This window comes from Streptomyces sp. NPDC039465, assembly GCF_055639315.1.
In genome coordinates this window covers 593,062-705,682 of record NZ_JBVKAP010000004.1, presented here as the reverse complement: position 1 = coordinate 705,682, position 112,621 = coordinate 593,062, and the positions used below count along the sequence as shown (strand labels likewise).

The following is a 112,621-nucleotide window of genomic DNA, read 5'->3' as shown; positions in this document are numbered from 1 at the left end:
GAGGTCGATCGTGTAGTGGCGGTAGTCGTCCTTGGTGACGTCCCACTCGGGCGCGTAGGCGAGCATCTCGCGATCGCGGTAGCGCCAGGGGTACATGTTCTCCACCGCGAACCGTACGTCCGTCTCGTTGGCCATCCGCCAGATGCCGGAGACGAAGTCACGCGCGTACTGGCGCTGCCAGCGGAACGGCGGATGCACCACGACCGTGGTGGCGCCCAGCTTCTCGGCGGCGGCCTGGGCGCGCTGGAGCTTCACCCAGGGGTCGGTCGACCAGACGCGCTGGGTGATCAGCAGACAGGGCGCGTGGACGGCCAGGATCGGCACCTGGTGGTAGTCGGAGAGGCGGCGCAGCGCCTCGATGTCCTGGCTGACGGGGTCCGTCCAGACCATGACCTCGACGCCGTCGTAGCCGAGGCGCGCGGCGATCTCGAAGGCCGTCGCCGTCGACTCCGGATAGACCGAGGCGGTCGACAGGGCGACCTTCGCATCCGGGATGCGCACCACCTGTTCTGCCACGAGGGACAGCGTACGGGCCGTCGCGGGGCGGGGGGAGGCCGGTCCTGGCCCTCCCGGCCCTGCAACTCCCCGTCCGGGTGCCTACCGACATGCTCCGTACGGGTCCGGTCAGCCGTTCTCCGTACGGGCCCGGTCGCCCATCTCCGTACGCCACACCTGCGGCAGCTACACCTCCGGCAGCGGGCCCGGCGCCGGGGCCGCCGGCTCCGGGAGGTGGTCCAGGCGGCGCAGGATGACGCCCTCGCGCAGCGCCCAGGGGCAGATCTCCAGCTCCTCCACGCCGAACAGGTCCATCGCGCCTTCGGCGACCAGCGCCCCGGCGAGCAGCTGGGCGGCGCGGCCCTCGGAGACGCCGGGGAGGGCGGCGCGCTGGCCGGAGGTCATGGCGGAGAGCTTGGGGACCCATTCCTCCAGGTCCTTTCGGCTGAGCTCGCGCTGGACGTAGAGGCCCTCGCCGGAGCCGGGTGCGCCGGCGATCCGGGCGAGCTGCTTGAAGGTCTTGGACGTGGCCACGACATGGTCGGGCGGTCCGAAGCGGGTGAATTCGTGGACCGTACGGGCGATCTGCGCGCGGACGTGGCGGCGCAGGGCGCGTACGTCGGTCGCGTCGGCCGGGTCGTCGGGCAGCCAGGCGGCGGTGAGGCGGCCCGCGCCGAGCGGGAGGGAGACGGCGGCGTCGGGCTCCTCGTCGATGCCGTACGCGATCTCCAGGGAGCCGCCGCCGATGTCGAGGAGGAGCAGCTTGCCGGCGGACCAGCCGAACCAGCGGCGGGCGGCGAGGAAGGTGAGTCGGGCCTCCTCCTCGCCGGAGAGGACCTGGAGGTCGACGCCGGTCTCGTCCTTCACGCGCGCGAGGACGGCGTCGGCGTTGCTGGCCTCGCGGACGGCGGAGGTGGCGAACGGGAGGACCTCTTCGCAGCCCTTGTCCTCGGCGGCCTGGAGGGCGGCGTGCACGGTGGCGATGAGCCGGTCGACCCCGGCGGCGGCGATGGCTCCCGACGCGTCGAGGAGTTCGGCGAGGCGCAACTCCGCCTTGTGGGAGTGGGCGGGCAGCGGCCGGGCGCCGGGGTGGGCGTCCACCACCAGCAGGTGCACTGTGTTCGAACCGACGTCGAGGACTCCGAGTCTCATGGACGGAACGCTACTGCGCCCGCGCGCATACGCTTGTGGTGTGCCAAAGACGAAAAAGGCGAAGCCGGACAAAGAAGTAACCAAGGCCATCAAGCCCCTCAAGACGTCCAAGAAACAGGGCAAAACTCTTGAACCGGACGAGAAGGGCCTTGATTTCGCGCGCGCGTGGGTCGAGTTCCCGGACCCGGCCGACGACGAGCAGATCTTCCGCTGCGACCTGACGTGGCTCACCTCACGTTGGACGTGCATCTTCGGCAGCGGCTGCCAGGGGATCCAGGCCGGCCGGGCCGACGACGGCTGCTGCACGCTGGGCGCCCACTTCTCCGACGAGGACGACGAGCGGCGGGTCGCCTCGCATGTGGCGCGGCTCACCCCGGACCTGTGGCAGTTCCACGACGTCGGCACCACCAGCGGCTGGGTGCAGAAGGACGAGGACGGCGAGCGGCAGACCCGGCGCTGGGAGGGCTCGTGCATCTTCCAGAACCGGCCCGGCTTCAAGGGCGGCGCGGGCTGCTCGCTGCACATCCTGGCCCTCAAGGAGGGCCAGGAGCCGCTGGAGACCAAGCCGGACGTGTGCTGGCAGCTGCCGGTGCGCCGGACGTACGACTGGATCGACCGCCCCGACGACAGCCGGGTGCTCCAGATCTCGATCGGTGAGTACGACCGGCGCGGCTGGGGCCCGGGCGGCCATGACCTGCACTGGTGGTGCACCTCGGCGACGTCCGCGCACGGCGCGGGTGAGCCGGTGTACGTGACCTACCGGCCCGAGCTGACCGAGCTGATGGGCAAGGAGGCGTACGAGGTGCTGGTGGGCCTGTGCGAGGCACGGCTGGCGTCCCAGCTGCCGCTGGTGGCCCCGCACCCGGCCGACCCCCGCTGATCCAGCGGACCCGCTGACCCCAGGGCCCGCTCGGTCCGCTCAGGCTCAGCCCGGTGAGGGCGGGGGTGTCGCCGGGTCGCTCGGGGGCGCGCTCTGCGACGGGGTCGGGGTCGGCGAGGGGGGCTGCGAGGACGGCGGCGGCTCGGACGACGGCGGCGCGGTCGGCGGCTCGGAGGAGGGCGGCTGAGGGGAGGGCGGTGTGCTGGGGGGCGGCGCCGACGCGCCATGGCCGCCGATCTCGACGACCGCGCCCGCCGGCTCCACGCCCACCCGCCCGCTCCAGGGGCCGTGCGGTTCGCGCGCGTGGTCCACGGCGATGTGGACCGTCACGGACTCGCCGGGCCGCAGCGTGCCGGACGTCCGGCTCACCACGAGCCAGGGCGCGTCCGTCCACAGCGTCCAGACGACCGGCTCACCGCCGGAGGCGGTGAGGGTGAGCGCCGTCGTGCCGCCGGCCGGCTGCGCGGTGACCATGAGCCGGCCGGGGCCGTGCCCGGGGCGGCCGGGCGGGGCGGGCGTGCCGGTGCTGATCACCTCCACGCCGACGTCAGGGGTGCGCCCGCCGATGGTGAAGCGCGAGTCGGGTCTCGTACGGGCGTTGCCCGTGTTCTCGTAGTGCTCGGGCGGGCGGACCTCCATCCCGGCGGGCTCTTCCACCTCGCTCGCGGTGACCCGGGAGCCGCCCTGGGTCTCGCCGGTGAGCGGGGCGCCGCGGTAGGCGGCCCACAGGGCGAGGACCGGCGCGGCGACGACGGCCGCGACGACCGTGGTGGTGACGGCGCGGGCCCGCATCCGGTCGCGCCGGGCCGCGTGGTCCTTGGGGTCCATCGGGAAGCCGCCGGGCCCGAAGCGCGGGGCCCCGGCACGCGCGCGTGGCACGTGCAGCATCGCGACGTACGCGGCCGCCCTCGGCGCCTCGACGAGCGGCAGCCGGGCCGGGGTGACGCCGGCGCCCGGCCAGGGGCCGCCCGCTCCGGCGCGTTCGGCGACCCGGCGGCAGCGCGGGCAGTCGTCGACGTGCCGGACGAGTTCACGGCGCAGGGCGGCCGAGAGCAGGACCTGATGGTCGCCGGTGAGGCGGGCGACGGTGGCGCAGCTGCCGGTCTCGACGACGGCGAGCGCGGCGCGGGTGCGTTCGACCTCGCAGGCGGCGGAGGCCAGGAGGTCGCGGGCGGCGAGGGGGTCGAGGCCGAGGACGGCGGCGACCTCCTTGGGGGCGAGCTGGTGGCGTACGGCCAGCTCCAGGGCCTCGCGCTGTTCGGGGGTGGTGCCGGCCGCCTCCGGCCAGGCGAGCAGGGCCAGTTCGGCGCGGCGGCGCTCGGCGGTCTCCTCGGAGACGGGGGGCGCGGTCGGCGGCACGACGGCGGGGCGGCCCGTGTGCGCGCCCTGGCGCTTGCGGCGCTGCTCGCCGAGGCTGCGCAGACAGGCCCAGCGGGCCAGCGCGTAGAGCCAGGCCTTCCGCTCGGCCTCGTCGGCGGGACATCGGCCGTGCTGGCGCTCGGCGATGGCGAGGACGTCGCCGAGGACCGCCGTGGCCGTGTCGTGGTCGCAGAGCACCGCGAGGCAGTACGTGAACAGACCGTCGAGGTAGGCCTCGTAGCGGGCGGGCGGGCGCCGGCGGAGCGTCGGGTCGGACTCCGTCGAGGAGGGGGCGGAGGCGGTGGCGCCGGCGGGGGTGTCCGAGACGGACCGCGGCGCGCGCCGGTGCGCCCGGTGTGCGCCGGTGGTGTGGGTGGGGGGTTCCAGCCTGCTGCTCGTCACCCGGCGACGGTAGGCAAGGGACAGCATGCCCTTCGCGCGCCTTGCGTACTTTTAATCCTTACGGGTGAACGTATCCCTCAAAAGGGGACACGAGCCGCCCGTCGCACGCCCCTGTGCGCCCCCCTGGACGGGCTGCGGCGGCCGCGTTGTCAGTGGGCACCGCTACGGTTTCCGCATGGCTGCCCGTACGAAATCCGCCAAGGACCGGCCGTCCTATCGCTGCACCGAGTGCGGCTGGACGACCGCCAAGTGGCTCGGTCGTTGCCCTGAGTGCCAAGCCTGGGGGACGGTCGAGGAGTACGGCGCGCCCGCTGTCCGTACGACCGCCGCGGGCCGTGTCTCCACCGCCGCGGTCCCCATCGGCCAGGTCGACGGGCGTCAGGCCACGGCCCGGACGACCGGGGTGGCCGAGCTGGACCGGGTCCTGGGCGGCGGGCTGGTGCCCGGGGCCGTGGTGCTGCTCGCCGGCGAGCCGGGGGTCGGCAAGTCCACGCTGCTGCTCGACGTGGCGGCGAAGGCGGCCGGCGACGAGCACCGCACGCTCTATGTGACCGGCGAGGAGTCCGCGAGCCAGGTCCGGCTGCGCGCCGACCGGATCGGCGCGCTGAACGACCATCTCTATCTGGCCGCCGAGACCGACCTCTCCGCGGTGCTGGGGCACCTGGACGCGGTCAAGCCGTCGCTGCTGATCCTGGACTCGGTGCAGACGGTGGCGTCTCCGGAGATCGACGGCGCGCCGGGCGGCATGGCGCAGGTGCGCGAGGTCGCCGGGGCCCTGATCCGGGCCTCCAAGGAGCGCGGCATGTCCACGCTGCTGGTCGGCCATGTCACCAAGGACGGGGCCATCGCCGGGCCCCGTCTCCTTGAGCATCTCGTCGATGTCGTGCTGCACTTCGAGGGCGACCGGCACGCCCGGCTGCGGCTGGTGCGCGGCGTCAAGAACCGCTACGGCGCGACGGACGAGGTCGGCTGCTTCGAGCTGCACGACGAGGGGATCACCGGTCTCACCGACCCTTCGGGTCTCTTCCTCACCCGCCGCGCCGAGCCTGTGCCCGGCACCTGTCTGACCGTGACCCTGGAGGGCCGCCGGCCGCTGGTGGCCGAGGTGCAGGCGCTCACGGTCGATTCGCAGATCCCCTCGCCCCGGCGGACCACCTCGGGGCTCGAGACCTCCCGAGTGTCGATGATGCTGGCGGTCCTGGAGCAGCGGGGCCGGATCACCGCGCTCGGCAAGCGGGACATCTACAGCGCGACGGTGGGCGGGGTGAAGCTCTCCGAGCCGGCCGCCGACCTCGCCATCGCGCTGGCCCTGGCGTCCGCCGCGAGCGACACCCCGCTGCCGAAGAACCTGGTCGCGATCGGCGAGGTGGGCCTCGCGGGCGAGGTGAGACGCGTCACGGGCGTGCAGCGGCGCCTCGCGGAGGCGCACCGCCTCGGCTTCACCCACGCCCTTGTGCCGAGCGATCCGGGGAAGGTCCCGGCGGGCATGAAGGTGCTTGAGGTGGCGGACATGGGGGACGCGCTGCGGGTGCTGCCGCGCAGCCGCCGGGCCCCGGCGCGGGAGGCGGACCCGCTCGGCTGACGGGCCGCGGGCGGAGCGGCCCGGAGGCGCCCGGGGAGCGGCGCAGCGATTGCCCACACCGGCGCGACAGCCAGGTCGCTAGACTTTGCCCTGGTCTCGCCCATCCGTACGAGCCGGAGGAGTGCAGTGGCAGCCAAGGACGGGGCAGCAAATCCCGGAAAGTCCGGCGGAGGCTCCGGCGTCGAAGCGCTGATGCGGGCGTCCCTGAGCGCCGTCGCTCCCGGCACGTCCCTGCGGGACGGTCTGGAGCGCATCCTCCGTGGCAACACCGGCGGTCTGATCGTCCTCGGCATGGACAAGACGGTCGAATCGATGTGCACGGGCGGCTTTGTGCTGGACGTGGAGTTCACCGCGACCCGGCTGCGTGAGCTGTGCAAACTGGACGGCGCGCTCATCCTCGACAAGGACATCACCAAGATCCTTCGGGCCGGTGTCCAGCTCGTCCCGGACGCCTCCATCCCCACGGAGGAGACCGGCACCCGCCACCGCACCGCGGACCGGGTCTCCAAGCAGTGCGGCTTCCCGGTCGTCTCGGTCTCCCAGTCGATGCGGCTCATCGCGCTCTACGTGGACGGCGAGCGCCGGGTGCTGGAGGAGTCCGCCGCGATCCTCTCGCGCGCCAACCAGGCCCTCGCCACCCTGGAGCGGTACAAGCTGCGGCTCGACGAGGTCGCCGGGACGCTCTCCGCGCTGGAGATCGAGGACCTGGTGACGGTCCGGGACGTGACCGCCGTCGCCCAGCGGCTGGAGATGGTGCGCCGGATCGCCACCGAGATCGCGGAGTACGTGGTCGAGCTCGGCACCGACGGCCGGCTCCTCTCGCTCCAGCTGGACGAGTTGATCGCGGGCGTGGAGCCGGAGCGCGAGCTGGTCATCCGGGACTACGTCCCCGAGCCCACGGCGAAGCGGTCCCGTACGGTCGCCGAGGCGCTCACCGAGCTCGACGCGCTGACCCATGCCGAGCTGCTGGAACTGCCCATAGTGGCGAAGGCGTTGGGCTACAGCGGCTCTCCCGAGACGCTGGACTCTGCGGTCTCCCCGCGCGGCTACCGGCTGCTGGCGAAGGTGCCGCGGCTGCCGGGCGCCATCATCGAGCGCCTGGTGGAGCACTTCGGCGGGCTGCAGAAGCTGCTCGCGGCGAGCGTCGACGATCTGCAGACGGTCGACGGCGTGGGCGAGGCGCGGGCCCGCAGTGTCCGCGAGGGCCTCTCCCGGCTCGCGGAGTCCTCGATCCTCGAGCGGTACGTGTAGGCGGTAGCCGCAAGCGGTACGTACGGCGGAGGCGGCGGGCCCCATCGGGTCCCGCCGCCTCCGCCGTTTCAGTCCTCGGTCTTGCCGTCAGTCCTTGGCCAGCGTGAACGACGCGGGCATCACCTTCACGCCGGGCACCTGCGCCTCGACGAGGTACGTCCCGGGCTCCACAGGCCGCGTCGACGGCGTCGCGCACTGCGGGGCGCTGCGCGCCCGGTCCCACTCCACGGTGTGGGTGATCGTTCCGCCTGCCGGAACGCGCAGCAGCAGGCCGGCTGCCGTGCGCGGGCAGTCCTTCGAGGACCAGACGTCGTCGTCCTGGCTGTCGCTGATCGTCAGGACCGCCTGGCGGGGCCCGAAGTCGGCCTTGCAGGTGGTGGCCGAGGTGTTGCGGGCGACCAGCTGGAACTGCGGCCGCTCACCGGGCTCGTAGGAGACCTTCATGGTGCGCAGGGTCAACTGCAGGGCGCCGGGCGGGCAGTTGGGCAGCGGGGAGTTCGCGGGGACCTGCTGGCCGGCGCCTGTGCCGGCGGTGGTGCCGCTGCCGACGGTGTCGCCGTTCTTGCCGTCGTCGGTGCCGGTGCCCGTACCGCCCTGGGAGGGGTCGCCGTCGCTCTCGCCGGACGCGCCCGATTCGTCGCGTCCGCCGGGCTGTTCACTGATCGCCGGGCCGGAGGAGGAGGGGCCCGGGGTGATGGCGGGCGGCTTGGGCGAGGCGCCGTTGGCGCCGTCGCTGGGGGTGCCGCTCCCGTCGCCCCGCAGGGAGGCGACGGCCCAGGCGATGAGCAGGGCCATCAGTGCGACCAGGCACAGCGCGACCGCCCTCCGTCGCCAGTAGATGGAGGAGGGAAGCGGCCCGACCGGATTGCGCATAGATCCCACGGACGAAACCTTACGAGAGATCGGGGCCAACTCCCGCCCCACATGCCGCCTCAGGCCTCAAGTTTTGCCGATGATCACATCCGAGGGATGGGGCGGGAGGGGCCGCCGTCCGCTCTCGCTCCGGTCGCCACCCCCCACTTTCGTCGGGGGCGGGTGGCGACGAAGGCAACGGGTGGGCCTCTGACCTGGCCAGGTACCGTCCTTGACCATGAGCCAGGACCTCTACATCACCATCACCGACTTCGCCCGCGACACCCCTTCGTGGTTCCAGTTCCTCGCCGAACTGTGGACCGAGGCCGGACTGCTGCTCTTCGGAGTGCTGTTCGTCGTCGGCTGGTTCAGGGCCCGGTCGCTGGATTCCCGCGCCATGGCCCTCGCGCTGCTCGCGCCGCTCGCGACCGCTTTCGGCTATGTGGTGAGCGAGTCGTTCAAGTCGCTGGTGGACGAGGAGCGTCCGTGCCGGGCGGTGGTGGGTGCCGGTCCGTCGTTGGTGGAGTGCCCGCCGTACGGCGACTGGTCCTTCCCCAGCAACCACTCGGCGATCGCCGGAGCCGCCGCCATGGCGGTGACCCTCGCGCTGGTCGTCTCGTGGCGGTGGATCGCCTGGCCGGCTGCGGTGATGGCGGTGCTGATGGCGTTCTCCCGGGTCTTCGTCGGCGTGCACTACCCGCATGACGTGACGGTCGGTCTGGTGCTCGGCGCGCTGATCGCGTTCCTCTTCATGCGCCTGCTCACCAAGCCCACCGTGGGGCTCGTGGAAGCCTGCCGGTCCAGCCGCAACGGCGCAGTGGTGTGGTGCGTGGGGCGCGGAGCGCGCGCGCACGCCGCCTCCGTGCGCCGGGAGCAGGTACACCACCAGTCGGACTGAACGTGTCAGGATCGGAGGTGCCATGACTGCCACAGACGCCCCATCCGAAGCCCCTGTCCCGGCGTCCTCCGATGTCCTCGACGCCGAGGTCCCCACCCCCGATGTCCCCGACGTCCCGCAGGCCGACGCGGCGGCCCTGCTCCACGCGCCCGTGCTGGCGTGGTTCGAGCAGCACGCCCGTGACCTGCCCTGGCGGCGCCCCGAGGCGGGTGCCTGGGGCGTGATGGTCAGCGAGTTCATGCTCCAGCAGACCCCGGTCGCGCGGGTCCTGCCGGTCTACGAGCAGTGGCTGGCCCGCTGGCCCCGCCCGGCCGATCTGGCCGCCGAGGCCCCCGGCGAGGCCGTCCGCGCCTGGGGCCGGCTCGGCTATCCGCGCCGCGCGCTGCGCCTGCACGGGGCGGCCGTGGCGATAACGGAGCGGCACGGCGGCGACGTGCCCAGCGACCACGGACAGCTGCTCGCGCTGCCCGGCATCGGGGAGTACACGGCGGCGGCCGTGGCCTCGTTTGCGTACGGGCAGCGGCACGCCGTTCTGGACACCAATGTGCGCCGGGTGTTCGCGCGGGCGGCGACCGGTATCCAGTACCCGCCCAACGCCACCACGGCCGCCGAGCGGCGCCTGGCGCGTGCGCTGCTGCCCGCCGACGAGCCGACGGCGGCGCGCTGGGCCGCGGCGTCGATGGAGCTGGGCGCGCTGGTGTGCACGGCCCGCAACGAAGCGTGTGAGCGCTGTCCGATCGCCTCCCGGTGTGCCTGGCGGCTCGCCGGGAAGCCGGGGCACGACGGCCCGCCGCGCCGGGGCCAGACCTACGCCGGTACGGACCGGCAGGTCCGCGGCCGGCTCCTGGCCGTGTTGCGGGAGGCCTCCTCGCCCGTACCCCAGGCGGCGCTGGACGCCGTGTGGGCCGATCCGGTGCAGCGGGCCAGGGCGCTGGACGGGCTGGTCGCCGACGGGCTGGTGGAGCCGCTGGCGCAGGGCATGTACCGGTTGCCGACGGGCCGACCCGTGCGCCCGGCGTCGTCCTCCTGACTCCGGCTCACGAACCTCCGGAAACGGAGCCTCCGCCCCCGGTCCGCGCCGCCCAAAACCCCTCCGGGCCTGGGGTTTCACCGTCCGCAACCATCTGACACAAACGCTGTTACATAACCGATGGGCAGCCGTGCATCCGCCGACGGCTGCCCCGGACAACCTCGTGACAACACCTCCGTAGCTTCAGTGGCGCAAGGAGAGACCACGCAGTTTCACGGGGATCGGAGGCGGTTCGGATGGCGCACGGCGAGGTGCTCGAGTTCGAAGAGTACGTACGCACGCGGCAGGAGGCCCTGCTGCGCAGCGCCCGGCGCCTCGTCCCCGACCCGGTGGACGCGCAGGACCTGCTCCAGACCGCGCTGGTGCGGACGTACGGCCGCTGGGACGGTATAGCGGACAAGTCGCTCGCGGACGCGTACCTTCGCCGGGTGATGATCAATACGCGGACCGAGTGGTGGCGCGCCCGCAAGCTGGAAGAGGTGCCCACCGAGCAGCTGCCCGACGCGAGCGTCGACGACGCCACCGAGCAGCACGCCGACCGGGCCCTCCTGATGGACGTGCTGAAGGTGCTCGCGCCGAAGCAGCGCAGTGTGGTGGTCCTGCGGCACTGGGAGCAGATGAGCACCGAGGAGACCGCCGCCGCGCTCGGAATGTCGACCGGTACGGTGAAGAGCACGCTCCACCGTGCGCTGGCGCGGCTGCGCCAGGAACTGGAGAGCCGAGCCGTCGACGCCCGTGCTCTGGAGCGGTCCGGCGGACGACGTGACGAAGGGTGGCGGGAGCGGTGCGCGGCCTGAGGGCCAGACACGACATCGACGGCGCGCGCCACGACGCGCGCCGTCTTGGCGGCATCGGGGCGGCGAGCACCACGGCAATGGCCGGGCTCGTCGCCGTCGGCGTGTTCGTGGCCGGCTGTTCGACCGGGGGTACGGGCTCCCGTGACGAGGGCGCGGCCTCCCGGCCCGACCAGACCTCGCCGACGGCGGCCGTCCCGTCCGCGCCCGCGTCCTCCGCGGCCCCCTTCAAGAAGGTGGACGCCGCGCGGCTGATCAAGTCCGACCCCAAGGTGAGCGACCAGGTCAAGGCAGATCTGAAGCCGTGTGTGAAGGACATCTTCCCCGTGGACACCTCCTACGGGAATCTGACCGGCGGGCCCGCGCCCGATGTCGTGGTCAACGTGATGACCTGCGGTGATGCCGTCGGGATCGGCACGTACGTGTACCGCGAGGAGGGTGGTGAGTACAAGAACGTGTTCGCGGCCGAGGACGCGGCGGTGTACGCGACGATCGACCGGGGCGATCTCGTGGTGACCAAGCAGGTGTACGCCAAGGGGGACCCGGTGGCGTACCCCTCCGGCGAGGACGTGATCACGTACCGCTGGTCGGGGAGCAGGTTCACCCAGCACGACTGGGTGCACAACGACTACAGCAAAGCGGTCGGCGACGGAGGCATCGACAGCCCGTCGACGGCCGCACCGAGCGAGAACTGAGAGCGCGCGATGGCCGAGACCCATGTGCTGTTCGTCGAGGACGACGACGTCATCCGGGAAGCCACCCAGCTGGCGCTGGAGCGGGACGGCTTCGCGGTGACCGCGATGCCGGACGGGCTGTCCGGTCTTGAGTCGTTCCGCGAGCGGCAGCCCGACATCGCGCTCCTGGACGTGATGCTGCCCGGCATGGACGGGGTCAGCCTGTGCCGCCGGATCCGGGACGAGTCGACCGTGCCGGTGATCATGCTGTCGGCGCGCGCCGACTCCATCGACGTGGTCCTCGGCCTGGAGGCGGGCGCCGACGACTACGTCACCAAGCCGTTCGACGGGTCGGTGCTCGTCGCCCGGATCCGGGCCGTGCTGCGCCGGTTCGGCCACGCGGGCGGGGCGGCGGGCGGTGCCGACGGGCAGGGGGCCTCGGACGAGCGCGGGGTGCTGGTCTTCGGCGACCTGGAGGTCGACACCGAGGGCATGGAGGTCCGCAAGGGCGGCGCCTCGGTGGGGCTGACGCCGACCGAGATGCGGCTGCTGCTCGAGTTCTCGGCGTCCCCGGGCACCGTCCTGTCGCGTGACCGGCTCCTTGAGCGGGTGTGGGACTACGGCTGGGGCGGCGACACCCGGGTCGTGGACGTCCATGTCCAGCGGCTGCGGACGAAGATCGGACAGGACCGGATCGAGACGGTCCGCGGCTTCGGATACAAGCTCAAGCCATGATCCTGACCCATGACCCCGCTCCCCCGGGACCCGCGGCCATAGGACTCGACGGATGAGGCGGTTCGCGCTCCGGACGGGCGTCCGCTGGAAGATCTCGATCGCGATCGCCGCGGTGGGCGCGCTGATCGCCGTGGCGCTGAGCCTGGTGGTGCACAACGCGGCGCGCGTCTCGATGCTGGAGAACGCGCGCGAGGTGCAGATGGAGCGGCTGCTCTTCGCGCAGCGGATGTACGAGTCCGCCAAGCCGAAGGAGCCGCGCTTCGGGACGAAGCTCAACGATCCGATGCTGCCGCCCGAGCTCGACGAGCTCATGCGCGACCATCGGCGCGGCACCTTCGTGCAGGAGCACGGCGACGGCGGTCCGCCGGACGTGTGGGCGGCCGTGCCGCTGGCCAACGGCGACATCCTGTCCCTGCACATCCCCTTCGCCGACCGCAGCGCCAAGATCATGGCCGATCTGGACCGGGCCCTGATCATCGGCTCGGTGACGGTCGTCTTCGGCGGCTGCGCGCTCGGTGTGCTCATCGGCGGCCAGCTCTCCCGTCGGCTGCGCAAGGCCGCGGCCGCGGCCGGAAAGGTCGCGCAGGGCAATACGGACGTACGGGTCCGCAACGCCATCGGCGGGGTCGTACGGGACGAGACCGACGAGCTGGCGCGGGCGGTCGACGCCCTCACGGACGCGCTGCACGAGCGGATCGAGGCGGAGCGCCGGGTCACCGCGGACATCGCGCACGAGCTTCGGACGCCGGTCACCGGCCTGCTCACGGCCGCCGAGCTGCTGCCGCCGGGCCGGCCCACCGAGCTCGTACGGGACAGGGCGCGGGCGATGCGGACGCTCGTCGAGGACGTGCTGGAGGTCGCGCGGCTGGACGGGGCGTCCGAGCGGGCCGAGCTTCAGGAGATCGCGCTGGGTGAGTTCGTCGAGCGGCGGGTGCGGGCGCTGGACCCGGAGGCGGTGGTCCATGTGGTCCACGAGTCGTGGGTGAACACCGATCCGCGCCGCCTGGAGCGGATCCTGGGCAATCTGCTCGCCAATGCCGCCAAGCACGGGAAGCCGCCGGTGGAGGTCACCGTCGAGGGCCGGGTCGTACGGATCCGTGATCACGGCCCGGGCTTCCCTGAGGCGCTGCTGCGGGAAGGCCCGAGCCGGTTCCGTACGGGTGCGAGCGACCGGGCCGGGCACGGCCACGGGCTGGGTCTGACGATCGCGGCGGGGCAGGCGCGGGTGCTCGGGGCGCGGCTGACGTTCCGCAACGCGGCGCCGGAGGGGGCCGAGCGGTCGGGCGGGTCGATCGCGGTGTTGTGGCTGCCGGACCACGCGCCGACGAACACGGGCAGCTTTCCGATGATCCAGTTCCCGGAGTAGCGCGCAGCTGTGAAGGGCGAGGCCCCGGTGCCGTCTTGGCACCGGGGGCCTCGCCGCTCGTGCTTCTGGGACCGGTCAGACCGGTTCGGCGACCTTCGCCTCGGGGGAGGCGGAGCCCGCGGCGGGCTGGGGGCCGGCGCCGCGCAGCGGGACCTCCTTGACGAAGAAGGCCGCGAGGAAGCCGATCACCGCGACCGCCGCGGCGAGCAGGAACGCGGAGTGCGTTCCTGCGGCGACGGCGTACTGGTACGCCTCGCGCAGCGCGGCCGGGAGCTTCGCCAGGCTCGCCGCGTCGAGCTGCGCGGACTGCTGGGTGAGCTCGGCGCCGCCCCGGGCGGCCATCTCCGACTGCACCCGGCCGGTGAAGAGCGCCCCCATGAGCGCCACGCCGAAGGACGAGCCGAGCGTGCGGAAGAGGGTCGAGGACGAGGAGGCGACGCCCATGTCCTTCATCTCGACGCTGTTCTGCGCGACGAGCATGGTGATCTGCATCAGGAAGCCCATGCCCGCGCCGAGCAGGGCCATGTAGATGCCGGAGGTGAGCGGGGAGGTGCCGGTGTCCATCTGGGCGAGGAGGAACAGCCCGAGGACCACCAGGCCGCCGCCGACGATCGGGAAGATCTTGTACTTGCCGCTGCTGGTGGTGATCCGGCCGGTGATCAGCGAGACGACCATCATCGACAGCAGCATCGGCAGGAGCAGCAGCCCGGAGTTGGTGGCGGAGGCGCCCTGCACGGACTGCTGGAACAGCGGCAGGAAGAGCACCGCGCCGAACATCACGAAGCCGGTGAGGAAGCCGATCACCGACATGAGCGAGAAGTTGCGGTTGCGGAAGATGTGCAGCGGCATGATCGGGTCGGCCGCGCGGGTCTCCACGTACAGGAAGGCGCCGAGGGCGGCGGTGCCGAGGGCGGTCAGACCGAGGATGGGGGCGGAGCCCCAGGCGTACTCCGTACCGCCCCAGGTCGTGACCAGCACGATGGCGGTGATGCCGACGGTGAGCAGGGTGGCGCCGAGGTAGTCGATCCGGGTGCTCGCGCGCACCTTCTTCGGCAGGTGGAGCACGGCGGTGACCATGGCGAGGGCGATCGCGCCGAGCGGCAGGTTGATGTAGAAGGACCAGCGCCAGCCCCAGTGGTCGGTGATGGTGCCGCCGACGAGCGGTCCGCCGATCATGGCGAGGGCCATGACGCCGGCCATCATGCCCTGGTACTTGCCGCGGTCGCGGGGCGGTATCAGGTCTCCGATGATCGCCATCACGCCGACCATGAGGCCGCCCGCGCCCAGGCCCTGGACGGTACGGAAGCCGATGAGCTGGCCCATGTCCTGCGCCATGCCGCTGAGCGCCGAACCGATCACGAAGATCGCGATCGAGGTGAGGAAGACGCCCTTGCGGCCGTACATGTCGCCGAGCTTGCCCCAGATCGGGGTGGAGGCGGCGGTGGCCAGGGTGTAGGCGGTGACCACCCAGGAGAGGTGTTCCAGGCCGCCGAGCTCGCCCACGATGGTCGGCATCGCGGTGCCGATGATCATGTTGTCGAGCATGGCGAGCAGCATCGCGATCATCAACGCGAGGAGGACCACCCGCACACTGTGGGGCCGTTTCGCTTCGTGTCCGGTGTCTGTCGTCGCGTCCATCGTGATCACTCCCCTGTGCGCCGGTGCCCTGGCGCGCGTACGACCCCGCACAGCGCTTACTTGCCGACCGGCTAGTTGACTACAATGGGGAAGGTAGACGCGTAACTAGCCGGGCGTCAAGTAAGTTTGTGGGAGAGCAGTCATGGTCAGAGGCAACACGCGCCAGCGCATCCAGGACGTCGCCCTCGAACTCTTCGCCGAGCAGGGCTACGAGAAGACCTCGCTACGCGAGATCGCCGAGCGGCTGGAGGTCACGAAGGCCGCGCTCTACTACCACTTCAAGACCAAGGAAGACATCCTGATCAGCCTCTTCGAGGACCTGACCAGGCCCATGGACGAGCTGATCGACTGGGCACGGGGCGAGCCGCGGACGCTGGAGACCAAGCGGGAGGTCCTGCGCCGCTACGAGGCCGCGCTCGCCGGGGCCGAGCCGCTGTTCCGCTTCATGCAGGAGAACCAGGCGACCGTGCGCGAGCTGAGCGTCGGTGAGTCCTTCAAGGACCGGATGATCCAGATGATGGCGCTCCTGCGGGAGCCGGACGCGGAGCTGGTCGACCAGGTGCGGTGCGTGAGCGCGCTGTTCACGCTGCACGCGGCGATGTACGCCATGAAAGACATCGAGGGCGACCCCGAGGAGAAGCGTGCCGCCGCTCTCGAAGTCGCCCTCGGCCTGATCGAGCAGGCCCATCACGCCTGACGGAACAGGCGCATCACGTGTCGTACGTCAGTGACGCAGTGCGTCAGATCGAGACGCCCGCGCCCCGCAGGAACGCCATCGGGTTGAGGGCGGAGCCGTAGTTCGGGGTGGTACGGATCTCGAAGTGCAGGTGGGGGCCGGAGGAGTTGCCGGTGTTGCCGGACAGCGCGATCGTCTGGCCGGTCTTCACCTTCTGGCCGATCTTCACGTTGACCTTCGACAGGTGCGCGTACTGCGAGTACTTGCCGTTGGCGTGCTTCACGACGATGGCGTTGCCGTACGCGGGGCCGTCGCCGCCGCCGTTCGGGCCGGCCTTCACGACGGTGCCGGCGCCGGCGGCCTTGACCGGGGTGCCGACCGGAACGGCGAAGTCCTGGCCGGAGTGCTTGTGGGACCACATGGCGCCACCCTGGTTGAAGCTGGCGGTCAGGGTGTAGCCGGTGACCGGCTTGACCCAGGCGGCCGGCTTCTTGGCGGCCTTGGCCTTCGCGGCCTGCGCCTTGGCGACGGCGGCCTTGAGCTGGGCAGTCTTGAGCTGGGCGGCCTTGGCGGCCGCGGCGGCGGCCTGCGCGTCGGCCTGGGCGGCGACGGCGGCGGACGTACCGGCCGCGACGGCCGGGACAGCGGCCTTGTTCTCAGCGGCGAAGGCGCTTCCGGCTCCGGCCACGACGGTTGCACCCAGGCCGGCGGCGATCAGGGCGGCGACGGCGGTACGGGCGGAATTGTTGGCGCGCTTCGACATACGGGAAAGACCTCCGGACAAGAGCGGACCCGACGCGAGCGGCGCGCCGGGCGGTGGTGCCATCCCTTGGTAACCCACGCCCCCATCTCGACTCAAAGACCCCATCTACGACATAGCGTCGTAGCGATCTCCGGCGTCGTCAGGGTCTTGACGTACCGAAACCGCGGTCCTCAAATTCGGACAAAACATGATGAGGACCAGGGTTTAACCCCATGTCCGGCAAGCCCGAAAGGGACCTGGGGACGGGCAATCCACCCCCTGGAGCCCCACCGGCCCGAAGGCCCCGCCCCAGACCTGCCGAAGGTCCCGAAATGGGCGGTAACGCCACCACTATTCCGGCTAGTACGCCCCAAAACGGCTGTGCGCCTTGTCACGGCGCACGACCCCCCAATGCGACCTGGGTCACGCAACCGAGCCCCCTCGAATCCCGTCCCTCGTTAGGCTGACGATCGGATCGATCATGCTTCTTGGGGGGACGGACATGGATCCAGCGATCATCGGCACCCGCCTCGCGTCCAGCGCCATCGGGCCGCTGGTCCGCAGGCTCCTCGTCCAGGACGGCCCGGGGGCGGGCCTCACCGACCGCCGCATCCGCCTCAGCCGCCTGGTCTCCTTCCGCGGCGAGAAGCGCACCCTCACCGAACGGGACGTGCGCACCCTGGCAGCCGCCCTGGTCAAGGAGTCCACGGGCGGCGGCTCCGGGGCGGAGCGGCCGTTCCCGCCCGACGAGACCGAGGCCGTCATCGACGCCCTCGCCCGCACCCTGCTGGCCCTCGGCGACCTCGACATGGACGACGTCCAGGCGGTCCGCCTCGGCCACCGCGACCTGGCCCGCCGGCTACGCACGGCCGGCCCCGCCCCGGACGGCCTCTCCCAGGACGCGACGCTCTACCTGGAGTCCGTCACCGAGTGGGCGTGCCTGCACATCCTGCATTTCTTCACCCAGCGCTCCACCTTCGTCGCCCGCACCCTGGTCGAGCAGAGCCGTGACCAGGCGGAACTCATCGCCAAGGTGGACGCGCTGATCACCCGGACGCCACGCGCGGACGCGCGGGACGCGGAGTTCGAGCGCCGCTATCTCGCGTACGTCGCCAAGAAGCACGGCAGCCTCACCATCTACGGCATCGATCTGCACCACTCACCGGACGTCTGGCCGCTGGACGTGGCGTATCTGTCGCTGGAGGCGACGGGCACGCGGGACTACCAGAGCGCCGATATCGCCAGGGCGCGCGCCCTGGCGGAGCAGGCCGCAGGCCAGCTCGCGGCGCAGCCCGGCGGCCGGGGACCGGCCCGCGTGCGCGCCCTCCGTGCCCTCGCCCCCGCCCTCACCCCCCTCTCCGCCGACCAGGCCCTCGCCCGCCACCCCCGCGTCCTGCTGCGCGGCCTCGCCGGCTCGGGCAAGACCACGCTCGTGCAGTGGCTCGCCGTCTCGGCCACACGCGACAAGCACGACGGGGGACACGAGGGAGGGATGGAGTACCTCCGCGACCGGATCCCCTTCGTCCTCCCGCTGCGTACGCTCACCCGGCACGGCGAGCGCCTGCCCGCCCCTGACCGCTTCCTGTCCGCCGTCGATTGCCCGCTGACCGCGCCGGACGGCTGGGCCGACCGGGTCCTGACCGCCGGGCGCGGCCTGATCCTCGTCGACGGCATCGACGAGGTCCCCGAGGCCGAGCGGGACCGCGCCCGCCGCTGGCTGCGCGACCTGCTCGCCACGTACGACGGCAACCGCTGGCTGGTCACCTCCCGCCCCTCGGCCGTACGGGACGACTGGCTCACCCCCGACGGCTTCGCCGAGCTCACGCTCTCACCGATGAAGAACGCGGAGGTCACGGCCTTCGTCCAGCGCTGGCACCAGGCTGCGGGGCCGGACGCGCAGCCGTACGAACAGCCCCTCCTCGATGCCCTGCGCACCTCCCCCGACCTGGCGCTCCTCGCCACGAACCCGCTCATGTGCGGGCTCATCTGCGCCCTCCACCGGGACCGCCGGGGCTATCTGCCGCGCGGTCGCAAGGCGCTGTACGACGCCGCCCTGTCCATGCTGCTCACGCGCCGCGACCGGGAGCGGGACATGGGCACGCCGTACGGGGTCGACCTCGGCGAGGCCCCGCAGATCCAGCTCGTCCAGCGCCTCGCGTACTGGCTCACCCTCAACGGCCGCACCGAGATGGACCGCTCCCACGCCGAGTCGATCGTCCGCGCGGCGATCCCGGCGATCCCGGAAGCCGCCACCCACGCCGACCCCGACGCCCTCTTCAACCACCTCCTGCACCGCAGCGGCCTGCTGCGCCGCCCGGGCCCGGACACGGTCGACTTCGTCCACCGCACCTTCCAGGACTATCTGGCGGCGAAGGCGCTGGTCGACGAGTGGCACATCGGGGTCCTGACCGACCACGCGGCGGACGACCAGTGGGAGGACGTCATCCGCATGAGCGTGGCCCACGCCCGCCCGCGTGAGGCCGCCGACATCTTCCGGGAGCTGCTGGCCGCGGCGGACGCGGCGGAGGACCGGCGCACGCAGCTGCGGATCCTGGTCGTGGCGGCCACGGCCCTGGACCACGCCACGGAGGTCGCCCCCGAGATCCGCCAGGCGATCCTGGACCGCACGGCGGAGGTCATCCCGCCCCGCACGGCCGAGGAGGCGCGGGAGCTTGCGTCGGCGGGGCGGGCGGTGCTGGAGCTGCTGCCAGGACCGGAGGGGCTGGAGGACGAGCAGGCGGAGATGGCGGTGATCGCGGCCTCCCACGTCAAGGTCGACGCCGCCCTCCCGTACCTGCGGCGTTTCACCGGGCATCCGTCGCTGCGGGTGCGGTCGCAGCTGATCTGGGCGTGGTCGCGGTACGAGACGAGGACGTACGGGGAGGAGATCGTGGCCCGGCTCGATCCGGCCGAGCTCGAATACACGATCACCACTGACGTGCAGGCCGAGGAGATCCAGCGTCTGGGGCTGCGCCCGACCCATCTGGACATCCGCGAGGATGTCTCCGACGACGCCGTGGCCACCCTCCTGGCGTTCTGCGACCCGGTCGGCCTCAACCTGCGCAGGGTCGGCGAACGGCCGGACCTGAGCGCGCTGATCGGCCTCGGCCGGCTGGACGACCTGATGCTCCAGCTGGACGAGGACGCGGCCTGGAGTACGAAGGACCTGCCGTCGTCGCTGACCTCGCTCGCGTTCCCCGGATGGCCCAAGGACGGTGTGCTGGGCCTGCGTGACCGCGAGCGGCTGACGCATCTCGACCTCACCGACGCCGACCTGACGGCCGACCGCTGGGCGGAGATCGCCTCCCTGCCGCACATCAGAGCCTTCACCCTGCACCCCTGGGACTTCCAGTTCTTCTCCGACGGATGGCGCATGCCGGACATCGAGTGGCTGACCCTGGTCACCGGTGGCATGGAGTGCACCCTGGACCCCGTCGTGCACGCGTTCCCGGCGCTCAAGGTCTTCGGCGTCATCGGGCCCGCCGACGGGCCCCCGCTCGACCTCGCCCCCCTGGCGGCTCTGCGCCGGCTGGAGCAGATCCGTACCGACGACGCCCTGGTCACCGGCACCGACCAGCTTCCCGACTCCGTCGAGGTCCACAACTGACCTCATCTCTCGGCTGAATTGTGGGCCTGTGCCCCCGGCCTCCAGGTACGTTCCGCCCCATGACCAGCATCGACCGCATCGAACTCGCCGACGCCATCGCCTCCGTACGCGACCAGCTCGTCGAGGCCGCCACCCACTCCTCCGGCCTGCCGCTCTCCTTCGAAGTGGGCGACATCGACATGGAGTTCACCATCGAGCTCCGCAAGGAGGTGAAGGCGGGCGGCAAGGTCAAGGCCTGGGTCGTCGAGGCCGGCGCGGACGGGTCCCGTACGAGCGGCCAGACGCACCGCGTCTCCTTCACCCTCACGCCGAAGGACACCCGCACGGGTGGTTCCTGGCTCGTGGGCAACGACGAGGACGCCGACATCTCGGGCTTCGGCCGTTGAGGGCGGGCGAGCTCACGCGGAGCGTCGTCGCCGTCCTCGGCGAGCGCCAAGGCACGGGGGTGTTCATCGGCTTCAGACACATCGTGACCTGTGCGCATGTGCTGGGGCAGAGCCTCACGCCCTACATCGCCGTCCCCGGCGAGAGAAGCCCTCTCCGTTGCCAGGTCGTCTGGCGGAACGATCGGCTCGACGCGGCGCTTCTCCTGGTGGACCAGCTGAACTCGGCGCGGTTCGCCCAACCGGGCGCCGTCGCCACCGACCGGCCGCTGCCCGGCTGCCAGATCCTGGGCTTCCCCCAGATCCAGCGGTACGAGCGCAACCGCCTGGAGCTCGACCAGTACACCGGCACCGTGCTCCCCGCCGCCGGGCTCGTCCGGCGCACCCTCGTCATGGAGCTCGACCGGCCCGCGGTGCCGGAGCAGGAGGGGCCTGAGTCGCCCCTCGCCGGCCTGTCCGGCGCGCCGCTCTTCGCCGACGACAAGCTCATCGGCATAGCCAAGGAGGTCCCGCGGGGCCGGGGCCACCGCCGGGTGGAGTGCGTACCGCTCACCGCGATCGTCGCCCACGAGGAGTTCCGCCGGGTCGTTCCGGTCATCGCTTCGACCACGCTGAGATACGTCACCGACCTCCACCCCGGCGACTCCCGCTACGAGGAGGAGTACGCCGACGCCCTCGCCGCCGCCTACCGCCGCACCAAGATCTTCGGCCTGGACGAGCTCGGCAAACGCGCCTCCGAGTGGGATCTCGACACCGCCTACCTCTCCCTGGAGGCCACCTCCAAAGGCGAGTCCGCCTCCGGTCCCTCCCGTGTCGACGACCTGCTCGCCACCCGCCCGCGCGTGCTGCTGCGCGGTGACGCGGGCGCCGGGAAGACGACCCTGGTGTGGTGGCTGGCCGCGCACGCCGCCGCCGGGACGCTCGGGCCGGAGCTCGCCGAGCTCAACGGGCTCGTGCCGTTCGTCGTACCGATGCGGACGCTGCGCGCCGAGGGCGGTGCGTTCCCCTCACCCGCCGAACTGCCCGCCGCCGCACGGCTGATGGTGGACGCCGCACCTGACGGCTGGGCGGGGCGCGTGCTGGCCGGCGGGCGGGGGCTGCTGCTCGTCGACGGGCTCGACGAGGTGCCACGGGAGGACCGGGAGGCCGCGCACGCCTGGCTGGCCAGTCTGCTGGACCGCTTCCCGCGGACCCGGTGCGTGGCGACCGTACGGCCGCTCGCCGTCGAACCGGAATGGCTGGCGGCGCAGGGCTTCGAGGAGCTGACGCTGCTGCCGATGCGGGACGCGGACATCCGGGCGTTCATCCGGGCCTGGCACGAGGCGGGGCGGCTCGACCCCGACGAGGACGAGGACCTGGAGGCGCTGGAGCACGATCTCATCCAGCAGTTCCGCCGCAATCCCAGCCTGTCCGACCTGGGCCGCACCCCGCTGCTCTGCGCGGTCATCTGCGCCCTGCACCGGCTGCGGCAGGGCTTCCTGCCGGAGACCCGCTGGGCGCTGTACGAGTCGGCGCTGCAGATGCTGCTCGGCGAGCGCGACAAGCGGCGCCGCATCACCTCCCCCGACGGCATCACGATGAGCGTGGAGGAGCATCAGCAGCTGCTCCAGCGGATCGCGGTGTGGCTGGTGCGGGGCGGGCAGACCGAGTTCACCCGGGAGCAGGCGCTGCATCAGCTGGAGCGTGGCCTGGCCGGGATGCCGCGGGTGCGGGCCCAGGGGGACGCGGAGGCGATCCTGACGCATCTGCTCAACCGCAGCGGACTGCTCCAGCCCCGGACGGAGGACGTCTTCCAGTTCGTGCACCGGACCTTCCAGGACTTCCTGGCGGCCAAGGAGTTCATCGAGGACGACCTGCTGAACGAACTGCTGCGGCACACCTACGAGCAGCAGTGGCACGACGTGCTGTTACTGGCCGCCGGGCACTGCTCGCGGCGCGAACTCCCGCAGCTCGTCGACGGGCTGCTCGCCTCCGGCGCGGCGACCCGGGACCGTTCCGTACGGACCAGTCTCTACGTCCTGGCGGCCCTGTGCGCGCAGCACGCGGCCTGGCTGGACGGCGCCACCCATGACCGCGTACGCAAGGCCGTCCGGTCCGTCGTCCCGCACCGCAACCCCAGCCAGCTCCAGGATCTGGCCCGGCTCGGCGCGTACGTGCTGCCGATCCTGCCGTCGCCGGCACGGCTGACCGGGGACTCGCGGATCCAGGTGATCGAGCTGATCAACGAGATCGGCGGCGCCGCCGCCGTGCCGTACGCCGGGGCCTTCACCGAGCCGGGCGACGCGTTCCCGCTCGCCCGGGGCTGGCACCGGTATCCGGCGCGGGCGTACGTGGACGAGGTCCTGAGCCGGATCGATCTGGGTGAGGCGCCGGTGTTCGTCAACGGCCACGAGAGGCTGGGCCTGCTGGAGCTGCTGCCGGATGCTGTGCATCTGGATGTGGCAGGGGACTTCTCCGGCGGCGATCTCGACGCGGCGCTGTCCCGGCGGCGGCTCGCCTCCCTCGTCGTGAGCGTCAACGGGCTCCTGAAGGACCTCGGATTTCTGCGGGGTTGCGGCGCGGGGCTGCGGCGGCTGGTGCTGCGCAGATGTCAGGGGCTGGGGGACCTGTCGCCGCTGTCGGAGCTGACGGAGCTGGAGTCACTGGATCTGCAGATCATGCGGGTGACCCGGGACGATGTGGCGGCGATCGCCGCCATCCCGAAGCTGCGCGCGCTCACTCTCCTCGCCCCGCTGGTCCCCGCGGACCGGCTCGACCTCACCCCGCTGCGGGACCTGTCGGAGCTGCGGGTGACCGTGTGGGGCCTGAACAAACGGCAGGTGCTCGGCCGTGAGGCGCTCGGCGACCGCCTCACCCTGCACGCCTAGCTGCACGTCGTACGGGGAAAGGGGCTGCCCCGGACCGTTTCACACGGTCCGGGGCAGCCCCTTTCTTCAGTCCTGGCCCTTCAGGCGCTTACGCGTCCTTCGAGAGGTTCGGCCCGCCACCGCCGGCCGCCTGCTCGATCGGCGGGACGTCGGGCAGCGCCGACTTCTCCTCGCCGCGGAAGGTGAACTTCTTCTCCTCGCCCTCGCCCTCGGTGTCCACGACCACGATGTGGCCGGGGCGCAGCTCGCCGAAGAGGATCTTCTCGGAGAGGGTGTCCTCGACCTCGCGCTGGATCGTCCGACGCAGCGGACGGGCGCCCAGCACCGGGTCGTAGCCCTTCTTGGCGAGCAGTTCCTTGGCGGACTGGCTGAGCTCGAGGCCCATGTCGCGGTCCTTGAGGCGCTCGTCCACCCGGTTGATCATCAGGTCGACGATCTGGAGGATGTCGTCCTGCGTCAGCTGCGGGAAGACGATGACGTCGTCCACACGGTTGAGGAACTCGGGGCGGAAGTGCTGCTTCAGCTCGTCGCTGACCTTGTTCTTCATCCGCTCGTAGTTGGACTTCGTGTCGCCCTGGGCGGCGAAGCCCAGGTTGAAGCCCTTCGAGATGTCCCGGGTCCCGAGGTTGGTCGTCATGATGATGACCGTGTTCTTGAAGTCCACGACCCGGCCCTGGGAGTCGGTCAGACGACCGTCTTCCAGAATCTGGAGCAGGGAATTGAAGATATCGGGGTGGGCCTTCTCGACCTCGTCGAAGAGGACGACGGAGAACGGCTTGCGGCGCACCTTCTCGGTGAGCTGGCCGCCCTCTTCGTAACCCACGTATCCGGGCGGGGAACCGAAGAGGCGGGAAACCGTGTGCTTCTCGCTGAACTCCGACATGTCGAGCGAGATCATCGCGTCCTCGTCGCCGAAGAGGAATTCGGCGAGCGACTTGGACAGCTCGGTCTTACCGACACCGGACGGGCCGGCGAAGATGAACGAGCCACCGGGGCGCTTCGGGTCCTTCAGACCGGCCCGCGTACGGCGGATGGCCTTGGAGAGCGCGATGACCGCGTCCTTCTGGCCGATGACGCGCTTGTGGAGCTCGTCCTCCATGCGGAGCAGTCGCGAGGACTCCTCCTCGGTCAGCTTGAAGACCGGGATGCCGGTGGCGGTCGCGAGGACCTCGGCGATCAGCTCGCCGTCGACCTCGGCGACGACGTCCATGTCGCCGGCCTTCCACTCCTTCTCCCGCTTGGCCTTCGCCGCCAGCAGCTGCTTCTCCTTGTCGCGGAGAGACGCCGCCTTCTCGAAGTCCTGGGAGTCGATCGCGGACTCCTTGTCCCGGCGGACGCCGGCGATCTTCTCGTCGAACTCGCGGAGGTCCGGCGGCGCGGTCATCCGGCGGATGCGCATCCGGGATCCGGCCTCGTCGATCAGGTCGATCGCCTTGTCCGGCAGGAAGCGGTCGGAGATGTAGCGGTCCGCCAGGGTCGCGGCCTGGACGAGGGCCTCGTCCGTGATGGAGACCCGGTGGTGGGCCTCGTACCGGTCGCGCAGACCCTTGAGGATCTCGATCGTGTGCGGCAGCGACGGCTCGGCGACCTGGATCGGCTGGAAGCGGCGCTCCAGCGCGGCGTCCTTCTCCAGGTACTTGCGGTACTCGTCGAGCGTGGTGGCACCGATGGTCTGGAGCTCACCGCGCGCGAGCATCGGCTTCAGGATGGAAGCCGCGTCGATCGCGCCCTCGGCGGCGCCCGCACCCACGAGGGTGTGGAGCTCGTCGATGAACAGGATGATGTCGCCGCGGGTGCGGATCTCCTTGAGGACCTTCTTCAGGCGCTCCTCAAAGTCACCGCGGTAGCGGGAGCCGGCGACCAGCGCGCCCAGGTCGAGGGTGTAGAGGTGCTTGTCCTTGAGGGTCTCGGGCACCTCGCCCTTGACGATGGCCTGCGCCAGGCCCTCGACGACGGCGGTCTTGCCGACGCCGGGCTCGCCGATGAGCACGGGGTTGTTCTTGGTCCGGCGGGACAGCACCTGCATGACCCGCTCGATCTCCTTCTCGCGCCCGATGACCGGGTCGAGCTTGGACTCACGAGCGGCCTGGGTGAGGTTCCGGCCGAACTGGTCGAGGACCAGGGACGTCGAGGGCGTGCCCTCGGCAGGGCCGCCCGCGGTGGCGGCTTCCTTGCCCTGGTAGCCGGAGAGCAGCTGGATGACCTGCTGCCGCACCCGGTTGAGATCGGCGCCGAGCTTCACGAGGACCTGGGCGGCGACGCCCTCGCCCTCGCGGATCAGGCCGAGCAGGATGTGCTCCGTGCCGATGTAGTTGTGGCCCAGCTGAAGGGCCTCGCGGAGCGACAGCTCCAGGACCTTCTTGGCACGAGGGGTGAAGGGGATGTGCCCGGACGGGGCCTGCTGGCCCTGGCCGATGATCTCCTCCACCTGCTGGCGGACCGCCTCGAGCGAAATCCCGAGGCTCTCCAGGGCCTTAGCGGCGACACCCTCACCCTCATGGATAAGGCCCAGGAGGATGTGCTCGGTGCCGATGTAGTTGTGGTTGAGCATCCGGGCTTCTTCCTGAGCCAGGACGACAACCCGCCGCGCGCGGTCGGTGAACCTCTCGAACATCGTTAATCGCTCCTCAGAGCGGTCAGTCAGTTAGGGGTCGATCCCCTCCCTGTCCTTCCGCAGCTTAGTCCCGCAAGCAGGGACCGCTCATTCCAACTGCCGACACCGTCCTTGGCCTCCTGACCCCGAACGCCGACAACTGCTCCAACTCGATGGTGCGAGACGATGTTCCCGCAGGCCAAGCGGTTACCCGTGCCATCTGTACGCCGATGGCGAACGTGAGACGTCAAGGCCTGCGTGTCGCCCCTCCCCACTAGGAATGTCTTACCCGCTCGCACTGACACTCCATGCGGCATTCCCCCGTTCCCTCCGCTACGGGCGAACATCCTTGCGCTCACGAATACACCCGTACGCCCCCATGCCGGACACTCTGCGCACACGACGAAGGACGGAGAGTTACCACCCGCGTAACCGGCGATGGGCCGCCGGAGTTTTCCCGGCATGGCTCTCACCGTCCCGCTCCCCCGGACACCGCTTCAACGGCTCGAAGGAGCTGTCGGAGACATCGCACGCTGGTACGAGGACGAGCTCGGCTGGGCCACGGAGGGCGGGGCGGCGGGCTCCCCGGTGCTGCTGCCCACCGGACGGCGTTTCGACGTCCTGGAGCTGCCCGCGGTGGCCGGCTACGCCGTGCTGCGGCGGATGGGCGGCACGGGCCCGGTGGCCCTCATGGGGCCCCGTATGCGGCTGCTGGTGGCGGCGGGGAGCGCCGAGGAGCTGCCGGGGCTGCTCGACTGGCTCGAGTGGGGCGGCATCGCCCTCGACCTCATGGTCCTCGGCGCGGGCGGCCGGATCACCGCCCCTGTTCCCCCAGGATGGAGCGGCGCCGGCCCGCAGGGGGCCGCCGTATGGCTGCGGCCCCCCGAGCCCGGGCGCGAGGTCGAGTCGTCACTGCCGGCTCTGCCCGCGGTGGGGGGCGCCGGCTCCGGTCTCGTACGACTCGTGGACACGGCGGCGACGGAATGCCACCGGGCCCGGCTGCTGCGGACTCAGCCGTTGGCCTTCTCGTAGGCCTCGCGGACGGTCGCGGGGACGCGGCCGCGGTCATTGACCTCAAAACCGTTCGCCTTGGCCCAGGCGCGGATTTCCGCGGTGTCCTTGTTCCCGCCGGAGGCGGCGACACTGCGGCCCTTGCCACGGCCGGCGGCGGACCGGCCGCCGGTACGGCGACCGCTCTTGGTGTACGGCTCGAGCAGGCCGCGGAGCTTGTCCGCGTTGGCGGTGGTGAGGTCGATCTCGTAGGTCTTGCCGTCCAGAGCGAACGTCACGGTCTCGTCCGCCTCGCCGCCGTCGAGGTCGTCGACAAGAAGGACCTGAACCTTCTGTGCCACCGGATTTCCTTTCATCGAAAATGCAGTACGCGGAAAGGAAACCGCTTTTCTCTGGAAAACACAAACCCCTGGGAGAGGTTCAGATCCCCGGCAGCGCGGGAAACGTGCGCGATTCGGACATAGGGTTCCGGGCGATCGTTACGATCACAGGTGCAGAAGCATCCGGCTGTTGCCCAAGGTGTTCGGCTTCACTCGTTCGAGACCGAGGAACTCCGCGACGCCCTCGTCATAGGAACGCAGCAGCTCGCTGTAGACATCTCCGTCGACCGGAGTCTCGCCGATCTCGACGAAGCCGTGCTTCGCGAAGAAGTCGACTTCGAAGGTGAGGCAGAAAACCCGGCGGACGCCGAGCCAGCGGGCCGTGTGCAACAACTTGTCGAGCACCTGGTGGCCGACGCCTGCGCCCTTGAAGTCGGGATCGACCGCGAGCGTACGGACTTCCGCGAGGTCTTCCCACATCACATGGAGTGCGCCGCAGCCGACGACCACACCGTCCTCGTCCCGTTCCGCGACCCAGAACTCCTGGATGTCCTCATAAAGCGTGACCGTCGCTTTGTCGAGCAGGATGCCCGCGGTGACGTACGGGTCGACGAGTCGGCGGACGGCCGCGACATCGCCGGTACGGGCGCGGCGTACGGTCACGGCTTTTGGCGCGGGATTCGGGGTCGGGGACGGAGGCGCGGTGGACGACATGGGGGGACGCTATCGCCCCGGCTCCGGACCCTCGTCGGCGGCCTGTTCTCCGGCCTCTTCCGGGGGCTCTTCCCGGGTCCGTTCCGGTGTGCCTTCCGCTTCCGGGCCGGGTTGCGGGTCGTCGAGCTGGACCATGCGGACGGCGTCCTGAAGTGCCACCCGCTGCTCGGGCGACATCATGCCGAAGAAGGCGACAAGGGCGGCGGCGGGGTTGTCGCTCTGCGCCCAGGCCTCGTTCATGAGAGCGGCCGCGTAGGCGGCGCGTGTGGAGACCGCGGTATATCGATAGGCGCGGCCGTCGACTTCCCGGCGCACCCAGCCCTTCTGATGGAGATTGTCCATTACCGTCATGACCGTCGTGTAGGCGATGGACCGTTCCTGCTGCAGATCCTCCAGGACTTCCCGGACGGTCACCGGGCGGTTCCATTGCCACACGCGGGACATGACGGCGTCTTCGAGCTCTCCCAATTGACGGGGCACAGCGCCACCATAGTGGGCGATCTCGGAATGGACTGTTATTGAACTGGCCAGACGGCGCAAAAAGGACGTACGACATGAAGTCGTACGTCCTTCGTGCGGGGCGGCCCGTGCGGGCGGCGGCCGGCCCTACGGGGTGGTGGTGCCGTCGGCCTGGCGGGCGGCCTCGGCGCGGGCGAGCGCCGCGTCCACGGCGGCGTCCTCCTTGGCCTTGTTGGGTCCGCCCTGGCTCTTGACGATCGTCACGACGAGGCCGATGAAGAACACGGCCATCACGACGGGGGGCAGGAGCGCGGAGAGGTATTCCATGCCGTCCAGAGTAGCTATCCGGCGGCGAGTTGCTCGGACGGGGGCGGCACGGGGCGTCGGCGTGGCGGAAAGACCTCGGAGGGCTTGGGGACGGGGCGCTCGGCGGGGGCGGGCTGCTTGGGGGCGGGCTCCTTCGGCGCGGGCTTGGGCTTCCCGTCGGCGCAGCGGCCGCCGGGGAGGGCGAGCAGCCGGGTGCGCGGCGCGGGCGTCCTGGCGAGGCGGGCGCGTACGGACTGCTCGGCGAGGCCCCAGCAGCGGTCGAGGAGCAGCGCCCCGGCGGGGGTGGCGCGCAGGGTGCGCAGGGCGGCGAGATCCTCGGCGCCGGGGTCGTAGCCGGCCGCCAGGGCGTCCTGGAGGAGTTCCAGGTAGCCGGTGGCGGAGCCGGGCAGGGCTGAGCGGTAGCGCGCCAGATCGTCGACCAGGAACGCGCGCAGCCGCCCGGCCTCGCGTACGGCTTCGTCCACGGAGTCGGCGAGACTCAGGCAGTCCTGGACCTCCTCGACGGCGAGGGGGGTCGGGTGAAGGGCGATGGCGAGGGCGCGTCGGAGCACACGCAGCTCGTCCGCGCTGAACGCCATGCCGCCGCGGGATCCGTATGGCGTGGGCATGGACCGACAATACGCGCTAATCGGACAAAATTCGTTTAGGCGAGTGAACTGGGCGCGTTGCCGGGGGCGGGTGTACGGGGGCCGCCGGGCCCCGGGCGGCCCCCGGCCATCAGGGGGCCGCCGCGGGGCCGGCCGTTACATGCGGGCGATGTTGCGTTCGTAGACCAGACGCAGGCCGATCAGGGTCAGCCAGGGCTCGTGCTCGTCGATCTCGGTGGATTCGCCGAGGACCATCGGCGCCAGGCCGCCGGTCGCGATCACCGTGACGTCGGAGGGGTCGCCGCCGGGGCCCGTCAGTTCGCGCTTCATGCGCGCGACCACGCCGTCGACCTGGCCGGCGAAGCCGAAGACGATGCCCGCCTGCATCGCCTCGACCGTGTTCTTGCCGATCACGCTGCGCGGGCGGGCCAGCTCGATCTTGCGGAGCTGGGCGCCGCGGACGCCCAGGGCCTCGACGGAGATCTCGATACCGGGGGCGATCGCGCCGCCCGCATACTCACCGCGCGCGGTGACCGCGTCGTACGTCGTCGCCGTACCGAAGTCCACGACGATCGCCGGGCCGCCGTAGAGCTCGACCGCCGCGGCCGCGTTGATCACGCGGTCCGCGCCTACCTCCTTGGGGTTGTCCGTCAGGACCGGCACGCCCGTCTTGATGCCGGGCTCCACCAGCACCGCCGGCACGTCGCCGTAGTACCGCCGGGTCACCTCGCGCAGCTCGTGCAGGACCGAGGGGACGGTCGAGCAGATCGAGATGCCCTCGATGCCGTCGCCCAGCTCCATGCCGAGCAGGGGGTGCATGCCCATCAGGCCCTGGAGCAGGACCGCCATCTCGTCGGCGGTGCGGCGCGGATCCGTGGAGATACGCCAGTGTTCGACGATCTCCTCGCCGTCGAAGAGTCCGAGGACGGTGTGGGTGTTGCCGACGTCGATGGTGAGCAGCATCAGGCGTCCGCCTCGTTCGCCTCACGCAGGTCGAGGCCGATGTCCAGGACCTTGGCGGAGTGGGTGAGCGCGCCGACGGCGAGGTAGTCCACCCCGGTCGCGGCGTAGGCGGCCGCGTTCTCCAGGGTGAGGCGGCCCGAGGATTCCAGGGCGGCGCGGCCGGCCACCAGGGCCACCGCCTCCTCGGTCTCCATGGGGGTGAAGTTGTCCAGGAGGATCAGGTCGGCGCCCGCGTCGAGGACGTCGCGGACCTGGTGCAGGGTGTCGACCTCGACCTCGATCGGCACGCCGGGGAACTGCTCCCGTACGGCCTTGAAGGCCTGCGCGACGCCGCCCGCGGCCACCACGTGGTTGTCCTTGACCAGGGCGGCGTCGGAGAGCGACATGCGGTGGTTGACGCCGCCGCCGCAGCGCACGGCGTACTTCTCCAGGGCGCGCAGGCCTGGGGTGGTCTTGCGGGTGTCGCGGACCTTGGCTCCGGTGCCTTCGAGGGCGTCGGCCCACGCGCGCGTGGCGGTGGCGATGCCGGAGAGGCGGCCCAGGATGTTCAGGGCGCTGCGCTCGCCGGTGAGCAGGTCGCGGGTGCGGGCCGTGACGGACAGCAGCTTCTGTCCGGGCTCCACGCGCGCGCCGTCCTCGACGTGCCGCTCCACCTCGAAGGCTTCCGTGCAGACGATGGACAGGACGGCCTCGGCGACCCGCAGACCGGCCACCACGCCCGCTTCGCGGGCGGTGAAGTCGGCGGTGGCGACGGCGTCCTCGGGAACGGTCGCGACGGTGGTGACGTCGACGCCGCCGTCGAGGTCCTCCTCGATGGCGAGGTGCGCGATGTCCTCGACCTGGACGGGGTCGAGGCCGGCGTCGGCGAGGAGCTGGGCGAGGGCCGGGTCGAGCCCGCACTCGTAGACCTCGTCGCCGCCGCCGCAGCCGCAGCCGTCGCCGCAGCCGCCGCTCTGCTCGCCGGAGGCGCTCGGGGCGCCGATCTGGATCAGCGGTACGTCCACGGGACGCGGACGTTCTTCGGGCGTGCTCACGGTTACGGCTCCAGGGGGGCGTCGGCGACTGTCGGGGGGAAGTCTTGGGTGCCGGTGGCCCGGACGTCCAGGGCGCGGTCCGGGGTGAGGCTGACGACGAGGTGGCGGCGCCAGCCGGTGTCGTCCCGGTCGGGGTGGTCCTCGCGCCAGTGGCAGCCGCGGGTCTCCTCGCGGCGGCGGGCGGCGGCGACCAGGACCCGGGCGACGCACAGCAGGTTGGTCGTCTCCCAGGACTCGACGCCCGGCTCGGCGGCCTTGTGGTCGTCGTCCGCGGCGGCGACGGCGTCCGCGTGCAGCGCCTCCAGGGCCTCGGCGGCGGCCGCCAGGCTCTCGGCCGAGCGCAGCACTCCGGCACCGGTGGTCATGATCCGCTGGATACGGGCGCGGGCGCCCGGGTCGGGCAGCGGCAGGGTGACGGGGGCGGGGTGCGGGACCGCCTCGCCGGCCCGGGCGGCGGTCGCCGTGATGTCCTCGGCGATGCGCTCGGCGAAGACCAGGCCTTCGAGGAGGGAGTTGGAGGCGAGGCGGTTGGCGCCGTGCACGCCGGTGCAGGCGACCTCGCCGCAGGCGTAGAGGCCGGGGACGGTGGTCCGGCCGTGCAGGTCGGTACGGACGCCGCCCGAGGCGTAGTGCGCGGCCGGGGCGACCGGGACGGGTTCGGTGACCGGGTCGATGCCGTGGGAACGGCAGGCGGCCAGGATCGTCGGGAAGCGCTGCTCCCACATCTCGGCGCCGAAGTGCCGGGCGTCGAGGTACATGTGCTCGGTGCCCTGCTCCCGCATCCGGCGCATGATCGCCTTGGCGACGATGTCGCGGGGGGCGAGCTCGGCGAGCTCGTGCTGCCCGAGCATGAAGCGGGTGCCGTCCGCGTCGACGAGATGGGCGCCCTCGCCCCGTACCGCCTCGGAGACCAGCGGCTGCTGGCCCTCGGAGTCCGCGCCGAGGAAGAGCACGGTCGGGTGGAACTGGACGAATTCGAGGTCGGAGACCTCGGCCCCGGCGCGCAGGGCGAGCGCGACGCCGTCTCCCGTGGAGACGGACGGGTTGGTGGTGGCGGAGAAGACCTGGCCCATGCCGCCCGTGGCGAGGACCACGGCGGGGGCGTGGACGGCGCCGACGCCGTCGTGCTGGCCCTCCCCCATGACGTGCAGGGTGACACCGGCCGTGCGGCCTTCGGCGTCGGTGAGGAGGTCCAGGACGAGGGCGTGCTCGATGGTGCGGACGCCGCGGTCGCGGATGGCCTCGACGAGCGCGCGGGAGATCTCGACGCCGGTGGCGTCGCCTCCGGCGTGGGCGATCCGGCGCCGGTGGTGGCCGCCCTCGCGGGTGAGGGCGATGGCGCCGCCGGCGTCCTTGTCGAAGTCGGCGCCGGTGGCGATGAGGCGGCGGACGGCGTCGGGGCCTTCGGTGACCAGGGTCCGTACGGCCCCCTCGTCGCACAGGCCCGCGCCCGCGACCAGGGTGTCGTCCAGGTGCTGCTCGGGGGTGTCGCCCTCGCCGAGCGCGGCCGCGATGCCGCCCTGGGCCCAGCGGGTGGACCCGTCGTCGAGGCGCGCCTTGGTGACGACGACCGTCCGCAGACCGGCGGCGGTGCAGCGAAGGGCGGCGGTGAGTCCCGCGACGCCGGAGCCGACCACGACCACGTCGGCGTCGATGGCCCAGCCCGGCGCGGGCGCGTGCAGCCGTATTCCGGTCACTGGGAGGCTCCGAAGGTCAGGGGGAGGTTGTCGATCAGCCGCGTCGTGCCCACGCGCGCGGCGACGGCGAGGATCGCCTCGCCGGTGTGGTCGTCGGGGACCTCGGTGAAGTCGGCCGGGTCGACCAGGGCGACGTAGTCGAGGGTGAGCGGCGGCGTGGCCTTGGCCGCGTCGTCGAGGACGGCGCGGGCGGCGGCCCGCACGGCGTCGGCGCAGCCGGGGCCGGCCTGGGCGACCGCGTGGGCGTCGGCGGCGGCGCGTGCCTCGCCGAGCCGGGAGAGTGCCTCGGCGCGGTCCTGCGGGGCGGGCAGGGACTCGGCACGCGCGCGCAGGGCCTGCTGGGCGGCGAGCCGGTCGTGGGCCGCGAAAAGGGCCCCCGACAGGGCCAGGGCGGTGCGGCGCTCGGGCGCGGACAGGTAGCGGTTGCGGCTGGAGAGGGCGAGGCCGTCGGGCTCCCGGACGGTCGGCACGCCGACGATCTCGACCGGGAAGTTGAGGTCGCGGACCATGCGGCGGATCAGCGCGAGCTGCTGGGCGTCCTTCTGGCCGAAGAAGGCGACGTCGGGGCGGGTGAGGTGGAGCAGTTTGGCGACGACGGTGAGCATGCCGTCGAAGTGGCCGGGGCGGGAGGCGCCTTCGAGGCGCTCGCCCATGGGGCCCGCGGCGATCCGGACCTGGGGTTCCCCGCCGGGGTAGACCTCGTCGACGAAGGGGGCGAACACGGCGTCGGCGCCGGCCTCCTCGGCGATCTTGAGGTCGGCCTCCAGGGTGCGGGGGTAGCGGTCGAGGTCCTCGCCCGCGCCGAACTGGAGCGGGTTGACGAAGACGGTGACCACGACGAAGCCGTCGGGACCGACGTGCGTGCGGGCGGCCCGTACGAGGGTGGCGTGGCCGTCGTGGAGGGCGCCCATGGTCATGACCACCGCGCGGGGGCCGCTGGTGGGCAGGGCGTGCAGCTCGCCCGCCGTACGGACCGGTTCGAGGCTCATCGTCCGTCCCCCTCCGCGAGGACTCCCAGCAGGTCTTCGGCGAGCTCGGGCTTGAGCAGGCCGTGGGCGAGGGCACGGTCCGCGGTCGTGCGGGCCATCGCGAGATAGCCGGCGACCGTGCCGGGGGCGTGTTTGCGCAGCTCGGCGACGTGCGCGGCGACCGTACCGGCGTCACCGCGCGCGACGGGGCCGGTCAGGGCGGCGTCGCCGGAGCGCAGCGCGTTGTCGAGGGCCGCGCCGAGCAGGGGGCCGAGCATCCGGTCGGGGGCGGCGACCCCGGCCGTACGGAGCAGCTCCATGGACTGGGCGACGAGTGTGACCAGGTGGTTCGCGCCGAGGGCCAGGGCCGCGTGGTAGAGCGGGCGGGCCTCTTCCTCGATCCACTCGGGCTCGCCGCCCATCTCGATGACGAGCGCCTCGGCGGCGAGCCGCAGCTCGTCGGGGGCGGTGACGCCGAAGGAGCAGCCGGCCAGCCGCTGCACGTCCACGGCGGTGCCGGTGAAGGTCATGGCCGGGTGCAGGGCGAGCGGCAGCGCCCCGGCGCGCCGGGCCGGGTCCAGGACCTTGGTGCCGTACCGCCCGGACGTGTGGACCAGAAGCTGCCCGGGCCGTACGGCTCCGGTCTCGGCGAGCCCCTCGACCAGCCCGGGCAGGGCGTCGTCGGGGACGGTCAGCAGCACCAGGTCGGCGCGCTCCAGCACCTGCGCGGGCGGCACGAGCGGCACGTCGGGCAGCAGGGCGGCCGCCCGGCGCACGGACGCGTCGGAGACCCCGGAGACGGCGACCGGACGGTGTCCGGCGAGCTGAAGGGACGCCGCGAGTGCGGGTCCGACCCGGCCTGCGCCGACGACGCCGACGGTGAGACGGGCGGGGCGGGGTTCTGGTGGTGCGTTCACGCTGAGGACGGCCTTCCGTTCCAGTCCGCGGGGGGTACCGGACGATTTCTCGTCATGCTACGCCAGCGTTTCGCTCACTTCTGTGACTGTCCACAGGCTGTGGGCCGCGGTATGACGGGTCGCGGGCGGCCGGACCCGCGGCCGGCCGTCGATCGACGGGGCTGGTCACATGGCATGCCCCCGGGCCGTCTCCGACCCGCACCATAGGGGCGTGAGCGTAACCATCGACATCACCGGACTGCCGCAGGAGCGGATCGTCTTCGGGCCCTCGCCGCTGGCCGAGCTCGGCGCCGCGCTCCACGCGCTGTCCGAGCCGGGGCATCACGCGCGGCTGCACGCCTGGACGACGACCACCGCCGCCGGGCTGAAGCCCGAGCTCGCCGACCGGCTGCATGAGGCGGACTTCATGTGGCGGTCGACCCTGTCGGACATCCTGCTGCCGGCCCAGCCCCGGGAGACGCTCGCCGAGGAGCTCGACGATCTGGACCGGATGGACGACGAGCGGTACGTCGCGGCGGCGCTGGAGATCAATTGCGCCGGGTTCTACGACCGCGGCGGCTCCTCCCCGCTCGTCGACGCGACGATGCGGCGGCGCGCGCTCGATCTCGCGGCCGCGCGCGGCCCGCGGCAGGCCGCGTTCGTCCGCCGGATGCTCGCCGATCCGCCCTCCACGCGCGCGTGGATCCGCCGTCTCCTGGAGGACTGCGACGAGGCGTTCTTCGCGGACACCTGGGGCCGCGTCCATGTCCAGCTCGCGACGGATGCCCGTCACAAGACGGAGCTGATGCGCCGCAAGGGCCTGTCCGAGGCCGTCGCGGCCGTGTCGTCGGCCCTGACGCTGGAGGAGGACGCCCACGGCTCCCGGCTCGTCGTCGACAAGCTGTCGGAGGGCCGTACGACCGCACAGGGCAGTGGCGTGACGTTCCTGCCGACCGCCTTCGGCCAGCCGCATCTGATCGCGCTGTACGCCCCCGGCTGGCAGCCGGTGATCCAGTACCCGGTCAGCTCCGGCGAGCTGGCCGGCGTCCTGCCCGTGGAGACGGTCAAGCTCCGGCTGGAGGCGGTCTCCCATCCGCTGCGGATGCGGCTGTGCCGCAACCTGGCCCGGGCGTCGTACACGACGAACGAGCTGGCCGACGCGTACGGCATCACCGCGCCCGAGGTCTCCCGGCACCTGGCGGTGCTGAAGAAGGCGGGGCTGCTCTCCACCCGCCGCCGGGGCCGCTACGTCATGCACCAGCTCGACGTGGCGGCCGTCGCCCGGATCGGCTCCGACTTCCTGGAGGCGGTCCTCCGCTAGCCGCGCCGGAGGCGCTTTCGGCTACTTGTCGATGTCGCCGACGACGAAGAACAGCGAGCCCAGGATCGCCACCATGTCCGCCACCAGCGTGCCCGGCAGCAGCTCGATCAGCGCCTGGATGTTGTTGTACGACGCCGAGCGCAGCTTGAGGCGGTACGGCGTCTTCTCGCCCTTGGAGACGAGGTAGTAGCCGTTGATGCCCAGCGGGTTCTCGGTCCACGCGTACGTGTGGCCCTCAGGGGCCTTCAACACCTTCGGCAGGCGCTGGTTGATCGGTCCGGGCGCCAGCTCGGCCAGCCGGTCCAGGCAGGCGTCCGCGAGGTCCAGGGAGTTGTGGGTCTGTTCCAGGAGGCACTCGAAGCGGGCGAGGCAGTCGCCCTCCTGGCGGGTGACGACGTGCAGGACGTCGCCGAGCTCTCCGTACGCGAGGTACGGCTCGTCACGGCGCAGGTCGAAGTCGACGCCGGAGGCGCGCGCGATCGGGCCGCTCACGCCGTAGGCGTGGACGGTCTCCGCCGCCAGGACGCCCACGCCCCTGGTCCGGCCGCGGAAGATCTCGTTGCCGAGGACCAGCCGGTCGTACACGTCCATCCGCGCGCGGCAGGCGGCGACGGCCTCGCGGACCCGGCCGAGCCAGCCGGCCGGCAGGTCCTCCTTGAGGCCGCCGACGCGGTTGAACATGTAGTGCATCCGGCCGCCGGAGACCTCCTCCATGACGTGCTGGAGGTCCTCACGCTCCCGGAAAGCGTGGAAGATTGGGGTGATTCCACCCAGTTCGAGGGGGTACGACCCGAGGAACATCAGGTGGTTGAGGACCCGGTTCAGCTCGGCGAGCAGCGTGCGCGTCCACACCGCCCGCTCGGGGACCTCCATGCCGAGCATCCGCTCGACGGCCATGACCACACCGAGCTCGTTGGAGAACGCCGACAGCCAGTCGTGGCGGTTGGCGAGCATCACGATCTGGCGGTAGTCGCGCGCCTCGAAGAGCTTCTCGGCGCCGCGGTGCATGTAGCCGATGACCGGCTCGGCGTGCCGGATCACCTCACCGTCCAGGACCAGGCGCAGGCGGAGCACGCCATGGGTGGAGGGATGCTGGGGGCCGATGTTGAGCACCATGTCGGTGCTCTCCGCCGCGCCGCCGATGCCGACCGTGGTCTCCGTCATGCCGGACAGTATCCCTCGCCCCTCCGACAGAGTCCTCTCCCCTCCGGCGCTACCCGTCTGACCTCCGGGACCCGTCTCCCCTGCGACGGACGGGCGCCACGCGCGCGTGTCCCCGCCCCATGCCCGTCAACCTTCCGCCCGCACCCGCCGCATCAGCCAGGTGAAGTCGCCGAGCCCGCCCCGCGCCAGCAGCTCCGCCGCCTCGCCCGCCGCCGACAGGGCCCGTACGTACGCCACCGGGTCGGACGACGCCAGGGCCAGCGGGGGGCGCTCGGCGGCGACGCCGAGGCGGGCCAGCGCCTCCCGCTGGGTCAGCAGTTCGCCGCCGTCCGCCGCGCAGGCGTCCAGCGCCACATGGGAGGTGAGGTCGCAGCTGCCGTCGGGGACGGGCCGGACCTCCCGGCCCTCACGGAAGCCGGTCAGCGTCCCGAACGGCGGCCGGGCCTCACGTACGTGCGCGTAGTCGACCGCGACCGCGAGGCCCTCGGTGAGCGTGGCGAGGGCCGCCGCCCAGGCCTCGTCGCGGGGCCGGCCGATCTCGGCTCGCTCCCCCGGCCCGGTCCGCGGCCACCAGCGGGCCAGCCACTCGGCGTCCGCGCCACGGACCGGGGCGCCGAGGCGCTCGGTGCCGTCCGCCCGTACCTCCACATACCTGCGCACACCGTCCTCGTCCGTCTGCGCGATGTCGACCGGGACGTTGTCCAGCCACTCGTTGGCGAACAGCAGCCCCCGCACCCCGGCGGGCGGTCGGCCGGTCCATTCGATACGCGGGTCGAGACCGGCCGGGCGGGGCGCGCGCTCGACACCGTACGCGCGGACCCGCTCCCGCAGCCCCGGCTCCAGCGCCGCGAGCACCCCGGTCAGCAGCTCCCCGCGCCCGGCGCCGATGTCGACCAGCGCAATCTCGTCGCCGTTTCCCTCGCCGCCGAGCTCGTCCGCGAGCCGTGTCAGCAGCCTGGCCACGGCGGACGCGAAGAGCGGGGAGGCGTGTACGGAGGTGCGGAAGTGACCGGCGGGGCCCTCAGGGCGCAGATAGAAACCACCGGGCCCGTACAGCGCCCGCTCGGTCGCCTCCCGCCAGCCGAGCCAGCCCGGTCCGCCGGGCGGGTTACACGCATCACCCGATGCTTCATCCGTCATGATCACCAGTCTCCACCTTGCGGAGTACGCCCCGGCCGACCGGATCGCCCCTCCGGTTGACCCATGCACCTATCTGCTTTCCCTACGCTTGTCACGTGCAGCGCCTCTACGACTTTCTCCGCAGGCACCCGACGGGCGTCGACACCTTCTGGGGTGTCGTCCTCCTCGGGTTCTCCCTGCTGTGGGTGGTCTCCAAAGCCCCGTCGGTCGAGCCGCTCGCCGGCTACGTGTGCGTCGCCCTGGGCCTCAGCACCGTCGTCGCCCTGCGCCGCCGCGCGCCGGAGAAGATGCTCCTGCTCGCGCTAGCCCTCGGACTTGTCCAGCTCGCCCTGAACGTCGAGCCGATGATCGGCGACTTCGCCATGCTCGTGATCATCTACACCGTCGCGGCGCACGACGGACCGCGCTGGGCCTCCAGACTGGCGCTGGTGGGCGGGCTGAGCGCGGCGACCCTCACCCAGCTGCGCTGGCCGAGCGCGGCCGAGGCCGGGCTCGGTGCCGAGGTCTTCTTCACCGTGATCATGACCGTGCCGTTCGCCCTCGCCTGGGTCCTCGGTGACTCGGTGCGCACCCGGCGCGCCTACTTCGCCCAGCTCGAGGAACGCGCCTCGCGCCTGGAGAAGGAGCGCGAGGCGCAGGCCAAGGTCGCCGTCGCCGCCGAACGCGCCCGGATCGCCCGCGAACTGCACGACGTCGTCGCGCACAACGTCTCCGTGATGGTGGTGCAGGCCGACGGCGCCGCCTATGTCCTGGACGCCGCGCCCGACCAGGCCAAGCAGGCCCTGGAGACCATCTCCAGCACCGGCCGGCAGGCGCTCGCCGAGATGCGCCGGCTCCTCGGCGTGCTGCGCACCGGCGAGCACGAGGAGGCCGGGGAGTACGTGCCCCAGCCGGACGTCGAACAGATCGGGGACCTCGTCGAGCAGGTGCGCGGCGCCGGTCTCGCCGTCGACTTCAAGATCGAGGGAACGCCCCGGCCGCTGCCCAGCGGCGTCGAACTCACCGCGTACCGGATCGTGCAGGAAGCCCTCACCAACACCCGCAAGCACGGCGGTCCGGACGTCGGCGCGAGCGTACGGCTGGTCTACTTCGACGACGGGCTCGGTCTGCTCGTCGAGGACGACGGCCGGGGCGCCACGCACGAGATGTACGAGGACGGTGGCGCCGACGGCCGCGGTCACGGTCTGATCGGTATGCGTGAACGGGTCGGCATGGTCGGGGGCACGCTGGACGCGGGGCCCCGGCCCGGCGGCGGCTTCCGCATCAGCGCCCTGCTTCCCCTCAAGCCCGCCCATTAGCGCCGCCCCGGCCCCGCGGGGGGCCGCCCGCCCCACAGCCCGTAAAGGACAGCCATGTCGATCCGTGTGATGCTCGTCGACGACCAGATGCTCCTGCGCACCGGTTTCCGTATGGTGCTGGCCGCCCAGCCGGACATGGAGGTCGTCGCGGAGGCAGGTGACGGTGTGGAGGCGATCGAGAACCTCCGCTCCACCGCCGTGGACGTCGTCCTCATGGACGTCCGCATGCCGAAGCTCGACGGGGTCGAGGCCACCCGCCGTATCTGCGCGCAGCCGGACGCCCCCAAGGTGCTGATCCTGACCACCTTCGACCTGGACGAGTACGCCTTCTCCGGGCTGAAGGCGGGTGCCAGCGGCTTCATGCTCAAGGACGTGCCGCCGAACGAACTGCTCGGCGCCATCCGCTCGGTGCACAGCGGTGACGCGGTGGTGGCGCCGTCGACGACGAGGCGGCTGCTCGACCGGTTCTCGCCGATGCTGCCGTCGGCGGGCAAGGAGCCGCAGCACAAGGCGCTGGAGAAGCTGACCGAGCGGGAACGGGAGGTCATGATGCTGGTCGCCCAGGGGCTGTCCAACGGCGAGATCGCCGCCCGTCTCGTGCTCTCCGAAGCGACCGTGAAGACCCATGTGGGCCGCATCCTCACCAAACTGAACCTGCGCGACCGCGTGCAGGTCGTGGTGCTCGCCTACGAGACCGGCCTGGTTCGGGCGGGCGGTGGTGGGGCACTCTGAGCCCCATGCTGCTGTGGATCAACGGCCCTTTCGGGGGCGGCAAGACCCAGACCGCGTACGAGCTGCTGCGCCGGCTGCCGGGGAGCGTGGTGTGCGACCCGGAGGAGGTCGGCTTCGGTCTGCACCGGATGACACCCCGCGCGCTGCGCGGTGACTTCCAGGACCTGCCCGCCTGGCGCCAGGGCGTCTTCGAGGTGCTGGATCTGACGCTGCGGCGCCACAGGGGCGCGGTGATCGTCCCGATGACGCTGGTGGAGGGCCCGTACTTCGAGGAGATCGTCGGACGGCTCCGGGAGGCCGGGCACGATGTGCACCACTTCGCGCTGCTCGCGCGCCGCGAGACGGTGCTGCGCCGGCTGAGCGAGCGCGGGCTCGGCCGCGGTCTGAAGCGTGAGAGCTTCGCCGTCGCGAAGCTCGACCACTGCCTGGAGCGGCTGGAAGGACCTGAGTTCGCGCGGCACATCCGGACGGACCGGCTGACCGTCCCTCAAGTCTCCGACCGCATCGCCGCCTCGGCGGGGCTCACCCTCACCCCGAACACCGACAGCGAGATGCGGCACCGGCTGCGCCGCCTTCAGGTCGGCGTGCGCCACATCCGCTTCATCTGACCGCTGCGCAGGGCGGCCCGGGGCCCGCTCATGCGACTGCCCGCACCCCGGCGGCCGGAGGCCGTGCGGTGCGGGCAGAGGCGCCACGATCTTTCTTCTACGGTCAGGAATTCACCGCGGTCAGGAATTCACCGCTCCGCGCAGCTCCGCCACATCGAGCTGCTCGGTCTCGTCGTGCGCAGTCAGGTCGATGACCTTGCCGACCGCGCGCTCCTCGGTGTGCCGGTGGGCGGCGAGCGCCTCGGCCCCGACCACGTCGGCGAGGTCCTCACCGGCGACCGCCTCGATGGCGGCCGCCGCCTTCTTCTGCGTACCGAAGAAGTCGAACCCGCCCTCGGGGCGCGGTACCGGCCGGCGCTGCGCGTACGGGACGATCGCGGCCGCGGCCGGGACGGCCCGTACGGCGGGGACCGCGGAGACGGCGGGCAGGGCGCGCTGAGGGCGGGTGTGGTGCTCGGTCTCCTGCTGCGCACCGCCCGCCGCGTGCTTCCCCTGCGGCTCCTCCGTCTCCCGGGCCCGCTCGGCCAGGTCCCGCTTGCGGGCCGCCTCGGCCGTGCGGCGGGCCTCCTGGGTGGCCGCGTTGCGCGAGAGGTTCTCCAGCGCCCTGGCCGCCGCGAGGTACGAGGCGGGGGTGGGCGTCGAGCCGGCCACGGGCAGCACCTTGGCCGGGGAGGAGGCCTCAATGGCGAGCTGCCGGCGGCCCTCCAGGGCGCTGGCGCGCTCGGTCTCCGCCGTGGCGTACCGGCGCAGCAGGGCCGCGTGCTCCCCGCGCAGCCCTGCAAGCTCCACACGCTTGGCGCGCAGTTTGGCGTCGAGGCGGGCCCGCAGCTCGCGGGACTCCTCGATGTCGGACTCCAGCTCCGCTATGCGCTCCTCGGTCTTCCACTGGTCACCGAGGCGGGCCCGGGTCAGCTCGGCGACCTTGCGGCCCGCGCTCCGGTCCCAACTGCGCATGAGGACCGCACCGGTGACGGCCGCGGCAGCAGCCGCGGCGACCAGGGTGCGCAGGACGACCGGGTCGGCGAAGAGCCAGGCGCCGGCGGCACAGAGGACTGAAGCTCCGGCGACCGCGGAGGGCGGCAGAAGCCTGTGCAGGGGTGGGGAATGGCGGTGGCGTCCACGTGGCATGGCCTGAAATTTACCGTGCGTAGGCGCCGTATGGGGGGTCGGCCCGGCATTCTCTTGCTCACTTCTCGGTGACGGGCCGACTCCCCTTACCCACCTCTTACTTCTTGATCAGTCCCTTCGACCGGAGGTACTCCTTCGCGACGTCCTGCGGCTTGACCCGCTCCGCGTCCACCTTGCGGTTCAGCTCCGCGAGATCGGCCGTCGTCAGGGCCTTGGTGAGCTTGTCCAGGACGGCGGCTATCTCCGGCGCCCCGGCGTCCTTCGCATTGACGACGGGCAGCACATTGTCGGCGTTCTGCAGCTTCTTGTCGTCCTCCAGGAACACCAGCCCGAAGGAGTCGATCGTCGCGTCCGTCGTGGTGGTCAGCACGAGCTGGTCCACCCCGTCCTTGACGGCCTGCTTGGCCTGCGGGGTGCCGACGCCCTTGGGGTCCACCCCGGCCACGTCAATGCCGTAGGTCTTCTTCAGACCGGGGGCGCAGAAGGGTCGTACGGCGCATTCGTCGCCCGCCGCGATCTTCACCTTGAGCTTCGCGGCGCCGAGATCGGAAAGCGTCTTGAGCTTGTTCTTCTCGGCGAATTCCTTCGTGACCGCGAACGCGTTCTGATCGACGGCCTCTCCGGCTGGGAGCACCTTCAGTCCGAGCGGCTCGGCCAGCTTCTTCAGCGCCGCGACGGTGGCGGCCGGGTCGCTGGTGGCGACCGGCTTCTCTTCGGGCGCCTTCGGGCCGTTCACCTTCGCGTTCAGGAATTCCGCGATCGTCGCCGCGTATTCCGGTACGACGTCGATCTCACCCTTCTCCAGCGAGGGTTCGTACAGTTCACGGTTCTTCACCGTGGTCACGGAGGTCTGGTAGCCGGCGTCGCCGAGGACCTGGGCGTACAGCTCCGCCAGCACCTTCGACTCGGTGAAGGCCGCCGCTCCGACGACGAGCGAACCCTTCCCGCCGCCGCCCGCGCCGCCGGCACCCGCCGAGCCGCCGCCCTGCTTCTCCAGGCTGTCGCCGCCGCACGCGGCGAGTCCGGCCGTCAGCGCCAGCGCGCCCACCACCGCACCCGCGATACGCGAGATCCTGCTCACGAGTCACTCTCCCAGTCTTGAGTCTTCACACGGTCTTACGCAGGAGGCCGGGGTCCTCGCGTACGGGCGCCGGGCGCACCGGCCCGAGCAGCCTGCCCACTCCCACCAGCACGGCCTCCACCAGGAGGGCGAGCACGGCCACGAGCAGGGCGCCCGCCACCACCTGCGGGGTGTTGTACGTGTTGAAGCCGGCGGTGATGATCCGGCCGAGGCCGCCCTGCCCGACCATCGCCGCGATGGTCGCGGTGGCGACCACCTGCACCGCGGCGGACCGCAGCCCGGTCATGACCAGCGGCTGCGCGAGCGGGAGTTCGACCTTCCGGAAGAGCTGCCCCCCTGACATCCCCATGCCGCGCGCGGCCTCCACCACCGCCCGGTCCACCTCCCGCATCCCCACGTACGCGTTGGTCAGCAGCGGCGGGACGGCGAACAGGACCAGCGCGATGACGGTCGGCAGATATCCGGCGTTGCGCAGCGGCGACACCATGAAGAGGGCCAGGACCGCGAAGACCGGGATCGCCCGCCCCACGTTGGACACATTGATGGCGAGGGTCCCGCCCCGGCCGCGGTGGCCTAGGAAGAGCCCCAGCGGCAGCGCGACGGCGCAGGCCACGGCGAGGGCGACCCCGCTGACGTACAGGTGCTCGCCGAGGCGGTGCCAGACGCCGCCCTCCCCCGACCAGTTGGCGCCGGTGGCCAGCCACTCCCACGCCTCCGAGACCACTCCCATCAGCCGGCCCCTCCCGCGACGCGTATTCGGGTCCAGGGCGTGAGCAGGCGCTGGAGCCCCAGGAGCAGCAGATCGGCGACGACGGCGAGCAGCACGCAGAGGACCGAGGCGGTGAGCACCTGCGCCTTGAAGAAGCTGGGCAGGGCGTCCTCGATGAGATTGCCCAGACCGCCGCGGCCGACGATCGACCCGACCGTCGTCAGCGCGATCGTGGAGACCGTCGCCATCCGTATCCCGGCCATCAGCGCGGGCAGCGCCAACGGCAGCTCGACCTCCCACAGCAGCCGCGCGGGCCCGTACCCCATCCCGCGCGCGGCCTCCCGCGCCTCGGCGGGCACGGCCTGGAGGCCGGCGAGGGTGTTGCGTACGAGAATCGTCAGTGAGTACAGCACCAGACCGGTCACCACCAGCGCCGCCGACAGCCCGAACAGCGGCAGCAGCAGCGAGAACATCGCCAGCGACGGCACCGTGTACAGCACGGTCGTCAGCCCGAGCACCGGTCCGGCGAACCGCGGTCTGGCGCGGGCGAACAGCGCCAGCGGCACGGCGACGACCAGGCCGATCAGCACCGAGACCACCGTGATCCCGACGTGCTGGAGCGTCGCGTCGGTCAACTCCTGGCTGCGGGTGCGCAGATATTCCCCGCAGATCCAGTCGTTGGTCGCCAGACAGCTCATGCCCCACCCCCCGTCCCGGACAGCCGATCCAGTGTTCGACCCAAAACGACCCTATCCCCGACCACTGACAATCGCCGAGGACCACCACATTCCGGCAACACGCCCTTCACACACCCGCCCGGGGGAGCGACCACAATGGGAGCCATGATCCGATTCGAGAACGTGACGAAGCGGTACGCCGACGGCACGACCGCCGTGGACGACCTGTCCTTCGAGGTCGCCGAGGGTGAACTGGTCACGCTCGTCGGACCGTCCGGCTGCGGCAAGACCACCACGATGAAGATGGTCAACCGGCTGATCGAGCCGACCGAGGGCCGGATATACCTCGGCGGCCAGGACATCGCCCAGAGCGATCCGGTCCAACTGCGCCGCCGTATCGGCTACGTCATCCAGCAGGTCGGCCTCTTCCCGCACAAGACGGTCCTCGACAACACCGCGACCGTGCCGCACCTGCTCGGCGTCCCCCGCGCCCAGGCCCGCGCGCGGGCCGCCGAACTCCTCGACCTGGTCGGCCTCGATCCGCGCACCTACGGCGACCGCTATCCCGACCAGCTCTCCGGCGGTCAGCGCCAGCGCGTCGGGGTGGCGCGGGCGCTGGCCGCCGATCCGCCGGTGCTGCTGATGGACGAGCCGTTCGGGGCGGTCGACCCGGTGGTCCGCGAGCGTCTGCAGAACGAATTCCTGCGGCTCCAGTCCCAGGTCCGCAAGACCATCCTCTTCGTCACCCACGACATCGAGGAGGCCGTACGGCTCGGCGACCGTATCGCCGTCTACGGCAACGGCAGGATCGAGCAGTTCGACGCCCCGGCCGCCGTGCTGGGCGCCCCCGCCACCCCGTACGTCGCCGATTTCGTCGGCGCGGACCGCGGCCTGAAGCGGCTCTCGGTCACCCCGATCGAGCCCGGCGACCTCGAACAGCCCCCGGTCGTCCATCTCGACGACCCGCTGCCCCGCCCGCTCGACTCGCGCTGGGCGGTCGTCCTGGACCACGAGGAGAATCTGCACGGCTGGATCTCCGCCGAACAGGCCACCCTCGGCAAGGGGCACGTACGGGACCACGCCCGCCGCATGGAGGCCTGGCTGCCCGTCGGCGCCTCGCTCAAGCAGGCCTTCGCGACCATGCTCCAGCACGACGCGGGCTGGATCGCGGTCATCGACGCGGCGGAGACCGGACGCTTCCTGGGCGTCCTCACCCCGGCCACGCTGCACGAGGCGCTGCGCCGCTCCACCGCCGCCGACGCCCAGGACATCGCCCGTACCGACGTGGAGCTGGAGACGGTCAGCTCGCGCTGAGCCGGCCGCTCATCCACGCCAGTGTCGGCGGGATCTCGCGGTTCCAGGTGTTGAAGTTGTGCCCGCCGCTGTCCAGCGTGATGGAGGAGACCCGCGCGGGCGCCTTCACCTTGGAGATGAACGCCAGGGTGCCCTTCAGATTGCCCTCGCCCTGCTTGGACGTGGTCACGAGGAAGGAGCTCTTGGACGGCGGGAGCCGGTCCAGGCTCCGCAGCAGGTTGGCGCGGTCGCGCTCCTTCTGATTGCCGTGGAAGAGATCGCCGGTGGTCACGTCCTCGGCGGCCTTGTAGTACGCGGACAGGCCCGCGCCGGCCGAGAACTGCTCCGGGTGGTGCATGGCTATCTTCAGCGCGCAGTAGCCTCCGGTGGAGTTGCCGATGAAGCCCCAGTTCCGCGGGTTCTTCCCGACGCGGTACGTCTCCGACACCGCCTTGGGCAGGTCCTTGGCGAAGAACGTCTCGGTCTGCGGGCCGCCGGGGATGTCCACGCACTCGGTGTCCCGGGGCGGCGCGACGGTCGGCCGCATCATCACGAGGATCATCGGCCGCATCTTCCCCGCCTTCACCTGCTGGTGGGCGGTCTTGGGGTACTTGAGGCCCTTGAGCAGGTTCTCGGCGGTGCCGGGGTAGCCGGTCAGGACGATGGAGGCCGGAAAGGTGCTCTTGGCGTACCGCGGCTGGAAGTACTCCGGCGGCAGATAGACGTACGCCTGGCTGTCGATCTTCGACTTCTCGCCGGCGATCACCACCTTCTGGATCTGGCCGCCGACCGACGGCCGGCCCGCGCCGGGCACGTCCGGCTTCTGCGTGGCGACCACCTTGATGTCCTTGGCGCCCGCCGAATGGTCGACGACCACGCCCAGTTCCTGCTCCTGGCCGAAGAGGTCGGCCCAGGAGCCGTAGAAGAGGAAGGACTTGTTGGCCGCGAGCCCGACCGACGCGAACAGCGCCAGCTGGGTGGCGAGGAGAAGCCCCACCCGGCCGAGGACGGCGCGCCAGCCGCGGCGGGAGAGCCGCGGCCAGAGCCACACCGTGGCCACGAAGAACACCACGGCGAGCACGGTGGCCAGCGCCAAAACCTTGTTGCTGGTGAGACCCATGAGTCGTTCGAGCTTTCTTCCTTGAGAATTTTCCTGAGAGCGAGTGAACCCGCTCCCCTGACGTGTCGTCCTAGAGGGCGCACATCATCCGGTCCGGCGCCCACGACCACGACCACGGCGGCCGGACTCCAAATCTTTCGCAGAGCCACGGGAAGCGATGTCTGTCACGGTAGATGGGGACAAAACAGGATTGGTTCCGGATCGGGTACGCCGGATACTGCGCGGGCCGCGCCCCGAGGCGGTCCCCTCCCTCGTCGGTACGGCCTGCACGTTCATCGGCCTGATCGACATCGCGGCCGGGGTCTTCCCTCGGTTCCGCGCCAGCCGTATGCACGCCCTCGCCGAGGTGCTGCCCGGCACCCTCGGCCCGCTCTCCGCCGCGCTGTCCCTGAGCGTGGGCGTCCTGCTCCTGCTGCTCGCCCACGGCCTCAAGCGCCACAAGCGCCGCGCCTGGCGCGCCGCCGTCATCCTGCTGCCGCTCGGCGCGGTGGCCCAGTTCGTCTGGCGCCACTCCTACGTCGGCGTCCTGTTCTCGGTCGCGCTGCTCGCCCTGCTGCTGCGCCACCGCGGCGAGTTCGCCGCCCTGCCCGACCCGCGCAGCCGTTGGAAGGCGCTGGCCAACTTCATCCTCATGGGCGCCGGGTCGATCGGGCTCGGCCTGGTCATCGTCAGCGCCCACCCGCGCCGGGTCATCGGCAGCCCCAGCCTCGCCGACCGGCTCGAGCACGTCCTGTGGGGCCTCTTCGGCTACGAAGGCCCCGTCCGCTACGCCAGCAACGTCGACTGGACCGTCGGCTACTCGCTCGGCGCGCTCGGCCTGCTCACCGCCGTCACCACCATCTACCTGGCCTTCCGCCCCGAGCACCCGGCCGCCCGGCTCACCGAGGACGACGAGTCCCGGCTGCGCGAGCTGCTCGCCAAGCACGGCGGCCGTGACTCCCTCGGCCACTTCGCGCTCCGCCGCGACAAGGGCGTCGTCTTCTCCCCCAGCGGCAAGGCCGCCGTCTGCTACCGCGTCGTCTCCGGAGTGATGCTCGCCAGCGGCGACCCCATCGGCGACGTCGAGGCCTGGCCCGGCGCGATCGAGCGGTTCATGGACGAGGCCAAGGCCCACTCCTGGACGCCCGCCGTCATGGGCTGCTCCGAGACCGGCGGCGAGGTCTGGACCCGCGAGACCGGACTCGACGCCCTGGAGCTCGGCGACGAGGCGGTGGTGGACGTCGCGGATTTCTCGCTCACCGGGCGCGCCATGCGCAATGTGCGCCAGATGGTGAAGCGCATCGAGCGCAACGGTTACACCACCAAGGTCCGGCGCGTCCATGACCTCTCCGAAGGAGAGCTGGAGCGCGTCCGGCGCGCCGCCGCCGACTGGCGCGGCACCGACACCGAGCGCGGCTTCTCCATGGCCCTCGGCCGGATCGGCGACCCGGGCGACGGTGACGCCGTCATCGCCACCGCGCACAAGGACGACCCCGACTCCCCCTACGGCGACCTGAAGGCGATCATCCACTTCGTGCCCTGGGGCAAGGACGGCATGTCCCTGGAGCTGATGCGCCGCGACCGCAGCGCCGACCCCGGCATGAACGAACTGCTGATCGTCGCCGCGCTCCAGGAATCCCCCCGGCTCGGCATCGAACGCGTCTCGCTGAACTTCGCCATGTTCCGCGCCGCCCTCGCGCGCGGCGAGAAGATCGGCGCCGGCCCCGTCCTGCGGCTCTGGCGCGGGCTGCTCGTCTTCCTCTCGCGCTGGTTCCAGATCGAGTCGCTGTACAAGTTCAACGCCAAGTTCCGGCCGCGCTGGGAGCCCCGCTTCGTGGTCTACCGCAAGAGCCGCGACCTGCCCCGCATCGGCTTCGCCGCGATGCAGGCGGAAGGCTTCGTCACCTTCTCCCTGCCCCGCCCCTTCGCCCGCCGCAGGCCGGCCGCGCAGCCCCGGCCCTGCGCCCACATCGTTCCCCAGCACACCGACCACGAAGTACGCGCCGCCTGAACCGGGCCGCGCACCCGCTGGGCCCTAGGCTGGAGGCATGAGTACGTTGCGCGGACGGGGCACGGCCTGGGGCCTGCCGGAGTGGGATCGCTGTGCGGTCATGGGAGTCGTCAATGTGACGCCGGACTCCTTCTCCGACGGCGGCCGCTGGTTCGACACCACGGCCGCCGTCAAGCACGGACTCGACCTGGTCGCCGAAGGCGCGGACCTGGTCGACGTGGGCGGCGAGTCGACCCGCCCCGGTGCCAGCCGGGTCGACGAGGACGAAGAGCTGCGGCGGGTCATACCGGTCGTACGCGGCCTCGCCGCCGAAGGCGTCACCGTCTCCGTGGACACCATGCGCGCCTCGGTCGCCGCGCAGGCCGTCGCGGCCGGCGCCGCCCTCGTCAACGACGTCAGCGGCGGCCTCGCCGACCCGGGCATGGTCCCGGCCGTCGCCGCCGCCGAGGTCCCCTTCGTCGTCATGCACTGGCGCGGCTTCAGCAGCACCATGAACAGCCTCGCCGTCTACGACGATGTGGTCGCCGAGGTCGTCGCCGAACTGCGCGCCCGTATGGAAGCCGTCGTCGAGGGCGGCATCGCCCCCGAACGGCTGATCGTCGACCCCGGCCTCGGCTTCGCCAAGCAGGCCCCGCACGACCTGGCCCTCGTCGCCCACCTCGGCGACCTGCACGAACTGGGTCGGCCTCTTCTGGTCGCCGCCTCCCGTAAACGCTTCCTCGGCCACGTCCTGGCCGGCAGCGGCGGCCCGCCGCCGGCCCGCGAACGGGACGCCGCCACCGCCGCCGTCTCCGCCATCGCCGCCCATCAGGGCGCCTGGGCGGTCCGCGTCCACGAGGTGCGCGCCACCGCCGACGCCGTACGGGTCGCCCGAGCCGTCGAGGGAGCCGCGTGACGCGCGCCACCGACATCGAGGCCGTGGAGGCGGCCAACACCGCCTTCTACGAGGCGATGGAGCGCGGCGACTTCGAGGAGATCTCCGACCTCTGGCTCGACGACCGGCGCTCCACGATCACCTGCGTGCACCCCGGCTGGCCGGTCCTCACCGGCCGCGGCGAGGTGCTGCGCTCGTACGCCCTGATCATGGCGAACACCGAATACATCCAGTTCTTCCTCACCGACGTCCAGGTCTCCCTGGCCGGCGACACCGCGCTGGTCACCTGCACGGAGAACATCCTCAGCGGCGGGCCCGCCGAGGACGGCGCCGAACTCGGCCCCCTGGTCGGGCAGCTCGTGGTCGCCACGAATGTGTTCCGGCGCACAACCGGGGGGTGGCGGATCTGGTCCCACCACGGTTCGCCGGTCCTCACCGAATCCGGCGACGAGGAAGGCGACGACACCGCCGCCTGAGTGGGTAAGCGGGGGGCAGACGCACCCCATGAGCGGGCACTGTCGGTACCCGCAGGTAGATTCGAGAGGTGGCACAACGCCGTCCGCACCCGGCAGCGTGCCGCAAGACCTACGAACAGCAGGAGTGATTCGCGTGGATCGTGTCGCGCTGCGCGGCCTCAAGGCCCGCGGGCACCATGGCGTCTTCCCCCGGGAGCGCGAGGAGGGCCAGACCTTCATCGTGGACCTGGTGCTCGGCCTCGACACCCGCCCGGCGGCGGCCGACGACGACCTGGCGAAGACCGTGCACTACGGCGTGGTCGCGGAAGAGGTCGTGGACGTGGTCCAGGGAGAGCCGGTCGATCTGATCGAGACGCTCGCCGAGCGGATCGCCCAGCAGTGCCTGAAGCACGAGGGCGTCCAGGAGGTCGAGGTGGTGGTGCACAAGCCCGACGCGCCGATCACGGTCCCCTTCGACGACGTGACCATCACCATCACCCGGAGGCGAGCATGAGCGACCCCACGGTGCAGCCTGTCCCCACCTCCGTGGTGGAGACGGTCGACGCCGCCGACGTCACGCTCTCCAATCCCAAACGGGCCGTGATCGCCCTCGGCTCCAACCTGGGCAACCGCCTGGAGACGCTCCAGGGCGCCATCGACGCCCTGGAGGACACCCCGGGTCTGCGGGTCAAGGCGGTCTCTCCGGTGTACGAGACAGAGCCCTGGGGCGTCGAGCCCGGCTCCCAGCCGTCGTACTTCAACGCGGTCGTGGTCGTGAAGACGACCCTGCCGCCGTCGTCGCTGCTGGAGCGCGCGCACGCCATCGAGGAGGCCTTCGACCGGGTGCGCGAGGAGCGCTGGGGGCCGCGCACGATCGACGTGGACATCGTCACGTACGCCGACGTGGTCTCCGACGACCCGGTGCTGACGCTGCCCCACCCCCGCGCCCACCAGCGCGGCTTCGTCCTCGCCCCCTGGCACGACGTGGACCCCGAGGCCCAGCTGCCCGGCCACGGCCCGGTCGCCGACCTGCTGGCCGCCGTCGGCCTCGACGGTGTGACCGCGCGCGCCGACCTGGAACTCCGCCTGCCCGAATAGCCGCCCCGACCCCTTCTCGACGACCACGCAGCGAAAGGCACCTGGTGAAGCAACTGCGACTGAAGGTTCTGGCCGGACTCTTCGTCGTCGCCGGCATCCTGTCCTGGGGCGGCGCCCGGCTCTGGGAGGCCTTCGGCACCCTGCCCAGCGTGCCCCTCGCCGCGCCCATCGTGCTCGCCGCGATCGCCGTGGTCCTCACGGCCACGGCCCTGTCGATCCGCGCCCGCCTGAAGGCCCAGCGCGAGCGCCGCCCCGGCGCGAAGGGCGTGGAGCCCCTGATGGCGGCGCGCGCCGTGGTCTTCGGCCAGGCGAGCGCCCTGGTGGCGGCGCTGGTATGCGGCATGTACGGCGGCACGGGCGTGTACCTGCTCGGCTCCCTGGACATCCCGGCCCGCCGCGACCAGGCGATCTACGCGGCCTTCTCGGTCCTGGCCGGCATCGGCGTGATCGCGGCGGCCCTCTTCCTGGAGCGCGTCTGCAAACTCCCCGAGGACGAGCAGCCCCCGGGCACCACGGTGGTCTGAAACGCCCCAGTGAGCGCGCACCGGTCCGCGCTCACCACGCCTCCCTGACCAGGTGGCCGTTGACCAGGAACGTCGGGTGCGGGGCGAGCCGGTAGGCGTAGACCGTGAACGGCTTACCGGGCGCCGGGCGCCTGCGAACCTCGTGCACTTGGACCCACTGGGCCTCCTGCGGTTCCACGGGGTGCACCTCGGGTCGGAAGGTGCCTCGCCTCTCCCAGCGGTCCGTAACCAGCAAGTGGGACGCAGATCCCGCCCGCGCGGGCGTGAACCGGGCGCCGATCACTGTGGCCAGCTCAGCGAGGAAAGGAACGTTGGCGCTGACGATCACCCGTGCGCGCGCGTTCCCAAGTCGGCAACCGTCCCCGTCCGCGTAACCGTCCAGGAAACCGCCGAAGACCGAGCGATTCCTCAGCACGACCCGGGGGAATCGCTGCCGCATGTGGTGGGCATCTCCCCCGGTGTACTGGCGTAGCGCGTCTGCGAGGTACGAGGAGACGACCCTGACCCTGAAGCCCGGGGCCTCCCGGCCCAGGTAGCCGGAGGGTCGTGTGACCGCCTCCAGCCGGGCGCCCAACCCCGTGGCCACGGTGAGGCATTCCGCGTAACGCTGGGCGAACGCCTCATCGTTCACGACCAGCGAGACATAGTTCGGACCGACGGTGCCGTCTGCACAGGTGGCGCCCACGAAGTACCCGAACTCGTAGCAGGGCCGGATCGTCGCTCGTTCCCGGCAGAGCTTGCGGGCATGGGTCCACGCGACCACAGTGCCCTCGGCATCCAGCGCGTGCACCCAACCATCAGGCGTGCTCAGCAGCTGATCCGGCGTTGTGGCAAATGTCGTGTGGTCAGTGACCACTTCGACGATCTCTCGCGTCTTGACCGCTCTCACGGCTGTCACCGTGGTCTGGGCAGTCAGCGGGCCGTCCAGGGTCCATAACGTGTCGCCCACGCGAACACTGCGCGCCTGTGCGCGGCCCTCGACCATGTTGACGGTCTGCTTGCTGGGAAGTCCGTACCCCATCACACCCCCTGATCAGCGGCGATTCCACTGATCAGGGACCGTATCGGGCAGGTCTGACAATGACGGCTATCGCGCCATGATCAGGCTCATCGCCTCGTTACGGGTCGCGGCGTCGCGCAGCTGGCCGCGGACGGCCGAGGTGATCGTCTTGGCTCCGGGCTTGCGGATGCCGCGCATCGACATACACATGTGTTCGCACTCGATGACGACGATCACGCCGCGCGGCTCCAAGATCTCCATCAGGGAGTCGGCGACCTGGGTGGTCAGTCGTTCCTGGACCTGAGGGCGACGGGCATAGACGTCCACGAGGCGGGCGAGCTTGGAGAGGCCGGTGATCTTTCCACTGGTGGAGGGGATGTAACCGACGTGGGCGACGCCCCTGAACGGGACCAGGTGATGTTCACAGCATGACGTCACTTCGATGTCCTTGACCAGGACCATCTCGTCGTGGCCCAGGTCGAACGTCGTCGTGAGGACATCTTCGGCCTTCTGCCACAGCCCACCGAATATCTCCTTGTACGCCCTGGCCACCCGCCCCGGCGTCTCCCGCAGCCCCTCGCGGTCCGGGTCCTCGCCGACCGCGATGAGGAGCTCCCGCACGGCGTTCTCGGCGCGCTTCTCGTCGAACTCGCCTATCGTGCCCTCGCCGTCAAGCGTCACCGGGTCGGTCATCTGTGCCTCGTTCCGTCTACCTGAGTACGCGAAATGCCGCGCCCCCACAGGCTAAAACCTGGGGGGCGCGGCATACATTCCGGGTCTGCCGGGGCGACCCGGCAGGCCCGTCAAGGCGAGATCAGGCCTCCGGGCGCTCCTCGGGGACGATCTCGGTCGCCTTGCTGGTGTCGACCGTGGTGGTGTCCACCGTGGCGTTGTTCGCGCCGTTGGTGAGCGCCAGCTCCTTCGGGGAGAGCACCGGCGGACGCGTCGAGGGCGTACGCCGCGAGGAGCCGGTCCACGCCGGGCGGGCCGGGCGCTTGACGATCGGGGCGAAGATCTCGGCGATCTCCTCCTTGCCGAGCGTCTCCTTCTCCAGCAGCTGGAGGACCAGGTTGTCGAGGACGTCGCGGTTCTCGACGAGGATCTCCCAGGCCTCGTTGTGCGCGGTCTCGATGAGCTTCTTGACCTCTTCGTCGACCAGCGCCGCGACCTCTTCCGAGTAGTCGCGCTGGTGCGCCATCTCACGGCCCAGGAACGGCTCGGTGTTGTCGCCACCGAACTTGATCGCGCCGAGCCGCTCGGTCATGCCGTACTGCGTGACCATCGCGCGGGCCGTGGCCGTGGCCTTCTCGATGTCGTTGGCCGCGCCGGTGGTCGGGTCGTGGAAGACCAGCTCCTCGGCCGCGCGCCCACCCAGCATGTATGCCAGCTGGTCGAGCATCTCGTTGCGCGTGGTCGAGTACTTGTCCTCGTCCGGGAGCACCATGGTGTAGCCCAGGGCCCGGCCGCGGGACAGGATCGTGATCTTGTGGACCGGGTCGGAGTTCGGCGAGGCCGCCGCGACCAGGGCGTGTCCGCCCTCGTGGTACGCGGTGATCTTCTTCTCCTTGTCCGACATGATCCGGGTCCGCTTCTGCGGGCCCGCGACCACACGGTCGATCGCCTCGTCCAGCGAGTGGTTGTCGATCAGCTTCTTGTCGCTGCGGGCGGTCAGGAGCGCCGCCTCGTTCAGGACGTTGGACAGATCGGCACCGGTGAAGCCGGGCGTACGGCGTGCGACGGCGCCGAGGTCGACGTCCGGGGCGACCGGCTTGCCCTTCTGGTGGACCTTGAGGATCTCCAGACGGCCCTGCATGTCCGGGCGGTCGACGGCGATCTGCCGGTCGAAGCGGCCCGGGCGCAGCAGCGCCGGGTCGAGGATGTCGGGCCGGTTCGTGGCGGCGATCAGGATGACGCCGCCCTTCACGTCGAAGCCGTCCATCTCGACGAGGAGCTGGTTGAGGGTCTGCTCGCGCTCGTCGTGGCCGCCGCCGAGGCCCGCGCCGCGGTGCCGGCCGACGGCGTCGATCTCGTCGACGAAGACGATCGCCGGGGCGTTCGCCTTGGCCTGCTCGAAGAGGTCGCGGACCCGGGAGGCACCGACACCGACGAACATCTCGACGAAGTCGGAGCCGGAGATCGAGTAGAACGGCACGCCGGCCTCGCCCGCGACGGCGCGCGCGAGGAGCGTCTTGCCCGTACCGGGCGGGCCGTACAGCAGCACACCCTTCGGGATCTTGGCGCCGACCGCCTGGAACTTCGCCGGCTCCTGGAGGAACTCCTTGATCTCGTGGAGCTCCTCGACTGCCTCGTCGGACCCGGCCACGTCGGCGAAGGTCGTCTTCGGGGTGTCCTTGGTGATCAGCTTGGCCTTGGACTTCCCGAACTGCATGACTCGGGAGCCGCCGCCCTGCATCTGATTCATCAGGAACAGGAACACCACGACGATGAGGACGAAGGGCAGCAGCGAGAGCAGCACCGAGATGAACGGGGACTGCTTGGACGGCGAGACCGTGTAGCCCTTGTCGATCTCACCTGCCTCGAACTTCTTCTGCAGCGTCGCGGCCAGATCGGAACCCTGGGTCCCGATGTAGCTGGCCTGGATCTTGTCGCTGCCCTTGACCTTCTGGCCGTCCTTGAGGTCGACCTTGATGATCTGCTCGTCGCCAGTGGTCAGCTTGACCTGATCGACCTGGTTCTTGTCGATCGCCTGGACGACCTCACCGGTGTCCACCGTCTTGTAGCCGCCGGACGAGCCGACGACCTGCATCAACACGACCACGGCGAGGACGGCCAGCACGATCCACATGACCGGCCCACGGAAGTATCGCTTCACGTCCATCCATACGGAGCGAAATCGCTCCGTCCCTCCTGCCCGTAGGTAAATGCTGCTGTGAGAAAGAAAAGCTGTTCTTCGGACGGTACCCCAGCATTGTCACCCGCGACCGCCTTCCCTTGCTCCAACGGCGGGAGGGCGGTGCGGGTTCCCGTGCTTCAGCCTCCGTACACGTGCGGCGCGAGCGTGCCGACGAAGGGGAGGTTGCGGTACTTCTCCGCATAATCCAGGCCGTATCCGACGACAAACTCATTGGGAATGTCGAAGCCGATCCACTTCACGTCGATCGCGACCTTGGCGGCGTCCGGCTTGCGCAGCAGGGTGCAGACCTCCAGGGAGGCCGGCTCGCGCGAACCGAGGTTGGACAGCAGCCAGGACAGGGTCAGTCCGGAGTCGATGATGTCCTCGACGATCAGGACGTGCTTGCCCTTGATGTCGGTGTCGAGGTCCTTGAGGATCCGCACGACACCGGAGGACTGGGTGCCCGCGCCGTACGACGAGACGGCCATCCAGTCCATGGTGACGGGGGTGGACAGCGCACGCGCCAGGTCCGCCATCACCATCACGGCGCCCTTGAGGACACCGACGATGAGCAGGTCCTTGCCCGCGTACTCCGCGTCGATCTTCGCGGCCAGCTCTGCCAGCTTCGCGTCGATCTCTTCCTTGGTGATGAGCACCGACTGAAGGTCGGTGCTCATGTCCTTCTCGTTCACCCCGGGTCACTTTCGTTGCAGCTTGCGTCAGCCTTGCCGAATGACCAGTCTGCCACCCTGCCGTCGCGCCTCGACGCGGCCGGGCAGATTGATGGCCCCCTGGCCGCGCCAGCTCGTGATCAGCCGGTCGACTTCCTCGATGTGACGGGCGAAGAGGGACCCGGCGGGGGCGCCTTCGGCGATGACCGCGCGGCGCAGGACGCGGCGGCGGACGGCGGGCGGCAGTCCGTAGAGCTTCGCGCACTCCAGCTGGCCGGCTTCGTCGCGTACGGAGGAGTCCGCGTCGGCGGCCCAGGAGTCGAGGGCGTCGGCGTCGTCGCGGGAGAGCTGCGCGGTGCGGGCCAGTGCTTCGACGACTCCCTTGCCGAGCGCCTTCTCCAGGGCGGGCAGGCCTTCGTGGCGGAGCCTGGAGCGGGTGTAGGCGGGGTCGGCGTTGTGCGGGTCGTCCCAGACGGGGATCGACTGGACCAGGCAGGCCTTGCGGGCGGTCTGCCGGTCGAGCGCAAGGAACGGGCGGCGGTAGCGGCCGGCGGCGCCGGAGACGGCGGCCATGCCGGACAGGGAGCGGATGCCGGAGCCGCGGGCGAGGCCGAGCAAAACGGTTTCCGCCTGGTCGTCGCGGGTGTGGCCGAGCAGGACGGCGGCGGCGCCGAGGCGGTCGGCGGCTTCGTCGAGGGCGGCGTAGCGGGCGTCGCGGGCGGCGGCCTCGGGTCCGCCCTCGCGGCCGACGCGGACGGCGACGGACTCGACGGGGTCGAGGTTCATCGCGCGGAGGCGTGCGACGACCTCGGCGGCGCGGAGGTCGGAGCCGTCCTGGAGGCCGTGGTCGACGGTGATGCCGCCGGCGCGCACGGAAAGTTTGCGGGCTTCGAAGGCGAGGGCGGAGGCGAGCGCCATGGAGTCGGCGCCGCCTGAGCAGGCGACGAGGACCAGGGGCGCGGCCGGGGTGCCGTGCGCGTCGGTTCGGTTCTCGTTGGTGGTCTCGGTCAGTACGTCGTGGAGTACGCGGCGGACCGCCAGGCGTATCGCCGCGACCGCAGGATGGGGACCCATGTCCGGTGCCCTTCGTGGAGTAGGGGTGCCTCGGTCGGAGTGTTAACGGTCGTAACAGGGGGTTCGGTCACTCAGAGTGCGTCGATGGTGACAGAACCTGGCCGTTCCCCGAGCATTGCACGCCTACCCATGGCTCACGGTCCCTCGGATGGGTGATTAGGGGGGCGTCCTTCTGCCGTTCCGCCTCATCGGACTCACGAATCTGTTTTACGGTGCACCCTCGCAACCCAGTCCGCCGGTTTGGCGATCTCCGCCTTGGTCGGCAGTGTGTTCGGGGACGTCCAGACGCGGTTGAAGCCGTCCATGCCCACCTCCTCCACCACGGCCCGTACGAACCGCTCTCCGTCGCGGTACTGACGGAGCTTGGCGTCGAGGCCCAGGAGTTTGCGCAGTGCCTGGTCGAGGCGCGACGCGCCACGTGCGCGGCGCTGCTGGAACTTCTCGCGGATCTCCGCTACGGACGGCACGACCTGGGGTCCGACGCCGTCCATGACGTAGTCGGCGTGGCCCTCCAGGAGGGACATCACGGCGGTGAGGCGACCGAGGATCTCGCGCTGTTCGGGGGTCTGCACCAGCTCGACGAGGGAGCGTCCGCCGTCGTCCTCCTCGGCCTCGGGGCGGCCGCCGGCGAAGCTCTGAGCGGCTTCTCTCAGCCGTTCCAGGACGGTCGAGGGGTCGACGTCGGTCGCGCCGAGGAATGACTGAATTTCGCCCTGGAGGTGGTCGCGCAGCCAGGGGACGGCGGTGAACTGGGTGCGGTGGGTCTCCTCGTGGAGGCAGACCCAGAGACGGAAGTCGTGCGGGTCCACGTCGAGCTCGCGCTCCACGTGGACGATGTTGGGGGCGACGAGCAGGAGGCGGCCGCCGCCGTCGGCGCTGCCAGGCAGGTCGCGGGTGACGGGGGCGAAGGTCTCGTACTGCCCGAGGACGCGGGAGGCGAGGAAGGACAGCAGCATGCCGAGCTCGACGCCGGTGACCTTGCCGCCGACCGCGCCGAGCACGGCGGCGCCGGGGGTCCCGGAGCGGCGTTCCTGCATCTTGTCCAGGAGCGGGGCGAGCAGTTCGCGGAAGCCGGCGACGTTGGCCCTGACCCAGCCGGCCCGGTCGACGACCAGGACGGGGGTGTCGTGCGGCGTGTGGCCGTCGGGGATCATCCGGGTGTAGGCGCGTACGTGTTCCTCGGAGGACTTGGCGTGGCGCCGCAGTTCGGCGACGACCGCGCGGGCCTCGTCGCGGCTCACCTCCGGCCCCGGGCGCACCAGTCGGATCGCGGTCGCCACCGCGAGGTTCCAGTCGACCATCTCGGCACCACCGATGCTCGTCATGCGTCAACCGTACGTGCTGCCGGGCGCGGGGGTGAGGGTCCTGCGGCTGGCGGGGCGTCAGCGGGGTGGCGCGAGGGCCGCGGACAGCCGGTCGAGGGCGGGCTGGGCGGTGTCGGGGGAGGGGGTGCGGCCGGCGAGGAAGGCGAAGGCGAGGAGTCGGCCGTCCGCGGTCACGACGGTCCCGGCGAGGGTGTTGACGCCGGTGAGGGTGCCGGTCTTGGCGCGGACGAGTCCGGCGCCGGGTGAACCGTCCTCGAAACGGCTGCGGAGGGTGCCGCTGAAGCCGCCCACGGGCAGGCCGGTGAGGACGGGGCGCAGGGCGGGCCTGGCCGGGTCGGCGGCGCGGGTGAGCAGGGTGGTGAGGAGGGCCGCGGAGACCTGGTCGCGCCGGTCGAGGCCGCTGCCGTCGGCGAAGCGGGCGCCGGTGAGCGGGACCTCCAGCCGGGCGAGGGTGGTGCGTACGGCCTTGGCGGCGCCGTCGAAGCTGGCGGGCCGGCCGGTCTTGAGCGCGGTCTGGCGGGCGAGGGCTTCGGCGAGGTCGTTGTCGCTGTGGGTCAGGGTGCGCTCCACGAGGGCCGAGAGGGGGGCCGAGAGCGTCTTGGCGACCGTGACGGCCTCGGGGCCCTTGGGGGCGCGGCCGGGGGCGGGGGCGGCCTCGACGGACACGCCCGCCTTCCCGAGGAGCTTTCCGAAGGCGTTGGCGGCGTCGAAGGCCGGGTCCCCGCTGCGGCGGGCGGTGCCGTACGTGGAGTCGTCGAGCCGGCCCGCGTGGAGCATGAGGGGGACGACGGGGGCGAGGTTGTCGTTGGGGCCGATGCGGTGCATGACCGGGCCCTGGTAGAGCGAGGTGTCGTAGGCGAGGCGGACGGTGGTGACGCCCCGGTCGCGCAGGGCGCGGGCGGTGCCGACGGCCAGGGCGCGCAGCCGGGTCCGGTCGAGGGTGGCGTCCCCGCCGCCGACCAGGGTGATGCGGCGGGCGTCCTTGGCGGCGACGACGGTGGTGGGGATGCGATGGTCGGGGCCGAGGGCGGTGAGCGCCGCCACCGCTGTGGCGATCTTGATCGTGGAGGCGGGGGTCATCGGGGTGGTGTCCCCGGAGCCGTACAGCCGCTTGCCGGTGGTGGCGTCGACGACCGAGGCGGAGCGCAGCGGGCCGAGGCCGGGGTCGTTCAGGAGCGGTACGAGCGTGGGGGCGAGGTCGCCCGGGGCGGCGCCGCGCGGGGCGGCGAGTGCGGTGAGCACTCCGGCGGCGCTGGGCGCGGGCGCAGGGGTGGGGCGCTGGGGGCCGGGCGCGGCCGGTTCGTGATGTGCGCCACCTGTGCCCTCCTGGGCGGCCGCCCAGGACCGCTCGGCCTTACGCTGACCGGAGTCCCAGGGGCCTGCCGCGGTCACGGCCCCGGCCGCGAGGGCGAGGCCGAGCACGGCTGAGCCCGCCGTGAGCTGCCACAATCTCGGTTCCGGCATCGCTGACCAGCCCCTTTCGCGATCACACACATGCGTGAGGGACACTTAACCACTGCGCCATGTCGCAAGCAGACATATGTGTTGATCAGGAGGAGCCACCCGTGGAGTTCGACGTCACCATCGAGATCCCGAAGGGATCGCGGAACAAGTACGAGGTCGACCACGAGACCGGTCGGATCCGCCTTGACCGTCGCCTCTTCACCTCGACCAGCTACCCGGCCGACTACGGCTTCGTGGAGAACACCCTCGGCGAGGACGGCGACCCGCTGGACGCGCTGGTGATCCTGGACGAGCCGACCTTCCCCGGCTGCCTGATCAAGTGCCGCGCGATCGGCATGTTCCGGATGACCGACGAGGCGGGCGGCGACGACAAGCTGCTGTGCGTGCCGGCCTCCGACCCGCGTGTCGAGCACCTGCGGGACATCCACCACGTCTCCGAGTTCGACCGCCTGGAGATCCAGCACTTCTTCGAGGTCTACAAGGACCTGGAGCCGGGCAAGTCGGTCGAGGGTGCCAACTGGGTCGGCCGCGCCGAGGCCGAGGCCGAGATCGAGGCCTCCTACAAGCGCCTGGAGGCGCAGGGCGGCGCCCACTGAGCGGGTTTCCCGCCGAAGCGCCGGTGAGGCGCTGCTGAACGTCCGACGGGCGGTGCACCCCACGGGGTGCGCCGCCCGTCTTCGTCCCGGGGTGCGCCGCCCGTCGTGTCGCGGGGGCGCCGCCGCCCGTCTCGCGTGCGACCGGCTGACCGTGTCCATACTGGGCAGACGGGTCGCATGGGTCGCATGGAAGTGAGGACGAACAGAGTGGTGGCGGAGCCGGACGGTCCGGAGGACCGTAAGCCGCAGTCGGACGAGGCGCACAGCGCCTTCACCCCGCCGGCCGGGGTCGAGCAGCCTGTCGTACCGGAGGAGGAGCATCCGACCTCCGAGTTCGCCCTTCCCGAGGGCGTGGACGCCGAGGGTCCGCCGGAGCAGGAAGGTTCCGCCTTCGCGCCGCCCTCCACCTATTCGGCGCGCAAGTCGCCGCCCGTCTTCACCCCGGCCCACGGCGTGCCGATGGTCCGGCTGTCCAAGGACGCGCCCTGGCAGGACCGGATGCGCACCATGCTGCGGCTGCCGGTCAGCGAGCGGCCGGTGCCCGAGCTGGCCGCCCGGAAGGACGACGAGACCGGCCCGGCCGTCCCCCGCGTGCTTGACCTGACGCTCCGTATCGGCGAGCTGCTGCTCGCGGGCGGCGAGGGCGCCGAGGACGTCGAGGCGGCGATGTTCGCGATCTGCCGCAGCTACGGCCTCGACCGGTGCGAGCCGACGGTCACGTTCACCCTGCTGTCGATCACGTACCAGCCGTCGCTGGTGGACGACCCGGTCACCGCGAACCGGACCGTACGGCGGCGGGGCACCGACTACACCCGCCTTGAGGCGGTCTACCAGCTCCTCGCCGACATCAACGCCGAGGACCACGATGTCTCACCGGAGGAGGCCTACCGGCGCCTCGCCGAGATCCGCCGCAACCGGCACCCGTACCCCGGCTGGGTGCTCACGACGGCCGCCGGTGTGCTGGCCGGCGCGGCGTCCGTGCTGCTCGGCGGCGGGCCGACCGTCTTCTTCGTGGCGGCGCTCGGCGCGGTGCTCGGTGACCGGCTGGCGTGGTTCTGCGCGGGGCGCGGGCTGCCGGAGTTCTACCAGTTCCTGGTGGCGGCGATGCCGCCGGCCGCGATGGGGGTCCTGCTGACCCTGCTCCACGCCGAGCTGCTGCCGTCCGCGGTCATCACCGGTGGCCTGTTCGCCCTGATCCCGGGGCGGGCGCTGGTCGCCGCCGTCCAGGACGGCCTGACCGGCTTCTACATCACCGCGTCCGCACGGCTCCTGGAAGTCGGCTACTTCTTCGTCGCGATCGTGGTCGGCGTGCTGTCCGTGCTGTACGTGGCCGTGCAGTTCGGGGCCAATCTCAACCCCGAGGGGATCCTCGAACCCGTCGAGCGGCCCGCGGTCCAGATCGTCGCCTCGATGGTGCTCTGCCTGACCTTCGCGGTCCTGCTCCAGCAGAGCCGCGCGACGGTGCTCTTCGCGACGCTCAACGGCGGCGTGGCCTGGGTGATCTTCGCGTCCATCGCGGTGACCGCGGAAGGGTCGGCGGTGATGGCGACCGCGGTGGCGGCGGGCCTGGTGGGCCTGTTCGGGCAGCTGATCGCCCGCTACCACCACACCTCGTCCCTGCCGTACGTGACAGCGGCGATCGGACCGCTGCTGCCCGGTTCGGCGACGTACTTCGGTGTCCTCGCGATCGCCCAGAACAACCTCGACCAGGGCTTCACCTCACTGGCCAAGGCGGCCGCGCTGGCCCTGGCGATCGCGATCGGCGTCAACCTCGGCGGCGAGCTGGCCCGCCTCTTCATCCACGCCCCGGGCAGCGGCGCGGGCCGCCGCGCGGCCAAGCGGACCCGCGGCTTCTAGCCGCCGCTAGCGCTTGGCGTGGCGGCCGCGCTGGGACTGAGGCTGGGACTGGGACGCCGAGGGGGCCGCCTCGTCCGCCTTCGCCTTCTTGCTCTGGGAGCGGGCGCGGAGGTACTCGATCACGATCGGGACCACGGAGATCAGCACGATCAGGATGAGGATCGCCTCGATGTGCTCATGCACGAAGTCGATCTTGCCGAGCGAGGCGCCGAGGAGCGTGACGCCCGCGCCCCACAGCACACCGCCGATGATGTTGAACGTGATGAACGAGCGGTAGTTCATCCGGCTCACGCCCGCGATGATCGGCGTGAACGTCCGCACGATCGGCACGAAACGGGCCAGGATCAGCGACTTGGGGCCGTGCTTCTCGAAGAACTCGTGCGCCTTCTCCACGTTCTCCTGCTTGAACAGCTTGGAGTCCGGGCGCTTGAAGAGGGCGGGGCCGACCTTCCGGCCGAAGAGATAGCCAACCTGGTCGCCGATGATCGCCGCGAGGACGATCAGCGTGCACACCAGCCACAGGGGGGTGTCGAGGGCGCCCGTCGTGACCAGCAGACCGGTGGTGAACAGGAGCGAGTCGCCGGGCAGGAAGAACCCGATCAGGAGGCCGGACTCGGCGAAGACGATGACCAGGACGCCGATCAGGCCGAAGGTCTCGATCAGAAAGTCCGGGTCGAGCCAGCTCGGTCCGAGCGCAAGCGTATTCACGGGTTCCGGGCTCCAGGTTCGAATGCGGGGGGACGGCTGCCCAAAGCTATCAACGCTTGCGGACAGCCACCGGTTCCACCGGCCTCCCTCAGGGTGCGACGAGCACGCTCCGGCAGGAAGCTGTCGCCATGGGTATCGAAGAGTACGGCGGCGGGCAGGGCCCGCACCCCGATGTGCTGGTCGTCACCACCAATGATGTGCCCGGGTTCCAGGTGCAGCAGGTGATCGGCGAGGTCTTCGGCCTGACCGTACGGTCGCGGCATCTGGGCAGCCAGATCGGCGCGGGGCTGAAGTCGATGATCGGCGGCGAGCTCAAGGGGCTGACGAAGACCCTGGTGGAGACCCGCAACCAGGCGATGGAGCGGCTGATCGACCAGGCCCGGTCGCGGGGCGCCAACGCGGTGCTGATGTTCCGCTTCGACGTGACCGAGGCGGCGGACGTGGGCACGGAGGTCTGCGCCTACGGCACGGCCGTGGTCATCGCCCGCGCCTGAGCCCCCGGGCCCGTACGGGGAGCGGGGACCCGACCCCCGTACGGGCCCCCGACCGAGCCCCCGCCCCCCGCTGCTCGTCACACGTTCCGCACGCCGTTGGCGAGGATCGCGTCGTGCAGGTACTGCGCCAAGCCCGGCTTCATCTCGTCGAAGTACTGCCGGAACCGCTCGTCCGTGACGTACATCTCGGCCAGGCAGGTGTGGAACTCGTGGCTGCACTCGTAGTAGAAGCGGCAGATCTGCTGCCGCGCCTCCTCGGCGAGGTCCATGGCGGCCTCGCCGTCGGCGGGAGCGCCGGAGTCCATGAGGGCCGTGAAGCGGCGGCCCCAGTCCTCCTGCTCCTGCTTCATCCGCAGCCAGTCCTCCTTGGTGTACGAGGCCGTCCTGCGCTGTGACTCGGCGTAGGCGTCCGTGGTGCCCCAGCGCTCCTCGACCTCCTCCGCGTACTGCTCCGGGTCCCTGTCCCCGAAGACCTCGAACTTCTCCTCGGGCGTGAGGTTGATGCCCATCTTCTTCGCCTCCATGGCGTGCTCGACGGCCTCGGCCATCTTCTGGAGCTCGGCGATCCGGGCGGTCAGCAGCTGATGCTGGCGCCGCAGGTGCTCCTGCGGGTCCGCCTGCGGGTCGTCGAGCAGTGCCGCGACCTCGTCGAGCGCAAAGCCCAGCTCCCGGTAGAACAGGATCTGCTGCAGCCGGTCCAGGTCAGCGTCGTCGTAACGCCGGTGGCCTGCGTGACTGCGGCCACTCGGAGACAGCAGCCCGATCTCGTCGTAGTGGTGCAGCGTGCGCACCGTGACTCCGGCGAACCGGGAGACCTGCCCCACGGAGTAGCTCATGGCTTTCCGCTCCCTTCTCTCTTCGGTACGGGCACTTTTCGGTACGGGCATCAGCCTCGGGCCTCACGCAACGTGAGGTGCAAGTCCGAATCTCGGGATGTTATGCCGCATTCGCCCACTTATGGTGGGCTCGTGGCTCCTGATGCACCCTCAGCACCGCCCCCGCCGCTGCCGACCCCCGTCCGAGTCCTGCTGCCGCAGATCGTGCCCGCCCTGCTGATCGGGGTGGGCGCGAGCCTGCTTCTGCTGGGGGTCGACGAGATCGCCGAGCTGTTCAAGGACGTGCTCTGGGAGACGCTTCCGCACGCGCTGGGGATCGGCGGCTTCTCCTCTCTGTGGATGATCACCATCCTCACGGCCACGGGCGCCGCCGTCGGTCTGGTCGTCTGGAAGGCGCCCGGGCACGCCGGACACGACCCCGCCACCATGGGCCTGGGGGACGAGGCGCCGGTGTCGCCCGTGGTGGTGCCGGGGCTGCTCGTCGCCGCCGTCCTCGGGCTGGCAGGCGGGGTCAGCCTCGGCCCCGAGAACCCGATCATCGCCGCCAACATCGCCCTCGCCTACTGGCTGGGCCGCCGCGCCCAACCCGTCGCACCCGCCGCGCTATGGGTGTCCCTGGCCTCTGCGGCCACCATCGGCGCCCTCTTCGGCACGCCGGTGGCGGCAGCCCTCGTCATCTCCGAGGCGCTCACCCGGCAGCCCGGAGACCGCTCGCTCTGGGACCGGCTCTTCGCCCCGCTGGTCGCCGCCGGCGCCGGCGCGACAACCACCGCCCTGATCGCCCACCCCACCTTCGACATCTCCCTGCCGCCCGTCACCTATCCCGGGTGGGGCGATCTGCTGGCGTCGCTCGTGATCGCCCCCGCCGCCGCCCTCTTCGGGCTCGTCGCCGTCCACGCCTTCCCCTTCGTCCACGCCGCCTTCCGGCGGCTGCCCCATCCGATGGTGATGCTGCCCCTGGGCGGTCTGACGCTCGGCCTGCTGGGCGCCCTGGGCGGGCATCTGACCCTCTTCAAGGGTCTGCACGAGGTGAAGGAGATCGCCGCAGACCCCGACGGCCGCAGTGCGGGCGCCTTCGCCGCCCTGGCCGCGGTGAAGCTGGCCGCCCTGCTCGTGGCCGCCTCGTGCGGCTTCCGCGGCGGCCGGATCTTCCCCGCGGTCTTCATCGGCGCCGCCCTGGGGCTCTGCGCGCACGCCCTCGTCCCGGCCGTCCATCCGGCCGTCGGTGTCGCCTCCGGCGTACTCGGCCTCCTCCTCGCGATCACCCGGCAGGGATGGATCAGCCTCTTCACCGCCGCCGTGCTCGTCGCCTCCCCCGCCATCCTCGCGCTGCTGTGCATCGCTTCCCTGCCCGCCTGGCTGCTCGTGACCGGCCGCCCCCAGATGCAACTCGACGCATCCGGCGCGCCCCTGCGCTGACCTGTTCAGCCGACCTGTTCCCAAGGAGTTCCCGTGCCGCTGCACCAGCCCCAGGGCGAGCCCGACCGCCGGCTCGCTCTCAACCCCTTCTTCGGCGAGGCCAATCCGGTCGGCGGCATGACCGAGGCCCCGCCCAAGCACCGCCTCCCGGACGGACCGCTCCCGCCGAGCAGCGCCTACCAGCTGGTCCACGACGAGCTGATGCTCGACGGCAACTCCCGGCTCAACCTCGCCACCTTCGTGACGACCTGGATGGAGCCCCAGGCCGGGGTGCTGATGGCCGAGTGCCGCGACAAGAACATGATCGACAAGGACGAGTACCCGCGCACCGCCGAGCTGGAGCGGCGCTGTGTGGCCATGCTCGCCGACCTCTGGAACGCCCCGAACCCGGCCACCGCGGTCGGCTGCTCGACCACGGGCTCGAGCGAGGCCTGCATGCTCGCCGGCATGGCGCTCAAGCGCCGCTGGGCCCAGCGGCACCCCGACCGCTATCCCGCCAGCGCCCGCCCCAATCTGGTGATGGGCGTCAACGTGCAGGTCTGCTGGGAGAAGTTCTGCACATTCTGGGAGGTCGAAGCCCGTCTGGTCCCGATGGAGGGCGACCGCTTCCATCTGGACCCGCAGGCGGCGGCCGAGCTCTGTGACGAGAACACCATCGGGGTGGTGGCCGTGCTCGGCTCCACCTTCGACGGCTCCTACGAACCCGTCGCCGAGATCTGCGCCGCCCTGGACGCCCTCCAGGAACGCACCGGTATCGACATCCCCGTCCATGTGGACGGCGCCTCCGGCGCGATGGTCGCCCCCTTCATCGACGAGGATCTGGTCTGGGACTTCCGGCTGCCACGGGTCTCCTCCATCAACACCTCCGGTCACAAATACGGTCTGGTCTATCCCGGGGTCGGCTGGGCGCTGTGGCGCTCGCCCGCCGAGCTCCCCGAGGAGCTGGTCTTCCGGGTCAACTACCTGGGCGGTGACATGCCCACCTTCGCCCTCAACTTCTCCCGCCCCGGGGCGCAGGTGGTCGCGCAGTACTACACCTTGCTGCGCCTGGGCCGGGCGGGCTACCGGGCGGTCCAGCAGACCACCCGGGACGTCGCCCGCGGTCTCGCCGAACGCATCGAGGCGCTGGGCGACTTCCGGCTCCTCACCCGGGGCGATCAGCTGCCCGTCTTCGCCTTCACCACCGCACCGGGCGTACGGAACTTCGACGTCTTCGACGTCTCGCGCAGGCTCCGGGAGCGCGGCTGGCTGGTGCCCGCCTACACCTTCCCCGCGAACCGGCAGGACCTCTCCGTCCTCCGCGTGGTCTGCCGCAACGGCTTCTCGACCGACCTCGCCGCGCTGCTGGTGGAGGACCTGGACCGGCTGATGCCCGAACTCCGGGCCCAGTCCGGCCCCTTGACCCACGACAAGGAGGCGGCGACCGCCTTCCACCACTGACCACCGTCCGGAGCGGGGCCCGACGGTGGGTGGCGGAAAGCCCGGCGGAGGCCGGCGCGACGGGGCGGGCAGCTCAGGACTCCGTGCCGCAGGCCAGCCGCACCGCCGACCAGCGGACCCCGTCGGCGGATATGCCGTACTCACAGCCCACGACGGGCCCGCGGAGCAGTCCGACGGGCGTACGGCTCACATGGCCGAGCCTCTCGCCCGAGCGCTGGAAGGTGGAGCCGCCGTCCATGCTGGTGTACGCCCCCATCTCGCCGTGGACGGTGACCCTGCCGCCGCGCCCGGGGACCGGCAGGCCGAGCAGCGTACGCGGCTCGTCGGTCGAGGTGGTGGTCCACATCCGCTGCCATGTGCGGCCGCCGTCCAGCGAGCGGTGCAGCGCCCGCATCGGATTCTTGGCCGGTTCACCGCCTGTCAGCTCTCCCATCTCGGCGGCGTAGACCGCGTCCGGTCCGACCGCAACCGAGACGCCCCAGGGGTTGGTCGTGGGCGGCGACGGCAGGACGCTCGTCGACCAGCTGCGCCCCGCGTCCCGTGACACCGCCACCGCCGGACGCTTCGACACCGGATCGACGCCGGACGCCCACCAGGAGCCGTCGGGCTCCGCCACCTCGGCGGGCCGCAGAGACGGTCCGAGCTGCGGCCCGCGTGCGAGGGCCCTGAACTTGCCGTCCTCGGGCGAGATCACCAGCAGCTGCCGCCGGGCGCAGTCGTCCACGATCGCGCCAGGCGGCTGGGCGCAGCCGAGGGTCACGGCACCGCCCGCCGGGATGGTCGCGACCGTGCCGGTCGGCCGCCCTTCCCCCTTCGTCCAGGAGCGACCGCCGTCGCGGGTGAACCAGGTCCGCAGCGGATGCTCCTCGCTCCCCTCCTGGATGAGTGCGCGGCCGGGCCCGAGGACGGTGAGCTGCGCAGAGACGCCGTGGGTGCCCCGCACTTCGGTGAGCGGAGATCTGCGCAGCTCCCAACTGGCCGCGCCCTTGTCCAGGACGGCGACATGCTGCCGGCAGAAGCTGTTCTCCGGCCGCGCCTCGTCCTCGACGCAGCGGGCCAGGAGGGTGAACCCGCTGCCGTCGGCGGCGAATCCGGGGCTGTGGGCCCAGCCGGGCAGGTCCGGCGCCGACGGTATGCGCGGCGGCGCCTGTGCCCCCGCCGACGGGCCCGACGCCCCCTCACTCCGCGAGGGCGCCGCGGAGCGCCCCGCGGGCTCCGCCGTACATCCCGCCGTCCCGGCCGTACCCACCAACACCAGCGCCACGACGGCGCCCGCTGCTCCGATGTGTCCGCGCATCGCGCTCCCCCTGTCCGAGGCTGTCCCGAAGCCGGTCCGCGGTGAACCGTCTGCTTCTGGTACACCGCTCACCGGCTTCGGGTTCCACGATTCGCCGTACGACTTTCCGAGCCGCGAAAAGCAGGAAGCGATCCGCTCGGCCGACTCAGCGGCTCAGCGGCTCAGCGGCTCAGCGGCTCAGCGCCTGGAACCTCCGTACCGCCAGCGGAAAGAAGACCGCGATCAGCGCCACCGGCCAGATGATCGCCGCCGCCATGTGCCCCGGCTCCCCGCCCGGGTTGGCGAACAGGTCCCGTACCGCCGTGGCCGTCGCCGACATCGGGTTCCACTCCACCACGGTCCCCAGCCAGTCGGGCATGGACTCCGGGGACGCGAACGCGTTGGAGAGGAACCCCACCGGCCAGACGAGGATCTGCACCGCCTGCACCAGCTCGGGCCGCCCCGCCACCATGCCCAGGAAGATCCCGATCCACAGCATCGCGAACCGCAGCAGAAGCAGCAGCCCCACGGCCCCCAGAGAGGCTCCGAGGCCCCCGTTGGCCCGCCAGCCGATCGCGTAACCGACGGCGATCATCACGGCCAGGCCGAGCGCGGACTGCAGCATGTCGGCGACCGCACGCCCCACCAGTACCGCGCTGTTGGCCATCGGCATGGACCTGAAGCGGTCGACGACCCCCTTGTTGAGGTCCTGGGTGACCGCGGTCATGGTGCCTTCCAGGCCGAACGCCATGGTCAGCGCAAGCATCCCCGGCACGAGGAAGTCGACGTACGTGCCCTCGACCTCGCGCCCGCCACCGACGAGGTAGCCGAACATCAGCAGCAGCATCACCGGGAAGACCAGGCCGACCACGACCTGCACCGGCTGCCGTGCCCAGTGGGCGAGTTCGCGCCGGGTCATCGTCCAGCTGTCGCTCAGGACGTACGTACTCATGCCGTCACCTCCACCGTCTCGCGTCCGGCCGTGAGCGTCAGGAACACCTCGTCGAGGGTCGGCCTGCGCAGTGCGATGTCCTCCGCCTCGATCCCGGCCTCCTCCAAGGCACGTACGGCCCCGGCCAGGGCCGTCATCCGGTCTGTCACCGGCGCGCTGACCAGGCGCCGGTCCTCGTCGACGGCCGTCTCGCCAGGCAGCAGCGCGGCCGCCCACCGCAGCTGCTCCGCGTGGCGCACCACGACGTCGATCCGGTCCCCGCCGACCTGGCTCTTCAGTCCGTCGGCGGTGCCCTCGGCGATGACCCGCCCCTGGTCCACCACCGAGATGCGGTCGGCGAGCTGGTCGGCCTCCTCCAGGTACTGGGTCGTCAGCAGCACGGTCGTGCCCCCGCCGACCAGTGAGCGCACGGAGGCCCACACCTCGGCGCGTCCCCTCGGGTCGAGGCCCGTGGCGGGCTCGTCCAGGAACAGCACCGCGGGCTCCGTGATCAGCGAGGCCGCCAGGTCGAGGCGGCGCCGCATGCCGCCGCTGTACTGCTTGACCGGCTTGCGCCCGGTGTCCGTGAGCCCGAACCGCTCCAGGAGCTCGTCCGCCCGCACCCCGGCCCGCCGCGCGCCCAGGTGGTACAGCCGCCCGAACATCTCCAGGTTCTGGCGGCCGCCGAGCTCCTCGTCGACCGCCGCGTGCTGTCCGAGGAGCCCGATCCGTCGACGTACCTCGCGGGCCTGGGTCCGTACGTCGTGTCCGGCGACCTCGACCTTGCCCTCGTCCGCCCGCAGCAGCGTGGCCAGCATCCGGACCGTGGTGGTCTTGCCCGCTCCGTTGGGGCCGAGCAGCCCGTGCACCGTGCCCTGCGCGACCCGCAGGTCCAGCCCGTCCAGCGCCCACTTCTCCCCGTACCTCTTCCGCGCGCCTTCGACGACGATCGCGTCAGTCATTCCGCTCCTCCAGCCCAGTAGTCAAACTTGACCACTCGATCGAAAGTAACCCCGGATCGCCGATTGGTCAAACTTGATTAGTCTTGATCTCCTGGATGCGGCTCACCGGTGGCGAACGGGTTCTCCTGGTCGTCGGCGAGGACACCCACGAAGGGCTCGCCTCCTTCTCCGGCGAAGACGTACGCCCCGCCCTCGATCCGCTCGATCAGCCCGCGCGTCCACTGCGCGCCGGTGTCCGCCGAGTGCACCCACAGGTGCATGATTTCGCCGATGTGGCCCAGCTGCTCCGTGCCGGCCTCCGGGGTGTAGTACTCCGTGACGCTGTCCCGCCACTTCCGGAGCCCCTCCACCCGCTGCTTCAGCAGGGCGACGGCCTCATCCCGCGGCAGGTCGACGATGAGGCCGAGCCCGGCGGACAGCACGTCCAGCTTCGTGTCGTGCGACTTCAGCGCCTCGCGCAGCAACGAGAAGTACTCGGCCGTGCCCTTCTCCGTGACCTCGTACTCGGTCCGCGGCGGCCCGCCGGCGGTGCTCGGCGCGATCTCATAGGCGTGCAGAAGCCCCTGCTTCGCCATCTGCTTCAGCGCGTGATAGATCGAGCCGGGCTTGGCGTTCGACCACTCGTGCGCGCCCCAGTACTCCAGGTCGTTGCGGACCTGATAGCCGTGGGCCCGCCCGTGCTGCCGCACGGCACCGAGAACAAGAAGCCGGATCGCCGACATCGCCACACTCCCTAATCAACTTTGACTAGGGTACGGGCCCCTGTTGAGGTCCCGGCCGAGGCACTACGCGCCCTGCTGCTCCACCGCGATCAGGTCGAAGGCGCCCTTGCCGTCCAGGGACTCCCGGATGATGTCCGCGTGCCCGGCGTGCCGCCCGATCTCCTCCACCAGGTGAAGCATCAGCCAGCGCATCGACACCCCGCCGTCCTTGGGGAACCAGGGCGCCGGCGGCAGCGGGAACGTGTCGTCCAGGCTCGGGACCGAGCGGATGAACGCCTCGGTCTGCTTCGCGACGTCATCCCAGAAGGCCAGCATCTCCGGCACCGTCTCACCGTCGACCAGACGGAAGCTGTCGCCCCAGGTCTCCTCGGTGCGCGCCTTCTCGTTCGGCCGCTGCTGAGCCATCCGCAGCCAGTTCAGCTCCATCTCGGCGACATGCTTGAGCAGCCCGGAGAGCGAGAGCTCGCTCGCGCTGGGCCGGCTCGCCGCCTGCTCCTCCGTAACGCCCAGCACGGACCGGCGGATGGCGCCGCGCTGCGCCTCGACGAAGCTGATCAGCGCGCCGCGCTCGTCGCCGTGAGCCTCCGCGGGAACGTGAGTGACCATGGTGTCCGCCTTCCGGTCTGCTCCGGGAGGCCCTGCGCCTCCCGGACAACCACCAAGCTACGGACCCTTGCGGTCAGCTTCTGTCCGCAAAGGAGAATCGGCCCGCATCCACGCGCGCGTGGGGCGGGCGAAAACGCACGGCCGCCCTCCACGCGCGCGTAGGGCATCAGAAGGGGAAACGGGTGCGGCCGTGCTGCACCGAGATCCACTTCTGGGTCGTGAACGCCTCGATCATCGACTCGCCGTTCAGCCGGCCGATGCCCGAGCGCTTCTCCCCGCCGAACGGCACGATCGGCTCGTCGTTCACCGTGCCGTCGTTGATGTGGATCATGCCGGTGCGGATGCGCTTGGCAACCCGTACACCGCGCTCTATGTCGCCCGTGTGCACCGCGCCGCTCAGGCCGTACGGGGTGTCGTTCGCGATCCGCACCGCCTCCTCCTCGCCGTCGAACGGCACGACGAGCGCGACCGGGCCGAAGATCTCCTGCGTCAGGACGGGCGCGTCGGGCGCGATCCCGGTCAGGACGGACGGGGAGACGAGGTTGCCCCGCACATCGCCCTGGAGCAGCGCCGTGGCGCCGTCCCGGACCGTCTGGTCGACGAGCGCAGCGACCGACTCGGCCTGCTGGGAGTTGATGAGGGGGCCGATGTGGGTGGTGGGCTCGGCCGGGTCGCCGACGTTGAGCGTCTTGACCTTGGCCACGAACTTCTCGGTGAACTCCTTCTCCACCTTCCGGTCCACCAGGACCCGGTTCGCGGCCATGCAGACCTGCCCCTGGTGCACGAACCGGCTGAAGACCGCCGCGTCCACGGCGTAGTCGATGTCGGCGTCGTCGAGGACGATCAGCGCGCTGTTGCCGCCCAGTTCGAGGACGGCGTGCTTGAAGTTGGCCGCGCAGACGGTGGCCACGTGCTTGCCGACCCGGTCGGAGCCGGTGAAGGAGATGACGCTGGGGACAGGGTGGTCGATCAGCGCGTCGCCGATCTCGGCGATGTCGGTGACGACGACGTTGAGCAGACCCGCGGGCAGGCCCGCGTCCTCCAGCACCTTCGCGACGAGCGTGCCGCCGCAGATCGGGGTGTTCTGGTGCGGCTTGAGCACCACGGCGTTGCCGAGGGCCAGCGCGGGCGCGACCGACTTGATCGACAGCAGGAAGGGGAAGTTGAAGGGGCTGATGACGCCTACGACACCGACCGGCAGGCGGTAGACGCGGTTCTCCTTGCCGTCCACCGGAGAGGGGAGTATTCGGCCCTCGGGGCGCAGTGCCAGCTGGATCGCCTCACGCAGGAACTCCTTGGCGAGGTGCAGCTCGAAGGCGGCCTTCAGGCGGGTGCCGCCGAGCTCGGCGACGATCGTGTCGCTGATCTCCTGCTCGCGCTCCTCGACGATCCGCAGGGCGCGCTCGAAGACCAGCCGCCGGGTGTACGGATTGGTCTCGGCCCAGACGGCCTGAGCACGCTCGGCGGCGCGGTAGGCCTGGTCGACCTCGTCGGCCGTGGCGACGGTGATCGAGGCGAGCTTCTCGCCGCTGTAGGGGTTGAAGTCGATGATGTCCCAGGAACCGCTGCCCGGCTTCCATTCCCCGTCGATGTACTGATGGGCCAGGTCGGTGAAGTAGGACATGAGACAGGACCCCTCATCACGGAGTGCGCGGGCAGCCCGGTCCGGCTGCGCACGCTGCTGACAGCTGATGTCACGTCATCGTACTTATCAGTTACGAGAGTTGAAGGAGACCCCGAAGAAGGTCACGGCTTTCTGCCGGATCGGGGCTGTCTTCCTGTAGACGCTCCATCACCCGTTCGTACTGGGCGACCTCCTCACGCTTGTCCAGGTACAGCGCACTCGTCAGCTGTTCCAGGTAGACGACGTCGGAGAGGTCGGACTCAGGGAAGCGCAGCATGGTGAAGGAGCCGCTCTCGCCCGCATGGCCGCCGAAGCTGAAGGGCATGATCTGGAGCGTGACGTTGGGGTGCTCCGAGATCTCGATGAGGTGCCTCAACTGCCCCTGCATGACAGCGCGGTCGCCGTAGGGGCGGCGCAGTGCGGCTTCGTCGAGCACGGCGTGGAAGCGGGGCGCGTTCTCGGCGACCAGCACCTTCTGGCGCTCCAGACGCAGTGCGACGCGGCGCTCGATCTCCGCGTGCGGGGCGTCCGGCATGCCGCGGGTGACGACGGCATGGGCGTAGGCCTCGGTCTGCAACAGGCCGTGGACGAACTGGACTTCGTAGATCCGGATGAGCGAAGCGGCCCCTTCGAGCCCGATGTACGTCTGGAACCAGCCGGGCAGCACATCACCGAAGCTGTGCCACCAGCCGGCCACATTGGCCTCGCGGGCGAGACCGAGCAGCGAGGCGCGCTCCGCCTCGTCACCGACGCCGTAGAGCGTGAGGAGGTCCTCGACGTCCCGTGCCTTGAAGCTCACCCTTCCCAACTCCATACGGCTGATCTTGGATTCGGATGCGCGGATCGAGTAGCCGGCCGCCTCGCGCGTGATCCCACGCGATTCCCTCAGCCGCCTCAGCTGTGACCCCAGCAGGATCCGTCGCACCACGGATCCGCTCGATTCACCTGCGGTCACGACTTCAGCCTCCCCTTCGCGTCGGTGTGTTCCCGTCTGCACGTCTGCCGCCTGTCTACACATCAGTGTGGACGGAGCACCCCCGAACTCCGAGCCCCGGATTCTGCCACCAAAACGCTTCAGCCCGTACTCATTCGATTACGGAAAGGGGAAGCGCTCGCCAACCAGGTGAAACTGGTGGGTGGAAGATATGAGCAAGAAACGGCACGGGGGTGGACAGGTCCGGCGCGTGCACGTGCATCTGCCCTTGCATCCGCCCGGCGCATTCGGAACCATGGTCCTCGCGCACCTGCGTACTCGTTCGTGTTGTAGCGTCACAGCCGCGATTCCCGGGAGTGCCTCGCATGGGGACGAATGGATCGACCATGCTCGAGCCGTTACGGCAGGGCCTTCCGCCGATCGATCCCGCCTCCGTCTCCAGCTCCGCCTCGTGCGCGCTGCCGGCCCGCTTCGAAGCCGTACGCGGCGCCCGGACGTTCACCAGATCGACGCTCAGCCAGTGGGATCTCGACGAACGCTTCGACGATGTCGCCCTGGTCGTCTCGGAGTTGGTGACCAACGCGCTGCGGCACGCCGTGCCGGCCGATTCCACCGACCCCGAGGCCCCGCAGGATCCGCCCGTGCGGCTGCATCTGATGCGCTGGACCACCCGGCTGGTGTGCGCGGTACGCGACCCCAGCCACTCCGGTCCCCGGACGCGTGAGTCCGACGAGGACTTCGCGGCCGAGTCGGGGCGCGGGCTGTTCCTCGTGGACTCCTTCAGCGACAGCTGGGGCTGGCACCCGCTGGCCGGCACGCTGCACGGCAAGGTGGTCTGGGCGCTGTTCCGGCTGGGCGCGGAGGGGTAGCCGGCGGCCACTTCGGCCCGTAGGCGAGTGCGGCCCCCCGGTGGCCGATACGTGCGTACGGCCACCGGGGGGCCGCTGTACGAGTACGGGCCCCGGTGGCGCCGGGGCCCGGTGGTGTCGGATCCGTGCCGTCCGTCGCCGAGGGGCGGTCAGCCCTCGACGAGGTGGTCGAACTCCCCGTCCTTCACGCCCAGCAGCATCGCCTCTATCTCGGCGGGCGTGTAGACCAGGGCGGGGCCGTCGGGGTGGCGTGAGTTGCGCACGGCCACCCCTCCGCCCGGCAGTTTGGCGAACTCCACGCACGAGCCCTGTGAGTTGCTGTGCCTGCTCTTCTGCCAGACGACCCCGCGAAGTTCCGTGGCCGCCATGCCGTTGTATGCGTGGTGCACTGGAAGCTCCCCGAGAGATGCATGATGCAGGTGTCAACTTTCCCGGATCATAGCTGTGTTCATATGCCAATGCATGTGCAGATGCACGTGCACGCCGGGTGGCGTGTCGACTACAGCTATCAGGAAACGGACGTCGGGGGCGGGCCGTTCCCACGGGAAGAGACGCAGAGCACGCCCTTCCGGATCCCTCCCGGGCTAACGGGTTGTCGACACGTACGGCAGCAGCGCCATCTCGCGGGCGTTCTTGATGGCTCGGGACAGCTGTCGCTGCTGCTGAGCGCTCACCCGGGTCACCCGGCGGCTGCGGATCTTGCCGCGGTCGGAGATGAACTTCCGCAGCAGGTCGGTGTCCTTGTAGTCGATGTAGGTGATGCCGTCGCGGTCCAGCGGGTTCGGCCGGGGCTTGAGGGGCTTACGGGCGGGCTTGGGCATGGGGTCAGACCTCCAGGAGGGAATCGAAGGCGGGCGGCAGCAGCTTCCAGGCGTCGCGTCCCGCGGCGTACTCCGCGTCGGTGAGCAGACAGGAGTCGAGCAGTTCGGCCAGGCCCTCGCGGTCGAGGCCGGGCGAGGTGAAGACCAGGTGCTGGCAGCAGTCGCCATGGTCGGGGTGCCAGTCCATGGCGGCCGCGGCCCGGCGGACGGGCGGGACCATGTCCCAGGCCGCGTCCGGGAGCGAGGCCAGCCAGGGCCCGGCGCTCTCCACGCAGAGCGCACCGCCGGCCGCGTCCCAGGCCAGCAGGGTGTCGGGCCGGTCGGCGAGCCAGAACCGCCCCCGGCTGCGGGCGGCGGCGCAGGTCAGGTCCTCCAGCGCCGCGTACAGCCGCTCTGGGTGGAAGGGCCGGCGGCGGTGCCAGACGTAGGTGGCGACGCCGTTCGCGTCGGCCTCCTGCGGCAGCAGGGCGCAGGCCGGGTGCTGGGCGGCGGCCGCCGCCTCGACGTCGAAGCCCGCCTGCGCGGCGGCGGCGAGCTCCTGCCCGTCCTCGATCCGCACGTGCCGGGCGGTGGGGTGGAGCTGGGCGAGCAGCGCGCGGTCCTCGTCGTCGGCCTCGTCGTTGTCGAGTACGGCGAGCACCGGCGCGTACTCCAGCTGGCGGGCCCAGGTGTCGGCGATCGTGCGCTGGTCGGTGGGGGCGGCGGCGAGGCCGGCCTCCATGAGGTCGTCGCCGTTGCCGAGGTACGGCAGGAGCAGGGCCGGGTCGACCGCGGTGATGACGGCGGTGACGCGCAGCCCGGCGGCCGCGACGACCTCGGCCATCGCCTTGGGCTCGACCGAGTCCCACAGCTCGACGACGGCGAGCCGGGTCAGCCCGGCGTCGTCGAGGCGGCGCAGCTCCGGCACGAGGTCCTCGCGCAGGGCGCAGCAGGCGCAGTCGTTGACGAGGGGCGTGTTCTCCGTGGAGAGGGTGCCGGTGGCGTCGCGGATCGTCCGTACGACCGTGCCCTGCACGGCGGTCGCGAGGTCGTGGTGGAGGGCGACGCTGCCGGGGACGGCGGTCAGCAGCCGGTCCACGGCGGCCCGGCGGGCGTCCGCGTGGAGCCCGCCGACGAGCGCGATGTTCATGACCTGCCCTGCCCCCGGCTGCCGTAACGCCGCTCGAAGCGCTCGACGCGGCCGGCGGTGTCGAGCACGCGCGCGTGGCCCGTGTAGAAGGGGTGGCTCGCCGAGGAGATCTCGACGTCGATGACGGGGTAGGTGTTGCCGTCCTCCCACTCGACCGTCTTGTCGCTGGTCGCCGTGGAGCGGGTGAGGAAGGCGAAACCGCCGGCCTTGTCGCGGAAGACGACGGGCGCGTACGGGGGGTGGATTCCGGGCTGCATGGCGGTCAGCGCTCCTCTCGGAAGTCGACGTGGCGGCCTGCGACCGGGTCGTACTTGCGCAGGGTCAGTCGGTCGGGGTTGTTACGGCGGTTCTTGCGGGTCACGTAGGTGTAGCCGGTGCCGGCGGTGGACCGGAGCTTGATGATCGGGCGGAGTTCGTTGCGGGCCATGGGGGTAGAGTAAATGGAAACGGTTTCCATTACCAAGAAAGCGATCAGAGAGGTAGGTCACCCTTGTCCGCCCACTGCCAGCTGACCGGCACCCAGCCCGGCTTCGGCAACCGCATCTCCCATTCGCACCGGCGCACCTCGCGCCGGTTCGACCCCAACATCCAGCGCAAGCGCTACTGGCTGCCGAGCGAGGGCCGGTACGTACGCCTCACGCTCAGCACGAAGGCGATCAAGACCGTCGACACCATCGGGATCGAGGCGGCCGTGGCCCGGATCCGCGCGCGGGGGGTGAAGGTCTGATGGCGAAGAAGAGCAAGATCGTCCGCAATGAGCGGCGCCGCGAGGTTGTGGCGCGGTACGCCGAGCGACGGGCGGAGCTGAAGGAGATCCTCCGGCGGCCGTCCTCGACGGAGGAGGAGCGTCGCGCGGCGGACGCGGAACTGCGCCGCCAGCCGCGCGACGCGAGCCCGACCCGCGTCCGCAACCGTGACGGGGTGGACGGCCGGCCGCGGGGCCACCTGCGCAAGTTCGGCCTCTCGCGCGTGCGGATGCGCGAGCAGGCGCACGCCGGGTTCCTGCCGGGGGTCCGTAAGGCGTCCTGGTAGGGCTGTGTCCCCCCGTAGGGGGGCAGGGGCCGGGGCCCCCGTGAGCGGGTCCGGGAGCGGCGGCTCCCGGACCCGCGGGCACCTGTGCGGGCGGGGTGGGTATGGGCGCCGTACGCCCCAGGCCCTGCGCGGGCGGGGGGTGGGGCATGGGCGCCGTACGCCCAGGTCCTGTTCCGCCGCCGTTCGTAGCCCCGCTACGGCGTGCCGCTACGGGCGGAGGGGGCGGCGCCCGTGCCCCATGTGGGCCCGCTCGGCGGCGGCTGTGCCGTCCTGCCAGCCCGCGAGGTCGTTGACCCCCCTCACGCGCGTGGAGACCGTTTCCGGGAACATCTCCTGGGCCCGGTCCGCGACCGCCACGTCCCGCGCCAGCAGGACGGGGAGCAGACCGTCGGAGGCGCTCACGCTCTCGGCGACGACACCCTCGGCCGCCGTGGCCAGACGGTCGCCGATCCGGGTCGCGTAGGCCATCAGGAACGACTGCCGGAACGTCTTGGTCCGCTTGCGTCCGCCGGCCCGCTGCCCCGCCTCGGCCTTGGTCATCGCGGCCGTGCCCTGCACCAGGAGCGAGGTGTGGAGCAGCTCCACGGCCTCCAGGTCGGCCTCGAAGCCGACGACCGTGGAGAACCCGAGCGCGCTGTTCCACACCGCCCGGCAGCGGTTGGCCGCGGCGACGGCGTCGAGCAGGATCGCCTTGGCCGTCTCGTACGGGGCGTCCACGCCGATCCGGCAGGCGCCGGGCACATCGCGCGCGTGCGTCTGATGGGCGAGCGCCGCCTCGTCCAGGCTGTGCCGGGCCATCAGCTCCTGCGCCTTCGCGGTCAGCGCCTCGGCCTCCTCCGGGAAGCCGGTCGCCTCGGCCTTGGCGAGCAGGGCGCGGATCCGGGTCAGCATGCGCGGCTCACCGGCGGCCGGGGGCGCGTGGAGCGGCGAGCCGGGGACCGGCCCGACGGGTTCGACGGCCGGGAGGCGGGCGAGGAGCCGGTACAGCTCCAGGACCGCGGTGGCGTACGAGAAGCGGTCGGAGCTCCACTGCCCATCCGGAAGCTCGGCGAGCTGGGCGGCCCAGCGGGGCGGCAGCTGCCCGTACCGTTTCACCTCGCGGGTGATCGCCTCGGCGGCCAGCAGCACATGGTGTTCGTCCAGGTCGCGGCGGACGAGCCGCAGGACGTCGGCGGGCTGCCAGCCCCGTTCCCAGGCCCGTCGGACGAACTCCTCGCCGCGCCTGGCCAGTTCCGCGTCGGCGCCGGGATCAGCCGCCAGCAGTGAGGCGCCGGTGTCGAGGGCGGTGTCGTCGTCCGCGTAGAGCGCGGTGGCCAGCGCCCTCTCGACGGTGTCGCCTGCCGGCATCGACGTGCCTCCTCTTCTGCGGTGAGCCGTGCCTCGGAACGACCATCCTAGTTACGGAAGGGAACCGGACCCTGACCTCGGGGGGGCGGGGCCCCTAGGGGTAGGGCTGGGCCCACCATCGGAACGCCCTCCAGTGGTCGTGAGCGCGCCCGCCGGAAACGGTTGGCTCGGGTCATGACCTCAACAGCCGTACGGCTCACCTCCCTCCGCCGCCTGCATCGCGACGTCCGCGCCCTGGACGGGGTCGATCTCGACTTCCGTACCGGCTCGTTCACCGCCGTCATGGGACCCTCCGGGTCCGGCAAGTCCACGCTGCTGCAGTGCGCGGCCGGGCTCGACCGGCCCACCTCGGGAAGCGTGGAGATCGGCGGCGTGGAGCTGACCGGGCTCCGCGAGCGCGAGCTGACCTTGCTGCGGCGGGACCGGATCGGCTTCGTCTTCCAGGCCTTCAACCTGCTGCCGTCGCTGACCGCCGCGCAGAACGTGGCCCTGCCGCTGCGGCTGGCCGGGCGCCGCCCCTCCCGGGGCGAGGTACGGGCCGCGCTGGAGCGGGTCGGGCTCGGCGAGCGGGCCGGGCACCGGCCCGGGGAGATGTCCGGCGGGCAGCAGCAGCGGGTGGCCATCGCGCGGGCGTTGATCACCCGCCCGGCGGTGCTGTTCGGCGACGAGCCGACCGGCGCGCTGGACTCGGCCACCAGCCGGGACGTGCTCGTGATGCTGCGGGAGCTGGTGGACCGGGAGGGCCAGACGATCATCATGGTCACGCACGACCCGGTGGCCGCGTCGTACGCGGACCGGGTGGTCTTCCTCGTCGACGGCCGCCTGAACGGCGAGCTCGCCGCTCCCACGGCGGAACAGGTCGCGGCGCGCATGGCCCGCCTGGAGACGGGCGCGGGGACGGGCGCTCAGACGGGCTCGGGGACGGGAATCGGGACCCGGCCGGGCGCGGGGACGGGCCTCGGGCCGGGGGCCGGCCTGGCGAGTGGGACCGGCCTGGGCGAGGAGGCCGTGGCATGCTGACGGTCGCGCTGAGCGCCCTGCGTACGCGCTGGGCCACCTTCCTCGGCAGCTTCGTCGCCCTCGCTCTCGCCGTCGGGCTGCTGACCACCATGGGGCTGGGTCTCGGCTCCACCTTCGACGCCCCCGAGCGCGCCCCGCAGCGCTTCGCCGCCTCCCCTGTGGTCGTACGCGGCACGGACACGCTCACCGTCGACGGTTCCCGGCCGCAGAAGCTCGCCCATCCACACCCTGTGGACGCCGCTCTCGTCGCCGACCTGCGGAAGCTCGGCGAGGTCAGCACCGACGGACGCGCCGACGCCGTCGGCGTCGACGCTCCCGCCGACCGCGTCCGCGCGGTGGTCGGCGACCGGGCCCAGGTCCTGACCGGCGACGACCGCCGCCGGGCCGACCCCGAGCCGCAGCGGGACGCCGAGGCGCTCGTGACCCTGAACGCCCTGCTCGGGACGGCGGGCGGCGTCACCACCTTCGTCTCCGTCTTCGTCGTCGCGTCCACGTTCGCCTTCGCCGTGGCCCTGCGCCGCCGCGAGATCGGGCTGCTGCGCACGGCGGGTGCCACTCCCGGGCAGGTACGCCGCCTGCTGCTCGCCGAAGCGGCCGGCGTCGGAGTCCTCGCCTCGGCGGCGGGCTGCGCGCTCGGCGCCGTAGGCGCACCGTGGCTGGCCCGGCTGCTGGTGGACGGCGGTGTGGCACCGGAATGGTTCGCCATCAAGGACGGCCTCAATTGGCCGTTCCATCTGGCCTTCTGGACCGGTCTGCTCGTGGCGTTCGCCGGCGCCTTCGCGGCCTCCCGCCGGGCGGGCCGCATCGGCCCGGTGGAGGCGCTGCGCGACGCCGACGTGGACCAGGGCGTGCTGCCGCTCGGCCGGCGTCTCATCGGCGCCGCCCTGCTGCTCACCGGCGGCGGGCTGCTGCTGTGGACGCTCGCCACCGACCCGTCCGACCTGCTGAAGCGCAAGACGTACACCACCCAACCGATGCTGCTGATCACCGCGGCGGCCCTGCTCTCGCCGCTGCTCGTACGGCCGGTGGCGCGCGCCCTGCGGCTGCCGGGGGCGACCGGGACGCTGGTCCGCGAGAACACCGCCGCCTCCCTGCGCCGTACGGCCGCCGTCGCCGCGCCCGTCCTGGTCACCGTCGCCCTGGCGGGGTCCCTGCTCGGCTCGGCGGCCACCGTCACCGAGGCGAAGGCTGCCGAGGCGCGCGAGCAGACCTCCGCCCAGTACGTCGCCACCGGCGAGCGGTTGACGCCCAGGGCGATCCCCGGCGCCGTCGTGTCCGCCACCAAGTCGACCGCCGTGTACGTACGCGAGGACGGCCGCGCCCTGATCCGTACGGACGCGCGCGCGGTCACCGACACCGCCGCCTTCGCCGAGATCGCGCGGCTGCCCGTCGTGGCGGGCGACATCCGCGACCTGGACGACGGTTCGATCGTCGTCAACGAGGAATGGGAGCGGCACACCGTCGGCGAACCGGTGACCGTACGGCTCGGCGACGGTCGACCGGTGACTCTGCGCATCGCCGCCGTACTCGCGACCGGCACGGGCAACAACGGCGCGTATCTGACCGCCACGCACGCGAAGGCCCTGCCCGTGGACCGGATCGACGTACGGGTGACCGGTGGCGGCCACGAGGCCGTGGCGCAGGCGCTGCGCGCGAGCGGCGGCACGGTCCTGACCGCGGACGCCTGGGCGGACGCCACCCATCCCCGTACGAGCCCCAAGACCCGCCTCGGCCTGCTGGTCGTCCTCGGCATCGCCCTCGTCTACACGGCCATCGGCCTGGCCAACACGCTCCTGATGGCCACGTCGGTACGGCGCGGAGAGCTGGACACCCTGCGGCTGACCGGCGCCACCCGGGCGCAGATCCTGCGGGTCGTCGCCGGCGAATCGCTCCTCGCGGTGGCCGTCGGGGCGGTCCTCGGCGCGGTGGTCGCCGCGGGGAACCTGGCGGCACTGGGGGCGGCCCTTGCCTCCCTCTCGGCGCCGGTGGCGGTGACGGTGCCCTGGGCGGTGGTGGGCTCGGCCGCCGGGGCGTGTGCGCTGATCGCGGTGGTGGCCGGTGTCCTGCCGGCCTGGCGGCTTACCCGGCGGTGAGCAGTGGTCACGTGGTCACTCGCCGCTCGGTCCAGGGGCACGATCCGCGGCACGCGCGCGTTGGCCCGGCAAAACGGAGAGGAAACACGCGACATGGGCGAGAACAAGCAGCGCATGCTGGCCGGCGAGTGGTATCTGCCCGACGACCCGGAGCTCCGCGCGGACACCGAACGGCGCTTCGCGCTCTGTGCCGCGTACAACGCGAACGGCGGCGCCGCACCCACCGAACGGGCTGCGATCCTCAAGGAGTTGCTGGGTGCGGTGGGCGAAGGGGTCAGGATCCGGCCGCCGTTCCAGTGCGACTACGGCCGGTACATCTCCATCGGGGACGGCACCTTCGTGAACTTCAACGCGGTCTTCCTGGACGCCGCCCCCATCACCATCGGCTCCTGCGCCCAGATCGGCCCAAACGTCCAACTCCTCACCCCTTCGCATGAACTGGACCATGAGCGGCGCCGCGAGGGCTGGGAGAAGGCCGAGCCGATCACGATCGGCGACAACGTCTGGCTGGGCGGCGGGGTGATCGTCTGCCCTGGGGTGACGATCGGCGCGAACACGGTCGTCGGGGCGGGGGCCGTGGTCACGAAGGATCTGCCGGCCGGGGTCTTGGCGGTGGGGAATCCGGCCAGGGTGGTACGGCGGCTGGACTGACCTCGCCGTACCCCTTGCCCCCTCCCCCGGATCCGGTCAGATCTTGATGAGCAGCTTCCCGCGCGCGTGCCCCGACTCGCTCAGCTCCTGCGCCTTCGCCGCGTCCGCCAGCGGGAAGACCTCCCCGATACGTACGTCCAGCCGGCCCTCCGCGGCGAGCCGCGCGTGCTCGGCGAGTCCGGCACGGACGACCTCGGGCGGCGTACCGCCACCGGTGAAGACCACGCCGTGCGCGGCGGCGTCCGGATCGGCGATGGTGACGACCCGCTCGGCGGAGCCGCCCACGAGCTCGATCGAGAGCGGCAGGACGCCCGCGCCCGCCGCGTCGAAGACCGCGTCGATGCCCTGCGGCGCCGCCTCCTTCACCCGCTCGGCCAGGCCCTCCCCATACGCGACGGGGATGGCCCCAAGGGCGCGCAGGTGCTCGTGGTTGGCCGGGGACGCCGTACCGATGACCGTGAGGCCGGCCGCGACGGCCAGCTGGACGGCGACCGTACCGACCACGCCGGCGGCGCCGTGGAGCAGCAGCGTCTCGCCGGCCTTGACGCGCAGCAGGTCGAAGACGCGCTGCGCGGTCTCGCCGGCCACGGGCAGGGCCGCCGCGCGCTCCCAGGAGAGCCCGGCCGGCTTGCGGACGATGTCCCCGGCGATGGCGTACTCGGCGTAGGCGCCGGTCTCCGTCCAGCCCATGACCTCGTCGCCCACGGCGACATCGGTGACGCCCTCGCCGACCGCGTCTACCGTGCCGGCGAACTCCAGCCCCGGGATCATCGGGAAGGTGGTCGGGTAGAACTCCTCGACCCAGCCGTAACGGCGCTTGTGGTCCAGGGGGTTGACCCCCGCCACCGCCACCTTGACGCGGACCTGGCCCGGGCCGGGCTCGGGCTTCTCGGCCTCCTCGTGGCGCAGCACGTCCGGTCCGCCGAACTCCTTGTACACGATCGCTTCCATGGCTGTTCTCCCCGCTTCGTCGCTTCGTCGGTCGTCCGGTGTGGACCCGGTGGCAATGCCGGTGTCCTGCCGGTGTGTTCCGGACCGGTTGATGACTCAAGCCTCGGGTGGCGGTACAGCCGTTCCGGCCAGCCTTTCGGACAGTCCCGGCTGGCCGAAAGGACAGGCGGGGGTGGGGTGGTGCTGACTAGGCTGCTCTCATGGAGCTGATCGGAACGGTGACCGGAACGGTGACCCCCCTGCCCGCCCCGAAGACCAGGCCCATGGCGGCCCCGTTGGAGGAGTCGGTCGCGGGCCCCGCCCCCCTCCCCGTTCCGCTCACGACCGGCGCCGCCACGCTCGCGGCGCTCACCGCCGGGTACGACATCATCCGGCAGCCGCTGGGGCAGATCCTGCCCCAGCTCTCCGTGACCCTCGCCGGGCTGATCCCGCACGAGGCCGCCGCCGAACTCTCCACACACTGCGCGTTCTCGCCGTTCAAGGCGTACGGGGACGCGGAGTTCACCAGCCGTATCAGTACGGCCGACCTGGACCCGCTCTTCACCGCCACCTCCGCCGGGCAGCCCTGGCAGGGCCGGGCGCGGATCGCGGGAGCCGAGCGCTCCGTGATCACGTTCATGACGGACGCGACCCCGCGCGGCGCGCTGCTCGTGCTCGTACGGGCCGAGGGCGCCGCTCCCGCCGAGGAACCCGAACTCGCGGTCGCCCAGCAGCTCTGGTCACTGGTGACCAGCCACTTCGACCGGCTGTCCACAGAGGCGGCGCCCGGCGCCCTGGCCCGGTCCCGGGCCGCCGCCGACGCCCGCTCCCGGGTCATCGCCGAGCTCACGGCCACCCACTCCGCCACCCTGACCGGCCTCCTCGGCGTGCTGCGCAGCCGTAGCCTGGACGATGCGGCCGCCCGCGCCACCGCCACCGAACTCGCCGTCTCCGCGCTGATCGAGCTGCGCGCCGAGGCGGACCGGGACAAGGCTGTCGCCGAGGAGCGGGCCGACGAGGCCTTCGCCCGGCTCGCGGACACCCTGCGGCCCCTGCTGCGGTACAGCCACGTACGCCTCGAACTCGGCGCCCCCGACTCCACCCGTCACCTGGCCGCCGATGTGGCGCACACGGCGCGGCTGATCGCCCGCGAGGTGCTGCTCGCCGTGCTGGAGCAGGAGCCGGTGAGCCGGGTCCACGTCGGCTGGCAGATCGACGAGCACGAACTCCGCGCGACCGTACGGGACGACGGGCCGGGCGCCCTCGACCACTGCACCCTGGGGCGGGCGCGGATCGGCGACAGGCTGGATGTCCTCGGCGGCCGCCTCGACATCGACGCCGTACCGGGCTGGGGGACGACGGTCACCGCGATCGTCCCGCTGTCGGCGGCCGACGCCCCGGCGGCCACGGCGATCGACCCGCTCGGGGCGCTGGGCGGGCGGGAGCTGGAGGTCCTGACGCATCTCGCGATGGGCCACCGCAACCGCGTGATCGCGCAGGAACTGCACATCAGCGAGTCGACGGTGAAGTTCCATGTCGCGAAGATCCTGACGAAGCTGGGAGTGGCTTCGCGGGGCGAGGCGGCGGCGCTGTTCCACGCGGTGGCGTAGCCGCCGGCTCCCTCAGTCGTCGGCGAGCCGACCCGCGAGGCGAAGCGACGCGATTGTCAGTGGCGGCTGCCAGACTCGCATGCATGAGCGAAAGGTGGGCTCTGGCTGCGGCGGAAGGGGACGGGGCACGGCTCGTCCCCCTCGGCTCCGACGGGCTGCCCGCCGGAGCCGTCCGCCACGAGCCGGATCTCGTCGAGGCGGTCCGGTCCCGCCCCGGTGTGACCCGGTGGGTGTGGCGGTCCACCACGGAGATCCACCCCCGGCTGCTGGCCGCCGGGGTCCGGGTGGAGCGGTGCTACGACATCGAGGCCGCCGAGCTGCTCCTCCTCGGGCACGAGGGGCGGCTCGGGGAGCCCCGGTCGGCGGCCGCGGCCTGGGCGCGCCTGCACCACCGTCCCGTACCACCCGATCCGCCGCAGCGCAGCGCCGAGCCCGGCTCGCAGGACTCCCTCTTCGAGCCGCAGCCGGTGGCCCTCCCCCTCGACGCCCTCCTGGAGGTCTACGCGGAGCAGCAGCGAAGACATGACGCCGCCGAGCATCCTGGCCGGATGCGGCTGCTGACCGCGGCCGAGTCGGCGGGGATGCTGGTGGCCGCCGAGATGCACCGGGCCGGCCTGCCCTGGCGGGCCGACGTCCACCGCGCGGTGCTGCACGAGCTGCTCGGCGAGCGGTACGCGGGCGGGGGCGAGCCGCGCCGCCTCGCGGAGCTCGCGGACGAGGTATCGGCGGCGTTCGGGCGCAGGGTCCGACCGGATCTACCGGCGGACGTGGTGAAGGCGTTCGCGCAGGCCGGTATCCGGGTGAAGTCCACGCGGCGCTGGGAGTTGGAGGAGCTGGACCACCCGGCGGTGAAGCCGCTCATCGCCTACAAGAAGCTGTACCGGATCTGGACGGCCCACGGCTGGAGCTGGCTCCAGGACTGGGTGAGGGACGGGCGCTTCCGGCCCGAGTACCTGCCGGGGGGCACGGTCTCGGGCCGGTGGACGACCAACGGCGGCGGGGCGCTTCAGATCCCCAAGGTGATACGCCAGGCGGTCGTCGCCGACGCGGGCTGGCGGCTGGTGGTGGCCGACGCCGATCAGATGGAGCCACGGGTCCTCGCCGCCATCTCCCGAGATCCGGGGCTCATGGAGGTCGCCGGCCACCCCGACGACCTCTACACCCGCTTGTCGGACCGGGCGTTCGCCGGCGACCGGGACCACGCCAAGCTGGCGCTGCTCGGCGCGATCTACGGACAGACCAGCGGCGACGGCCTGAAGAACCTGGCGGCCCTGCGCCGCCGCTTCCCGAAGGCCGTGGCCTACGTGGACGAGGCGGCGAAGGCCGGCGAGGAGGGCAGGCTCGTACGGACGTGGCTGGGGCGGACCAGCCCACGGGCGGCCGGGGCGGGGGACGACGACGAGGCGGGCATTCCGCAGGACACCGGCGATCTGCCGGGGACGGAAGGGGGAGGGGAGTTCACACCGGGCTACGCGTCGACGAACGCGCGCGCCCGGGGCCGGTTCACCCGGAACTTCGTGGTGCAGGGCAGCGCCGCCGACTGGGCCCTGCTGATGCTCGCCGCACTGCGCCGGGCGACCGCCGGAATGCGGGCCGAGCTGGTCTTCTTCCAGCACGACGAGGTCATCGTGCACTGCCCGGCCGAGGAGGCGGAGGCGGTGACGGAAGCGATCCGCGCGGCGGGAGACGAGGCCGGCCGGATCGCCTTCGGCCCGACCCCGGTGCGGTTCCCGTTCACGACGGCGACGGTGGAGCGCTACTCCGAAGCCAAATGAGCGGAGGCCCGGCCGGCTGCTCGGGCTCGCCCACTCTCCTCGCCGCGTAGAACCCCGTCCCCCGAGTCCCATCGAGGCGGACCAGTGGTGCGGAGAGTGGAGGGCACCCACCCCTGACGGGTGGGTGCCCTCCGTGCTCAGGCAGCGGTGCTGCTGCCCATGTCCGGGACGGCCGCCAGCAGTTCCCGAAGGAGATCGATGGTCTCGTCCTCGGCGTCGGTGCCGAGTTCCTCATTGAGGCAGTTGAGCTGATCCGCGGCCTCGAGGATCGCGCGACGGTCCCCCAGCGCCGCGTGCGCACGGAACAGGTCCCGGCAGAGCAGTTCGCTCTCCGGGGACGCGCTCAGTCCTCGCGTCGCCGCCGCGATCGCCCCGGCCGGGTCACCCGCGGCGAGGCAGCGGGCGGCCAGTTCATGGGCCACGTCCACGACCGCCGACAGCATGTCGTGGTACATGGCGTCGGCCCAGAGGTAGTTGCGGGGGTTGGTGGCGGCGAATGGCGTGCCCTGGACGAGCGCCAGGGCACGCGCCAGGGCGGAATCGGCGACCGCCCCCTGGGCGTGCATACCAGCCCGGTAGAGCTCCTGGAAGTCCAGCCAGTCGCAACGCACGAAGGGCGCGAAGGCATAGCGGCCGTCCGTGACGAACGGAAGGCAGGACTGTCCCCCCACCCATGCGCGCAGCTTGCTCATGTTGGAGTTGCGCAGCGAGTGACCCACCTCGCGTCCGGGCCAAATCGCCTCGTCGAGGGCCTGGTGTTCCAAACCTGGGTTCAGAACGAGCCATGCGGCGAGCTCCGTGAGACGGCCGCGCCGGTTCGGCTCCACCGGCCCCTGCGCGCCCAGCAGTTCCACCTGGCCGAGCACTCGGATGTACGGCATCCCCGGCTCCGGGGGCTGCGTGGCGATCAGGTCCGCGACGGGGACGGGAGCCTCTTCGCCAGGCGTCCCGGACTCGTCGGCCGCCACTTGGGGCGACTCCGCGTCCGGGGTCTCCACCACCGCGAGGGCCAGCCGGGGATCCGGGCGCCTGGCCCAGGCAGGGGTCGGTTCGTCCATGGTCCGCTCGGCGACATTCATGAGCTGCAACAAGGCCTTGTACTGGGTGGGTTCGATGCGCTGAAGCTCAACCTCCAGATCGCCGTCAGGGATCTCGACCACAGCTCCGGGGCCCGCCGAAACGGTCCAGGAGCCCGGAAGCACCAAGGCGTCCGCGGCACTCGCAACGGCGGCCAGTGCGGTACGCGGCTGCGCCGCCACCAGGTCGAGGAGGTCCATGGCGTCCTCGTCCGCCTCTCTGAGCGGTAGCGAGGACAACACGATCTGCGGGGCCCACGCGTCGGCGCCCGCACCGTGCAGCCGGGCCTCACGCAGGTCCGCCGCTCCTGTCTCCTCCAGCGCGTGGCGCTGGGCCTCGTTGTCGGCCCGTACCGCCGCGACTGCCGCGGCGAGCGTCGCGTGGTGGACGACCCGCCCGGGGAAGGCGGATTTCAGTTCCTGGCCGAAGCCAACCAGCCGGACGGTGTGCTCGGCATGGAACGAGTCGGAAGCCAGCTCGACCGCCAGGGCCAGGAGCACGGCGAGCACGTCGTCATCGCCGCCGTCGAGGCGCAGCATGCCGATGTGCTCGAGGTCCACCAGTACGGGGTGACCCTCGGCAGTCGTACCCAGACTGACCAGTGCCGGGTACGGCAACGACACCGCGGACGCCTCCTGGGCCGGGAGCAGTGCCTCGCTGCCCTGGGGACACCACCAGATGGCGTCCTCGTCGGTCACGGGTCCGAAGGGAGGGACCGCGGGATCCGGAGCGGACAGGTGGAGGGCGGTCCCCTCCGGCGTGATGACGGCGGCCGTCAGCGCGGGGAGTGCCGACCCGGCGTCCGCCTGCCCGGCGGCGAGCGTGCGCAGCGCGCGGTCCAGCAGCTCCAGGCCCTCGGGGGCGTCGGCCGCAGCCACACGAAGATCGCGCTCGAAGACGGCCGCCTCGCCCTCGGGGAGCGGGATGCGGCGCCGGGGTCGGCGCCGCCGCTGCTGTGTGATGCGCCGGGTGCCGAGTACACCGAGTACACCCGCGGCGAGCAGCGCCCCGACTCCGGCCACCGTGCGGAGGGTCGCGCCCTCTTCCTCCTGGTTGTCGTGCTCGACGCCGGGCTTGTCCTTGGCGTCCGGCACCTTGCCCGGCGCGGTCTCGGCCGGAGCGGCGCTCTCGGGGGGCCGTGCGGTTTCCGCGGGGCGGGCGGGGTCCGTCGGCTGTGGAGTGGGCCGGGCCGTGGCCGGAGGACGCGTGGTCTCAGCCGGCGCCGGCCCCGTCCCACCGGTGTCCCCCGTCCCGTCAGGCTTCCCCGGCTTGGACGGCTTCTGCTGCCCGGCGTCCGGCTTCGACGGCTTCTGCTGCCCGGCGTCCGGCTTCGACGGCTTCTGCTGCCCGGCGTCCGGCTTCGACGGCTTCTGCTGCCCGGCATCGGGCTTCGACGGCTTCTGCTGCCCGGCATCGGGCTTCGACGGCTTCTCTCCCACCTCGGACGCGTCTGCGGGAAGACGCAACTTCTGCCCGGGAACGATGACATCGGGGTCGGTGAACGTGCCCCCACCCGGCTGAGCAGCACCCCGGTTCAGCTCGAAGATGTCGCCGTAGCGTGCCGGATCCCCCAGTTCGCGGTCGGCGATCGATCCCAGGCTGTCGCCGGGACGCACCGTTGTCACCCTGTCGGTGCCCGCCGTGGTAGCGCCGCCGGGCATCCTGAGCTTCCACCCGGGCTGGATGAACGACTGCGCGTGGAAGACCGTGCCGTCGCTCATCACCCGCCCCTCGTTGAGGGCCGCAATCTCCTGCCATCGGCTGCCGTCACCCAAGACGCTCTCGGCGATGCTCCACAAGCTCTCCGCGGGCCGGACGTCCCGCACCGTATAGGTGCGCTGCTGCTCTTCTCCCCTCTCGGCGCGGACCTGCGACGCGCTCGCCGCTTCGGCGCCCTGGCCGTTGGTGTTCAGCTGGGAAACCGAGTGCGGCACGGGAGCAGGCGCCGCGAAAGCCGCCCCGGTCGTCGGGAGCAACACCAGAATTCCGCCGATCAACGACGCGGCGGCTCGCTGGCTCATGCCGAGTCCGCTCAGACGGCGTGCCGTGCGGCCCCGCAACTGAGCCGGGATCTCCAGCACCACGGAGAAGGCGAACGCTGCCCATCCGAACCACCCCACGCCCGCCAGGAGCAGGAGGAAGGCGCCGCCGGTGTCCTGGCGGGAGAACAGGTGCGTCAGGTCGTCAAGGCCGCTCTCCAGGGCGAGGCCGCCGGCCCACCACAGAAGAACGGGCAGGCCGAAGAGCAGGGCGACGAGCACCACAAGGCTCAGAAGCGCACGAAGAAGATGTCGAAGTCCTCCCACAGAGATCACGTCCCTTCCGGCGCGACGACACCGTGGAGCAGTCGGGCCTGCCCTTCTCCGGTGACGCCCATGGATCCAATGCCGACCACGCGGAGGAAGCGTGTCGAGTACGTCGAGTTCACGCGTACGGTGAGCGTTCTTCCGTCGCCGGAGATACTCACCGTGCCGCCGACGCCGGCAGCGGAGAGATAGGTGAGTGCGGCCGCGCGCGCGCCTTCCGGATCGACAGCGACCGCCTCACCGGGGATGGCTCTGCCGGGGTCGATGGCCTGCCCGCCCGCCCGGGCGGCTTCCATCGCGACGGCGTTCGCGCGTTCGGTGGCACGTAGCTTTCCGCCACCGTCGACGACGATGCCAATGATGGCGATCAACGCGACGGTGACAATGGCGCTGTAGACGGCGATTCCGCCGCGGTCGTCGTACGCACGCATCAATTGCGCTCCCGGAATGCATCCACCACCGAGGTGAAGGTCGAACTGAGGGTGTGGCTCCCCGGCGCCCCGGGCAGCAGCAGATCCGACAGCGGGACGGTGCAGCGTACGGTCACCGTCACCGTACCGACCGATCCCAGCGGGGCGTTGAGTCCCGAGGCGTCCACCGAGACGCTCGTTCCCGAGCAGCGCATGCCCTGGTCGGCCAGCGTCTCGGCAGCGGCCGCGTAGGCATTGGCCTGAGCGGTGCCGGCGGTGCGCGAGATCGACGCCTCACGTGCCGCGTCCTCGGCTGCGGCGTCCACCTTGCTGCCCGACGTCACCGCGCGGCCGGCGGCGATCGCCATGCAGAGAAACATGATCAGCAATGGGGTGACGATCGCTGCCTGGATCGCCTCACTACCCCGGTCGTCCCAGTTCACCTATCCCCCGGCCGTCCAGCGCTCCACCGGTCCGGACGCGCTCTGTGTAATGGTCAGGCCCGGAACGCCCGGCAGCATCGACGGTGCGGTACCGGACACCTGGATGTGGATGCGCTCGCTGTCACTGCCGGCCGTTGACACGGTCGGGGCCAGCAGATTGTTACCGGCGATGCGGTTGAGGACGGCGCGGGCGCGCGCCGCGCCGGCGCCCGGATCGGATTCGTAGATCCGGGCCGTGGCCACCCCCTCCCGGGCCGCGGTCAGTGCCACATTGCGCGCGTAGTACCACATGGACACCTGGACCACGGCAACCGTCAGCAGGATGACGAACGGGAAGACGATCGCCATCTGGACCGTCGAGTCGCCGCGGTCGTCCAGGGCCCGGCGCGCGGCGGGCGGTCGGAGCACTAGATGCCCGCCAGCTGGCCGTTGTACCTCGCGACGACGGCCGCGATCGTGCCGGCGATCAGAAGGGCACCGGCGACCGCCGCGACCCAGATGATGACCGTGGTGATGCTGATGTCACCCCGGTCCGGGTTCTGTGTACCGCGCTCGATGCGCTCGGCCAGCACATCCCGAACGTTGGCCAGGGATGAGGCGACCTTGATCGACAGCTTGTTGAACATACCCATGGTGGAGACAGCCCCCTCGTTGTTTCGTGCGTTGCACGGCGCGTCAGATAGTGGTCGGAAGGTTGGATTCGGTCGTCGTCAGGTGAAGTCGCGGGTGTAACTCGTCCCGCCCGGTCACGTGGCCAGGATGTTGACCACGGCGGGGAACGCGACCAGCAGCATCACGAGCACCGCGAGCAATGCGCCCGGGGCGGTCATCTTCTCGCTGTTCTCGTTCGCCTCCGTCGCTTGTTTCGCGAGCAGTTCGACTCGGAGCGACTTGGCCCGGGCCCGGAGGGTCGTGTAGACCGCCGCTCCGTCGTGCGCGGACATGCGCATGATCTCGGCGACGTCCTCCAGAACCGGCAGGTCCAGCTCTTCGGTGAGCTGCACCAGAGCCTCCCACGGCGGGATCTTGTCGACGCGCGCCCTCAGCATCGCCTCCTGGAGTCTGGCGAAGGCCCAGCCCTTGCCGATCGCCGCCGCCCGCTCCAGCGCTTCGGTCGGGCCCGAGTCGGCCGCCCGCTTGAGTGCGACCAGGTCGAGATAGGCCGCGACGGCGTGTGAGAACTCCTCACGGGCCCGCCTCGCCTGGTCACGTACGGAGATGTCGGGGATGAACCACAGGAGCGCGCCCAGGGCGAGCCCCACCGCGGCCGGGATGTAGAACGGCACGCTCAGGCCCATCAGCGTCCACGCGCCCACCAGCAGCGGCGGAAGCAGCAACCCGGAGCCGGCGAGAGCCGCCTTGGTGAGAAGAAAACGCTCCGCCGTCTGACCGACGAGCGCCAGGTCCTTTCTCGGAATAGTGATTCCGGGCAGACCCTGGAGGTTCTTCAGGAGCCACGCGCCCCACACATCGTCGCGTGTGACCGGGACGACGCGCTCCTCCTCCGGCGCGGCGTTGAGGCGGCGCAGTGAGGAAGCCAGATCCGGCTGGGGGCGGACGAGTTCCCGCACGAGCAGGGCGAGGCCGCCGCCGACGGCGAGGCCGGCGAAGATCGCGGCAGGCGGGATCACAAGACCTCCTGGGGCGTTTTGGGCAGTTCCGCGATCTTTACGCGGCTGCGGGGGTCGGCGATCAGGAAACGCGGCACCGGCTTGTGGTCGGCCAGGGAGCGCATCCACACCAGAACACCCGCGAACCCGCCCGCCAGCAGCGCCAGCACGAGCTGCCCGAGAAAGGTGCCGTACGGAGCCGAGTAGCTGGGGACGAGGAAGCCGGCCGCGACCACACCCAGGGTGATGATCGTCATCCACCGCACGGTCGTACGCGGCTTGGCCCGGTCGGCTTCGATCTGCCGGCGCTTCGCCACCTCTTCCCGCAGGGCCCCGGAGAGGTCCTCGAGCGCCTGCGCGAGTCCCGGTCCGCGGTCTGAAGCGCACAGGATGAGGGCGGCCAGGACCTTGTCAGCGGTGACGTCGTCGAGGGCGTCCGCGAAGGATTCCAACGCCTCGGCGGGCCGCCAGCCGACCTGGAGCCGGTCTGCCAGATCAGCGATCTCCTGCTCCAGTTCGGCCGGGGCACCGCGGCGGCTGGCGATCATCGCCTGTTCCAGACCCATGCCGAGGCGGAGCACGTCGGCCAGACGCTGGGTCCACTCGCCGAGCGCCTCCAGCTTGTCGATGCGAACGGTGGCGTTCTTCGTCGGGGACAGCAGCCACGGCACCCCGACGAGAGCGAACGCGGCGAGACAGCCGCCGACGAACACGCCGGTGATCAGCCATGTGCCGAAGCCGACCACGGCCGCGGCGCCCCAGCGGGTGCGACGCCACATGGCCGCGTCCAAGTCGACCGCGCCGGCCTTGCCCCGGGTGAAACGCCTCGGGGTCCGCGGCGCCGTCGTGCCGACGACTCCGGCCGCCACTCCTACCAGACCTCCGGTGGTGGCGAGGCCCGCGAGCACCCACAGCAGAACGGTGTTCATCCGGCCATCACGCGAAGGTCCAGCGGGCGCTGCCAGGAGCCGCGCGGATTGTCGAGGAGGTAGCCGGGGAAGCCGACCCGTACCAGGTCTTCCAGGCAGGCCGGATGCATGTGCGGCACGGCCCTCGGTTCGCCGGGCGCCGGAGCGAAGATCCTGTTGGTGGCCGGCCGGCCGTTCTCGCCCATGCCCGTGACCTCCAGGACGTGCGAGACGAACCGGTGCCGCTTGCCCTGGATCCGGGTCTCGTCACGCATGGACACGAAGACGATGAAGTCGAGGCCGTTGGCCGCTTGCCGGTAGGCGAGCTGCTCGGTCATGTTGTCCTGCGCCAGGAGGTACAGCTCCGCGATCCGGTCGAAGACGATCTCAGGGCGGCGGGCGTGGATGGTGCAGAGATTGCCACCCTTGCCATTGGTCATCGCCTGCATCATCGCCACGATCTCCTGGCCACGGACCTCTCCGACCACCACACGGGACAGCGACATCCGCAACGCCCGGTGGATCAGGTCGAGGAGGGTGATCTCACCGGCGCCACGGCCGTCCACGCCGCGTTCACCGTTGGACTCGCGGGACTCCATCGGCACGACCTGCCGGTGGAAACCGTTGGTGTGCGCGAAGAGCTCGAACTCGGTCTCGATGGTGGCGAACCGCTCGTCCGGGTCGATCTCCTTGAGCAGGGCACGGAGCAGGGACGTCTTACCCACCGCCTGCTCGCCCGTGATCATGATGTTCTTCTCCGCGCGCACGGCGGCGGACAGGAAGGCCGCCAAGGTCTCGTCGATGGCCCCGAGTTCCACCATGCCCGCCAGGTCCACGTCTTTGACGCGGTGCCGGCGGATGGTGACGAAGGTCTTCGGTGTCACCCCGGTGACGGCCTGCAGTCGAGAACCGTCCGCGAGCCTCAGCGCGAGGAACGGGTCGGCCGTGGACAGGGTCCGCTCACTCTGACCGTTGCGCCGGGCCAGGTCACGCAGCATCTCCTGGAGTTCCTCGTCGGAGTCCGCGACGGGGGCGGCACGGACGCGGTGGCTGTCGCCGTAGTCGAGCCACACGTCGTCGTATCCGTTGATGAGGATGTTCTCGACCCGGTCGTCGTCGAGGTAGGGCTGGAGTCGACCGGCCCGGAAGAGCATGTCGTAGACGACGGCGGCGAGTGCGGTGTCCTCGGCCTTCGTGGTGCTCGCGCCGCGCTCGATGGCGATGGCGTCGGACCACACGGCGACGGCCTCGTTGATCAGGGCACGACCCCGCTGCGCCTGGGACTCGTGGTTCATCTGCCCCGAGCCCTTGATCTCCTGGGCAAGGCGATCGGCCACGCGCCGCTTGATCTCACCGGCGACGCGGTGGTCCACCGTGGCCTGGGGCACCGAGCTGCTACCGGCCGGAAGCGGATCAGAGACGATCGCCCGTTCGCCCGGCACGGCCGTCGGAGGACCGAAGCGCCCGAGGATCACGGTCCGTTCGACCCCGTCGGGGCGGACAGCCGGGTCCGGATGCAGGGGATTAGCGCGCATCTGCCGGCACCATTCCTCCCTGAGCCGTCTGCGGGCGGGGCGCGAGCCGGTCTCGTCGGAGCAGCACGCGCTGGCGCAGCGGTCCGGCGAGTGAGCGGGCCGCGCGCATCAGCTCCGAGCGTTCGAAGCGACTGCCCCCGTCGGCCCCGTCGGACAGCACCGCGGCCTGCTGCGGCCGCCACGGCATCGTGCCGAGGACGGGTGCGTGGAGCGCCTTCTCCACCTCGCCCGACGAGTACGGGCCGCTCTCGACCAGGGCCACGGTCAGTGCGTCGGCCCCGGTGCCGCCGGGTCCGTCCAGTTCCTTGCGCAGCGCCTCGGCCCGTACCTGCGCACTCTGGATCCCGCGCAGGGTGTTGCGGACCACGAGCACCACGACGTCGGCCCGCTTGGCCATGACGGAGGAAGCGCCGAACGCGCCCCTGCGGCCGAGGTCGACCAGCACGTCGTGGTGGTGGCTCTCGATTCCGGCGAAGAGCTCGGCGAGGCTCGGCCAGGCCGGGTCGAGGCCGGCGGCCTGTGCCGGACTGGTGATGCCGGGGAGCAGCAGCCGGGTGCTGCTCTCGTCCTCCGAGAGGTCGACGAGCTGCCGCCAGAACGCCTCGACCAATTGGTCCTTCCGCGATGCCACGGCCAGATTACGCAGTCCGTAGCGCGCGTCCATCCGGCCCTGGAGGGCTCCCGCCAGCACGGCTCCGCCGTCCGGGTCGCACTCGGCGAGGATGAGCCGGCGCCCCTGTTCCAGGGGCCAGGCCAGCAGCAGCGCGAGCGCCGTGCTGGTCACCCCCGGAGCCCCGGTGCTGCCGGCGAGAGCGATCACTGACATCAGGAATCGCTCCCGTTCTCGACGACGATGGCGATCCGTCCGGTTGCCGCGCGCGCGGCAAGCGACGGGCCGTCGGTCGAGGGGACCGCGACGTCGACAGTGACCACACCCGTCGTGTCGCTCGCCCTGCCGACCGAGACGACCGTGGCCGGGATGGTCTTCGGCGGCGCCGAGGGCACCGCCTCGTCCTGGCCCGGTGTACTGACGACGAGCACCTTGCTCCCGGGGGTGAGCCCAGACGTCGGCCGCTGCGACGGCTTGACGGACACGCCGACCAGCATGTCCCCGTCGCGCAGCAGGGACTTCTCCGTGACCTGGTCCTCGGAGAGCAGGGAGCCCGCGGTCAAGGCGACAGCGGCCCGCTTACCGACGACGTCCTCCCTGGACGCCGCCTTCACCGGCTTGAGCACGGGGTCGAGCGATATGCCCGCCTCGGTGAGGTCGCTGTCCTTGATCACCTCTCCGGCCTGCACGTTCTTGGTGACGGCCAGCACCTGCGTCCGCTCACCGGTCGCGGTGAACAGCAGCGCGCCCGAGAGACCGCCGGCCGCGGTCAGTGCGAGGGACAGGGCGATGAGGGCGGGTCGCCGCCGTCGCTGCTTCAGCGCGCGGGGCGGCGCCACGGGAGTGGGGGCGGAGCCGCCGGGCCCGCCCTGGACGGGAGGGGTGGCGGTCTTCGTCCTGGTCAATTCCTGCCTCCAGCAGATGTTTCGCTCACTGCGCGCTGACTATTCACCGACGACCTGGAGCTCGCCCACGGCGATCTCGGTGTCGGACACCCTCGTCTGGGTCAGCTCTCCGGACTCGCCACCGCCCTCCCAGCGGATGGTCCACGTGGCGGTCGCGGTGATCTGGTACTTGTTGCCGGGCTTGCCCTTGGACATCCGTTTGTAGACGTGGCCGCAGTCGGGCGACTCCCGCTTGCCGTAACTGGGCTTGTACGGGGTGCCGGGTGCGGTGCAGGTGACGGAGCTGCCGTCGCCCATGTTCCAGACGACCTTGTCGACCGTGGCGGTCGCGGTGACGGTGACGCTGCCCGCGGACGCGGTGGCCGTCTGGGGCCCGGTGGTGTTCGCGCCCCGCTGGTTCCACATCCACACGGGAAGACCGACGAGCCCCGTCCTTCCGGGCTCGGGCACGATCCCGATGGACGGGCCCTTCAGAGTCATCCGCGCGACGGCGCGCCGGGCCAGCTGCTCGGGGGAGACGGTCGGAACATTTCCGAATTTGCCGTCGGGAAAGAAGATGTCCCGGGGGACGAACGTGCCCGCCCCCTCGTAGTCGAAGTCCGGGCAGGACGTGGGGCGGTAGATGTCACCCTTCTCCGGGTCGTTGCCGCCCCAGATGAGGTCGTCCTTGGGCGGCTGGGGATCCAGCAGCTGCCAGTAGCACTGACCGCTCCAGAAACCGAGCCCGGGGACGTAGCAGGGGATCTTCTCTCCGTTGGCCCGTCGACAGCTGGCGGCGGAGCCTCCACCGCTTCCGCCACCCGTGCCCCCGCCGCCATTGCCGGGCTTGCCCGGGTCCTCGGCCTCGATGTCGCAGACCTGGACCTCGGGGGGGCAGGTGACCGGGCCGTCCGCCAGTGCCGCGTTCGTTCCGCCGACCACCAGCGCGCTCGCGGTCAGCAGCAGCAGACCCGCGCGTATCAGCCGCGCGCCGCTCAGCACGTCCGGTCCTTGTCGATGGTGTAGTCGGTGATGCGCCAGTCGACGCCGCCGGCCTTCGCCGTGGTGGCCTTGGCCGTCCAGGGGCGCCGGACGTCCTCCTTGTTCACCGGCACGGGCTTGCCCGTCGCCTTCCGGACCACGACGCCGGTCATGTCGACGCAGTCGCTGATGGTGGCGGTGTGGGGGTCGGAGGCGATGTCGACGGCGGTCACCTTCGGCGCGATGGCGGGCCTGGTCTTGTAGGCGAGGCCACGCTCGCTGTAGTAGGTGAAGCCGGTGATGATGTTCTTGGCCGCCTCACCGGTCGTGTACTCACCGAGCCGCGCGTTCTTCATGCTCCCGGAGGTGTACGCCTCCACTTGGGCGTCCCACATGCCGCGATAGGCGGCCAGCGCCTTGGTCCGCGCCTCAGCCCTCGCCTGCTGCTCCTTGCTCTGGCCGGGGGACGTCTTGGGCGGTTCCGGCTTGGCGTCGTCCGACGTGCCGCAGCCCGCGATGGACAGGAGCGCGGTCGCGGCCACCGCCGCGACGGCCTTTCGGACAGTGTTCTGCATGTGCCTCATGAGACCCCCGTTGGTCATGTGACGTAACTCGAACCCACGTCTGCAAAGTGACCCCCCGTCATTCTGCATCACTTTCGGACAGCACAGTGGTCTCGTTCTGTCACAACTGTGTACTTCAACCGCTACAACGCGGCCTGTCGTGCGCGACGTTGCGGCAGAGTCGATCAGGCGTTGCACTTCGCGCCATCCGGACCACCGTGTCACATCCGCCCTTCACCCCGCCCGCGCATTAGGGGCGACCGGCAGCCGGACGCGCCCGACGCGAGGACAGGAACCCATGACAAGGTGCCAGTTCGAATATCTGTGTGACAAGGCGAAGTTGGTCGGACAAGATCTTGACCGACGCACGGTCCGGCGGGCGTTTCCCCTGGACCGCGCACCGATCGCCGCCGGTCCCGGGGTGCGGACAAGGGGGGGATGGAACGGTTGTCTCGTTCCACAGCTAGCCACAGGGGGATCACCGTGTACAGCACCCGTAACGACGGCCTGGTCGGCCGCCTGAACGCCGAGTGGGAGCGACTGAATCAGGACAAGGGCGCACGACTCGCCGTGCGTGACTGGTACGGCGACCAAGGACCCACCGGACCCCAGGACCTCCTCGATGCACTGCGGTCCTGCCGCACCCGCACCGAGCAGGACCGCCTCCTCCTACCGCTGCTGCGCGCGGCGGTCGGCGGCGGCCGGGATGCCCAGACCGCCGCGCGCCTGGTCGTCCAGGCGATGCTGCCGAAGGCCATCCGGATCGCACGCAGCCAGATGCGCCCGCAGTACTCCTGGGAGGAAACGGTTTCGCTGACGGTCGGCGCACTGTATGAAGTCGTACGGACCTACCCCGTAGAACGACGTACGGAGCGCATCGCCGCCAACCTGGCCTTGGACACCTTGCGCCTGACCCACTGCCTGACCGGCGCCGAAACCGGCGTCGTACCCCTGGACAGCGACGCCGTCGCCGGACTTACCGCCACCGACGCGTGTCCGGTGGCTCAGGCGGAACTGGCTCTGATGCTCGGACAGGCAGGCGCGTACCGGTTGCTGGCTGACGACGAGCCGGGACACCTGGCGGGCTGGGACGCGCGTGCGGAGCTTGTGGAACTGCTCGTCTGGGCGCTCGACACCGGCGCCCTGAGCGTGGACGACGCGCGCCTCATCACCAGTTACTACCGCGACGTCCCCGCGCCGGACAGGGCCACTCAAGCCGCGGCGGGCCGGGCCAGGACCAGGGCGAGCCAGCGTCAGCGTCGCAGCCGCGCCGTCCGCCGCCTCGCGAACGCCGCATCTGACAGGTTCGCGACAGTCTCTGACGGGTTCGCAACAGCAAGATGACGCGATCGTGACACAACTCACGCAGGGTTACGCGGGGTTGGACGTCACATCCGTACCGTCCGCCGCACCTTCCCCATAGGGAAGCCTCCCTCAGCCACATGTCCGTTCAGCCGAGAAGCCCGGAGAGCCCCTTGACCGCCATCCCCACCCTGTCCTTGGACGAGGACGAACGACGCGTCGTCGATCCCGGACACCCGGTGCTGTGGGTCGCACAGGGAGGTGTGCGATGAAGCGTGACCGGAAGCAGACGGACAGGAATACGGAGAAGCGCCGCCTGTCCAAGGGCCGTGCGGCCAAGCGCGAAAAGCGCGCCGACGAGGTCCCGCCGCAGGTCGACGCCGAGAGCCACGACGGCGGTGAACTGGACGAGGCGGTCACCGGCTGGCAGCAGAGCACTGCCAAGATGGCCGGCCTCACCCGGCTCGCCACCGTGGGCATATGGGCGCTCCTGCTGGCAGGGCCCGGCCTTGGCCTCCTCGCGGTCGCCACCGCCGGCTCGGGCGCTACCGCACCACCTGCTTCGGGCGCCAAGACCGTTCCACCTTCGCCCACCGGCCCGGTGGGCTTCGCCGAGCTGTACCTGTCGGCGTACCTCTCGGCGGGCGAAGGTACGGAGGAGACCCTCAAGCCGTATTACGCGCAGACCGTCACACTCACGAACGAGCCGGGCTCGCGCACCGCGACACACATGGTCACGGTCGCCGCCCAGCAGGTCTCCCCCAACTACTGGTCCGTGACCGTCGCGGCCCGTATCTCGGCCAAGGCGTCCAAGGGCAAGAGCCTCGACAAGGGGCTGCACTACTTCCGGATCGGCGTCCAGGTCGCCGGACCACCAGCGGCCGGCGGCACCGCCAAGCCCGGCGGGGCGCAGGCGTTCTACGCGGCGACCTCGCTGCCCGCCGAGGTCAACGCGCCCCAGGCGGCGGACCACGGAGAGCTCGGCTACGGCACGGACGGTACATCCAGCCTCAACGGCCCGGTGGGCGACACGGTGAGCCGGTTCCTTGCCGCCTACCTCACCGGCCAGGGAGAGCTGAGCCGTTACGTCTCCCCCGGCCTCCAGATCGCACCCATCGCCCCGGCCCCGTACACCACCACCCTGGTCACCACCCTGCGGGACGACCAGAAGGAGACGAACACCGGGAAGGACGACTCCGTTCCGGCGGACGGCACCCGACGACGTGTGCTGGCCACGGTGAGCGCCCAGGCCGACGGCCAGGACTACTCGCTCACCTACGCCCTCACCCTGAGCACCAGGGACGGGCGGTGGGAGGTCGCGGCGTTCGACGCCGCACCCGCCCTGTCCCCCGACCAGACCGGGCCGAAGACCAGCGGCGCAGCCTCGGCCACGCCGAGCCCCGCGCAGAGCCCGAGCACAGCTTCCCCACCGGCCTCCGGCGGGGAATGACCGCCAACCAGCTCATCACACGAGGGGATTACACATGAGCTCCGCGAACACCGACATGGTCGTACTGGCCGCCAACGGCCAGATATTCACCTGGATCGACCAGACACTGGGGAACATCCAGACTCTGGCGACGACGGCGGCCGGCGTGCTCGCCGTGGTCGCCACGGTCCTGGCCTACTGGAAGACCCGTTCCTGGGCCGGCACGCTGACGGCGGCGATCCTCGGCGCGGTGGTCGTCTTCGCCGTGAAGAACATCACCGACCTCAGCAACATGGTGGACAGTGAAGTTCCCGACGCCAAGGGCGCCGGGGTGAGTCAGGTCCTCGTCGTGGATGTGCCGCAGGCCCTTCCACAGCCGGCGAAGGGCGCTGACCTGCTGTGAGCACGCCGCCGTCCAACGAGGGGGTGCTGGTCGGGCATTCCTATACGCGGGCCCGCAAGCATCCCCTCGTCATCGGCAAACTGCCCGGCGGCGGGCGGATTCCGGGCGGCCCTTACACGATCACCCAGATCATCACCATGGTGGTGGTCTTCATCCTGCTGATCACCACACGGGACCTCTGGGCGGTCTTCGGACTGGGGAACGCGTTCATCGTGATCGCGTTCCCCTGGGGTCTCGCGTGGCTGATGCGCTACGCGCGGATGGATGGACGCGACCCGGCACGGGCGCTTCTCGGACTGATCGTGTACGGCACGTCCCCGCCGGGCGGCCGGCTCGGCGGCCGCCCTCAGCGGCCGTTCCGGACAAAGCTCGTGACCAGCCGGGTGACGGTTCGCCTGCGGCCACCGACACCGGCCCCAGGCACCGGCGCCCAGCCGGTCCGGCCGGCGGCACCGACACCGGCGGCACCCGCCGGGCGGCCCGCGGCACGCCCCGCTCAACGCCCTGCGGAACAGCCGGTCCCCACGATCCGGCCCCGCACCCGCCTCCAGGAACTGCTTGACGAAGCAGAGCGGAAATAACCCGCCCTGAACCGAAGGATGGACCAACTGCCATGCACCTTCCCGTGCGCCACATCAGCGGCAATCTGATCTGGACCACCAACGCGACGGTGTGGGCTGTGTGGCGGGTCGACTCCGACAACTACAGCCACGCCTCCCGGGCCGCCAAGCGCGAGCGGCTCAACGCCCTGGAGTCGCTGTTCAAATCCATCAAGGGCGAGGCCCTGCTGCTCAGCCTCTGCCCGCAGGTGGATGCCGCGAGCGTCGTCACACGGATGACGGCAGGCATCGACCTGGACGCCTCCCCCGAGTACGTCGACCTTTCCCTGCGTGTCCTGGACGAGCTGGAGGAGATGGAGCTCTCCGGCCGGGTCGACTTCCTCGCCGTTCCGATGAGGCACACCGACTTCAAGCAGGCGGTCAAGTCGGTTCTGTCGTCGGCGCACCACGAGGTGATGAACGCCTTCGGTCTGCCCGTCACCCCGGTCGGCAGGGCCGAGGAGGAACGACGTATCGAGCAGGCGCGCCACCTCGCGGCCACCTGGCCTACCGCCATCCGGCTGCGCCCGGCGACGGAGGCCGAGATCCTGTGGATCTACGGACACTGCGCCCGGCGGGGAACGGCCGAACCCCTCCTGCCCGAACAGGACGAGCCCCGCGGCGTGGTCGGCCGCGGCCGTGCCGTGGCGGCGTACTCGGAGGTGATCCTCGACGAGGGCGGACGGAGCGACGGCGTGGACGAGCGCCGTGGCGTGCCCTCCAACCCGTTCCGGCACCGGTACGTGAAATCCACGACCGAGTTCGGCGACAGCTACCAGTCCTTCTCCATCCTGGCCGAGATGCCGGACTCCTTCAGCTTCCCGGGCAGCGAGTACCTCGCCGCATTGGATGACTTCGGCTTTCCCGTGGACTGGGCCGTGCGGCTGAACATCGAGCCCGGATCCAAGGCCGAACCGAAATCCAGGCGACAGGCGCGCGAACTCGCCCATCAGCGCGGCGAGTACGACGGCGAGACCTCCGGCGTACCGGCCAGCCTGGACAAGGCCGGCGCGGCCCTGGACGAATACCGCTCACGCCTCACCTCGTCCTCCACCGAAGTGGAGATCCGGGCGAGCGTGGTGACCTGCGTCTGGGGCACGACCCCGGAGGAGGCCGAGGAGAAGGCCGCCGCTCTGATCAACCACTTCGGCGGCAACGAGTACACCCTCGCGCGTCCGATCGGTGAGCAGACACCCCTCTTCCACAGCATGCTGCCCGGCAGCCCCACGCCCCGCGTCATGAACGACTACGCGCAGTACCTGCTGGCGCGTGACTTCGCGATGGCCCTTCCTTTCTGCGGTCAGGCGCTCGGCGACGACAGCGGATCGCTGTACGGCCTCCAGCTGAACGGTGGCGGCGCCCGCCCGGTCCTCGTCGACTTCAGCCTCGGGCCGCGGCTGAACGCATCGGCCTCCGCCGTGTTCATCGGTGAACTGGGCTCCGGCAAGTCGGTGGCCATGAAGACCGCCATGTACTCCATCCTCACCACCGGCCGCCGGATCGGACGGGCCCGCAGCCGTGGACGGGCCCTGGCCATCGACCGGACGCCGCAGCAGGAATGGGCCCGCTTCGCCCGTGCCTGCCCCGGCGAGACCCAGGTCATCACCGTGGACGAGGACGCCGAGGTCTCCCTCGACCCGCTGCGTGTCTTCAAGGGGCCCCGGGCCGCCCGCTACACCGAGTCCTTCCTCACTCCGCTGCTCGACATCGCCTCGATGAGCACCGAAGGCGTCACCCTCGCCGATGCCATCGACGCCACCCATCGAGCGCCGCAGCCCAGCATGCGGCTGCTGATGGAGACACTCACGGATCGGGCGCAGACCGCCGACCCGAGCGACCCCGACGACCACAACGTCCGCGCCGCGGCGAGTGAGCTCTCCCGCAAGCTCCGCTCCCTGGCCAAGAAGGACCTGGGACGGGTGGTCTTCGACCCGGACCTGCCGATCGTCGAGATCTCCGACGCCGACACGATCGTCTTCTCGGCCGCGAACATCGGGCTGCCCAAGAAGACGGAGCTGGAAGGCCACCGGCTCTCCAGCCTCGAGGTGGAGAAGAAGTTCGGCTGGCGACTGATGTACCTGGTGGCGGCGCTCTGCAGGGAGATCGCCTTCGCCGACCCGGAGGAGTTCGTCGGGGTGTTCCTCGACGAGTGCTGGTGGCTGACCTCGTCGGCCGAGGGCACCGAGCTGCTCCTTGAGATCATCAACGACGGCCGCAAGCACGGCTGCGGGGCTTTCGCCGGCTCTCACGACCCTTACGACGTCGGTCCGGCCAACTCCGAGTACGGGGAGAAGATCCGCGGCCTCGTCTCGCACCGCTTCCTCTTCCGCCACCGCAACAAGCAACTGGCCTCACGGGGACTGGAGTTCCTTGGCCTGGACGGAACCGACGCCCACCTGGTCAAGCTGGTGACCGAGAACCTGTCACCGATCAACGTCTCCGAGGACGAACGGCTTCTACGAGCCGGCGAATGCCTCTACTACGACCTGAAGAAGCGCATCGGCGGCATGAAGGTACTCATCCCCGCCGACGAGGCGGCCGCCGAGGCGATCCACACCACACCGGGCCGCGCCACGCTCGACGAGCCGGTGGAATCGACCACCGTGGACGAGGCGGCGACGATATGACTGCTCACACGGGGGTGGTCCGGCAGTCGCGCTTCTGGTGGCGTCTGCTCGTCCTGCTGGTGCTGCCGCTTTTGGCCACGCTCCTGCTGGGCCAGCACGCATGGGCGGAAGGCGGCCCGTGCAGGCCCAACGACGCGGTTCCGAACCTCTACTGCGAGCCGCCACCGCCGCCCAAGGACGCGGGCAAGGTGCTCGGCATCTTCGAGGTGGTCGACCGCAACGGCGTGCCGATCAGCGCCTACGGTCTCAACGTCGACCAGGGCGGCACCCTCGATGTGATCAGCAAGATCGTCGCCTTCCTCATCGGCGTCGGCTTCATGGTCACCAAGGTCGTGATCGGCTTCGCCTGCTGGCTCGTGGACTGGGCCCTGGACTTCGGCCTGGCCAAGACACTGCTGACTCCGGTCTCCGACGTCGCCGCCAGCATCAGGGCCCAGGTGATCGACAAGCTGGGACTGCCCGGGCTCTTCCTGACGATCACAGCACTGTGGGCCGGATACCACATCCTGTTCAAGAAGCGCTCCAAGGGATGGAGCGAGATGGCCATGTCCCTGGTCATCGCGTCCGTCGCCACGGTGACCCTGGCGAATCCCGGCGCCACGCTGATCGGCAACGGCGACGACACGGGCGTACTCGGCACGACCAAGCAGTTCTCGCTGTCGCTCGCGGACGTGGTCCTGGAGGACATGTGCAAGACGCCTCCCACCAACACGAAGAACCCGGACACCACCTGCTCCGGCCAGCAGGCGGGTGACAAAGAGGCGGACGCGGTGAGCCGGCCGATCACCGACGGACTGGTCGACGCGTTCATCCAGCGTCCCGTCTGGGTTCTCTACACCGGCCGCGCCATCGACGGCCAGTGCAACGCCGCGTACGGCAAGGCCGTGCTCGCCCGGTACAACTTCAACCGGATGGTGATGCCGAAGATCATCCAGGCCGAACAGGACAAGGACTTCTGGGACCGCCTCGGAGACGCGTTCAGCGACGCGTTCTCGCTCGAAGGTCTGAAGGACTCCCTACTGCTCGCCACAGGTAACCCGTGGGCCATCTACACGGTGATCGACGACAAACAGAAGGAAGCGGTCAATGAGCTGAGGAAGAAGGCCACGGAACACGCGGCATGGAAGCAGTACGTCGCTCCGGCGGACGCCGAAGTGAAGGCCGTGTGCGGCGGTGACGCCCCCATGGAGGACCAGCAGCTCTCCGCCTCGCTGGACAACCTCCTCAGCGTCTGGTTCATCGCGCTCGCGGCGATCATCGTCGTGCTGCTGGTGTTCGGCGTCTCCCTCACGTTCCTCGTCTCTCAGGTGTGGATGGCCATCGAGGTCATCCGCGCCCAACCCGCCTTGGTCGCCGGCATTTTGCCGGGCGGCGGCAGGACGGTCATGTGGAACTGGGTCGCGGGGGTGTTCAGGGTCGTACTTGCGATCTTCCTGTCCGTGATGTTCCTGACGCTCTTCCTCGTGATGGTGATCGCCGTGCTGAACGCGGACACCGGCGAGGTCATGACGATCAAGTTCCTCACGATCGACTTCCTGGCGGTGGCCTTCCTGGTCTTCCGCAAGAAGGTGACCGCGGCGGCCAAGAACGTATCGGCCAACTTCGGCCAGCGGATGGCCAGCAAGACCGGCGGAGCCGTCAACGAGGACGAGCTCGCGCCCGGCATGTTCTACGGCGCCACCCAGGGTTCCCGCTCGGGCCTGTCCCAGCTCAAGGAGGACAAGGCGACCCTGAGCAAGGTCGGCGGAAGGGCACGTGACCTCTGGCGGGGCAAGGCGCCCGGTGGAGGCGGTGGCGGAGGCGCCGGCGGAGGCGGCGGAGGCGGCGGAGGCGGCGGCAAGCCGAAGAAGAGCCTCAAGCAGCGTGCCCAGGGTGCCATCAAGCTCGGTACCCAGGTGGCCGCGGCCGTCGGATCGGGCGGTACGTCCGCCGCCGTTCAGGCCACGGCGAAGGCGGCTCTGAAGCAGCGGCTCAAGAACGCCGCGAAGAAGCGGCTGGAGAAGAACCGCGTCGGCCGGGCCACCCTCGCCACCGCGCGCACAGGCCGGTACCTCAAGAACGAGGCCCCCGTCACCCGCAGCAGGTTCAGGAACGCGGTGGGAGCGGAGCGGCGCAACCTCGAGCGTGAGACGCGGAACGCCGCACGGCCCACCCGCAACGGCGCCCAGCAGGACGCCTCCCGGCGGATGCGCGATGCCAGGAGCCAGGCGCGCAGCAACAGCCAGCAGTTGAACCGAGCCGTGAACGGAAGGCGGGCCCAGCAGCAGAACAGGCGTCGTTCGTCCGGAGGCAGCGGGACCAACCGCCGTCGCGGAGGGGCTGGTGGAGGTCGTGGCAGGTGACCACCACGGAGAAGGAGCCGATGAGCGGCGCGAAGAAGCTGCTCATCGTGCTCGCGGTCCTCACCGTCCTGCCCTGGGGCTTCCTCATACTCGGGGTCGCCATGGCGGCGAACCTGCTGCCCGACGGCGACAAGGGACAGCAGCAGGTTCCGGTCGAGATCAGCTGCGAGAAGGTGGCGGGCATCCCCAAGCCGACCTGTGAGGCGTATTTCGCGGCCGAGCGAAAGATCCGCGAGGTCCGTCCGAAATGCAAGAACCTGCGCTGGACGCTGCTGGCCGGCATCGGGAAGATCGAGTCCCATCACGGCACGTACCTCGGACGCAAGGTCGTCGACAAGCCCGGAAAGGAGTACGGCAACGTCAAGCCGCCGGTCATCGGCATTCCGCTGGACGGGAAGGAAGGCACACAGCGCATTTTCGACACCGACAACGGCAAGTACGACGGGGATACCGTCTACGACCGCGCCGTCGGCCCCACCCAGTTCATCCCTTCGACCTGGGAGAGCGTCGCCCAGGACGGTGACGACGACGGCGACACCGATCCGCAGAACGTCTTCGACTCGGCGCTGTCCACCGCTGCCTATCTCTGCGGGACCGGCGAGGTGGACCTTGCCGACAAGAAATCGGAGCACGACGCCGTCTTCCGTTACAACCGCTCCGAGCAGTACGTGGCGGATGTGCTGGCCGCCAAGGCCGAGTACGACGCCCTCGGAGACGTGTCCGGTCCGATCGATGCCTCCGACAAGGCAAAGAAGGTCATCGAGGCCGCCCGCAAGCACAAGGGCGCCGACTACTCCTGGGGCGGCGGTGACGCGAAGGGGCCTTCGTACGGCATCTGTTGTTCGCCGGGTGGGCAGGACGGAAGGAAGGTCTTCGGCTTCGACTGCTCCGGACTGACCGAGTTCGCGTATGCGCAGGTCGGGAAGAAGATCGGCACCACCGCGCAGGCCCAACACGACAGCGGCATCCGGATCACCACCAAGGCCCGGAGTCTCGCCGGTGCCCAGCCCGGGGATCTGCTCTTCTTCTCCGACAATCCCGGGAGTGGCACCGGACTCTTCCATGTGTCCATCTACCTCGGCCAGAACAGGCAGATCGAAGCTCCCCGGCCGGGTGAGGTCGTCACGGAGTCCGCGGTACGGATCAACAGTCTCGACAGCATCGGACATCTGGAATGAACAGCGCGGAGCGTTCGGGCGTCGTGATGCTGGCCATGTCCGCGGTCCTGTCCGTGGTCGGAGTCGTGCTGCTCTGGCCACGGCCCGACGGTGCCCCGCCCCCGCCCGCGGCGGGTCCGCCGGCGAGTTCCCAGGCTCCGCCCCCGGCCACACTTCGGCCGTCTCCTCCCAGCAGCCCGAGACCAGCGCCCCCCACCTCACCGGGGCCGGCCACCACCGTGCGGGACGGCGACCCGCTCGCCGGCGAAGTCACCGACGCCGACCTGCAGCAGGCCCTCAACCAGAGCAGGCGGCCCAACATCCCCCCGGGTCTGGAGAAACGGCTCGTGGAGCTCGCCGGCAAGGTTCTGCTGGCCGATCTCACCGGGAGGGGCAGAGACGCCTTCCCCCACTACTTCAAGGGTCTGCCGCCCACCGACACCTGGCGGAACTGCCGTGTCCGGGCCGGTGTCGCCGAGCGGTTCGACGACCGGTCCGACGCGGTCGAGGTCCACCTCGTGTGGGCCGGGACCAACCCTGAAGGCGTCCGCGACGAGAGGCGGCCGTCGAGCGTCCTACTGGTCAGGGACACGGCCGGTGCCTGGGCGCCCCGTTCGTTCTCGGAGGAACGGGACTGACCCGCAGCTCGTACAGCGCCTGGACCACGGAAATCGACACGCGAGGGAGCAACAAGCATGTGGGCGAACCCAGTACGTGAGGGAGCATCAGACCTGATGCAGGTGATACGACTGGCCTCAGGGGATGCTCGATGACGGCCACGACAGTCGCCTCGCGCGCGACCAGGACGACCCGTCGGGCCTGCGGCCGGTGCGGGTGCCATCTCAGTTCCTACAACAACGACGAACTGTGCGCCGCGTGCACACGCACCAACGTCCTCTCCGACGAGGAACTTCCGCGCGTTCCCGCGTGGGTATGGGCCGACCGCGACGTGCGTCAAGCCCTGGCCGACTTCGACTTCGGCCAGGTGAGCAAGCTGGTACGGCAGCTCGGGGTGATCAGACAGGAAGACCTCGCCCAGCTCACCGGCCTGAGTCAGGGCTTTCTCTCCATGCTCGAGTCCGGCATCCGCCGGCTCACCAGCATCGACCGCATCATCGACTTCCTCGACGGCCTCGACGTGCCCGCCGACCTCGTCAGGATCCCCAGACGCTCCACCGGCAGCGAGCCCCCCGAGACGACCTCTCCCGGGTCCGATCCGCGTCCGAGCGGCCGACGCAGCAGATGATCGCGGTGCTCCGGGCACACCGCCCGTAAAGGGCCTCACCATTCACGGGGCCGGGGAATCCGCGCATTTTCTCATTTCCCCTGCACCGCAGATGCCGAGCGCTTTTGGAAGGAGAAAGGAAAAGCCCGCCGCATTAACGTTCCGGCACCCCGCACGCCGTGAATTAATCCAGTTATATGCCAACGGCCTTCATTCACCCTATACTTGCCCTCACCTTACAGCGATTACAGAGCGGTCGACCGGGATGGCGACTTCAGATACAAACCGTAGCGAATTCAGATCGGCGGCCGGGCGATGACAGAAAATAACCATGACCCGCTCTCCCCTCCTTGGCGTGGGGATGCGGAGACCCTCCGCATCGTTCTGGGAGGGCGCTTCGGCGAGGAACCGGAGCGGGATTCCTTCGAGCGTCTGGAGTGCTTCGCGTCCGCCGGCGGTATGTGGGTCGACACGGCCCACAGCTATGCGGACGGCCGCTCGGAAGAGGTCATCGGACGGTGGATGAGGGCGCATCCGGAGACTCTGCGGGTGATGGACAAGATCGGACATCCGCCCGCGGACGGCCCGCTCGACCTTTCCGCCCGCACGCTCCGGTCGGAGGCCGAGCAGTCATGTCAGCGGTTGGGGGTGCCCACGCTCGATGTCGTGATGCTCCACAGGGACGACCCCTGCCGGCCCGTGGAGGAAGTGGCCGAGACGCTCGTCGGGCTGGCGTCGGCCGGCCTGGCCCGGCGGGTCGGCGTGTCCAACTGGGAGGCCGGCCGGCTGGCGGAGTTGACGCCGCTTCTCACCGCGTCCGGCCATGTGCCTGTCGTGAGCTATCAATTCAGCCTGGCCGTGCCGCACAGCCCGCTATGGCCAGGAACATGGCACGCGGACGAGGCGCTGCGCCGTGTCATCGACCTTCATCAGCTTCCCCTGGTCGGCTGGGCGGGCCAGGCACGCGGATTCTTCACCGGCACGAGCGAGCCGGTGCGGCCCGGCGAGGATCCCTTCGACACCGCTCCCAACCGCGAACGGCGACGCAGGTGTCAGGTCGTCGCCCGTGACCTGGGAACCCGGCCGGAGACCGTCGCCCTGGCGTGGACCCTGAGCCGGCCAGGGGTCTGGCCGGTGATCGGCGCCCGGTCCGTGGGCGAGGTGGAGGCGTCGGTCGACGCGTCGAGGATCACGCTCGACCAGGAGGTCGTGCGATGGCTCGAGGCGGAAGACGTCTGAGGCGCCTGCGCCTGTTCACGGAGATCAACACCAGCCGTTCACAACCGAAGGGATTCCCTCCGCCATGCCCCTGACGGTGCTGCATGTCCTCGTCCCCGAGCCGCCCGGTGAAATCGGCGGTGCAGACATGCATGTGCTGGACCTCTCGGCCCAGCAATTGGCACATGGCCACCACCCGGTAGTGGTGGAACGAGGCTCGAGCGAATTCGCCGACCGCGTTCGCACCACCGGAGTCGATGCCGTCTCCGCGACAGGAATGACCTTTCGCGGCGCCGTTCGTCTACTCTCCCAAAAGATCAGGGAGACCGGGGCAGACATCATTCATGCCCACGGATATGACGCCGACTACTGGGCGGCTGCCGCGCGCCTTTTGCACTCCGCGGACTTCTCCGGACGGCCCTTGGTCTTCACCCAGCACGGAGTGGTCGAAGACACTCTCTGGCACAAGAGCAAGACCGCTCTCGACGTCCTGTGCTCCAGGCGGGCCGACGGCATCATCGCCACTGCCGAGAACCTGGTCCCGAGGATGCGCAAGTGGTGCCCTGGTGGCGAAGTCGCCTATATCCCCAACGGCGTCAGGGAACTCCCCCGCGTCCCGGCGCCGGACGCACGCCAAGCCCTGTCCGACCGCTACGGCGTTCCTCTCACGGGAGAGCTGATCGCTTACGTCGGACGTCTTTCCGAGGAGAAGGCACCCGAACGTGTGCTGACTCTGGTGGCGCATGCCCGCGCCTCCG

108 protein-coding genes (2 of these 108 running past the window's edge) are annotated in these 112,621 nt (G+C 71.0%); 49 read left to right on the top strand and 59 right to left on the bottom strand.

Translation table 11 applies throughout. The features are described from left to right. Together ACZ7LT_RS17755 and ACZ7LT_RS17750 are read right to left on the bottom strand one after the other, a co-directional pair. Positions 1-516: the 5' portion of a sugar phosphate isomerase/epimerase family protein gene (locus ACZ7LT_RS17755; protein WP_471236958.1), read on the bottom strand. Its footprint begins 327 nt before the window's first position; only the first 516 of its 843 coding nucleotides appear in the window; it begins with the start codon at positions 514-516; the stop codon falls past the left edge of the window. Positions 517-681: 165 nt separating this feature from the next. Next, a complete protein-coding gene (locus tag ACZ7LT_RS17750; RefSeq protein WP_471236957.1) occupies positions 682-1,647 on the bottom strand; it encodes a Ppx/GppA family phosphatase in 966 nt (321 codons plus the stop codon). Positions 1,648-1,687: 40 nt separating this feature from the next. On the opposite strand from ACZ7LT_RS17750, the gene ACZ7LT_RS17745 reads away from it, so the two are divergent. After that, a complete protein-coding gene (locus ACZ7LT_RS17745) occupies positions 1,688-2,527 on the top strand; it encodes a DUF3109 family protein (protein ID WP_471236956.1) in 840 nt (279 codons plus the stop codon). A 45-nt stretch (positions 2,528-2,572) separates the two neighbouring features. Here ACZ7LT_RS17745 and ACZ7LT_RS17740 read toward each other — a convergent pair whose 3' ends face one another. After that, entirely contained in the window at positions 2,573-4,288 is a 1,716-nt protein-coding gene (locus tag ACZ7LT_RS17740) for a BACON domain-containing protein (RefSeq protein WP_471236955.1), read from the bottom strand. A gap of 175 nt (positions 4,289-4,463) precedes the next feature. Between ACZ7LT_RS17740 and radA the strand changes: the two genes are divergently transcribed. Further along, entirely contained in the window at positions 4,464-5,870 is a 1,407-nt protein-coding gene (radA, locus tag ACZ7LT_RS17735; protein ID WP_471236954.1) for a DNA repair protein RadA, read from the top strand. 126 nt (positions 5,871-5,996) lie between these two features. Next, positions 5,997-7,121: a DNA integrity scanning diadenylate cyclase DisA gene (gene disA, locus ACZ7LT_RS17730; protein ID WP_471236953.1), complete on the top strand. Its 1,125-nt coding sequence runs from the start codon at positions 5,997-5,999 to the stop codon at positions 7,119-7,121. 87 nt (positions 7,122-7,208) lie between these two features. On the opposite strand, the gene ACZ7LT_RS17725 is transcribed toward disA, so the two are convergent. Continuing rightward, positions 7,209-7,994 carry a hypothetical protein gene (locus ACZ7LT_RS17725; protein ID WP_471236995.1) on the bottom strand — a complete coding sequence of 262 codons (786 nt, stop codon included), beginning with the start codon at positions 7,992-7,994 and terminating at the stop codon, positions 7,209-7,211. 217 nt (positions 7,995-8,211) lie between these two features. Between ACZ7LT_RS17725 and ACZ7LT_RS17720 the strand changes: the two genes are divergently transcribed. From ACZ7LT_RS17720 to cseC, 6 genes are all read left to right on the top strand, one after another. Beyond that, the gene (locus ACZ7LT_RS17720) at positions 8,212-8,871 is read left to right on the top strand and encodes a phosphatase PAP2 family protein (RefSeq protein WP_471236952.1); all 660 of its coding nucleotides are present in this window, start codon (positions 8,212-8,214) and stop codon (positions 8,869-8,871) included. Between the two features lie 22 nt (positions 8,872-8,893). Continuing rightward, positions 8,894-9,901, top strand: a complete 1,008-nt coding sequence (locus ACZ7LT_RS17715; RefSeq protein WP_471236951.1) for an HhH-GPD family protein — start codon at positions 8,894-8,896, stop codon at positions 9,899-9,901. Between the two features lie 236 nt (positions 9,902-10,137). Beyond that, a complete protein-coding gene (locus ACZ7LT_RS17710; protein WP_471236950.1) occupies positions 10,138-10,698 on the top strand; it encodes a SigE family RNA polymerase sigma factor in 561 nt (186 codons plus the stop codon). 77 nt (positions 10,699-10,775) lie between these two features. Further along, positions 10,776-11,390: a hypothetical protein gene (locus ACZ7LT_RS17705; RefSeq protein WP_471236994.1), complete on the top strand. Its 615-nt coding sequence runs from the start codon at positions 10,776-10,778 to the stop codon at positions 11,388-11,390. Positions 11,391-11,399: 9 nt separating this feature from the next. Further along, on the top strand, positions 11,400-12,104 hold the full coding sequence (cseB, locus tag ACZ7LT_RS17700; protein ID WP_471236949.1) for a two-component system response regulator CseB: 705 nt from the start codon (positions 11,400-11,402) through the stop codon (positions 12,102-12,104). 52 nt (positions 12,105-12,156) lie between these two features. Further along, positions 12,157-13,470 (top strand): two-component system sensor histidine kinase CseC, encoded by a 1,314-nt coding sequence (cseC, locus tag ACZ7LT_RS17695; RefSeq protein ID WP_471236948.1) that lies wholly within the window; start codon positions 12,157-12,159, stop codon positions 13,468-13,470. Between the two features lie 75 nt (positions 13,471-13,545). Here the strand turns inward: cseC and ACZ7LT_RS17690 are convergent, their stop codons facing one another. Next, positions 13,546-15,108, bottom strand: coding sequence for an MDR family MFS transporter (locus ACZ7LT_RS17690; protein WP_471236947.1), 1,563 nt, complete (start codon positions 15,106-15,108; stop codon positions 13,546-13,548). A 142-nt stretch (positions 15,109-15,250) separates the two neighbouring features. On the opposite strand from ACZ7LT_RS17690, the gene ACZ7LT_RS17685 reads away from it, so the two are divergent. Beyond that, positions 15,251-15,805 carry a TetR/AcrR family transcriptional regulator gene (locus tag ACZ7LT_RS17685; RefSeq protein WP_471236946.1) on the top strand — a complete coding sequence of 185 codons (555 nt, stop codon included), beginning with the start codon at positions 15,251-15,253 and terminating at the stop codon, positions 15,803-15,805. Positions 15,806-15,848: 43 nt separating this feature from the next. On the opposite strand, the gene ACZ7LT_RS17680 is transcribed toward ACZ7LT_RS17685, so the two are convergent. Beyond that, on the bottom strand, positions 15,849-16,547 hold the full coding sequence (locus ACZ7LT_RS17680) for a M23 family metallopeptidase (RefSeq protein WP_471236945.1): 699 nt from the start codon (positions 16,545-16,547) through the stop codon (positions 15,849-15,851). 481 nt (positions 16,548-17,028) lie between these two features. On the opposite strand from ACZ7LT_RS17680, the gene ACZ7LT_RS17675 reads away from it, so the two are divergent. The 3 genes from ACZ7LT_RS17675 (at position 17,029) to ACZ7LT_RS17665 (ending at position 23,383) form a co-directional block, all read left to right on the top strand. Continuing rightward, a complete protein-coding gene (locus ACZ7LT_RS17675) occupies positions 17,029-20,133 on the top strand; it encodes an NACHT domain-containing protein (RefSeq protein WP_471236944.1) in 3,105 nt (1,034 codons plus the stop codon). 59 nt (positions 20,134-20,192) lie between these two features. Further along, on the top strand, positions 20,193-20,519 hold the full coding sequence (locus ACZ7LT_RS17670; protein WP_471236943.1) for a trypco2 family protein: 327 nt from the start codon (positions 20,193-20,195) through the stop codon (positions 20,517-20,519). A 206-nt stretch (positions 20,520-20,725) separates the two neighbouring features. After that, on the top strand, positions 20,726-23,383 hold the full coding sequence (locus ACZ7LT_RS17665) for an NACHT domain-containing protein (protein WP_471236942.1): 2,658 nt from the start codon (positions 20,726-20,728) through the stop codon (positions 23,381-23,383). An 88-nt stretch (positions 23,384-23,471) separates the two neighbouring features. On the opposite strand, the gene ACZ7LT_RS17660 is transcribed toward ACZ7LT_RS17665, so the two are convergent. After that, complete coding sequence (locus ACZ7LT_RS17660; RefSeq protein ID WP_471236941.1) at positions 23,472-25,997, bottom strand: ATP-dependent Clp protease ATP-binding subunit; 2,526 nt, start codon at positions 25,995-25,997, stop codon at positions 23,472-23,474. A 441-nt stretch (positions 25,998-26,438) separates the two neighbouring features. Here ACZ7LT_RS17660 and ACZ7LT_RS17655 point away from each other — a divergent pair, with 441 nt between their 5' ends. After that, positions 26,439-27,008, top strand: coding sequence for an SCO3374 family protein (locus ACZ7LT_RS17655; protein WP_471236940.1), 570 nt, complete (start codon positions 26,439-26,441; stop codon positions 27,006-27,008). Here ACZ7LT_RS17655 and ACZ7LT_RS17650 read toward each other — a convergent pair. The 10 genes from ACZ7LT_RS17650 to ACZ7LT_RS17605 form a co-directional block, all read right to left on the bottom strand. Then, positions 26,987-27,328 (bottom strand): histone-like nucleoid-structuring protein Lsr2, encoded by a 342-nt coding sequence (locus ACZ7LT_RS17650; protein ID WP_019888451.1) that lies wholly within the window; start codon positions 27,326-27,328, stop codon positions 26,987-26,989. The two genes, ACZ7LT_RS17655 and ACZ7LT_RS17650, sit on opposite strands and share 22 nt — an antisense overlap. 144 nt (positions 27,329-27,472) lie before the next feature. Then, a complete protein-coding gene (locus ACZ7LT_RS17645; protein ID WP_471236939.1) occupies positions 27,473-28,021 on the bottom strand; it encodes an amino-acid N-acetyltransferase in 549 nt (182 codons plus the stop codon). Between the two features lie 9 nt (positions 28,022-28,030). Then, positions 28,031-28,501: a BlaI/MecI/CopY family transcriptional regulator gene (locus ACZ7LT_RS17640; protein ID WP_471236938.1), complete on the bottom strand. Its 471-nt coding sequence runs from the start codon at positions 28,499-28,501 to the stop codon at positions 28,031-28,033. A 126-nt stretch (positions 28,502-28,627) separates the two neighbouring features. Continuing rightward, on the bottom strand, positions 28,628-28,807 hold the full coding sequence (locus ACZ7LT_RS17635) for a hypothetical protein (RefSeq protein WP_019888447.1): 180 nt from the start codon (positions 28,805-28,807) through the stop codon (positions 28,628-28,630). A gap of 14 nt (positions 28,808-28,821) precedes the next feature. Next, complete coding sequence (locus ACZ7LT_RS17630; protein WP_471236993.1) at positions 28,822-29,385, bottom strand: hypothetical protein; 564 nt, start codon at positions 29,383-29,385, stop codon at positions 28,822-28,824. 165 nt (positions 29,386-29,550) lie between these two features. Beyond that, positions 29,551-30,357, bottom strand: coding sequence for a type III pantothenate kinase (locus ACZ7LT_RS17625; protein ID WP_471236937.1), 807 nt, complete (start codon positions 30,355-30,357; stop codon positions 29,551-29,553). After that, the gene (nadC, locus tag ACZ7LT_RS17620) at positions 30,357-31,391 is read right to left on the bottom strand and encodes a carboxylating nicotinate-nucleotide diphosphorylase (RefSeq protein WP_471236936.1); all 1,035 of its coding nucleotides are present in this window, start codon (positions 31,389-31,391) and stop codon (positions 30,357-30,359) included. Before nadC ends, ACZ7LT_RS17625 begins: the two co-directional genes overlap by 1 nt. A 2-nt stretch (positions 31,392-31,393) precedes the next feature. Next, a complete protein-coding gene (locus ACZ7LT_RS17615; protein ID WP_471236935.1) occupies positions 31,394-33,088 on the bottom strand; it encodes an L-aspartate oxidase in 1,695 nt (564 codons plus the stop codon). After that, positions 33,085-34,077, bottom strand: coding sequence for a pantoate--beta-alanine ligase (gene panC / locus ACZ7LT_RS17610; RefSeq protein WP_471236934.1), 993 nt, complete (start codon positions 34,075-34,077; stop codon positions 33,085-33,087). The genes ACZ7LT_RS17615 and panC overlap by 4 nt, the downstream gene beginning before the upstream one ends. Continuing rightward, positions 34,074-34,973: a Rossmann-like and DUF2520 domain-containing protein gene (locus tag ACZ7LT_RS17605; RefSeq protein ID WP_471236933.1), complete on the bottom strand. Its 900-nt coding sequence runs from the start codon at positions 34,971-34,973 to the stop codon at positions 34,074-34,076. Before ACZ7LT_RS17605 ends, panC begins: the two co-directional genes overlap by 4 nt. Before the next feature lie 211 nt (positions 34,974-35,184). On the opposite strand from ACZ7LT_RS17605, the gene ACZ7LT_RS17600 reads away from it, so the two are divergent. After that, complete coding sequence (locus ACZ7LT_RS17600; protein ID WP_471236932.1) at positions 35,185-36,273, top strand: DUF5937 family protein; 1,089 nt, start codon at positions 35,185-35,187, stop codon at positions 36,271-36,273. A 21-nt stretch (positions 36,274-36,294) separates the two neighbouring features. On the opposite strand, the gene ACZ7LT_RS17595 is transcribed toward ACZ7LT_RS17600, so the two are convergent. Next, the gene (locus tag ACZ7LT_RS17595; RefSeq protein WP_471236931.1) at positions 36,295-37,437 is read right to left on the bottom strand and encodes an NADH-quinone oxidoreductase subunit D; all 1,143 of its coding nucleotides are present in this window, start codon (positions 37,435-37,437) and stop codon (positions 36,295-36,297) included. A gap of 126 nt (positions 37,438-37,563) precedes the next feature. Further along, a complete protein-coding gene (locus ACZ7LT_RS17590) occupies positions 37,564-38,577 on the bottom strand; it encodes an SAM-dependent methyltransferase (RefSeq protein ID WP_471236930.1) in 1,014 nt (337 codons plus the stop codon). A 95-nt stretch (positions 38,578-38,672) separates the two neighbouring features. Between ACZ7LT_RS17590 and ACZ7LT_RS17585 the strand changes: the two genes are divergently transcribed. The 3 genes from ACZ7LT_RS17585 to ACZ7LT_RS17575 are packed head-to-tail and all read left to right on the top strand — an operon-like array spanning position 38,673 to position 41,215. Further along, positions 38,673-39,875 (top strand): sensor histidine kinase, encoded by a 1,203-nt coding sequence (locus tag ACZ7LT_RS17585; RefSeq protein ID WP_471236929.1) that lies wholly within the window; start codon positions 38,673-38,675, stop codon positions 39,873-39,875. Between the two features lie 54 nt (positions 39,876-39,929). Further along, the gene (locus ACZ7LT_RS17580) at positions 39,930-40,607 is read left to right on the top strand and encodes a response regulator transcription factor (RefSeq protein WP_471236928.1); all 678 of its coding nucleotides are present in this window, start codon (positions 39,930-39,932) and stop codon (positions 40,605-40,607) included. A gap of 5 nt (positions 40,608-40,612) precedes the next feature. Continuing rightward, positions 40,613-41,215 carry an AAA family ATPase gene (locus ACZ7LT_RS17575; protein WP_471236927.1) on the top strand — a complete coding sequence of 201 codons (603 nt, stop codon included), beginning with the start codon at positions 40,613-40,615 and terminating at the stop codon, positions 41,213-41,215. Between the two features lie 120 nt (positions 41,216-41,335). On the opposite strand, the gene ACZ7LT_RS17570 is transcribed toward ACZ7LT_RS17575, so the two are convergent. The 4 genes from ACZ7LT_RS17570 to ACZ7LT_RS17555 form a co-directional block, all read right to left on the bottom strand. Beyond that, the gene (locus tag ACZ7LT_RS17570) at positions 41,336-42,343 is read right to left on the bottom strand and encodes a hypothetical protein (RefSeq protein ID WP_471236926.1); all 1,008 of its coding nucleotides are present in this window, start codon (positions 42,341-42,343) and stop codon (positions 41,336-41,338) included. Between the two features lie 97 nt (positions 42,344-42,440). Continuing rightward, entirely contained in the window at positions 42,441-43,424 is a 984-nt protein-coding gene (locus tag ACZ7LT_RS17565; RefSeq protein ID WP_471236925.1) for an ABC transporter substrate-binding protein, read from the bottom strand. 25 nt (positions 43,425-43,449) lie between these two features. Beyond that, positions 43,450-44,154: an ABC transporter permease gene (locus tag ACZ7LT_RS17560; protein WP_471236924.1), complete on the bottom strand. Its 705-nt coding sequence runs from the start codon at positions 44,152-44,154 to the stop codon at positions 43,450-43,452. Then, the gene (locus tag ACZ7LT_RS17555) at positions 44,154-44,831 is read right to left on the bottom strand and encodes an ABC transporter permease (RefSeq protein ID WP_471236923.1); all 678 of its coding nucleotides are present in this window, start codon (positions 44,829-44,831) and stop codon (positions 44,154-44,156) included. The genes ACZ7LT_RS17560 and ACZ7LT_RS17555 overlap by 1 nt, the downstream gene beginning before the upstream one ends. A gap of 144 nt (positions 44,832-44,975) precedes the next feature. Here ACZ7LT_RS17555 and ACZ7LT_RS17550 point away from each other — a divergent pair, with 144 nt between their 5' ends. Continuing rightward, positions 44,976-46,124: an ABC transporter ATP-binding protein gene (locus ACZ7LT_RS17550; RefSeq protein WP_471236922.1), complete on the top strand. Its 1,149-nt coding sequence runs from the start codon at positions 44,976-44,978 to the stop codon at positions 46,122-46,124. Here the strand turns inward: ACZ7LT_RS17550 and ACZ7LT_RS17545 are convergent. Beyond that, positions 46,111-47,223 carry an alpha/beta hydrolase gene (locus ACZ7LT_RS17545; protein ID WP_471236921.1) on the bottom strand — a complete coding sequence of 371 codons (1,113 nt, stop codon included), beginning with the start codon at positions 47,221-47,223 and terminating at the stop codon, positions 46,111-46,113. The two genes, ACZ7LT_RS17550 and ACZ7LT_RS17545, sit on opposite strands and share 14 nt — an antisense overlap. A gap of 157 nt (positions 47,224-47,380) precedes the next feature. Here ACZ7LT_RS17545 and ACZ7LT_RS17540 point away from each other — a divergent pair, with 157 nt between their 5' ends. From ACZ7LT_RS17540 to ACZ7LT_RS17515, 6 genes are all read left to right on the top strand, one after another. Further along, positions 47,381-49,213 (top strand): phosphatidylglycerol lysyltransferase domain-containing protein, encoded by a 1,833-nt coding sequence (locus ACZ7LT_RS17540; protein WP_471236920.1) that lies wholly within the window; start codon positions 47,381-47,383, stop codon positions 49,211-49,213. A gap of 37 nt (positions 49,214-49,250) precedes the next feature. After that, entirely contained in the window at positions 49,251-50,108 is an 858-nt protein-coding gene (gene folP, locus ACZ7LT_RS17535) for a dihydropteroate synthase (protein WP_471236919.1), read from the top strand. Further along, a complete protein-coding gene (locus ACZ7LT_RS17530) occupies positions 50,105-50,563 on the top strand; it encodes a nuclear transport factor 2 family protein (protein WP_471236918.1) in 459 nt (152 codons plus the stop codon). Before folP ends, ACZ7LT_RS17530 begins: the two co-directional genes overlap by 4 nt. A gap of 133 nt (positions 50,564-50,696) precedes the next feature. After that, entirely contained in the window at positions 50,697-51,056 is a 360-nt protein-coding gene (gene folB, locus ACZ7LT_RS17525) for a dihydroneopterin aldolase (protein WP_019888422.1), read from the top strand. Next, a complete protein-coding gene (gene folK / locus ACZ7LT_RS17520) occupies positions 51,053-51,640 on the top strand; it encodes a 2-amino-4-hydroxy-6-hydroxymethyldihydropteridine diphosphokinase (RefSeq protein WP_471236917.1) in 588 nt (195 codons plus the stop codon). The genes folB and folK overlap by 4 nt, the downstream gene beginning before the upstream one ends. Positions 51,641-51,684: 44 nt before the next feature. Beyond that, a complete protein-coding gene (locus ACZ7LT_RS17515; RefSeq protein WP_471236916.1) occupies positions 51,685-52,164 on the top strand; it encodes a DUF3180 domain-containing protein in 480 nt (159 codons plus the stop codon). Positions 52,165-52,195: 31 nt separating this feature from the next. Here the strand turns inward: ACZ7LT_RS17515 and ACZ7LT_RS17510 are convergent, their stop codons facing one another. The 7 genes from ACZ7LT_RS17510 to dacB all read right to left on the bottom strand — a co-directional run bounded on the left by ACZ7LT_RS17510 (position 52,196) and on the right by dacB (position 60,552). Continuing rightward, positions 52,196-53,185 carry a hypothetical protein gene (locus ACZ7LT_RS17510; protein WP_471236915.1) on the bottom strand — a complete coding sequence of 330 codons (990 nt, stop codon included), beginning with the start codon at positions 53,183-53,185 and terminating at the stop codon, positions 52,196-52,198. 66 nt (positions 53,186-53,251) lie between these two features. Then, on the bottom strand, positions 53,252-53,857 hold the full coding sequence (gene folE, locus ACZ7LT_RS17505) for a GTP cyclohydrolase I FolE (RefSeq protein WP_471236914.1): 606 nt from the start codon (positions 53,855-53,857) through the stop codon (positions 53,252-53,254). Positions 53,858-53,978: 121 nt separating this feature from the next. After that, entirely contained in the window at positions 53,979-56,003 is a 2,025-nt protein-coding gene (ftsH, locus tag ACZ7LT_RS17500; protein ID WP_471236913.1) for an ATP-dependent zinc metalloprotease FtsH, read from the bottom strand. Positions 56,004-56,155: 152 nt separating this feature from the next. Then, the gene (gene hpt / locus ACZ7LT_RS17495; protein ID WP_471236912.1) at positions 56,156-56,695 is read right to left on the bottom strand and encodes a hypoxanthine phosphoribosyltransferase; all 540 of its coding nucleotides are present in this window, start codon (positions 56,693-56,695) and stop codon (positions 56,156-56,158) included. Positions 56,696-56,737: 42 nt separating this feature from the next. Further along, a complete protein-coding gene (gene tilS, locus ACZ7LT_RS17490; protein WP_471236911.1) occupies positions 56,738-57,763 on the bottom strand; it encodes a tRNA lysidine(34) synthetase TilS in 1,026 nt (341 codons plus the stop codon). A gap of 194 nt (positions 57,764-57,957) precedes the next feature. After that, complete coding sequence (locus ACZ7LT_RS17485; RefSeq protein ID WP_471236910.1) at positions 57,958-59,088, bottom strand: zinc-dependent metalloprotease; 1,131 nt, start codon at positions 59,086-59,088, stop codon at positions 57,958-57,960. A 57-nt stretch (positions 59,089-59,145) separates the two neighbouring features. Further along, a complete protein-coding gene (gene dacB / locus ACZ7LT_RS17480; RefSeq protein ID WP_471236909.1) occupies positions 59,146-60,552 on the bottom strand; it encodes a D-alanyl-D-alanine carboxypeptidase/D-alanyl-D-alanine endopeptidase in 1,407 nt (468 codons plus the stop codon). A 101-nt stretch (positions 60,553-60,653) separates the two neighbouring features. Between dacB and ACZ7LT_RS17475 the strand changes: the two genes are divergently transcribed. After that, complete coding sequence (locus tag ACZ7LT_RS17475; RefSeq protein WP_019888410.1) at positions 60,654-61,148, top strand: inorganic diphosphatase; 495 nt, start codon at positions 60,654-60,656, stop codon at positions 61,146-61,148. Between the two features lie 207 nt (positions 61,149-61,355). Beyond that, the gene (locus tag ACZ7LT_RS17470; protein WP_471236992.1) at positions 61,356-63,005 is read left to right on the top strand and encodes a threonine/serine exporter family protein; all 1,650 of its coding nucleotides are present in this window, start codon (positions 61,356-61,358) and stop codon (positions 63,003-63,005) included. 6 nt (positions 63,006-63,011) lie between these two features. Here ACZ7LT_RS17470 and ACZ7LT_RS17465 read toward each other — a convergent pair whose 3' ends face one another. Further along, the gene (locus ACZ7LT_RS17465; RefSeq protein WP_471236908.1) at positions 63,012-63,713 is read right to left on the bottom strand and encodes a DedA family protein; all 702 of its coding nucleotides are present in this window, start codon (positions 63,711-63,713) and stop codon (positions 63,012-63,014) included. Between the two features lie 128 nt (positions 63,714-63,841). Here ACZ7LT_RS17465 and ACZ7LT_RS17460 point away from each other — a divergent pair, with 128 nt between their 5' ends. Next, positions 63,842-64,207 carry a YbjQ family protein gene (locus ACZ7LT_RS17460; RefSeq protein ID WP_471236907.1) on the top strand — a complete coding sequence of 122 codons (366 nt, stop codon included), beginning with the start codon at positions 63,842-63,844 and terminating at the stop codon, positions 64,205-64,207. Positions 64,208-64,284: 77 nt separating this feature from the next. On the opposite strand, the gene ACZ7LT_RS17455 is transcribed toward ACZ7LT_RS17460, so the two are convergent. Further along, positions 64,285-65,043 (bottom strand): MerR family transcriptional regulator, encoded by a 759-nt coding sequence (locus tag ACZ7LT_RS17455; protein WP_471236906.1) that lies wholly within the window; start codon positions 65,041-65,043, stop codon positions 64,285-64,287. Positions 65,044-65,175: 132 nt separating this feature from the next. On the opposite strand from ACZ7LT_RS17455, the gene ACZ7LT_RS17450 reads away from it, so the two are divergent. After that, entirely contained in the window at positions 65,176-66,462 is a 1,287-nt protein-coding gene (locus ACZ7LT_RS17450; RefSeq protein ID WP_471236905.1) for an ion channel protein, read from the top strand. Between the two features lie 33 nt (positions 66,463-66,495). Continuing rightward, positions 66,496-67,902: a glutamate decarboxylase gene (locus tag ACZ7LT_RS17445; protein WP_471236904.1), complete on the top strand. Its 1,407-nt coding sequence runs from the start codon at positions 66,496-66,498 to the stop codon at positions 67,900-67,902. A 73-nt stretch (positions 67,903-67,975) separates the two neighbouring features. Here ACZ7LT_RS17445 and ACZ7LT_RS17440 read toward each other — a convergent pair whose 3' ends face one another. The 7 genes from ACZ7LT_RS17440 to ACZ7LT_RS17410 form a co-directional block, all read right to left on the bottom strand. Next, a complete protein-coding gene (locus tag ACZ7LT_RS17440) occupies positions 67,976-69,199 on the bottom strand; it encodes a WD40/YVTN/BNR-like repeat-containing protein (protein WP_471236903.1) in 1,224 nt (407 codons plus the stop codon). 169 nt (positions 69,200-69,368) lie between these two features. Further along, positions 69,369-70,130 carry an ABC transporter permease gene (locus ACZ7LT_RS17435; RefSeq protein WP_471236902.1) on the bottom strand — a complete coding sequence of 254 codons (762 nt, stop codon included), beginning with the start codon at positions 70,128-70,130 and terminating at the stop codon, positions 69,369-69,371. Continuing rightward, on the bottom strand, positions 70,127-71,071 hold the full coding sequence (locus ACZ7LT_RS17430) for an ATP-binding cassette domain-containing protein (RefSeq protein WP_471236901.1): 945 nt from the start codon (positions 71,069-71,071) through the stop codon (positions 70,127-70,129). Before ACZ7LT_RS17430 ends, ACZ7LT_RS17435 begins: the two co-directional genes overlap by 4 nt. 77 nt (positions 71,072-71,148) lie before the next feature. After that, entirely contained in the window at positions 71,149-71,793 is a 645-nt protein-coding gene (locus ACZ7LT_RS17425; protein WP_471236900.1) for a PadR family transcriptional regulator, read from the bottom strand. Between the two features lie 63 nt (positions 71,794-71,856). Beyond that, on the bottom strand, positions 71,857-72,399 hold the full coding sequence (locus ACZ7LT_RS17420) for a DinB family protein (RefSeq protein WP_471236899.1): 543 nt from the start codon (positions 72,397-72,399) through the stop codon (positions 71,857-71,859). 166 nt (positions 72,400-72,565) lie between these two features. Then, positions 72,566-74,023: an aldehyde dehydrogenase family protein gene (locus ACZ7LT_RS17415; protein ID WP_471236898.1), complete on the bottom strand. Its 1,458-nt coding sequence runs from the start codon at positions 74,021-74,023 to the stop codon at positions 72,566-72,568. 91 nt (positions 74,024-74,114) lie between these two features. After that, positions 74,115-74,978, bottom strand: a complete 864-nt coding sequence (locus tag ACZ7LT_RS17410) for a helix-turn-helix domain-containing protein (RefSeq protein ID WP_471236897.1) — start codon at positions 74,976-74,978, stop codon at positions 74,115-74,117. A 344-nt stretch (positions 74,979-75,322) separates the two neighbouring features. Here ACZ7LT_RS17410 and ACZ7LT_RS17405 point away from each other — a divergent pair, with 344 nt between their 5' ends. Beyond that, a complete protein-coding gene (locus tag ACZ7LT_RS17405; RefSeq protein WP_471236896.1) occupies positions 75,323-75,826 on the top strand; it encodes an ATP-binding protein in 504 nt (167 codons plus the stop codon). A gap of 149 nt (positions 75,827-75,975) precedes the next feature. Here the strand turns inward: ACZ7LT_RS17405 and ACZ7LT_RS17400 are convergent, their stop codons facing one another. The 5 genes from ACZ7LT_RS17400 to rpmG form a co-directional block, all read right to left on the bottom strand. Next, a complete protein-coding gene (locus ACZ7LT_RS17400; RefSeq protein ID WP_471236895.1) occupies positions 75,976-76,215 on the bottom strand; it encodes a DUF397 domain-containing protein in 240 nt (79 codons plus the stop codon). Positions 76,216-76,410: 195 nt separating this feature from the next. After that, the gene (rpsR, locus tag ACZ7LT_RS17395) at positions 76,411-76,647 is read right to left on the bottom strand and encodes a 30S ribosomal protein S18 (RefSeq protein ID WP_471236894.1); all 237 of its coding nucleotides are present in this window, start codon (positions 76,645-76,647) and stop codon (positions 76,411-76,413) included. 4 nt (positions 76,648-76,651) lie between these two features. Next, positions 76,652-77,776 (bottom strand): CobW family GTP-binding protein, encoded by a 1,125-nt coding sequence (locus ACZ7LT_RS17390; protein ID WP_471236893.1) that lies wholly within the window; start codon positions 77,774-77,776, stop codon positions 76,652-76,654. After that, positions 77,773-78,033 carry a type B 50S ribosomal protein L31 gene (locus ACZ7LT_RS17385; RefSeq protein WP_019888386.1) on the bottom strand — a complete coding sequence of 87 codons (261 nt, stop codon included), beginning with the start codon at positions 78,031-78,033 and terminating at the stop codon, positions 77,773-77,775. The genes ACZ7LT_RS17390 and ACZ7LT_RS17385 overlap by 4 nt, the downstream gene beginning before the upstream one ends. A gap of 5 nt (positions 78,034-78,038) precedes the next feature. Beyond that, a complete protein-coding gene (gene rpmG / locus ACZ7LT_RS17380) occupies positions 78,039-78,203 on the bottom strand; it encodes a 50S ribosomal protein L33 (protein ID WP_014150502.1) in 165 nt (54 codons plus the stop codon). Positions 78,204-78,266: 63 nt separating this feature from the next. Here rpmG and rpmB point away from each other — a divergent pair, with 63 nt between their 5' ends. Both rpmB and rpsN read left to right on the top strand, forming a co-directional pair. Next, positions 78,267-78,503, top strand: coding sequence for a 50S ribosomal protein L28 (rpmB, locus tag ACZ7LT_RS17375; protein WP_471236892.1), 237 nt, complete (start codon positions 78,267-78,269; stop codon positions 78,501-78,503). Continuing rightward, on the top strand, positions 78,503-78,808 hold the full coding sequence (rpsN, locus tag ACZ7LT_RS17370) for a 30S ribosomal protein S14 (RefSeq protein ID WP_471236891.1): 306 nt from the start codon (positions 78,503-78,505) through the stop codon (positions 78,806-78,808). Before rpmB ends, rpsN begins: the two co-directional genes overlap by 1 nt. Positions 78,809-79,015: 207 nt before the next feature. Here rpsN and ACZ7LT_RS17365 read toward each other — a convergent pair whose 3' ends face one another. Beyond that, complete coding sequence (locus tag ACZ7LT_RS17365; protein ID WP_471236890.1) at positions 79,016-80,155, bottom strand: DUF2786 domain-containing protein; 1,140 nt, start codon at positions 80,153-80,155, stop codon at positions 79,016-79,018. A gap of 174 nt (positions 80,156-80,329) precedes the next feature. Here ACZ7LT_RS17365 and ACZ7LT_RS17360 point away from each other — a divergent pair, with 174 nt between their 5' ends. The 3 genes from ACZ7LT_RS17360 (at position 80,330) to ACZ7LT_RS17350 (ending at position 83,919) form a co-directional block, all read left to right on the top strand. Beyond that, a complete protein-coding gene (locus ACZ7LT_RS17360) occupies positions 80,330-81,175 on the top strand; it encodes an ABC transporter ATP-binding protein (RefSeq protein WP_471236889.1) in 846 nt (281 codons plus the stop codon). Then, positions 81,169-83,268 carry an ABC transporter permease gene (locus ACZ7LT_RS17355; protein WP_471236888.1) on the top strand — a complete coding sequence of 700 codons (2,100 nt, stop codon included), beginning with the start codon at positions 81,169-81,171 and terminating at the stop codon, positions 83,266-83,268. The genes ACZ7LT_RS17360 and ACZ7LT_RS17355 overlap by 7 nt, the downstream gene beginning before the upstream one ends. A 93-nt stretch (positions 83,269-83,361) precedes the next feature. Then, positions 83,362-83,919, top strand: coding sequence for a sugar O-acetyltransferase (locus ACZ7LT_RS17350; RefSeq protein WP_471236887.1), 558 nt, complete (start codon positions 83,362-83,364; stop codon positions 83,917-83,919). 36 nt (positions 83,920-83,955) lie between these two features. Here the strand turns inward: ACZ7LT_RS17350 and ACZ7LT_RS17345 are convergent, their stop codons facing one another. Further along, the gene (locus ACZ7LT_RS17345; RefSeq protein WP_471236886.1) at positions 83,956-84,870 is read right to left on the bottom strand and encodes an NADP-dependent oxidoreductase; all 915 of its coding nucleotides are present in this window, start codon (positions 84,868-84,870) and stop codon (positions 83,956-83,958) included. A gap of 200 nt (positions 84,871-85,070) precedes the next feature. On the opposite strand from ACZ7LT_RS17345, the gene ACZ7LT_RS17340 reads away from it, so the two are divergent. Together ACZ7LT_RS17340 and ACZ7LT_RS17335 are read left to right on the top strand one after the other, a co-directional pair. Next, on the top strand, positions 85,071-86,459 hold the full coding sequence (locus ACZ7LT_RS17340) for a helix-turn-helix transcriptional regulator (protein ID WP_471236885.1): 1,389 nt from the start codon (positions 85,071-85,073) through the stop codon (positions 86,457-86,459). A gap of 83 nt (positions 86,460-86,542) precedes the next feature. Then, the gene (locus ACZ7LT_RS17335) at positions 86,543-88,234 is read left to right on the top strand and encodes a bifunctional 3'-5' exonuclease/DNA polymerase (protein ID WP_471236884.1); all 1,692 of its coding nucleotides are present in this window, start codon (positions 86,543-86,545) and stop codon (positions 88,232-88,234) included. A 137-nt stretch (positions 88,235-88,371) separates the two neighbouring features. Here the strand turns inward: ACZ7LT_RS17335 and ACZ7LT_RS17330 are convergent, their stop codons facing one another. From ACZ7LT_RS17330 to ACZ7LT_RS17275, 12 genes are all read right to left on the bottom strand, one after another. Further along, positions 88,372-91,575 (bottom strand): LysM peptidoglycan-binding domain-containing protein, encoded by a 3,204-nt coding sequence (locus tag ACZ7LT_RS17330; protein WP_471236883.1) that lies wholly within the window; start codon positions 91,573-91,575, stop codon positions 88,372-88,374. 47 nt (positions 91,576-91,622) lie between these two features. Next, on the bottom strand, positions 91,623-92,048 hold the full coding sequence (locus ACZ7LT_RS17325; RefSeq protein ID WP_471236882.1) for a hypothetical protein: 426 nt from the start codon (positions 92,046-92,048) through the stop codon (positions 91,623-91,625). Beyond that, positions 92,048-92,470: a TadE/TadG family type IV pilus assembly protein gene (locus ACZ7LT_RS17320; protein ID WP_471236881.1), complete on the bottom strand. Its 423-nt coding sequence runs from the start codon at positions 92,468-92,470 to the stop codon at positions 92,048-92,050. The genes ACZ7LT_RS17325 and ACZ7LT_RS17320 overlap by 1 nt, the downstream gene beginning before the upstream one ends. Further along, on the bottom strand, positions 92,471-92,878 hold the full coding sequence (locus ACZ7LT_RS17315; protein ID WP_471236880.1) for a TadE/TadG family type IV pilus assembly protein: 408 nt from the start codon (positions 92,876-92,878) through the stop codon (positions 92,471-92,473). After that, positions 92,878-93,096 carry a hypothetical protein gene (locus ACZ7LT_RS17310; protein ID WP_471236991.1) on the bottom strand — a complete coding sequence of 73 codons (219 nt, stop codon included), beginning with the start codon at positions 93,094-93,096 and terminating at the stop codon, positions 92,878-92,880. The genes ACZ7LT_RS17315 and ACZ7LT_RS17310 overlap by 1 nt, the downstream gene beginning before the upstream one ends. A 120-nt stretch (positions 93,097-93,216) precedes the next feature. After that, positions 93,217-94,101 (bottom strand): hypothetical protein, encoded by an 885-nt coding sequence (locus ACZ7LT_RS17305; RefSeq protein ID WP_471236879.1) that lies wholly within the window; start codon positions 94,099-94,101, stop codon positions 93,217-93,219. After that, positions 94,098-95,009 (bottom strand): type II secretion system F family protein, encoded by a 912-nt coding sequence (locus tag ACZ7LT_RS17300; RefSeq protein ID WP_471236878.1) that lies wholly within the window; start codon positions 95,007-95,009, stop codon positions 94,098-94,100. Before ACZ7LT_RS17300 ends, ACZ7LT_RS17305 begins: the two co-directional genes overlap by 4 nt. Continuing rightward, on the bottom strand, positions 95,006-96,523 hold the full coding sequence (locus ACZ7LT_RS17295; protein WP_471236877.1) for a CpaF family protein: 1,518 nt from the start codon (positions 96,521-96,523) through the stop codon (positions 95,006-95,008). Before ACZ7LT_RS17295 ends, ACZ7LT_RS17300 begins: the two co-directional genes overlap by 4 nt. Next, the gene (locus ACZ7LT_RS17290) at positions 96,513-97,349 is read right to left on the bottom strand and encodes a hypothetical protein (RefSeq protein WP_471236876.1); all 837 of its coding nucleotides are present in this window, start codon (positions 97,347-97,349) and stop codon (positions 96,513-96,515) included. The genes ACZ7LT_RS17295 and ACZ7LT_RS17290 overlap by 11 nt, the downstream gene beginning before the upstream one ends. Next, positions 97,349-98,038 (bottom strand): SAF domain-containing protein, encoded by a 690-nt coding sequence (locus tag ACZ7LT_RS17285; RefSeq protein ID WP_471236875.1) that lies wholly within the window; start codon positions 98,036-98,038, stop codon positions 97,349-97,351. Before ACZ7LT_RS17285 ends, ACZ7LT_RS17290 begins: the two co-directional genes overlap by 1 nt. Before the next feature lie 39 nt (positions 98,039-98,077). Then, positions 98,078-99,019, bottom strand: coding sequence for a hypothetical protein (locus ACZ7LT_RS17280; RefSeq protein WP_471236874.1), 942 nt, complete (start codon positions 99,017-99,019; stop codon positions 98,078-98,080). Then, a complete protein-coding gene (locus ACZ7LT_RS17275; protein ID WP_471236873.1) occupies positions 99,013-99,573 on the bottom strand; it encodes a hypothetical protein in 561 nt (186 codons plus the stop codon). Before ACZ7LT_RS17275 ends, ACZ7LT_RS17280 begins: the two co-directional genes overlap by 7 nt. Before the next feature lie 471 nt (positions 99,574-100,044). Between ACZ7LT_RS17275 and ACZ7LT_RS17270 the strand changes: the two genes are divergently transcribed. The 11 genes from ACZ7LT_RS17270 to ACZ7LT_RS17220 form a co-directional block, all read left to right on the top strand. Further along, the gene (locus ACZ7LT_RS17270) at positions 100,045-100,905 is read left to right on the top strand and encodes a hypothetical protein (RefSeq protein WP_471236872.1); all 861 of its coding nucleotides are present in this window, start codon (positions 100,045-100,047) and stop codon (positions 100,903-100,905) included. 226 nt (positions 100,906-101,131) lie between these two features. Continuing rightward, complete coding sequence (locus tag ACZ7LT_RS17265; protein ID WP_471236871.1) at positions 101,132-102,313, top strand: conjugal transfer protein; 1,182 nt, start codon at positions 101,132-101,134, stop codon at positions 102,311-102,313. Positions 102,314-102,347: 34 nt separating this feature from the next. Continuing rightward, positions 102,348-102,695, top strand: coding sequence for a hypothetical protein (locus ACZ7LT_RS17260; RefSeq protein ID WP_471236870.1), 348 nt, complete (start codon positions 102,348-102,350; stop codon positions 102,693-102,695). Beyond that, positions 102,692-103,276 carry a hypothetical protein gene (locus tag ACZ7LT_RS17255; RefSeq protein WP_471236869.1) on the top strand — a complete coding sequence of 195 codons (585 nt, stop codon included), beginning with the start codon at positions 102,692-102,694 and terminating at the stop codon, positions 103,274-103,276. The genes ACZ7LT_RS17260 and ACZ7LT_RS17255 overlap by 4 nt, the downstream gene beginning before the upstream one ends. Positions 103,277-103,308: 32 nt before the next feature. Next, on the top strand, positions 103,309-105,921 hold the full coding sequence (locus ACZ7LT_RS17250; protein WP_471236868.1) for an ATP-binding protein: 2,613 nt from the start codon (positions 103,309-103,311) through the stop codon (positions 105,919-105,921). Continuing rightward, on the top strand, positions 105,918-108,263 hold the full coding sequence (locus ACZ7LT_RS17245; protein WP_471236867.1) for a hypothetical protein: 2,346 nt from the start codon (positions 105,918-105,920) through the stop codon (positions 108,261-108,263). Before ACZ7LT_RS17250 ends, ACZ7LT_RS17245 begins: the two co-directional genes overlap by 4 nt. Beyond that, positions 108,260-109,441, top strand: a complete 1,182-nt coding sequence (locus ACZ7LT_RS17240) for a C40 family peptidase (RefSeq protein ID WP_471236866.1) — start codon at positions 108,260-108,262, stop codon at positions 109,439-109,441. The genes ACZ7LT_RS17245 and ACZ7LT_RS17240 overlap by 4 nt, the downstream gene beginning before the upstream one ends. A gap of 218 nt (positions 109,442-109,659) precedes the next feature. Then, positions 109,660-110,058 carry a hypothetical protein gene (locus tag ACZ7LT_RS17235; protein ID WP_471236865.1) on the top strand — a complete coding sequence of 133 codons (399 nt, stop codon included), beginning with the start codon at positions 109,660-109,662 and terminating at the stop codon, positions 110,056-110,058. A 131-nt stretch (positions 110,059-110,189) separates the two neighbouring features. Further along, entirely contained in the window at positions 110,190-110,666 is a 477-nt protein-coding gene (locus ACZ7LT_RS17230) for a helix-turn-helix domain-containing protein (protein ID WP_471236864.1), read from the top strand. 294 nt (positions 110,667-110,960) lie between these two features. Beyond that, positions 110,961-111,884, top strand: a complete 924-nt coding sequence (locus ACZ7LT_RS17225; protein WP_471236863.1) for an aldo/keto reductase — start codon at positions 110,961-110,963, stop codon at positions 111,882-111,884. Between the two features lie 64 nt (positions 111,885-111,948). Further along, positions 111,949-112,621: the 5' portion of a glycosyltransferase family 4 protein gene (locus ACZ7LT_RS17220; RefSeq protein ID WP_471236862.1), read on the top strand. It continues 488 nt past the right edge of the window; 673 of the gene's 1,161 nt are visible here — the first part of the coding sequence; its start codon is at positions 111,949-111,951; its stop codon lies off the right edge, out of view.

Excerpts from the sequence above, each read along its gene's own strand:
- ACZ7LT_RS17750 (WP_471236957.1), bottom strand. The coding sequence starts at position 1,647 with ATGAGACTCGGAGTCCTCGACGTCGGTTCGAACACAGTGCACCTGCTG.
- radA (WP_471236954.1), top strand. The coding sequence starts at position 4,464 with ATGGCTGCCCGTACGAAATCCGCCAAGGACCGGCCGTCCTATCGCTGC.
- ACZ7LT_RS17725 (WP_471236995.1), bottom strand. The coding sequence starts at position 7,994 with ATGCGCAATCCGGTCGGGCCGCTTCCCTCCTCCATCTACTGGCGACGG.
- ACZ7LT_RS17720 (WP_471236952.1), top strand. The coding sequence starts at position 8,212 with ATGAGCCAGGACCTCTACATCACCATCACCGACTTCGCCCGCGACACC.
- ACZ7LT_RS17715 (WP_471236951.1), top strand. The coding sequence starts at position 8,894 with ATGACTGCCACAGACGCCCCATCCGAAGCCCCTGTCCCGGCGTCCTCC.
- ACZ7LT_RS17710 (WP_471236950.1), top strand. The coding sequence starts at position 10,138 with ATGGCGCACGGCGAGGTGCTCGAGTTCGAAGAGTACGTACGCACGCGG.
- ACZ7LT_RS17705 (WP_471236994.1), top strand. The coding sequence starts at position 10,776 with ATGGCCGGGCTCGTCGCCGTCGGCGTGTTCGTGGCCGGCTGTTCGACC.
- cseB (WP_471236949.1), top strand. The coding sequence starts at position 11,400 with ATGGCCGAGACCCATGTGCTGTTCGTCGAGGACGACGACGTCATCCGG.
- cseC (WP_471236948.1), top strand. The coding sequence starts at position 12,157 with ATGAGGCGGTTCGCGCTCCGGACGGGCGTCCGCTGGAAGATCTCGATC.
- ACZ7LT_RS17690 (WP_471236947.1), bottom strand. The coding sequence starts at position 15,108 with ATGGACGCGACGACAGACACCGGACACGAAGCGAAACGGCCCCACAGT.
- ACZ7LT_RS17685 (WP_471236946.1), top strand. The coding sequence starts at position 15,251 with ATGGTCAGAGGCAACACGCGCCAGCGCATCCAGGACGTCGCCCTCGAA.
- ACZ7LT_RS17680 (WP_471236945.1), bottom strand. The coding sequence starts at position 16,547 with ATGTCGAAGCGCGCCAACAATTCCGCCCGTACCGCCGTCGCCGCCCTG.
- ACZ7LT_RS17675 (WP_471236944.1), top strand. The coding sequence starts at position 17,029 with ATGGATCCAGCGATCATCGGCACCCGCCTCGCGTCCAGCGCCATCGGG.
- ACZ7LT_RS17670 (WP_471236943.1), top strand. The coding sequence starts at position 20,193 with ATGACCAGCATCGACCGCATCGAACTCGCCGACGCCATCGCCTCCGTA.
- ACZ7LT_RS17660 (WP_471236941.1), bottom strand. The coding sequence starts at position 25,997 with ATGTTCGAGAGGTTCACCGACCGCGCGCGGCGGGTTGTCGTCCTGGCT.
- ACZ7LT_RS17655 (WP_471236940.1), top strand. The coding sequence starts at position 26,439 with ATGGCTCTCACCGTCCCGCTCCCCCGGACACCGCTTCAACGGCTCGAA.
- ACZ7LT_RS17645 (WP_471236939.1), bottom strand. The coding sequence starts at position 28,021 with ATGTCGTCCACCGCGCCTCCGTCCCCGACCCCGAATCCCGCGCCAAAA.
- ACZ7LT_RS17635 (WP_019888447.1), bottom strand. The coding sequence starts at position 28,807 with ATGGAATACCTCTCCGCGCTCCTGCCCCCCGTCGTGATGGCCGTGTTC.
- ACZ7LT_RS17630 (WP_471236993.1), bottom strand. The coding sequence starts at position 29,385 with ATGGCGTTCAGCGCGGACGAGCTGCGTGTGCTCCGACGCGCCCTCGCC.
- ACZ7LT_RS17625 (WP_471236937.1), bottom strand. The coding sequence starts at position 30,357 with ATGCTGCTCACCATCGACGTCGGCAACACCCACACCGTCCTCGGACTC.
- panC (WP_471236934.1), bottom strand. The coding sequence starts at position 34,077 with ATGAGCCTCGAACCGGTCCGTACGGCGGGCGAGCTGCACGCCCTGCCC.
- ACZ7LT_RS17595 (WP_471236931.1), bottom strand. The coding sequence starts at position 37,437 with ATGACGGAGACCACGGTCGGCATCGGCGGCGCGGCGGAGAGCACCGAC.
- ACZ7LT_RS17590 (WP_471236930.1), bottom strand. The coding sequence starts at position 38,577 with ATGACGGATGAAGCATCGGGTGATGCGTGTAACCCGCCCGGCGGACCG.
- ACZ7LT_RS17580 (WP_471236928.1), top strand. The coding sequence starts at position 39,930 with ATGTCGATCCGTGTGATGCTCGTCGACGACCAGATGCTCCTGCGCACC.
- ACZ7LT_RS17575 (WP_471236927.1), top strand. The coding sequence starts at position 40,613 with ATGCTGCTGTGGATCAACGGCCCTTTCGGGGGCGGCAAGACCCAGACC.
- ACZ7LT_RS17570 (WP_471236926.1), bottom strand. The coding sequence starts at position 42,343 with ATGCCACGTGGACGCCACCGCCATTCCCCACCCCTGCACAGGCTTCTG.
- ACZ7LT_RS17560 (WP_471236924.1), bottom strand. The coding sequence starts at position 44,154 with ATGGGAGTGGTCTCGGAGGCGTGGGAGTGGCTGGCCACCGGCGCCAAC.
- ACZ7LT_RS17555 (WP_471236923.1), bottom strand. The coding sequence starts at position 44,831 with ATGAGCTGTCTGGCGACCAACGACTGGATCTGCGGGGAATATCTGCGC.
- ACZ7LT_RS17550 (WP_471236922.1), top strand. The coding sequence starts at position 44,976 with ATGATCCGATTCGAGAACGTGACGAAGCGGTACGCCGACGGCACGACC.
- ACZ7LT_RS17545 (WP_471236921.1), bottom strand. The coding sequence starts at position 47,223 with ATGGGTCTCACCAGCAACAAGGTTTTGGCGCTGGCCACCGTGCTCGCC.
- ACZ7LT_RS17540 (WP_471236920.1), top strand. The coding sequence starts at position 47,381 with ATGTCTGTCACGGTAGATGGGGACAAAACAGGATTGGTTCCGGATCGG.
- folP (WP_471236919.1), top strand. The coding sequence starts at position 49,251 with ATGAGTACGTTGCGCGGACGGGGCACGGCCTGGGGCCTGCCGGAGTGG.
- folK (WP_471236917.1), top strand. The coding sequence starts at position 51,053 with ATGAGCGACCCCACGGTGCAGCCTGTCCCCACCTCCGTGGTGGAGACG.
- ACZ7LT_RS17510 (WP_471236915.1), bottom strand. The coding sequence starts at position 53,185 with ATGGGGTACGGACTTCCCAGCAAGCAGACCGTCAACATGGTCGAGGGC.
- folE (WP_471236914.1), bottom strand. The coding sequence starts at position 53,857 with ATGACCGACCCGGTGACGCTTGACGGCGAGGGCACGATAGGCGAGTTC.
- ftsH (WP_471236913.1), bottom strand. The coding sequence starts at position 56,003 with ATGGACGTGAAGCGATACTTCCGTGGGCCGGTCATGTGGATCGTGCTG.
- hpt (WP_471236912.1), bottom strand. The coding sequence starts at position 56,695 with ATGAGCACCGACCTTCAGTCGGTGCTCATCACCAAGGAAGAGATCGAC.
- tilS (WP_471236911.1), bottom strand. The coding sequence starts at position 57,763 with ATGGGTCCCCATCCTGCGGTCGCGGCGATACGCCTGGCGGTCCGCCGC.
- ACZ7LT_RS17485 (WP_471236910.1), bottom strand. The coding sequence starts at position 59,088 with ATGACGAGCATCGGTGGTGCCGAGATGGTCGACTGGAACCTCGCGGTG.
- dacB (WP_471236909.1), bottom strand. The coding sequence starts at position 60,552 with ATGCCGGAACCGAGATTGTGGCAGCTCACGGCGGGCTCAGCCGTGCTC.
- ACZ7LT_RS17460 (WP_471236907.1), top strand. The coding sequence starts at position 63,842 with ATGGGTATCGAAGAGTACGGCGGCGGGCAGGGCCCGCACCCCGATGTG.
- ACZ7LT_RS17455 (WP_471236906.1), bottom strand. The coding sequence starts at position 65,043 with ATGAGCTACTCCGTGGGGCAGGTCTCCCGGTTCGCCGGAGTCACGGTG.
- ACZ7LT_RS17440 (WP_471236903.1), bottom strand. The coding sequence starts at position 69,199 with ATGCGCGGACACATCGGAGCAGCGGGCGCCGTCGTGGCGCTGGTGTTG.
- ACZ7LT_RS17435 (WP_471236902.1), bottom strand. The coding sequence starts at position 70,130 with ATGAGTACGTACGTCCTGAGCGACAGCTGGACGATGACCCGGCGCGAA.
- ACZ7LT_RS17430 (WP_471236901.1), bottom strand. The coding sequence starts at position 71,071 with ATGACTGACGCGATCGTCGTCGAAGGCGCGCGGAAGAGGTACGGGGAG.
- ACZ7LT_RS17425 (WP_471236900.1), bottom strand. The coding sequence starts at position 71,793 with ATGTCGGCGATCCGGCTTCTTGTTCTCGGTGCCGTGCGGCAGCACGGG.
- ACZ7LT_RS17420 (WP_471236899.1), bottom strand. The coding sequence starts at position 72,399 with ATGGTCACTCACGTTCCCGCGGAGGCTCACGGCGACGAGCGCGGCGCG.
- ACZ7LT_RS17415 (WP_471236898.1), bottom strand. The coding sequence starts at position 74,023 with ATGTCCTACTTCACCGACCTGGCCCATCAGTACATCGACGGGGAATGG.
- ACZ7LT_RS17405 (WP_471236896.1), top strand. The coding sequence starts at position 75,323 with ATGGGGACGAATGGATCGACCATGCTCGAGCCGTTACGGCAGGGCCTT.
- rpsR (WP_471236894.1), bottom strand. The coding sequence starts at position 76,647 with ATGCCCAAGCCCGCCCGTAAGCCCCTCAAGCCCCGGCCGAACCCGCTG.
- ACZ7LT_RS17390 (WP_471236893.1), bottom strand. The coding sequence starts at position 77,776 with ATGAACATCGCGCTCGTCGGCGGGCTCCACGCGGACGCCCGCCGGGCC.
- ACZ7LT_RS17385 (WP_019888386.1), bottom strand. The coding sequence starts at position 78,033 with ATGCAGCCCGGAATCCACCCCCCGTACGCGCCCGTCGTCTTCCGCGAC.
- rpmG (WP_014150502.1), bottom strand. The coding sequence starts at position 78,203 with ATGGCCCGCAACGAACTCCGCCCGATCATCAAGCTCCGGTCCACCGCC.
- rpsN (WP_471236891.1), top strand. The coding sequence starts at position 78,503 with ATGGCGAAGAAGAGCAAGATCGTCCGCAATGAGCGGCGCCGCGAGGTT.
- ACZ7LT_RS17365 (WP_471236890.1), bottom strand. The coding sequence starts at position 80,155 with ATGCCGGCAGGCGACACCGTCGAGAGGGCGCTGGCCACCGCGCTCTAC.
- ACZ7LT_RS17360 (WP_471236889.1), top strand. The coding sequence starts at position 80,330 with ATGACCTCAACAGCCGTACGGCTCACCTCCCTCCGCCGCCTGCATCGC.
- ACZ7LT_RS17355 (WP_471236888.1), top strand. The coding sequence starts at position 81,169 with ATGCTGACGGTCGCGCTGAGCGCCCTGCGTACGCGCTGGGCCACCTTC.
- ACZ7LT_RS17350 (WP_471236887.1), top strand. The coding sequence starts at position 83,362 with ATGGGCGAGAACAAGCAGCGCATGCTGGCCGGCGAGTGGTATCTGCCC.
- ACZ7LT_RS17345 (WP_471236886.1), bottom strand. The coding sequence starts at position 84,870 with ATGGAAGCGATCGTGTACAAGGAGTTCGGCGGACCGGACGTGCTGCGC.
- ACZ7LT_RS17340 (WP_471236885.1), top strand. The coding sequence starts at position 85,071 with ATGGAGCTGATCGGAACGGTGACCGGAACGGTGACCCCCCTGCCCGCC.
- ACZ7LT_RS17335 (WP_471236884.1), top strand. The coding sequence starts at position 86,543 with ATGAGCGAAAGGTGGGCTCTGGCTGCGGCGGAAGGGGACGGGGCACGG.
- ACZ7LT_RS17325 (WP_471236882.1), bottom strand. The coding sequence starts at position 92,048 with ATGCGTGCGTACGACGACCGCGGCGGAATCGCCGTCTACAGCGCCATT.
- ACZ7LT_RS17310 (WP_471236991.1), bottom strand. The coding sequence starts at position 93,096 with ATGTTCAACAAGCTGTCGATCAAGGTCGCCTCATCCCTGGCCAACGTT.
- ACZ7LT_RS17300 (WP_471236878.1), bottom strand. The coding sequence starts at position 95,009 with ATGAACACCGTTCTGCTGTGGGTGCTCGCGGGCCTCGCCACCACCGGA.
- ACZ7LT_RS17295 (WP_471236877.1), bottom strand. The coding sequence starts at position 96,523 with ATGCGCGCTAATCCCCTGCATCCGGACCCGGCTGTCCGCCCCGACGGG.
- ACZ7LT_RS17290 (WP_471236876.1), bottom strand. The coding sequence starts at position 97,349 with ATGTCAGTGATCGCTCTCGCCGGCAGCACCGGGGCTCCGGGGGTGACC.
- ACZ7LT_RS17275 (WP_471236873.1), bottom strand. The coding sequence starts at position 99,573 with ATGCAGAACACTGTCCGAAAGGCCGTCGCGGCGGTGGCCGCGACCGCG.
- ACZ7LT_RS17265 (WP_471236871.1), top strand. The coding sequence starts at position 101,132 with ATGAAGCGTGACCGGAAGCAGACGGACAGGAATACGGAGAAGCGCCGC.
- ACZ7LT_RS17260 (WP_471236870.1), top strand. The coding sequence starts at position 102,348 with ATGAGCTCCGCGAACACCGACATGGTCGTACTGGCCGCCAACGGCCAG.
- ACZ7LT_RS17250 (WP_471236868.1), top strand. The coding sequence starts at position 103,309 with ATGCACCTTCCCGTGCGCCACATCAGCGGCAATCTGATCTGGACCACC.
- ACZ7LT_RS17245 (WP_471236867.1), top strand. The coding sequence starts at position 105,918 with ATGACTGCTCACACGGGGGTGGTCCGGCAGTCGCGCTTCTGGTGGCGT.
- ACZ7LT_RS17230 (WP_471236864.1), top strand. The coding sequence starts at position 110,190 with ATGACGGCCACGACAGTCGCCTCGCGCGCGACCAGGACGACCCGTCGG.
- ACZ7LT_RS17225 (WP_471236863.1), top strand. The coding sequence starts at position 110,961 with ATGACAGAAAATAACCATGACCCGCTCTCCCCTCCTTGGCGTGGGGAT.